Origin of the sequence: Rhodococcus sp. P-2, assembly GCF_016598535.1 — a bacterium.
Lineage (GTDB): Bacteria > Actinomycetota > Actinomycetes > Mycobacteriales > Mycobacteriaceae > Rhodococcus_F > Rhodococcus_F baikonurensis.
The window spans coordinates 3036080-3148247 of sequence record NZ_CP066779.1; the positions used below are offsets into that span (position 1 = coordinate 3036080).

Annotated in this window: 115 protein-coding genes, 5 tRNA genes, 1 other RNA gene and 2 pseudogenes (2 of these 123 cut by a window edge); 74 read left to right on the forward strand and 49 right to left on the reverse strand. The window is 61.9% G+C overall.

Translation table 11 applies throughout. From position 1 onward, the window contains the following. Positions 1 to 214, reverse strand: partial view of a hypothetical protein gene (locus I7X09_RS14400; protein WP_200317445.1) — the beginning only. The gene continues 1997 nt to the left of window position 1, outside the view; only the first 214 of its 2211 coding nucleotides appear in the window; it begins with the start codon at positions 212 to 214; its stop codon lies off the left edge, out of view. A 145-nt stretch (positions 215 to 359) separates the two neighbouring features. Between I7X09_RS14400 and I7X09_RS14405 the strand changes: the two genes are divergently transcribed. Together I7X09_RS14405 and I7X09_RS14410 are read left to right on the forward strand one after the other, a co-directional pair. Beyond that, a complete protein-coding gene (locus tag I7X09_RS14405; RefSeq protein WP_200317447.1) occupies positions 360 to 1172 on the forward strand; it encodes a glycosyltransferase in 813 nt (270 codons plus the stop codon). Between the two features lie 88 nt (positions 1173 to 1260). Further along, entirely contained in the window at positions 1261 to 3126 is a 1866-nt protein-coding gene (locus I7X09_RS14410) for a glycosyltransferase (RefSeq protein WP_200317838.1), read from the forward strand. A 3-nt stretch (positions 3127 to 3129) separates the two neighbouring features. Here the strand turns inward: I7X09_RS14410 and I7X09_RS14415 are convergent, their stop codons facing one another. The 6 genes from I7X09_RS14415 to I7X09_RS14440 form a co-directional block, all read right to left on the reverse strand. Beyond that, complete coding sequence (locus tag I7X09_RS14415) at positions 3130 to 3957, reverse strand: TylF/MycF/NovP-related O-methyltransferase (RefSeq protein WP_200317449.1); 828 nt, start codon at positions 3955 to 3957, stop codon at positions 3130 to 3132. 46 nt (positions 3958 to 4003) lie between these two features. Next, entirely contained in the window at positions 4004 to 5074 is a 1071-nt protein-coding gene (gene rsgA / locus I7X09_RS14420) for a ribosome small subunit-dependent GTPase A (RefSeq protein WP_200317458.1), read from the reverse strand. A 197-nt stretch (positions 5075 to 5271) separates the two neighbouring features. Then, positions 5272 to 6168, reverse strand: a complete 897-nt coding sequence (gene glfT1 / locus I7X09_RS14425; RefSeq protein WP_200317460.1) for a galactofuranosyltransferase GlfT1 — start codon at positions 6166 to 6168, stop codon at positions 5272 to 5274. Then, positions 6165 to 6971, reverse strand: a complete 807-nt coding sequence (gene wzt, locus I7X09_RS14430; protein WP_200317462.1) for a galactan export ABC transporter ATP-binding subunit Wzt/RfbE — start codon at positions 6969 to 6971, stop codon at positions 6165 to 6167. The genes glfT1 and wzt overlap by 4 nt, the downstream gene beginning before the upstream one ends. Before the next feature lie 9 nt (positions 6972 to 6980). Next, positions 6981 to 7853 carry a galactan export ABC transporter permease subunit Wzm/RfbD gene (gene wzm / locus I7X09_RS14435; protein WP_200317464.1) on the reverse strand — a complete coding sequence of 291 codons (873 nt, stop codon included), beginning with the start codon at positions 7851 to 7853 and terminating at the stop codon, positions 6981 to 6983. 64 nt (positions 7854 to 7917) lie between these two features. Next, positions 7918 to 8487 carry a bacterial proteasome activator family protein gene (locus I7X09_RS14440; RefSeq protein WP_095969514.1) on the reverse strand — a complete coding sequence of 190 codons (570 nt, stop codon included), beginning with the start codon at positions 8485 to 8487 and terminating at the stop codon, positions 7918 to 7920. Between the two features lie 132 nt (positions 8488 to 8619). Here I7X09_RS14440 and I7X09_RS14445 point away from each other — a divergent pair, with 132 nt between their 5' ends. Beyond that, on the forward strand, positions 8620 to 9822 hold the full coding sequence (locus I7X09_RS14445; protein ID WP_124566822.1) for a cysteine desulfurase-like protein: 1203 nt from the start codon (positions 8620 to 8622) through the stop codon (positions 9820 to 9822). A gap of 15 nt (positions 9823 to 9837) precedes the next feature. Here the strand turns inward: I7X09_RS14445 and I7X09_RS14450 are convergent, their stop codons facing one another. After that, on the reverse strand, positions 9838 to 10827 hold the full coding sequence (locus I7X09_RS14450; protein WP_200317466.1) for an NAD(P)H-quinone oxidoreductase: 990 nt from the start codon (positions 10825 to 10827) through the stop codon (positions 9838 to 9840). On the opposite strand from I7X09_RS14450, the gene I7X09_RS14455 reads away from it, so the two are divergent. The 3 genes from I7X09_RS14455 (at position 10826) to I7X09_RS14465 (ending at position 12758) form a co-directional block, all read left to right on the forward strand. Further along, complete coding sequence (locus I7X09_RS14455; RefSeq protein ID WP_200317468.1) at positions 10826 to 12064, forward strand: lactate 2-monooxygenase; 1239 nt, start codon at positions 10826 to 10828, stop codon at positions 12062 to 12064. The two genes, I7X09_RS14450 and I7X09_RS14455, sit on opposite strands and share 2 nt — an antisense overlap. A 128-nt stretch (positions 12065 to 12192) precedes the next feature. After that, positions 12193 to 12618, forward strand: coding sequence for a MarR family winged helix-turn-helix transcriptional regulator (locus I7X09_RS14460; RefSeq protein ID WP_020968140.1), 426 nt, complete (start codon positions 12193 to 12195; stop codon positions 12616 to 12618). A 50-nt stretch (positions 12619 to 12668) separates the two neighbouring features. Then, positions 12669 to 12758: transfer RNA gene (locus tag I7X09_RS14465), tRNA-Ser, on the forward strand. 80 nt (positions 12759 to 12838) lie between these two features. On the opposite strand, the gene I7X09_RS14470 is transcribed toward I7X09_RS14465, so the two are convergent. After that, a complete protein-coding gene (locus tag I7X09_RS14470) occupies positions 12839 to 13333 on the reverse strand; it encodes a YfbM family protein (protein ID WP_200317470.1) in 495 nt (164 codons plus the stop codon). Between the two features lie 252 nt (positions 13334 to 13585). On the opposite strand from I7X09_RS14470, the gene I7X09_RS14475 reads away from it, so the two are divergent. The 21 genes from I7X09_RS14475 (at position 13586) to I7X09_RS14575 (ending at position 35122) form a co-directional block, all read left to right on the forward strand. After that, positions 13586 to 14437 carry a glycoside hydrolase family 43 protein gene (locus tag I7X09_RS14475; RefSeq protein WP_223257880.1) on the forward strand — a complete coding sequence of 284 codons (852 nt, stop codon included), beginning with the start codon at positions 13586 to 13588 and terminating at the stop codon, positions 14435 to 14437. Positions 14438 to 15027: 590 nt separating this feature from the next. Further along, a complete protein-coding gene (locus I7X09_RS14480; RefSeq protein WP_200317471.1) occupies positions 15028 to 15711 on the forward strand; it encodes an MspA family porin in 684 nt (227 codons plus the stop codon). 90 nt (positions 15712 to 15801) lie between these two features. Next, the gene (locus tag I7X09_RS14485; RefSeq protein WP_200317473.1) at positions 15802 to 16200 is read left to right on the forward strand and encodes a hypothetical protein; all 399 of its coding nucleotides are present in this window, start codon (positions 15802 to 15804) and stop codon (positions 16198 to 16200) included. Positions 16201 to 16262: 62 nt separating this feature from the next. Continuing rightward, on the forward strand, positions 16263 to 16601 hold the full coding sequence (locus I7X09_RS14490) for a hypothetical protein (protein WP_200317475.1): 339 nt from the start codon (positions 16263 to 16265) through the stop codon (positions 16599 to 16601). Next, on the forward strand, positions 16598 to 19699 hold the full coding sequence (locus tag I7X09_RS14495; protein ID WP_200317477.1) for a hypothetical protein: 3102 nt from the start codon (positions 16598 to 16600) through the stop codon (positions 19697 to 19699). Before I7X09_RS14490 ends, I7X09_RS14495 begins: the two co-directional genes overlap by 4 nt. Then, positions 19696 to 20391, forward strand: coding sequence for an Imm52 family immunity protein (locus I7X09_RS14500; RefSeq protein ID WP_003943963.1), 696 nt, complete (start codon positions 19696 to 19698; stop codon positions 20389 to 20391). Before I7X09_RS14495 ends, I7X09_RS14500 begins: the two co-directional genes overlap by 4 nt. A 42-nt stretch (positions 20392 to 20433) precedes the next feature. Continuing rightward, positions 20434 to 21129, forward strand: a complete 696-nt coding sequence (locus tag I7X09_RS14505; RefSeq protein WP_234036921.1) for a hypothetical protein — start codon at positions 20434 to 20436, stop codon at positions 21127 to 21129. Positions 21130 to 21376: 247 nt separating this feature from the next. Further along, positions 21377 to 22150, forward strand: a complete 774-nt coding sequence (locus I7X09_RS14510; protein ID WP_234036922.1) for a hypothetical protein — start codon at positions 21377 to 21379, stop codon at positions 22148 to 22150. A 532-nt stretch (positions 22151 to 22682) separates the two neighbouring features. Beyond that, positions 22683 to 23378, forward strand: a complete 696-nt coding sequence (locus I7X09_RS14515) for an Imm52 family immunity protein (protein WP_234036923.1) — start codon at positions 22683 to 22685, stop codon at positions 23376 to 23378. 92 nt (positions 23379 to 23470) lie between these two features. Continuing rightward, positions 23471 to 24160 (forward strand): Imm52 family immunity protein, encoded by a 690-nt coding sequence (locus I7X09_RS14520; protein ID WP_234036955.1) that lies wholly within the window; start codon positions 23471 to 23473, stop codon positions 24158 to 24160. Positions 24161 to 24252: 92 nt separating this feature from the next. Continuing rightward, positions 24253 to 25248: a squalene cyclase gene (locus I7X09_RS14525; RefSeq protein WP_200317479.1), complete on the forward strand. Its 996-nt coding sequence runs from the start codon at positions 24253 to 24255 to the stop codon at positions 25246 to 25248. Positions 25249 to 25823: 575 nt separating this feature from the next. Beyond that, positions 25824 to 27503, forward strand: a complete 1680-nt coding sequence (gene amt, locus I7X09_RS14530; RefSeq protein ID WP_234036924.1) for an ammonium transporter — start codon at positions 25824 to 25826, stop codon at positions 27501 to 27503. Positions 27504 to 27554: 51 nt separating this feature from the next. Next, entirely contained in the window at positions 27555 to 27857 is a 303-nt protein-coding gene (locus I7X09_RS14535; protein WP_003943837.1) for an urease subunit gamma, read from the forward strand. A gap of 29 nt (positions 27858 to 27886) precedes the next feature. Continuing rightward, positions 27887 to 28324, forward strand: a complete 438-nt coding sequence (locus tag I7X09_RS14540) for an urease subunit beta (RefSeq protein WP_003943812.1) — start codon at positions 27887 to 27889, stop codon at positions 28322 to 28324. A 35-nt stretch (positions 28325 to 28359) separates the two neighbouring features. Continuing rightward, a complete protein-coding gene (locus I7X09_RS14545) occupies positions 28360 to 30078 on the forward strand; it encodes an urease subunit alpha (RefSeq protein ID WP_003943847.1) in 1719 nt (572 codons plus the stop codon). Positions 30079 to 30087: 9 nt separating this feature from the next. After that, complete coding sequence (gene ureE / locus I7X09_RS14550; RefSeq protein WP_019746461.1) at positions 30088 to 30735, forward strand: urease accessory protein UreE; 648 nt, start codon at positions 30088 to 30090, stop codon at positions 30733 to 30735. Then, a complete protein-coding gene (locus I7X09_RS14555) occupies positions 30719 to 31432 on the forward strand; it encodes an urease accessory protein UreF (protein ID WP_019746462.1) in 714 nt (237 codons plus the stop codon). The genes ureE and I7X09_RS14555 overlap by 17 nt, the downstream gene beginning before the upstream one ends. A gap of 10 nt (positions 31433 to 31442) precedes the next feature. Next, the gene (gene ureG, locus I7X09_RS14560; RefSeq protein ID WP_019746463.1) at positions 31443 to 32084 is read left to right on the forward strand and encodes an urease accessory protein UreG; all 642 of its coding nucleotides are present in this window, start codon (positions 31443 to 31445) and stop codon (positions 32082 to 32084) included. Continuing rightward, positions 32081 to 33028, forward strand: a complete 948-nt coding sequence (locus I7X09_RS14565; protein WP_047888769.1) for an urease accessory protein UreD — start codon at positions 32081 to 32083, stop codon at positions 33026 to 33028. Before ureG ends, I7X09_RS14565 begins: the two co-directional genes overlap by 4 nt. A 34-nt stretch (positions 33029 to 33062) precedes the next feature. Next, a complete protein-coding gene (yut, locus tag I7X09_RS14570) occupies positions 33063 to 34106 on the forward strand; it encodes an urea transporter (protein ID WP_095969524.1) in 1044 nt (347 codons plus the stop codon). A gap of 89 nt (positions 34107 to 34195) precedes the next feature. Further along, positions 34196 to 35122 carry a D-isomer specific 2-hydroxyacid dehydrogenase family protein gene (locus I7X09_RS14575; RefSeq protein ID WP_095969525.1) on the forward strand — a complete coding sequence of 309 codons (927 nt, stop codon included), beginning with the start codon at positions 34196 to 34198 and terminating at the stop codon, positions 35120 to 35122. On the opposite strand, the gene I7X09_RS14580 is transcribed toward I7X09_RS14575, so the two are convergent. Both I7X09_RS14580 and I7X09_RS14585 read right to left on the reverse strand, forming a co-directional pair. Then, positions 35116 to 35523, reverse strand: coding sequence for a DUF4259 domain-containing protein (locus I7X09_RS14580; protein WP_200317483.1), 408 nt, complete (start codon positions 35521 to 35523; stop codon positions 35116 to 35118). The genes I7X09_RS14575 and I7X09_RS14580 overlap by 7 nt on opposite strands. 25 nt (positions 35524 to 35548) lie before the next feature. Beyond that, on the reverse strand, positions 35549 to 36169 hold the full coding sequence (locus tag I7X09_RS14585; protein WP_200317485.1) for a LysE family translocator: 621 nt from the start codon (positions 36167 to 36169) through the stop codon (positions 35549 to 35551). Positions 36170 to 36568: 399 nt separating this feature from the next. Between I7X09_RS14585 and I7X09_RS14590 the strand changes: the two genes are divergently transcribed. After that, positions 36569 to 37579 (forward strand): alpha/beta hydrolase, encoded by a 1011-nt coding sequence (locus I7X09_RS14590; protein ID WP_234036925.1) that lies wholly within the window; start codon positions 36569 to 36571, stop codon positions 37577 to 37579. Between the two features lie 20 nt (positions 37580 to 37599). On the opposite strand, the gene I7X09_RS14595 is transcribed toward I7X09_RS14590, so the two are convergent. The 3 genes from I7X09_RS14595 to hisC form a co-directional block, all read right to left on the reverse strand. Then, positions 37600 to 38469: an MYG1 family protein gene (locus I7X09_RS14595; protein ID WP_124566654.1), complete on the reverse strand. Its 870-nt coding sequence runs from the start codon at positions 38467 to 38469 to the stop codon at positions 37600 to 37602. A 37-nt stretch (positions 38470 to 38506) separates the two neighbouring features. After that, positions 38507 to 40201, reverse strand: a complete 1695-nt coding sequence (locus I7X09_RS14600) for a bifunctional metallophosphatase/5'-nucleotidase (RefSeq protein ID WP_124566655.1) — start codon at positions 40199 to 40201, stop codon at positions 38507 to 38509. A 100-nt stretch (positions 40202 to 40301) separates the two neighbouring features. Continuing rightward, positions 40302 to 41378, reverse strand: a complete 1077-nt coding sequence (gene hisC, locus I7X09_RS14605) for a histidinol-phosphate transaminase (RefSeq protein ID WP_200317487.1) — start codon at positions 41376 to 41378, stop codon at positions 40302 to 40304. A 61-nt stretch (positions 41379 to 41439) separates the two neighbouring features. On the opposite strand from hisC, the gene I7X09_RS14610 reads away from it, so the two are divergent. The 9 genes from I7X09_RS14610 (at position 41440) to I7X09_RS14650 (ending at position 48183) form a co-directional block, all read left to right on the forward strand. After that, positions 41440 to 42159, forward strand: coding sequence for a dienelactone hydrolase family protein (locus I7X09_RS14610; RefSeq protein ID WP_200317489.1), 720 nt, complete (start codon positions 41440 to 41442; stop codon positions 42157 to 42159). 96 nt (positions 42160 to 42255) lie between these two features. After that, positions 42256 to 42347: transfer RNA gene (locus tag I7X09_RS14615), tRNA-Ser, on the forward strand. Positions 42348 to 42429: 82 nt separating this feature from the next. After that, positions 42430 to 42502 (forward strand) — tRNA-Arg (locus I7X09_RS14620). Positions 42503 to 42689: 187 nt separating this feature from the next. Next, positions 42690 to 43466, forward strand: coding sequence for a helix-turn-helix domain-containing protein (locus tag I7X09_RS14625; protein ID WP_124566657.1), 777 nt, complete (start codon positions 42690 to 42692; stop codon positions 43464 to 43466). Positions 43467 to 43621: 155 nt separating this feature from the next. Beyond that, positions 43622 to 44656, forward strand: coding sequence for an iron-siderophore ABC transporter substrate-binding protein (locus I7X09_RS14630; RefSeq protein WP_200317491.1), 1035 nt, complete (start codon positions 43622 to 43624; stop codon positions 44654 to 44656). Then, positions 44653 to 45696: a FecCD family ABC transporter permease gene (locus tag I7X09_RS14635; protein WP_200317493.1), complete on the forward strand. Its 1044-nt coding sequence runs from the start codon at positions 44653 to 44655 to the stop codon at positions 45694 to 45696. Before I7X09_RS14630 ends, I7X09_RS14635 begins: the two co-directional genes overlap by 4 nt. Then, positions 45693 to 46745: a FecCD family ABC transporter permease gene (locus I7X09_RS14640; RefSeq protein ID WP_200317495.1), complete on the forward strand. Its 1053-nt coding sequence runs from the start codon at positions 45693 to 45695 to the stop codon at positions 46743 to 46745. Before I7X09_RS14635 ends, I7X09_RS14640 begins: the two co-directional genes overlap by 4 nt. Next, on the forward strand, positions 46742 to 47557 hold the full coding sequence (locus tag I7X09_RS14645) for an ABC transporter ATP-binding protein (RefSeq protein ID WP_166813114.1): 816 nt from the start codon (positions 46742 to 46744) through the stop codon (positions 47555 to 47557). Before I7X09_RS14640 ends, I7X09_RS14645 begins: the two co-directional genes overlap by 4 nt. After that, entirely contained in the window at positions 47554 to 48183 is a 630-nt protein-coding gene (locus tag I7X09_RS14650) for a pyridoxamine 5'-phosphate oxidase family protein (RefSeq protein WP_200317497.1), read from the forward strand. Before I7X09_RS14645 ends, I7X09_RS14650 begins: the two co-directional genes overlap by 4 nt. 87 nt (positions 48184 to 48270) lie before the next feature. Here I7X09_RS14650 and I7X09_RS14655 read toward each other — a convergent pair whose 3' ends face one another. Beyond that, complete coding sequence (locus I7X09_RS14655) at positions 48271 to 49068, reverse strand: DUF4352 domain-containing protein (protein WP_200317499.1); 798 nt, start codon at positions 49066 to 49068, stop codon at positions 48271 to 48273. A gap of 114 nt (positions 49069 to 49182) precedes the next feature. Here I7X09_RS14655 and I7X09_RS14660 point away from each other — a divergent pair, with 114 nt between their 5' ends. Then, on the forward strand, positions 49183 to 50361 hold the full coding sequence (locus I7X09_RS14660; protein ID WP_200317501.1) for a cation:proton antiporter: 1179 nt from the start codon (positions 49183 to 49185) through the stop codon (positions 50359 to 50361). Positions 50362 to 50427: 66 nt separating this feature from the next. Here the strand turns inward: I7X09_RS14660 and I7X09_RS14665 are convergent, their stop codons facing one another. From I7X09_RS14665 to I7X09_RS14690, 6 genes are all read right to left on the reverse strand, one after another. Further along, complete coding sequence (locus I7X09_RS14665) at positions 50428 to 51630, reverse strand: DUF6461 domain-containing protein (protein WP_200317503.1); 1203 nt, start codon at positions 51628 to 51630, stop codon at positions 50428 to 50430. Between the two features lie 98 nt (positions 51631 to 51728). Continuing rightward, the gene (locus I7X09_RS14670; RefSeq protein ID WP_200317505.1) at positions 51729 to 52973 is read right to left on the reverse strand and encodes an alpha/beta hydrolase family protein; all 1245 of its coding nucleotides are present in this window, start codon (positions 52971 to 52973) and stop codon (positions 51729 to 51731) included. An 80-nt stretch (positions 52974 to 53053) separates the two neighbouring features. Beyond that, the gene (locus I7X09_RS14675; RefSeq protein ID WP_095969538.1) at positions 53054 to 53743 is read right to left on the reverse strand and encodes a DUF998 domain-containing protein; all 690 of its coding nucleotides are present in this window, start codon (positions 53741 to 53743) and stop codon (positions 53054 to 53056) included. A gap of 10 nt (positions 53744 to 53753) precedes the next feature. Further along, entirely contained in the window at positions 53754 to 54158 is a 405-nt protein-coding gene (locus tag I7X09_RS14680; protein ID WP_019746481.1) for a very short patch repair endonuclease, read from the reverse strand. A gap of 10 nt (positions 54159 to 54168) precedes the next feature. Then, on the reverse strand, positions 54169 to 55029 hold the full coding sequence (locus tag I7X09_RS14685) for a hypothetical protein (protein ID WP_200317507.1): 861 nt from the start codon (positions 55027 to 55029) through the stop codon (positions 54169 to 54171). After that, positions 55026 to 56171 (reverse strand): DNA cytosine methyltransferase, encoded by a 1146-nt coding sequence (locus I7X09_RS14690; RefSeq protein WP_153211133.1) that lies wholly within the window; start codon positions 56169 to 56171, stop codon positions 55026 to 55028. The genes I7X09_RS14685 and I7X09_RS14690 overlap by 4 nt, the downstream gene beginning before the upstream one ends. A gap of 238 nt (positions 56172 to 56409) precedes the next feature. Between I7X09_RS14690 and I7X09_RS14695 the strand changes: the two genes are divergently transcribed. Next, complete coding sequence (locus I7X09_RS14695; protein ID WP_095969540.1) at positions 56410 to 56997, forward strand: putative glycolipid-binding domain-containing protein; 588 nt, start codon at positions 56410 to 56412, stop codon at positions 56995 to 56997. Here I7X09_RS14695 and I7X09_RS14700 read toward each other — a convergent pair. Next, positions 56994 to 57968 (reverse strand): prephenate dehydrogenase, encoded by a 975-nt coding sequence (locus I7X09_RS14700; protein ID WP_200317850.1) that lies wholly within the window; start codon positions 57966 to 57968, stop codon positions 56994 to 56996. The genes I7X09_RS14695 and I7X09_RS14700 overlap by 4 nt on opposite strands. Before the next feature lie 48 nt (positions 57969 to 58016). Here I7X09_RS14700 and I7X09_RS14705 point away from each other — a divergent pair, with 48 nt between their 5' ends. The 4 genes from I7X09_RS14705 (at position 58017) to I7X09_RS14720 (ending at position 59495) form a co-directional block, all read left to right on the forward strand. After that, positions 58017 to 58556: a tRNA adenosine deaminase-associated protein gene (locus I7X09_RS14705; protein WP_003943823.1), complete on the forward strand. Its 540-nt coding sequence runs from the start codon at positions 58017 to 58019 to the stop codon at positions 58554 to 58556. Then, positions 58557 to 59018 carry a nucleoside deaminase gene (locus I7X09_RS14710; RefSeq protein ID WP_095969542.1) on the forward strand — a complete coding sequence of 154 codons (462 nt, stop codon included), beginning with the start codon at positions 58557 to 58559 and terminating at the stop codon, positions 59016 to 59018. A gap of 138 nt (positions 59019 to 59156) precedes the next feature. Beyond that, positions 59157 to 59348 (forward strand): CsbD family protein, encoded by a 192-nt coding sequence (locus tag I7X09_RS14715; RefSeq protein ID WP_003943869.1) that lies wholly within the window; start codon positions 59157 to 59159, stop codon positions 59346 to 59348. A 56-nt stretch (positions 59349 to 59404) separates the two neighbouring features. Continuing rightward, positions 59405 to 59495, forward strand: a tRNA-Ser gene (locus I7X09_RS14720). A 301-nt stretch (positions 59496 to 59796) separates the two neighbouring features. Here the strand turns inward: I7X09_RS14720 and I7X09_RS14725 are convergent. The 9 genes and pseudogenes from I7X09_RS14725 to I7X09_RS29750 form a co-directional block, all read right to left on the reverse strand. Next, the gene (locus tag I7X09_RS14725) at positions 59797 to 61362 is read right to left on the reverse strand and encodes an AMP-binding protein (RefSeq protein WP_200317509.1); all 1566 of its coding nucleotides are present in this window, start codon (positions 61360 to 61362) and stop codon (positions 59797 to 59799) included. Positions 61363 to 61464: 102 nt separating this feature from the next. Further along, a complete protein-coding gene (locus I7X09_RS14730) occupies positions 61465 to 62898 on the reverse strand; it encodes an aldehyde dehydrogenase family protein (RefSeq protein ID WP_200317511.1) in 1434 nt (477 codons plus the stop codon). A gap of 19 nt (positions 62899 to 62917) precedes the next feature. Then, positions 62918 to 64021, reverse strand: a complete 1104-nt coding sequence (locus I7X09_RS14735; protein ID WP_200317513.1) for an NAD(P)-dependent alcohol dehydrogenase — start codon at positions 64019 to 64021, stop codon at positions 62918 to 62920. Then, on the reverse strand, positions 64018 to 65256 hold the full coding sequence (locus I7X09_RS14740; protein ID WP_124566669.1) for an NAD(P)/FAD-dependent oxidoreductase: 1239 nt from the start codon (positions 65254 to 65256) through the stop codon (positions 64018 to 64020). The genes I7X09_RS14735 and I7X09_RS14740 overlap by 4 nt, the downstream gene beginning before the upstream one ends. Before the next feature lie 2 nt (positions 65257 to 65258). Continuing rightward, entirely contained in the window at positions 65259 to 65453 is a 195-nt protein-coding gene (locus tag I7X09_RS14745; RefSeq protein ID WP_095969547.1) for a ferredoxin, read from the reverse strand. A 39-nt stretch (positions 65454 to 65492) separates the two neighbouring features. Further along, positions 65493 to 66776, reverse strand: a complete 1284-nt coding sequence (locus tag I7X09_RS14750) for a cytochrome P450 (RefSeq protein WP_200317515.1) — start codon at positions 66774 to 66776, stop codon at positions 65493 to 65495. 96 nt (positions 66777 to 66872) lie between these two features. Beyond that, positions 66873 to 68030 (reverse strand): thiolase C-terminal domain-containing protein, encoded by a 1158-nt coding sequence (locus tag I7X09_RS14755; protein WP_234036926.1) that lies wholly within the window; start codon positions 68028 to 68030, stop codon positions 66873 to 66875. After that, the gene (locus tag I7X09_RS29410; protein WP_234036927.1) at positions 68027 to 68290 is read right to left on the reverse strand and encodes a Zn-ribbon domain-containing OB-fold protein; all 264 of its coding nucleotides are present in this window, start codon (positions 68288 to 68290) and stop codon (positions 68027 to 68029) included. The genes I7X09_RS14755 and I7X09_RS29410 overlap by 4 nt, the downstream gene beginning before the upstream one ends. A 45-nt stretch (positions 68291 to 68335) precedes the next feature. Then, positions 68336 to 68557 (reverse strand): annotated as a pseudogene (locus I7X09_RS29750) (hypothetical protein); the annotation flags it as partial. Positions 68558 to 68857: 300 nt separating this feature from the next. Here I7X09_RS29750 and I7X09_RS14765 point away from each other — a divergent pair. The 3 genes from I7X09_RS14765 to I7X09_RS14775 all read left to right on the forward strand — a co-directional run bounded on the left by I7X09_RS14765 (position 68858) and on the right by I7X09_RS14775 (position 71498). Next, positions 68858 to 69718 (forward strand): MaoC family dehydratase, encoded by an 861-nt coding sequence (locus tag I7X09_RS14765; RefSeq protein WP_200317519.1) that lies wholly within the window; start codon positions 68858 to 68860, stop codon positions 69716 to 69718. Between the two features lie 82 nt (positions 69719 to 69800). Then, entirely contained in the window at positions 69801 to 70712 is a 912-nt protein-coding gene (locus I7X09_RS14770; protein WP_124566671.1) for an SDR family NAD(P)-dependent oxidoreductase, read from the forward strand. Between the two features lie 126 nt (positions 70713 to 70838). Next, positions 70839 to 71498 carry a TetR/AcrR family transcriptional regulator gene (locus I7X09_RS14775; RefSeq protein WP_124566672.1) on the forward strand — a complete coding sequence of 220 codons (660 nt, stop codon included), beginning with the start codon at positions 70839 to 70841 and terminating at the stop codon, positions 71496 to 71498. A gap of 27 nt (positions 71499 to 71525) precedes the next feature. Here I7X09_RS14775 and I7X09_RS14780 read toward each other — a convergent pair whose 3' ends face one another. Next, on the reverse strand, positions 71526 to 71699 hold the full coding sequence (locus I7X09_RS14780; RefSeq protein WP_172436512.1) for a hypothetical protein: 174 nt from the start codon (positions 71697 to 71699) through the stop codon (positions 71526 to 71528). A gap of 245 nt (positions 71700 to 71944) precedes the next feature. On the opposite strand from I7X09_RS14780, the gene I7X09_RS14785 reads away from it, so the two are divergent. The 3 genes from I7X09_RS14785 to I7X09_RS14795 all read left to right on the forward strand — a co-directional run bounded on the left by I7X09_RS14785 (position 71945) and on the right by I7X09_RS14795 (position 73441). Beyond that, positions 71945 to 72628 carry a YceI family protein gene (locus tag I7X09_RS14785; protein WP_124566673.1) on the forward strand — a complete coding sequence of 228 codons (684 nt, stop codon included), beginning with the start codon at positions 71945 to 71947 and terminating at the stop codon, positions 72626 to 72628. Between the two features lie 123 nt (positions 72629 to 72751). After that, positions 72752 to 73102: a YidH family protein gene (locus I7X09_RS14790; RefSeq protein WP_200317521.1), complete on the forward strand. Its 351-nt coding sequence runs from the start codon at positions 72752 to 72754 to the stop codon at positions 73100 to 73102. Beyond that, entirely contained in the window at positions 73103 to 73441 is a 339-nt protein-coding gene (locus I7X09_RS14795; RefSeq protein ID WP_095969555.1) for a DUF202 domain-containing protein, read from the forward strand. On the opposite strand, the gene I7X09_RS14800 is transcribed toward I7X09_RS14795, so the two are convergent. Next, positions 73407 to 74348 carry a sterol desaturase family protein gene (locus I7X09_RS14800; protein WP_095969556.1) on the reverse strand — a complete coding sequence of 314 codons (942 nt, stop codon included), beginning with the start codon at positions 74346 to 74348 and terminating at the stop codon, positions 73407 to 73409. The genes I7X09_RS14795 and I7X09_RS14800 overlap by 35 nt on opposite strands. Before the next feature lie 129 nt (positions 74349 to 74477). On the opposite strand from I7X09_RS14800, the gene I7X09_RS14805 reads away from it, so the two are divergent. Continuing rightward, a complete protein-coding gene (locus tag I7X09_RS14805; RefSeq protein WP_095969557.1) occupies positions 74478 to 74933 on the forward strand; it encodes an RrF2 family transcriptional regulator in 456 nt (151 codons plus the stop codon). A 33-nt stretch (positions 74934 to 74966) separates the two neighbouring features. Here I7X09_RS14805 and I7X09_RS14810 read toward each other — a convergent pair whose 3' ends face one another. Next, a complete protein-coding gene (locus I7X09_RS14810) occupies positions 74967 to 76079 on the reverse strand; it encodes a GGDEF domain-containing protein (protein WP_200317523.1) in 1113 nt (370 codons plus the stop codon). 249 nt (positions 76080 to 76328) lie between these two features. Here I7X09_RS14810 and I7X09_RS14815 point away from each other — a divergent pair, with 249 nt between their 5' ends. From I7X09_RS14815 to tgt, 6 genes are all read left to right on the forward strand, one after another. Next, positions 76329 to 76943 (forward strand): TetR/AcrR family transcriptional regulator, encoded by a 615-nt coding sequence (locus I7X09_RS14815; protein WP_095969559.1) that lies wholly within the window; start codon positions 76329 to 76331, stop codon positions 76941 to 76943. Positions 76944 to 76998: 55 nt separating this feature from the next. After that, positions 76999 to 79353, forward strand: coding sequence for an MMPL family transporter (locus tag I7X09_RS14820; RefSeq protein ID WP_200317525.1), 2355 nt, complete (start codon positions 76999 to 77001; stop codon positions 79351 to 79353). A 115-nt stretch (positions 79354 to 79468) separates the two neighbouring features. Beyond that, a complete protein-coding gene (locus tag I7X09_RS14825) occupies positions 79469 to 81202 on the forward strand; it encodes an ABC transporter ATP-binding protein (RefSeq protein ID WP_095969561.1) in 1734 nt (577 codons plus the stop codon). Further along, positions 81199 to 83130 carry an ABC transporter ATP-binding protein gene (locus I7X09_RS14830; RefSeq protein ID WP_166813143.1) on the forward strand — a complete coding sequence of 644 codons (1932 nt, stop codon included), beginning with the start codon at positions 81199 to 81201 and terminating at the stop codon, positions 83128 to 83130. The genes I7X09_RS14825 and I7X09_RS14830 overlap by 4 nt, the downstream gene beginning before the upstream one ends. Before the next feature lie 22 nt (positions 83131 to 83152). Further along, positions 83153 to 83821, forward strand: coding sequence for a GOLPH3/VPS74 family protein (locus I7X09_RS14835; RefSeq protein ID WP_200317527.1), 669 nt, complete (start codon positions 83153 to 83155; stop codon positions 83819 to 83821). 54 nt (positions 83822 to 83875) lie between these two features. Beyond that, a complete protein-coding gene (gene tgt, locus I7X09_RS14840; protein ID WP_200317528.1) occupies positions 83876 to 85165 on the forward strand; it encodes a tRNA guanosine(34) transglycosylase Tgt in 1290 nt (429 codons plus the stop codon). Here tgt and I7X09_RS14845 read toward each other — a convergent pair. From I7X09_RS14845 to I7X09_RS29755, 3 genes are all read right to left on the reverse strand, one after another. Beyond that, positions 85156 to 85890 (reverse strand): queuosine precursor transporter, encoded by a 735-nt coding sequence (locus I7X09_RS14845; protein WP_166813165.1) that lies wholly within the window; start codon positions 85888 to 85890, stop codon positions 85156 to 85158. The two genes, tgt and I7X09_RS14845, sit on opposite strands and share 10 nt — an antisense overlap. Positions 85891 to 86008: 118 nt before the next feature. Further along, positions 86009 to 86623 (reverse strand): hypothetical protein, encoded by a 615-nt coding sequence (locus I7X09_RS29665; protein ID WP_095969577.1) that lies wholly within the window; start codon positions 86621 to 86623, stop codon positions 86009 to 86011. Positions 86624 to 86964: 341 nt separating this feature from the next. Next, entirely contained in the window at positions 86965 to 87684 is a 720-nt protein-coding gene (locus I7X09_RS29755; protein ID WP_378377144.1) for an RDD family protein, read from the reverse strand. Positions 87685 to 87814: 130 nt separating this feature from the next. On the opposite strand from I7X09_RS29755, the gene I7X09_RS14860 reads away from it, so the two are divergent. Beyond that, positions 87815 to 88453: a DUF4190 domain-containing protein gene (locus tag I7X09_RS14860; protein WP_200317857.1), complete on the forward strand. Its 639-nt coding sequence runs from the start codon at positions 87815 to 87817 to the stop codon at positions 88451 to 88453. A gap of 28 nt (positions 88454 to 88481) precedes the next feature. Here I7X09_RS14860 and I7X09_RS14865 read toward each other — a convergent pair whose 3' ends face one another. The 5 genes from I7X09_RS14865 to I7X09_RS14885 form a co-directional block, all read right to left on the reverse strand. Continuing rightward, a complete protein-coding gene (locus I7X09_RS14865; protein WP_200317530.1) occupies positions 88482 to 89222 on the reverse strand; it encodes an EAL domain-containing protein in 741 nt (246 codons plus the stop codon). Positions 89223 to 89478: 256 nt separating this feature from the next. Next, positions 89479 to 90375 (reverse strand): tRNA glutamyl-Q(34) synthetase GluQRS, encoded by an 897-nt coding sequence (gluQRS, locus tag I7X09_RS14870; RefSeq protein ID WP_200317532.1) that lies wholly within the window; start codon positions 90373 to 90375, stop codon positions 89479 to 89481. Position 90376: 1 nt separating this feature from the next. After that, positions 90377 to 90985, reverse strand: coding sequence for a TetR/AcrR family transcriptional regulator (locus I7X09_RS14875; RefSeq protein ID WP_095969581.1), 609 nt, complete (start codon positions 90983 to 90985; stop codon positions 90377 to 90379). Positions 90986 to 91036: 51 nt separating this feature from the next. Then, entirely contained in the window at positions 91037 to 91597 is a 561-nt protein-coding gene (locus I7X09_RS14880) for a TIGR03086 family metal-binding protein (protein WP_200317534.1), read from the reverse strand. 51 nt (positions 91598 to 91648) lie between these two features. After that, positions 91649 to 92716 (reverse strand): Lrp/AsnC family transcriptional regulator, encoded by a 1068-nt coding sequence (locus I7X09_RS14885; protein ID WP_206029666.1) that lies wholly within the window; start codon positions 92714 to 92716, stop codon positions 91649 to 91651. A gap of 109 nt (positions 92717 to 92825) precedes the next feature. On the opposite strand from I7X09_RS14885, the gene argE reads away from it, so the two are divergent. Both argE and I7X09_RS14895 read left to right on the forward strand, forming a co-directional pair. After that, the gene (gene argE, locus I7X09_RS14890) at positions 92826 to 94013 is read left to right on the forward strand and encodes an acetylornithine deacetylase (protein ID WP_200317536.1); all 1188 of its coding nucleotides are present in this window, start codon (positions 92826 to 92828) and stop codon (positions 94011 to 94013) included. Between the two features lie 25 nt (positions 94014 to 94038). Further along, on the forward strand, positions 94039 to 95328 hold the full coding sequence (locus I7X09_RS14895) for an MFS transporter (RefSeq protein WP_124566689.1): 1290 nt from the start codon (positions 94039 to 94041) through the stop codon (positions 95326 to 95328). Positions 95329 to 95350: 22 nt separating this feature from the next. Here the strand turns inward: I7X09_RS14895 and I7X09_RS14900 are convergent, their stop codons facing one another. The 3 genes from I7X09_RS14900 to I7X09_RS29425 are packed head-to-tail and all read right to left on the reverse strand — an operon-like array spanning position 95351 to position 96831. Beyond that, the gene (locus I7X09_RS14900; protein ID WP_095969584.1) at positions 95351 to 96130 is read right to left on the reverse strand and encodes a helix-turn-helix domain-containing protein; all 780 of its coding nucleotides are present in this window, start codon (positions 96128 to 96130) and stop codon (positions 95351 to 95353) included. Positions 96131 to 96169: 39 nt separating this feature from the next. Next, positions 96170 to 96430, reverse strand: a complete 261-nt coding sequence (locus tag I7X09_RS29420; RefSeq protein ID WP_234036929.1) for a winged helix-turn-helix domain-containing protein — start codon at positions 96428 to 96430, stop codon at positions 96170 to 96172. Continuing rightward, positions 96427 to 96831 (reverse strand): response regulator, encoded by a 405-nt coding sequence (locus I7X09_RS29425; protein ID WP_234036930.1) that lies wholly within the window; start codon positions 96829 to 96831, stop codon positions 96427 to 96429. The genes I7X09_RS29420 and I7X09_RS29425 overlap by 4 nt, the downstream gene beginning before the upstream one ends. 133 nt (positions 96832 to 96964) lie before the next feature. Between I7X09_RS29425 and I7X09_RS14910 the strand changes: the two genes are divergently transcribed. Continuing rightward, positions 96965 to 97273, forward strand: a complete 309-nt coding sequence (locus I7X09_RS14910) for a DUF6191 domain-containing protein (protein WP_007731580.1) — start codon at positions 96965 to 96967, stop codon at positions 97271 to 97273. 28 nt (positions 97274 to 97301) lie between these two features. On the opposite strand, the gene I7X09_RS14915 is transcribed toward I7X09_RS14910, so the two are convergent. After that, positions 97302 to 98120: a pentapeptide repeat-containing protein gene (locus tag I7X09_RS14915; RefSeq protein WP_200317538.1), complete on the reverse strand. Its 819-nt coding sequence runs from the start codon at positions 98118 to 98120 to the stop codon at positions 97302 to 97304. Between the two features lie 140 nt (positions 98121 to 98260). On the opposite strand from I7X09_RS14915, the gene I7X09_RS14920 reads away from it, so the two are divergent. The 3 genes from I7X09_RS14920 to I7X09_RS14930 all read left to right on the forward strand — a co-directional run bounded on the left by I7X09_RS14920 (position 98261) and on the right by I7X09_RS14930 (position 99711). Continuing rightward, entirely contained in the window at positions 98261 to 98569 is a 309-nt protein-coding gene (locus I7X09_RS14920) for a hypothetical protein (protein WP_200317540.1), read from the forward strand. A gap of 162 nt (positions 98570 to 98731) precedes the next feature. Further along, positions 98732 to 99301 (forward strand): hypothetical protein, encoded by a 570-nt coding sequence (locus I7X09_RS14925; RefSeq protein ID WP_200317542.1) that lies wholly within the window; start codon positions 98732 to 98734, stop codon positions 99299 to 99301. Continuing rightward, positions 99298 to 99711 carry a YbaB/EbfC family nucleoid-associated protein gene (locus tag I7X09_RS14930; protein WP_200317550.1) on the forward strand — a complete coding sequence of 138 codons (414 nt, stop codon included), beginning with the start codon at positions 99298 to 99300 and terminating at the stop codon, positions 99709 to 99711. Before I7X09_RS14925 ends, I7X09_RS14930 begins: the two co-directional genes overlap by 4 nt. A 57-nt stretch (positions 99712 to 99768) precedes the next feature. On the opposite strand, the gene I7X09_RS14935 is transcribed toward I7X09_RS14930, so the two are convergent. Next, positions 99769 to 99856, reverse strand: a tRNA-Ser gene (locus I7X09_RS14935). Between the two features lie 136 nt (positions 99857 to 99992). Between I7X09_RS14935 and ffs the strand changes: the two genes are divergently transcribed. The 4 genes from ffs (at position 99993) to I7X09_RS14955 (ending at position 103480) form a co-directional block, all read left to right on the forward strand. Continuing rightward, positions 99993 to 100092: signal recognition particle sRNA small type (gene ffs / locus I7X09_RS14940), an RNA gene on the forward strand. 41 nt (positions 100093 to 100133) lie between these two features. Beyond that, entirely contained in the window at positions 100134 to 101426 is a 1293-nt protein-coding gene (locus I7X09_RS14945; RefSeq protein WP_200317552.1) for an aminotransferase class I/II-fold pyridoxal phosphate-dependent enzyme, read from the forward strand. A 98-nt stretch (positions 101427 to 101524) separates the two neighbouring features. Continuing rightward, positions 101525 to 102880, forward strand: coding sequence for a glycosyltransferase 87 family protein (locus I7X09_RS14950; protein ID WP_200317554.1), 1356 nt, complete (start codon positions 101525 to 101527; stop codon positions 102878 to 102880). 18 nt (positions 102881 to 102898) lie between these two features. Further along, on the forward strand, positions 102899 to 103480 hold the full coding sequence (locus I7X09_RS14955) for an HhH-GPD-type base excision DNA repair protein (protein ID WP_200317556.1): 582 nt from the start codon (positions 102899 to 102901) through the stop codon (positions 103478 to 103480). Positions 103481 to 103487: 7 nt separating this feature from the next. Here the strand turns inward: I7X09_RS14955 and I7X09_RS14960 are convergent, their stop codons facing one another. Continuing rightward, positions 103488 to 104396 (reverse strand): LysR family transcriptional regulator, encoded by a 909-nt coding sequence (locus I7X09_RS14960; RefSeq protein WP_200317558.1) that lies wholly within the window; start codon positions 104394 to 104396, stop codon positions 103488 to 103490. A 101-nt stretch (positions 104397 to 104497) separates the two neighbouring features. Here I7X09_RS14960 and I7X09_RS14965 point away from each other — a divergent pair, with 101 nt between their 5' ends. Beyond that, complete coding sequence (locus I7X09_RS14965) at positions 104498 to 105544, forward strand: YeiH family protein (protein WP_200317560.1); 1047 nt, start codon at positions 104498 to 104500, stop codon at positions 105542 to 105544. Here the strand turns inward: I7X09_RS14965 and I7X09_RS14970 are convergent. After that, a pseudogene (locus I7X09_RS14970) lies at positions 105537 to 106539 on the reverse strand (AraC family transcriptional regulator). The gene I7X09_RS14965 and the pseudogene I7X09_RS14970 sit on opposite strands and share 8 nt — an antisense overlap. Positions 106540 to 106739: 200 nt before the next feature. Here I7X09_RS14970 and I7X09_RS14975 point away from each other — a divergent pair. From I7X09_RS14975 to I7X09_RS15000, 6 genes are all read left to right on the forward strand, one after another. Then, positions 106740 to 107714 carry a quinone oxidoreductase family protein gene (locus I7X09_RS14975; protein WP_200317562.1) on the forward strand — a complete coding sequence of 325 codons (975 nt, stop codon included), beginning with the start codon at positions 106740 to 106742 and terminating at the stop codon, positions 107712 to 107714. A 30-nt stretch (positions 107715 to 107744) separates the two neighbouring features. Further along, a complete protein-coding gene (locus tag I7X09_RS14980) occupies positions 107745 to 108644 on the forward strand; it encodes a TauD/TfdA dioxygenase family protein (RefSeq protein WP_166811946.1) in 900 nt (299 codons plus the stop codon). A 51-nt stretch (positions 108645 to 108695) separates the two neighbouring features. After that, on the forward strand, positions 108696 to 109748 hold the full coding sequence (locus I7X09_RS14985) for a 3-keto-5-aminohexanoate cleavage protein (protein ID WP_003943988.1): 1053 nt from the start codon (positions 108696 to 108698) through the stop codon (positions 109746 to 109748). Between the two features lie 95 nt (positions 109749 to 109843). Beyond that, complete coding sequence (locus tag I7X09_RS14990) at positions 109844 to 111205, forward strand: MFS transporter (protein ID WP_200317564.1); 1362 nt, start codon at positions 109844 to 109846, stop codon at positions 111203 to 111205. Continuing rightward, positions 111205 to 111810, forward strand: coding sequence for an RBBP9/YdeN family alpha/beta hydrolase (locus I7X09_RS14995; protein WP_200317572.1), 606 nt, complete (start codon positions 111205 to 111207; stop codon positions 111808 to 111810). The genes I7X09_RS14990 and I7X09_RS14995 overlap by 1 nt, the downstream gene beginning before the upstream one ends. Then, positions 111803 to 112168: the start of a long-chain-fatty-acid--CoA ligase gene (locus I7X09_RS15000; RefSeq protein WP_200317575.1), read on the forward strand. Its footprint extends 1236 nt past the window's final position; the window shows 366 of its 1602 coding nt (coding positions 1–366); it begins with the start codon at positions 111803 to 111805; the stop codon falls past the right edge of the window. Before I7X09_RS14995 ends, I7X09_RS15000 begins: the two co-directional genes overlap by 8 nt.

Genomic DNA, 112168 nt, shown 5'->3' on the forward strand with positions numbered 1-112168 from the left:
CGCCAGCCCACAATTCGGGGATGAGCGTCGGCCATGAACCGGACAGGATTCGCTCGCCGATCGTGTGCCAACCGGGCGTGAAAGCTGCTGCGCTGTCGTCCCAGTAGTAGAACCACCGATTGGAGATCAGTGGGATGGCGGCGACGATCGACACCAGAGCGGCGAGAAGAATCGGCGGCACCACGCGTTGTGCGAGCGGTAAGTCAGATTTCACGATGTGCTTTCGTCTTCGAGTCGATGGCTGTTGTTCGGAGCCTGGGTCGTGCTCTTTTTCTCGGAGCCTGGGCTGCGCCTTGTTTCTCGGAGCGTAGTATTCCGACGAGTTCGAACTGCAGTCGGGGAAGTAAGGAGATCGGGACGTGGCGACATCGCGGACGGAACCCGTTCGTGGGGAATCAGCTACGCCGGAACTCTCGGTGATCATCCCCGCATACAACTCAGGCGAGGTGCTGGAGTCGACGGTGCGTCAATTCGCCGAGTACTTCACCAGCCGCCCGGTCGAGAGCACCGGTCAGGTCGAGATCATCGTCGTGGAGAACGGTTCGACGGACAACACTGCCGACGTGTGTGCTGCTCTGGCGGCTTCCTGGTCGTGGCCGGGAGTGACTTTCCATCCGATGAGCAGCGACAAAGGAATGGGTGCGGCGCTGCGCGCCGGGACACTTGCTTCTCGTGGACGCCGCGTGTTGCTCACCGCGGACGACCTTCCGTTCGGTTTCGGTGACATCGAAGGGGCCGACCGTGTGATGGCGGATCTAGGGTCCGTCCCGCCGGTGGTCATCGGTTCGAAGGCTCATTCGGACTCAGAGGTGGAACGTGGCCTTCTGCGTTCGGTGATGACGGGTGGATTCGCGACGCTACGACGGGTGGTGCTGGGCACCCGCACGGGCGACCCCCAGGGGACCTTCATCGTCGACGGCGTTCTGCTGCGTCGAATCGCACCCTCGTTGACCGAGCGTGGTTTTCTGTTCACCACCGAATTGGACTACGCGCTCGAATTGGCTGGAGTACGTCCGGTCGAGGTCCCGATCCGCCTCAGCGAGGATCATCTGGCGCATGCGAGCCGTATCTCGCCCAAGGACGTGATCCAGATGGCGAAGGGTTTGTTGTCGCTTCGTCGGCGAAAGACCGAGCTGCGCTCCGCCGCTGCTGTGAGCAATCGCGAGGCGTAGTCGCGGGTAATCGCGGGTAGACCTGGTATGACTCGGTGCCCGGGGCGCCGAGGTGCGGATTCGCGATACCCTGCGGGGCGTGGATACCGTGAACACGACCGATGACCAGTCCGATTCCGGAGTCGAGTTGATCGAACGCAGCGCGACGTCGGATCGACTGCTGGCGCAGCGGACGTTGTTCACCGGAACCTCGCCCGTCGCCAGTGACGAACTGTATGCGGTGACCAAGGTCGGCATGTCGACGCGATCGCGGTTCGAATTGCGACTTCAGCCGGGGGCAATCGCACACACCAACACCTTCTTCGGCCGATTTCCGGCCAGCTACTGGCAGCGCTGGACCAACGTCACCGAGGTCACTGTGACCGCGCATGTCGTGGCCGATACCGCTTGCCGCATCCAGATCCAGGCCTCGGACATCGGTGGCCACCGTCGCATCGTGACGAACGTCGTCGTGACCGGCGACGAGCGAGTGTCCATGACCGCTCCGCTCGATACCTTCGTCGACGGCGGTGCGCTGTGGCTGCAGTTCGAAGCGCAGGGTGGCGGTGCAGTGGTCGACGACGTGGAATGGACCGTCGTCTCCCCGGAGTCGATTCGCCCGGTAGCCGTCGCGATCTGCACGTTCAATCGCGCGGACGACTGTGCGCGCACGGTCGAGGCCCTCGCGTCCGACGAGCGTGTCCTCGCGTTGCTCGACGCTCTGTACGTCGTCGACCAGGGAACGGATCCGGTCGAGAGCCGTGAGCTGTTCCAGGAAGTGTCGAAGAAGTTCGGTTCGCGGTTGCAGTATCTGCGGCAGGCGAACCTGGGTGGTGCGGGTGGATTCACCCGAGGCCTCTACGAGGCTTCGGCGGCCGGTCCGCACGCTGACGTGATCTTGATGGACGACGACATTCTCTGCGAACCCGAATCGGTTCTTCGGCTGAGTGCGTTCGCGAACATGACGACGGAACCGGCTTTGATCGGCGCCCAGATGCTGTTCCTGTTCAACCCCGACTACTTGCTGGCTTCGGGTGAACGCGTGGATCTTGGCACGCTTCAGCGTGGTGTACCGACCGATGAGCACGGTGTTCGCAACCGAAGTGTGCTCGAGAAACTGCCGGAACGTCGCGTGGATGCCGAATACAACGGCTGGTGGTCGTGCCTGATTCCTGCTGAAGCCATCGAGCGGATCGGCTTGCCACTGCCGGTCTTCTTCCAGTGGGACGACGTCGAGTACAGCTTGCGGGCCGGGCGGGCCGGGATTCCCACCATCACGTTGCCGTCGGCTGCTGTGTGGCATGCGGACTTCTATTGGAAGGACGTCGACGGTTTCGCGCACTACTTCAGTACGCGCAACGGTCTGATCACCGCTGCGCTGGACCCAGGGTTTGCACCCAAAACCCTCGCGAAGCAGCTCTCCCGGGAAATTTCGCACTCGATCGTGGGTTTGCAGTACGGCCTTGCACACACGCAACTCCGGGCGATCGAGGGATTCCTCGAGGGGCCGGCAGGTTTGGCGGACGGTGGGCAGAAGGCGCTTGCCGCGATCAACCAGGAACGTAAGCGCTTCCCCGAGACTGTGACCCGCCCGGCGTCGGAGCTGCCGGGCAGGCTGCCGATCCGTCGCGTTGCGCCCAGCCCGAAACCCGGTTTGTGGACAGACCTCGTTCTGGCGAAACGCGCTGTGATGCAGGCTCGCAATCACCTCGAGCGAGGTCCGGTGGCGATTTCGTACGAGGACGCGCAGTGGTGGCACGTCGGACGTTTCGATCACGTCTTCGTCACCGATGCTTCGCAGGGAGGCGTGCGTGAACGCCGCTTCGACAGCGAGAAGGCCGCCGAGATGAGCGGCCGCCTCGCCGGCGTCATGAAGAGGTTCCTCGCCGAAGCACCAAGTGTGGCTGAAGCATTCGCTCGCGAGTTCCCGCAGCTCACGAGCCGGGAGAACTGGGCTCGACTGTACGAGAAGTGAGCCTCAACGCACTATCTTGGCGATGACCTGCTCGTTGTCGACGGTGTACCCGAGGTATTCGAACGAGATGCCGGTGCGTGTGACGAACTCCGTCCACGCCCGGTACTCGTGCTGCTGCCACCCGGGATAGTTGAAGAACTCGTCGAAGACGACGATCGACCCGGGGACCAGTCGGTCGCCGAGCAGATCGAGCACGGTCTTGGTGGACGAGTAAAGGTCGGCGTCGAGGTGCAGGAACGCAACGGGGCCGGATTCGTCGTTCAGGAACGAGGGCAAAGTGTCCTCGAAGAGGCCCGGAACCAATTGCGCTCCAGGCACTTCGGGGATGGATTCCTGAGCGAACTCGCCCACCGGGAACCCGGTGCGCCACGTTTCCGGAAGGCCGGAGAACACGTCGAAACCTGCGACGGTCCCTTCACGTTCGGTGAATGCTTCCGCGACGATCCTGAGTGTGGTTCCGCTGGCAACGCCGAATTCGAGTGCCATTCCGGGGATTTCGATCAAGCCCAGTGCATGGCGCAGCGTGTCGTGCGGGTGGCCGAATGTCTCCGCGACTCGAAGGTGCTCGAGGATGAACTCGGCCGTCGACGCCGTCGCTTCCAGGTCCACGGCGTAGGCCAGATCCCGACGCTGACGAAACTCCAGCTCGTCGATCCTGGACCGGAGGCCCGCGATGTCACCGCGGGCCTCGGCCAGTTCGTCACGTGAGAGAGCCAGCGCGTCGAGGATCTGTTGCGTGCGGTCTGCGTTGTGCCGGTCGGCGGCCTCGACCACCTCGGATACCGCACGCTGAAGCTTGGTCCTGGTGCTGGAACGGAACTGCTCGAACATGGCAACCTCTCGTCGGGATCACCCCCATGCTGCCAGGCTTTCTACGCTACCGGTCCCGACCGCGGTAGTGACTCTTGAGCTGTCGGGAGATCACCTTGATCTCCCGCGTCCTCTCTGCCTGCAGACGAGCATCGCTTCGCGCGGCGTTCCACGCGTTCTCTCGCTGTAGTTTCCGGTAACTCGCGAGTCTCCGCTCGTCGATATCACCGCGCCCGAGTGCGCTCAGGACCGCGCATCCCGGCTCGGAGTTGTGTGCACAGTCGGAGAACCGGCACTCTGCAATCAGCTCCTCGATCTCGGGGAACGTCTTGTCGATTCCCTCCGCCGCGTTCCACATGCCAACCCCTCGCAGGCCAGGTGTGTCGATCAACGTCCGGCCGCCGGAGAAGGGGATCAGTTCTCGCGTGACGGTGGTGTGGCGTCCCTTTCCGTCGCCGGTTCGAACGCGGCCGGTCTCGAGTCGATCGGCACCTGTGGTGTCCGCGAGGAGTGCGTTCGCGAGCGTCGACTTACCGGCGCCGGATGGACCGAGTATCGCCACGGTGCCGTCCAGAACTGCATCGAGTACATCCATTCCTTCGTTGGTCTCGGCACTGACGGCCAGCACTGTTGCGCCGGGCGCGATGGCGCAGACTTGGGTGAGAGTGTCGGAGATATAGTGAGCTGCATCGGATTTGGTGAGTGCGACGACAGGTGTTGCGCCGCTCTCCCAGGTGAGTGCGAGTAGCCGCTCGATGCGGCCGAGGTCTACGTCGCCGTCCGAAGCCGTGGCGATGACGACTGTGTCTACGTTCGCAGCCAGAATCTGGCCTTCCGATTTTCCGGATGACGAGGAGCGGACGATGCTGCTCGTTCGGGGGAGTATCGAAGTGACCGTGTGCATCTCGGGTTCGCGGGAGTCCGGTATCTCAGCGACGGTCACCCAGTCGCCCGTGCAGAGCGGATCGCCGCCGCTGAGCGCGCGAACTGTGCCTCCGGCGACGGCCACGTCGCACCGGCCGCGGTCGACACGAAGAACGCGCCCGGGTGCGGAGTCCGGTGGGGCGAGGGTAGTGAATGTGTTCGAGAGTGTTGCGTTCCAACCGTATTCGGTCAGGCGCGTGTTGTTTTCCGACATGGTGATTGTGTCCTCGAGTACGAAGAAATGTGAATGTTGACGGCGCTGAAACTGCGGAACACGACAGTCATCAATACTCACTCCTCGTACATCTCGGGACGCACCATGCGTCGGATCAGAATCGTCTCAGTCGCGGTCGCGACTGTGCAACTGATTTAAAAGAGATCGGCCAACTGATTCAACTCAGGACGACTGACTCAACTCGGGCGTGCGAACTTCTCTTCCCGGCCGAGTTTGCGCAGTCGCATCCACTCGCGCAGTCCTGCCGGATCGCGACGGGTGATCAGGAAGTACCAGCCGAACCGAACCCATTCCTGCGGAAGCAGTTTCCGCATTCCCGGCTGGGAGAGGATGTATCCACGGTTGCGGTACGTGAAGTAGCGCTTCGTGTCGTTGTCGGGGTACTGCGTGTGCATGCGACCGCCGAGGATCGGCTTGAACTCGTCCGCGCCGTTGGGGTGGACGTAAGCAGTTTGCAGGCAGGTACCGAACTTCAGGCCGGAGCGGACGAGGCGACGGTGTACCTCGACCTCGTCGCCGCGGACGAACAGGCGTAGATCCGGAACTCCGACGGCATCGATCGCGTCGGCTGTGAACAGTGCGCCGTTGAAGAGAGACGCGATGCCTGGCAGGAGATCCTCGTCGCCGAGCTCGGAACGCAACCGGCGCCACGACGTGCCGCGGCGCAGTGGGAACGCGAGGCGGTCGGGGTTGTCGATGTCGCAGACGACGGGGGAGACCTCGGCCAGGCCGTTCCGAATTGCACAGTCGAGCAGTGTTTCCAGGACTTCGGGTCCCTCCGGGCGGCCGTCGTCGTCGGCGAGCCAGACGCGGTCGGCACCGAGCGAAAGTGCGTAGAGAATGCCCAGAGCAAATCCTCCGGCACCGCCGAGGTTGTGCTGAGAACCGATGTAACTGGTCGGAAGTGGAGCGTTGTCGACGAGCTGTTTCACATCGGCTTCGTCGGCATTGTCGATGACAACCAGGTGATCGAGCGGCCGCGACTGAGTGCTGAGGACCTTCAAGGATTCGGCCAGCAGTTCACGACGCTTGTGCGTGACAACCACCCCGATGATTTTCTCGGGTGCGCTCACGGGGTGTTTTCCCGTTCCATTTCCTTGATGACGTGCCGTACGTGTTCGGCGGCATCGTCACCTTCGTAAGCGCGCACGACATCTTCGATGTCGCCTTGCATGCGGATCTGTCCGTGGTCGATCCACATGGCGCTGTTGCACAGCTGGGCGAGGAATTCGTTGGAGTGGCTGGCGAACACCAGGATGCCGGAGCGTTCCACCAGCTTCTGCAGCCGGATGCGAGCCTTCTTCATGAATTCCGCGTCGACGGCACCGATGCCCTCGTCGAGAAGCAAGATCTCGGGATCGATGCTGGTGACGACGCCCATGGCAACGCGCACGCGCATGCCGGTGGAGTAGGTGCGCAACGGCATCGAGAGGTATTCACCGAGCTCGGTGAATTCGGCGATCTCGTCCATCTTCGCGAGCATCTGCTTGCGGGTCTGACCGAGGAACAGGCCGCGGATGATGATGTTCTCGTACCCGGAGATTTCCGGGTCCATGCCGACGCCGAGATCGAAGACTGGTGCGACGCGCCCGCGAATGCTGGCGGATCCCCGGGTGGGTTCGTAGATTCCGGAGAGCAGGCGCAGCAGGGTGGATTTGCCGGCGCCGTTGTGGCCGACGAGCCCGATGCGGTCGCCTTCCTTGAGCGTCATCGTGATGTCGCGGAGCGCTTCGACGACGACGACATCGGAGTCGTTGCGGCCGATGGACCCTCCGGCTTTGCCGAGGAAGGCCTTCTTGAGCGAGCGGGATTTGGCGTCGAAGATCGGGAAGTCGACGCACGCGTCCTGCGTGTGGATGCTGACTGGCTGACTCATGTGTTTCCTCTAGACCCAGTAGGGCACGCGTGCCCGGTACTTGCGGAGTGCCAGAATCGCGACGGCCCAGCCGACGACGGTGAAGGCGATGACGATGTACCAGTGATAGGCCTGCTGGTCGGCTCCGATGAGTGGCGCGCGGATGATCTCGAGGTAGTGGTACAGCGGGTTCAGCTCGGCGAGTCGGACTCGCTCGCTGGCTTGTCCACCCTGGTCCTTGAGTGCCTGCGTGGTCCACATGATCGGCGTCAGCACGAACAGAAGCAGTGTCATGCTGCCCAGAATGGGCGCGATGTCGCGGTACCGGGTGGAGAAGATACCGAAGACGATCGAGACCCACAGCGTGTTCGCGACGATCAACACGAATGCCGGTATTGCAGCAAGCGCTGTCCAGCTCATGTTCTGCCAGATACTGAACGCGAACAGCAGAACTATGTAGATCGCGAAGTTGTGCGCGAAGAACAGCACCTGTCGCCAGACCAGGCGATACACATGCACACTCAACGCCGACGGCAACTGCTTGATCAGGCCCTCGTTGGCGATGAAGACCTCGGAGCCTTCGAGGATGCTTGCACTGATCAGGTTCCACACGATCAGCCCGACCGTGACGTACGGCAGGAACTCCTTGAGCGGAATGTTCAGCAGCGTGGAGTACAGAAGACCCATCGCGGCGGCCTGAACGCCGGTGGCGATCGTGATCCAGAACGGTCCGATCACCGACCGGCGGTAGCGCTGTTTGATGTCCTGCCAGCCGAGGCTGAGCCACAACTCACGCTGATTCAGACCGTCGCGAAGGTCTTTGAACGCACGACGGAACGTCTGGGAGTCGGACACGGGCGCAGGTGCGTCCGGCGTCTCGGATTCGATTGCGGATGCTGACACGGAGGTCGAGCCTACCGGCCTGGCGTCGGCGCCGGATTTCCCGCGGACTTCGTGGTGGTCCGGGTTACAGATACTGGCCGGTTCCCGGGCTCTGTTGGTCCGGATGCGCAGGCGAATGCGGAGCCCCGATGCTCATGCCGGGAGGCAGTGCGCCCTGACGCATTTGTTCGAGCTGAGCGCGCGCTGCCATCTGCTGGGCGAACAGTGCGGTCTGAATTCCGTGGAACAGTCCTTCGAGCCAGCCGACGAGTTGGGCCTGCGCGATTCGCAGTTCGGCGTCGGAGGGAATGGAGTCGTCGGTGAACGGGAGGCTCAGTCGCTCGAGTTCTTCACGGAGTTCGGGTGCCAGGCCCTGTTCGAGTTCTCGGATGGACGACGTGTGGATGTCCTTGAGGCGCTTACGGCTGGCGTCGTCGAGCGGTGCGGCGCGCACTTCCTCCAAGAGTTGTTTGATCATCGTGCCGATTCGCATGACCTTGGCCGGCTGCTCGACCATCTCGGCGACGGACTCGGCTTCTGTTTCCGCGCCTTCGGTGGTGCCGGAGGTGGCGGCTTCTGCCTCGGCAGTCGGCATCGCGACGGGTCGACCGTCGGGTCCGATAACGAGTACCTGCTCTTTGTCGGGGTTCGTCATGCTTCCATCTTGTCGTGTGTGGGCGACAAACGCCGCTTAACCCCCAAAAAGTTAGCTATCGAATAACTGTACTGGCGGGTAATTGGGTGACTGCCTTCGACTAAGCGGGCGTCTGCACCTAGAGTGTCGAGCATGGCTTACGACGTTGCCCGCGTACGGGGGTTGATTCCCTCACTCGGTGACGGCTGGATCCACCTCGATCCGCAGGCCGGAATGCAGATCCCGGACGCCGTCTCGCGGACGGTCTCCACCGCGTTCCGTGCCTCTGCATCTTCTTCCTCCGGTCGCCACGTCTCGAACCGTCGTAGTGCTGCCATTCTCGAGAGTGCGCGCACCGCTGTCGCCGATCTGGTCGGCGGAGATCCTGCGGGAGTCGTTCTCGGATCAGACCGAGCGGTGTTGTTGGCTTGGCTCGCCGAGTCGCTGAGTTCGCGGTTGGGCCTCGGAACCGGTCTGGTGCTCTCGCGCCTCGACGAAGAGGCGAACGTCGCGCCCTGGCTCCGTGTGGCCAGTCGTTACGGCGCTCAGGTGCGATGGGCCGAAGTCGAAATCGAAACGTGCGAGCTCCCGAGTTGGCAGTTCAACGATCTCATCACCTCGACTACTCGCTTGGTGGCCCTGACGGCCGCGTCGCCGATCGTCGGTTCGGCTCCGAACGTCCGTGCCGCAGCTGATCGTCTGCACGAATTCGGTGGGCTGATGGTGGTCGACGCCGTCGGAGCAGCGCCATATGCGCATGTGAACATGGCTGATCTCGGAGCGGACATCGTTGCCGTCAGTGCACCGTCGTGGGGCGGTCCGCAGGTGGGCGCGCTCGTCTTCCGTGATCCCGGACTGCTCGACCGAATTCCGGCCGTGTCGCTCAATCCGTATGCACGTGGCGCCGAGCGACTCGAGGTGGGCGGTCATCAGTTCGCGCTGCTGTCCGGTCTCACGTCGTCGATCGATTTCCTCGCGGGCTTGGACGAATCGGCAACGGGAACCAGGCGTGAGCGCCTCGAAACCTCGATCAGCTCGCTGCAGGACTACCAGGACGGTCTGTTCGATCACCTCATGCGTTCTCTCGCAGCCCTGCCCAACGTGATGGTGATCGGCGGCGCACCCACGCGGGTGCCGACGCTCAGCTTCACGCTCGAGGGGATGGCGGCAGACAAGGTCGCGGCGCACCTGGCCGACAAGCGCATCGCGACGGTCAGCGGCACGCACGGTGGTTCCAGGCTGCTCGACGCACTCGGTGTCAACGACGAAGGCGGTGCCGTCACCGTCGGCCTCGCGCCGTACACGACTCGGTACGAGATCAATCAGCTGGTCGCCGAACTCGGCGCCCTGGGCTGATCGACCCCGCTCGGCTCACGTGACGGTGAGGATGACCTTGCCTACGGTTTCCGGCGAATCCAGCAATTGATGGGCTAATGGTGCCTCGGTGATCGGAAGTTCGGTCGACACGATCGGTTGAACCGATCCGTCGGCGATCAACGGCCACAACTTCGCACGGACGTCGGCGACGATGTCCGCTTTACCTCCGGGGCCGGTGAGCGGACGCCCGCGCAGGCCCGTCGACGTGATGTTTCCGCGCTTTCCCATCAGCTTGGCGATGTCGACTTCGCCCTTGCGGCCACCTTGCATTCCGATGATCACGACGTGGCCGTCCATGGCGAGTGCGTCGATATTGCGCCCGAGGTACGACGCTCCCATGTTGTCCAGAACCACGTCCGCACCGTGGTTGTCGGTGGCTTCGGCGAGTGATGCTACGAAGTCGCTGTCGCGATAGTTGATGAGAATATCCGCGCCCAATTCGCGGCAGCGGTTCAATTTTTCCTCCGAACCCGCGGTAACTGCGACGCGGGCGCCGAGGGCTTTGCCGACCTGGATGGCGTGGGTGCCGATTCCGCCGCCACCGCCATGGACGAGGAGGACCTGTCCGCGTCGTAGGCCGCCCCGCATCACGACGTTGGACCACACCGTGCACGCAACTTCCGGCAGTGACGCTGCGACTCGGAGATCGACGCCCGCGGGAACGGGGAGAAGTTGTGTTGCCGGGACCGCAACCTTCTCGGCGTAACCGCCGCCGGCCAGCAATGCGCAGACTTCGTCGCCGACGGACCAACCGGTGACGTCTTCGCCGAGTTCGACGATCACGCCCGAGCATTCGAGGCCGAGGATGTCACTCGCGCCGGGCGGCGGCGGGTAGAAGCCTTGGCGTTGGAGCAGGTCGGCGCGGTTGACCGCCGTCGCGGCGACCTCGACGAGTACGTGCCCGCGAGGCAGTTCGGGATCGGGTTGCTGCGCCCATTTCATGACCTCGGGACCGCCGGGCTGATCGATCGTTATGGCGTACATGGATACGACGCTAGCGAATCTCCCCGCTGACGGGTGTTTTGCCGCTACCGTCGCGGACGTGACTTACTTCGGGAACATGCAGAACGAGATCTATCTGACGGGACTGAGCGGCGCGAAGCCGGCATTGCCGATGACTGCGGCGGGCTTGGAAGATGCCGCGCGCGAGCAACTCTCACCGGAGGCTTTCGGGTACATCGCCGGTAGCGCGTCGACCGAACGGACCGCGGTGTCGAATCTGCGGGCGTTCGACAAGCATGCGATCGTGCCGCGGATGTTGCGGGGGACTGCGGCGCCCGACGCGCGCGATCTGAGCGTCGAGGTGTTGGGGACGCGGTTGGCTGCACCGATCCTGACGGCTCCGGTGGGCGTGCTCGGCTTGGTCCACGACGACGCCGAGGTTGCGGTCGGTTCGGTCACTGCCGAGTTGGGGATCGGATCGATTCTCTCGACGGCGGCGTCCTCGACCATCGAAGATGTAGCGGCGGCCTCCGGCGATAACTGGTGGTACCAGCTGTACTGGCCGGCCGACGACGAGCTTGCCGAGTCGTTTGTCCGTCGGGCGGAGACGGCGGGCGCGAAGGCTATCATCCTGACTGCCGACACTCCCGGTATGGGTTGGCGTCCAAGGGATCTCGAACTCGGTCACCTCCCCTTCCTGCAGGCGAAGGGTATTGCCAACTATCTGTCGGATCCGGTGTTCCGCGCAAAACTGGCCACACCTCCCGAGGAGAGTGCAGAAGCCCTGCAGATCGCGGTTCTGACGTGGGTGTCGTTGTTCGGCAATCACGCGGTGCGGATCGCGGATATCGCGAAACTTCGCCAGTGGACGACACTTCCGATCGCGGTGAAGGGAATTGTCCATCCCGACGACGCACGTGAGGCCGTCGCGGCCGGCGCCACCGGCATTGTCGTGAGCAACCATGGTGGGCGTCAGGTCGACGGGTCGATTTCGGCGCTCGACGCTCTCGGTCCCGTCGCTGATGCGGTGGGGCATGAGGTGGACATCCTGATGGACTCCGGAATTCGTTGTGGCGCAGACGTAATCAAGGCTCTGGCCTTGGGTGCCGACGCAGTGCTGTATGGGCGACCGTGGGTGTACGGATTGGGATTGGCCGGAGCTGACGGAGTGCGTCATGCGCTCCGAAGTCTCCTGGCCGACCTGGATCTGACGATGGGGCTGGCGGGCCTGGCATCGGTCGCCGAAATCGACCGTTCGATCCTGATGTCCAATTCGTGACTTTAGGGTGAGTCTTACTGTGACGGGCGGACACAGGTCTAAACTTGGAACCTGTGACAGCTGAAGCGACAACCGAGGAGACATCGCAGGCGGCGCACGGTGAGACACCGTGGCTGACGCCGTGCGAGATGCGTGCATGGCGCGGCTACATGGACGGCAATCAGCGCCTCATGGAGGTTCTCAACCGCGAACTGCAGGATTCACACGACCTGTCGTTGGCTGATTACCGCATTCTGGTCATGCTCTCGGAGTCAGCTGACGGGTCGTTGCGGATGAGTGACCTGGCAGACGGCGTGTTGTCTTCGCGTAGCCGCCTGACGCACCAGATCAGGCGGATGGAATCTCAGGGCATCGTCGTGCGCGACACTTGCGTCGAAGATGGTCGCGGCGTGCTCGCGCGGATCACGGAAGAGGGTAGGCGTCGCCTCGCCGAGGCGGCACCTACTCACGTGGCCGGGGTTCGGAACAATCTGGTCGATCTGCTGACTCCCCAGGAACTGGACGTGCTGGCAGACGTCTTCGAGAAGGTCGACAAAGCCATCGGCGAGCGCTGACGTCGGAGCCGTTTTCGCGGTCCGCGGGAACACCCGATAGGATCGCCCACGGAAGCGTGGCAGAGCGGCCGAATGCACTCGCCTTGAAAGCGAGCGTGGCGTTAAACCCACCGGGGGTTCAAATCCCTCCGCTTCCGCCAAAGCAAGGGCTCTGACCTCGGACTTCGGTCCAGGTCAGAGCTTTACTGTTTTCGGAGTCACACTGCTTGGGTAGTGGGCGTCAGAACCGCACGGTGAACACCACGTGGTGATTCTCTCGGGCCGCGCGCTGGAAAAAGTCCGCCACTTCCTGCAACCAGCCCCAGGCGTACCGGCGCTCGTCGGGACCGTACTCGGGGTTGCGGTCGTCGAGCGGCATCGCGTCGTAGCGCACGCCGAACTCGGATTCGGTGATTTCCGCCAGGTACGAGGAGACTTCGGCGACCCGGTCGGGTGCCAGGTAGGTGACGAGTTGGTCGTAAGTGTCGGTGTTGAGGTCGTCGTCCCCCAAGATCACGCCGTAGGCCGGCCAGTTCTCGGACACGCGCTCGTACCCCGTGCTGGAGAGGGCGCACAGGATCGGATCCCACGCCTTGTCCGTGTCGCACGAGAACTCGGATCGGCCCGTCTCCTCGATGTCCTCGACCACTGCGCCGAGTTTGTCGTCGTCGCCGCGTGCGTCCAGAAGTTCCGCTGCCTCGCTGTCTGACAGCGCGAAATGCACCCCAAGTTCCATGGCGTGATGCTAACGGCTGACCTTGCCGGCGTTCCCGTCCTCACTACAAGGCGAATCGACTTAGGTAACGATCCTGCTCTACCTACCGCCGAAGCTACCCATCGTGGGCCAGCTGTCATACATACTGCATCGGTGATTCCGACAAAACGGACCGGCCTTTCTGCTGTATCGCTGGTGATCCTCGTCGTCGCGGGGTTGCTGGTCGCAGCCCCTGCCAGCAGCGCCGCGCCGCCGCCTGACTGGAAATACACAATGGTGGCGTTCAGCAACGCCAGCGACCGTGACATGGATGTCTACGAGTCGGCCGACGGCACCGGCTTTCAGCTCGTCCAGCAGTCGGCGTACAGGCCGCCGTCTGGGCTCGTGCGTGATCCGAGCATCTTCCGGAACACGGACGGGCTGTACTACCTCACCTACACGACGGGTGGTGGGGCGAATATCGGTTTCGCACGCAGCAGCGACCGCATCAATTGGACACCGCTGGGGAACTATCCGGTTCCGTTTTGCTGCGCGTTGATGCCTGGAACGGGAGATGGCACCGGTTCTGCGAGCCCGCCGGGCTTCTCGGGTTCGGCCGGTTTCAGCGACGGACCGTCGCTGTCACCATTCGTCACCAAGGCCTGGGCGCCTGAATGGTTTGTGGACGGCGATCGTGTCAACGTCATCCTGTCGATGTCGACCGGTGGAGGATTTGTGCCGTATCTGATGACGGCGTTGGAACCGTCGCTCCGGTTGTGGAGCCCGCCTGTTCCGCTCGCCGGGATCGGTGCGGACCACATCGACACCACCGTGGTCAAAGTCGGATCGACCTATCATGCGTTCACCAAGAACGAGACGAAGAAGGTCGTCGAGCATGCGGTCGCTCCTTCGGTGACGGGACCTTATTCGTTTGTCCCGCCAGGGAATTGGGGTTCGCTTGTCGAAGGTCCGGCCGTAGTTCAGTTGCCGAGCGGCGACTGGCGGATCTATCTCGACGCCTATACCGAAGGTAAGTATCTCTACTCCGACAGCACGGACGGGCTGAATACCTGGTCTCCGGTGCAAGAGGTTCCTGGGGTGTCCGGGACTGCACGGCATCTCGGCATCATGAGAGAACCGGCATAACTTTCGACTCCGAGTTGGTAGGGCTCTGATCAAGGACTGCGGTCTTGGTCAGAGCCCTTTCTCGTACATGCGTACTACTTCTGCGCGTCGTCTGCACGTATCAGTGATTGACAAGCTAACGGTGCGACGCGAGTGGGTCTTGCGAGTTCGCGCCGACCACGAAGTGAACATCTCCGCGTGAACCGTGCAGAGTTGCGCTCCCAGGCCCCGCTCGGGCGCCGTACTTCACGATTGATTGCCAAGTAGTGCCTCTTGGTTGCATATTCAAGTACGTGCACTGGCTTGATGTCCGCACTTTCGGCCTTCAACTGCCCTGAGGCCCATGAAATGTGGGTTCAGTTTGGTTTGCCACACCGTTTCTGAGGGTTCTTCTTACCTTCAAACCGTGACCTTGCTCATAGTGGGACCTAGGTCCTTTTTGCTGATGATAAGCCTGTCGATATATATCTGTTACCGAAAGTTCACCCTAAATCCAAGATGGCGGAGTCGGCGCGCTGGCGGGCAAACAGGACGATTGGTACCGTCCGGTAACTAATTCAGTTAGTTGTCGGCTACCGCCCTGGTTGCTGTGTCACGTGGAGGAGCAGTTCATGTCGCTCGAATCGCAAAACGGCCTATCCCATCGTCGATCGAGGGTCGCAGTGGGGCTCGCGACGTGTGCGGTTGCCGCGCTGTCGTCTGGTGTGGTCTTCGCAGGGAGTGCATCGGCAACGCCGACGGCGTTGGCGGACAAGTTCGCGAGTACGGTCACCGATGACGGTTGGTCGTTGGATCTTGCCGCCACGAAACTGTCGGCGAACCCGGTGCCGAATCTGGCGACGACGGCGTTCACCCGTGAGGGGTTCGTGTCGGCGAAGGTAACCGGCACGATCGGTGGTCAGGGCGATTCGGCAGTGAAGACCGGATATGTCGAGCAGGGGTTGCAGATCGGCTGCCAGATCGATGTTTCCTCCGGACTTGGCTTGGGGCTTGGCTTTTCGCTCGGCCCGTCTGTCGGTGTGAGTATTTCGGGTGTCCCGTCGGCGAACGTGGGTGTGAATGCGTCGGTGAATCCGAGTATTCAGTCGACGATTGCGCCGGGCACGATCACGACGATTCCGTTGGGGAAGAAGGATCTCGAGTCGTCGAAGGCGTCGATCACGGCAGAGAACGTGCACGTGAAGGTTGATGCGTGCATGGGGCCGGTGACGATCCGCTCGTACGCACAACTGTCGGTGTCGACGGCGACGTCCGACAACACGTTGTTCGTGTACTCCGATCCCACCTGGCTCTGACCCGCGCAGCCGTCGTCAGCGCTGCTGGCGACTATTCCCGATCCGCCCAGTCCAGGGGTGGTTACTCATCACGCCCACAAAGGAGAAATCATGAAGATTCGTACCTTGGCCACTGCCGGAACCCTCACCGCGGGTATCGCCCTGTTCGGTGTTCTCGGCGCCGGCGTGGCATCTGCTGCAACTCCGATCGTCGAACCTGAGCAGGGTCGGATCGGTCTGTCGCTCTCGAATGCGGAAACCGCGGCGTTGGCGGCGAGCCCGATCCCGGACGCCATCTCCGACATCGTTCCAGGCTCGCAGCGGTGGATTGAGCTCGCACCGGGCTCGGCGCTCACCGTCGGCCCCGATGGCAAGCTCAGCGCCCCCGACCGCGTAGTGATAGGCGAAGCCGCTGCCCATCCTGGTGGCTACGTCGATGTCTACCTGGCTGATCCGAACAACCCGGCCAACGCCGGGTACGTCACCCTGACCTACCAGTACTGGAACTGATACCGCGCCCAGCACCGGCGACCCGTTTTCCCCGCTCTCCCTTCCCATTTGGAGTTCCAGTCATGACCGTCAACAACGCCGAACGCCGCAGTGTCCAACCGGAACCCGCTGCCATCGATAGGAAAGACGTTGCAGACGTTGATGACTGGGATCCGGACAGTGAACTCAGTCCACTCTCCAAGGCTGTGATCGCTACGGCAGTTGGACTGGGGTTGCTGATCGCGGCATTCGCGGTGATCGGGAAGCTCGCCGGCTGGGCGAACGACTACGGGACGATCCTGGTTTACCTGGCGTTCTTCTTGTGGATGTCGATCTCCGGACGGTTGTTCTGGTGGGGCGCAGACAAACTCATCGCGCTACTCCGAACGAAGAAGAGTGACAATCGTGGTGCGCACCGGTGAAGTCCGGTAGACGATTTCGCCGGACTCTCGCGGGAGTGCTTGCCGCTGGGGCGCTGTTGACCGGAGCGGCCGGAGCGATCGGTGCGGGACTTGCACTCTCCGCCGCTCCGGCGAACGCGACGCCGGAAGAAGACTGCGCGGCGGTGCGAGCACGTGATCATCAGATCTACCTGAATCTCATTGCGTCGCTGCCACCTGGCGCACCCATCCCGCCAGAGATCATCAACCCGTGCCTGAGTGCGCCGTCCACGACGTCGACAGCTGCGCCGACGACCACCGTCGGGCTCCCCGGTGCGCAGGCTCCAGGCGGTGGCCCGAATGTCGGGGCCAATGCTCCGACGAACTTTCCCACCTACAACGGCACCCCCATCGTCCCTGTGCCGACGATCGAGGTTCCGCCCATTGCTTCCGAGTCCCCGGCCTCGGAAACTGGTGTCGGTGCATTCCCCAATGCATCGGCATCAGCGGTTCCCTCACCCACACCCACCCCGGGTGAGGGAACCACCACCGATCGTGGTCCCGGACCGATCCCCGCGGATTCGGATTCGAATATCGCACCGGCCCAAACGGTTCCGGACCCGGCAGCAGATGTTTCCACCGCCGGGGAGGACTCGGGCCGTGACCGGTATCTCGAACTCGCCCTGATCGGCGCTGCGGCGTTCACCGCTGCGGGTATCGGAGTGCGCGGGCGGCCGGGACCTTTCAGCCCCCGCACGCCCGAATCAGTACTCTCCCAGGCGGTCGGGACTGTCGTGTCGCCGTTGACTGCGTACGCACCTGGCGGGCAGTCCTCGTTGCGGGTGTTCGATCCGATCACCGGCGGAAGCCGGTTCTTCTTCCTGATCCACGACGAAACGTCGTCGCACGAATCCGTGATTCCGGTGACGGTGCCGCCCGGCGGTCACATGAGTGTCAACCCCGATGGCACGGTCACCGTCTTCGACGCCGACGGGAATCCGGTCTCGACAATCGATGCCCCGTGGGCGTACGACGCCAACGGCACTCCTGTTCCAACGCACTACGAGATCCGGGACGGGCAACTCGTCCAGGTCGTCGACACCGCAGGCATCGAGAACCTGCTGTACCCGATCCTCGCCGACCCGGAGCTGACACCGGAAGAACGTGCTGCGCTCGAAGCGCAGGCGAACTTCATCGGCCCGATGACCCCGGAGGGCGAACAAGCCCGCAGGGACGCACAAAACGTCCTCGCCGCCAACCCCCCGGAGCCGGCAGATTCAGGCCTCGAGCAGCTCATGGTCGGTGACCCCAACCACGAGGTCTCCGAACCACCGATCACCGACACAGGAACCGGAAACCCTGTCGGCGACGCAATACTCGCCAATCAAACCCAGGAGCCGATCACTTCGAACATCGGCGGGCACGACTACACCACAGAACCTGCGGACCCGGCAGATTCAGACCTCGGCCATCTCATGTCCGGTGACCCTAACTCCGAGGTCTCCGAACCACCGATCACCGAAACAGGAACCGGAAACCCCGTCGGCGACGCAATACTCGCCGACCAAACCCAGGAGCCGATCACTTCGAACATCGGCGGGCAGGACTACACCACCGAACCCGCTGTCAGCGACGTCTCGTTCACGGACGAAAACGGAACCAACTGGTCCGGCACACCTTCGAAGGTGCCGAACGTGTGGAGCTGGACGTACACCGACGCGCAGGGAGAAGAGCACGACCTGCAGGTCACCTACGACGAGCAGGGACGCCCCTACCAGGTTTTCGACCATTCCAACTCGGAACTGTCCTTGTACGATTGGAGCACCGGCGAACCAGTTCGGATAGGCGACGCGCAGCATCTGGACCCCGGTGTCGCTTTCGATCAGCCCTACACCGACGAGATCATGAGCTTCGTCGTCCCACCGCTGCGCGGGGCCCGTCTGGCCGTCGGCGCGATCCGGGCCGAAGACCTGATCGTCTCGAACCGGACAACACCCACCCGGCCCCCGGTTACTTCACCATCGACCCCTGCTCAAAACATTCCCCGGCCGGGCACACTGCCACCGCGCGGCATACCCGTCATCGACGGCACAGTTCCACCTGCCGAACATGACCACCCCACGATCCCTTCCGTGAATGAACCTGCACGCCCGGATCCCACGATTCCGGAACCCTCGCAACCCACTTCGCCCGGCGATCCCGACCGCGGCCAGTGGGAACCATCCACGCCGGGGGAGATCGGTGATCCAGGGCCGAACCTGACACCAGGAATTTCTACCCCGAATGTTCCCTCGCCAGGTCAGGTCGAGGAACCGAGTGCGCCGACTCTGCCCGATGTCGGGCAGGTGCCGGTGAATCCGGACGCTCCCGGCGCTCCGCAGCAACCCGGACTACCGGAATTCGACCCCTTCGCCACCGATCCGAGCACCATTCCCAGCCCTGGCGTCATCGAGGATCCGACGCAGCGACCCGCGGTCACGATGCCTCCCACACAGCCTGACAGCCCGGAGGGACCAGGGGTTGAACAGGATCCGTTGTGGTGGATGCCGTTCGCACGAGAAAAACCACCGCAACTCGCACCCGGCGAAACACCGCCGGACATCGTGGAGGTCGAAGGAGTCGGCCCGTTGGATCTGCGTACGTTGCAGTCCCGGATCATCGGTGATCGGGATGGCACCGATGTTGGGGTATGGGGTGATGCAGGCGAAGGTCTCCGGTACGACGCCGCTCGGAGGTTGAGGCCTTCTCGGGTATTTCAGGAACTCGTCACGCTGGTGGACGGGCAGTTCGCGTTCATCTTGCCATTCGATGCCGGGAAGAACGGTGAGCTCAAGTTCGACGGTTGGTTCCCGGACATGAACGTCATCGTCGATGCGAAACACATCTACGACTTCATCTTCGACCGGAACGGTGAACCTTACGTAACGGACTTCCGGGGCCGTGTTTGGCAAAAAGATTGGCCCAAGACCGCTCAGGCGCAGCTCGATGCCCTCGCACAAGCCGGGATGGACGCTGAGCTCGTGTGGGTGATGCTCAACGAACAATATGCTGAACTCGCCTTGAGAGGCTTCGACGACGAGAACGTCGTCGGTGTCACGGTGGAAACTATTGCGCAATGGTTGGAAAGGACGGGGCGATGAGCTTTTTCGGGCGGCGGCCGACAGTGGGCGGGTATTGGGGCACGCGGGTGCAGTCGAGTCAGGAGGTGGCGCAGACGATGCGGGCCTTCCTCGACGATCTGGAAGCGATCGACCCGGGGTTGGCGTTGCCGTGGGTCTCGACTGCCGAGTTCGACAAAGTGCCAGCAGATCTCAGCGTGGACGGGTTGGTGCGAATCTTCGAGCATTCCCGCTCGAAGGAGATGGGGTATTCGGACACCCCGGGACCGGGCTACGACGTCGACTTGTCACCCGAAGACGGGACCGCGCGGCGGATCATCGCCAGGGTCGGCGGGCTGGAAACCAGTGCCCCCAACAGTGTCCGGGTGTCGTTGCCGACGGAGAAGGATGTTCCCCCCGAATTGCGACGGTTGCTCGAACCGGATGTCGGGGACGCGATCATGAAAGTGATCGTCAAGCATTGGGAACCGGATCGGGCTCGGTGGAGCATCGGCGACTACCTCGATCTGCAACCGCGAGTTAGAGGTCAGATCCAGGTGGGATGGGAAACGTACTTCCATTCCGGAGTTACGTTCGATCGCAGCGCGCTGCCCCAATCTGCGGCGGTAGAGGAGCTGCCCACTGGCACGTTGATTCGGTTGGGGGACAAGCCAATGGAGGTCGATGCCGCCGACATCGTGGCGGTGCGGGCGGCGTTGGGTTACCCGGTGTAGCGCCAGAGACTGTTCCGATTGGTCGATCGTCTTCGAGCAGGAGTGACGTTGTCTGCTTCATCTTTACGTCGCGATCCGGCGTCCGGGTTGACCGTGAAAGTCATGGCGCGGAAGGGGCCGCCGGAAGCCGAATCGGTCACCGCAGTGCTGGCAGCGCGGTCACTGCAGTTCCTTCGAAAGCTTGACCCAGTCTTTGACGTCGACATGTATCGCGCCGTGAGGAATGACCTTCCCGACGGCGTTACGGTCGAGCAGGCTCTGGCATCGAATGGTGGACGGATCCTCACGCTTCAGGCAGAGGACTCCCTCGAGGCCGCAATGATCGAGAGCAGAAAGTCTCCTGATGCCGCAGGCGGGATTTACCCACTCTCATTCGGGCATCAACTCAGGTTGTTCACCGACAACGGAAACATCGAAATTCTCATCGGATTCGGGGGTACGGCAGGAGCAGGTTCCTTACTTTGCACCTTCATCTGGCCGTACCCAGGGGGCTTCGCCGATGAATCTCTGATCTCACTGTCATTGAAACTCGTCCAGGGCATGGCCGATATCTGGGACGCTCCCACGGCCGTGCTCTACCGGGATGCGGAGCTCACACCGCAGTACAACGTGCCCGGCGACGCAACGGTGGGCAGTTGCACCTACTTCGGCCCTGAGATGCCGATCAACGAAACGCAGATCCCACCCACTGTCGAAGCTTTTCCGTACAAGAGAAGGAACGATCGTCATCCAGCGTGATCCACGCGCCCCGTTGGTTGCCGACGATATCCGAAGCATCCGTGCAGCAGTCGGCCTGCTGACCGAACGACCGGAGGTTCGCCTACCGAAAGGCTCGCGCCGGCTGTGACACCAGAAGTTACGGCCAAGCTCACGTCCGCAGGTGATGGTGTTCTTAAGAACAAGCTGCTCAGATAATGGAGGATGCGTTCGACGAGGTCATCGGGATGGAGAACATCAACATCATCGTATTTGGAGGGGAGTGAAAGTGCCTACGTCATCACTGCGCCGCAATCCTACGGTGGGCTTGACAGTGAAGGTCATTCCACGAAAGGGTTCGCCTGAAAGCGAGGCCGTCACGGCCGCGCTCGTTGCACGTTCGCTACGATTGCTTCGCGACATCGATCGTGTCTTCGACGTCGACTTGTACCAAACAGTAGGCGATGCCCTCCCCGACGGTGCCGGAGTCGAGCAGGCCTTGGCGTCGAATCTCCGTCAGATCCTTGTACCTTCGACGGAAAAATCGATCGAAGCCGCATTGATCGAGCGCAGACGATCCCCCGATGCCACCGGCGGTATGTATCCCATCTCATTGGGACGACATATGACCCTGTATTCACCCGCTGGAGACGTCAAAGTCGTTGTCAGTTTCGGGGGCACCTCAGGGTCCGGCGCATTCGCATGTGCCTTTGCCGACGAATCACTGATTTCGCTGGCATTGAAGCTCGTTCAGGGGCTAGCCGATATCTGGGACTCTCGTGTCACCGTGCTCTACCGCCGAACCGAATCATCGCCTCAGTTCAACGTACCGGGTGACGCGATCGTGGGCAGTTGCACCTACTTCGGTCCTGAGTTGCCGATCGAGGAAACACAGCTCCCGCCCAGCGTGGAGGCATTTCCCTACCAGGACGGCACAATCGTCATCCAGAAGAATCTGTCCACGCCGTTAACAGTCGAGGACATCCGAAGCATCCGCGCAGCAGCAGGACTGCCGACCGAACGACCGGAGATTCCTCTACCCAAAGGTTTCAGACGGCTGTGAGCCCTACGTTGGGCGCACTCGGGGCTGCCTGCAGGTAGGGATGGCGCGGACCGACCAGCCTGCCCGCAATTACCGCGCCGCGATCCCGATCCGGCTACGCACCAGCTGATCGACGCTCCGGGTGGAGTGCCACCGCGCGGCATACCCGCCATCGACGGCACAGTTCCACCTGCCGAGCATGATCAACCCTCTGTTCCGTCCGTGAATGAACCTGCACGCCCGGATCCCGCGATTCCGGAACCCTCGCAACCCACTTTCCCGGCGATCCCGATCGTGGCGAGTGGGAATCACTCTCGCCCGGTGGGATTGGCGATCCGGGGTCGAACCCGAGACCCGAGAACTCCACCCTGGAGGCTCCCTCGCCAGGTCGCACCGAGGAACCAAGTGTGCCGACTCTGCCTGATGTCGGTCAGGTGCCGGTGAATCCGGATGCCCCCGGCGCTCCGCAGCAACCCGGACCACAACTGTTCAATGACAATGATTTGCCGAGAACGACTATGACGATCGCAGAGTGGCTGGAAAGGAAAGGTCGATGAATTCGGATCGTGGCGCGACAGTGATCGGGTATTGGGGCCCTCGGACGCAACCGGTAGAAGGCATTGCAGCGGAGGTGTTCTCGTTTCTTCATAGTCTGAGGAACATTGATCCAGCACTTGGAGAAGCTTGGGTGTTTTCGCCCGAGACTGCCTTCGAGTCGACCGATCTAAGCGTGGAAGGCCTAGCGAAGATCTTCCGGGCAGCGAAGGATGTCGAAGGGCAATCCGTTGCTGCCTTCGACCTCGGCTACATCGTGAGTTTGTTGCACCCGGACAGATATCAGTTCTTGAGAATCCAATTCTCTCTCGGCCGGAATGTTCCGAGGGTTCCGAATCTCGTCAACGTCACCCTCCCTCCGGAGAAACAAGCAATTGGGGAGGCATCGCGGTTGCTAACCGCAGGCGTCGGTGACGCCATCATGAAAGCGATCATCGAACAGTGGTCTCCAGACAAAGCCCGTTGGGGAACGCCGGTATACCAGAAAGCCCAAGGGAAAAAGGCTGGAGAGGTGGAAGTCGGGTGGGAGACATACATTCGGTCCGGGATCGATCTCGATCACAGCAAACTGCCCGTCGTCGCCGCACTGGAGGAACTCCCCAACGGAACGCTGATTCGGTTGGGCGAGAAACCGTTAGACGTCGATATTGCCGACATCCTGGCGGTGCGGGAAGCACTGGGTTACCCGGTCTAAGACGCCGCGTGACCGCCGACCCTTGCTCATGTCGCGACACGTAGTCGGACGGAGACTATTACGCAGTGGTTGGAAAGGACGGGGCGGTGAGCATGTTCGGGCGGCGGCCGACGGTAGCCGGATATTGGGGCACGCGGGTGCAGTCGAGTCAGGAGGTGGCGCAGACGATCCGGGCTTTCCTCGACGATCTGGCGGCGATCGACCCGGAGTTGGCATTGCCGTGGGCGAATACGAAGCAACGAAGTCGAGGCACTGCGGATCTCAGTGTGGACGGGTTGGTGCGAATCTTCGAGCACTCCCGCTCGGGGGAGATGGGGTACTCGGACACGCCGGGGCCGGGCTACAGCATCAGTTTGTCACCGGAAGACGGAACCGCGCGCGCAATCATCGGCTGGGTCGGAGGCTTGGAAACCAGTGCACCCAACAGCGTTCAAGTAGCGTTGCCGACAGAGGAGGATGTTCCCTCCGAACTACGACGGTTACTCGACCCAGGCATCGGAGACGCGATCGTGAGAGTGATCGTCAAGCATTGGAAACCGGAGCGAGCCCGGTGGAGCATCGGCGACTACAGAAAACTTCAGAAGCGGTCGAAAGGCGAGGTCGAGGTGGGATGGGAGACGTACTTCTATTCCCAGATCGCAGTCGACCGCAGCAAACTCCCCCGGTCTGCGGTGGTAGAGGAACTGCCCACTGGCACGTTGATTCGGTTGGGGGACAAGCCAATGGAGGTCGCTGCCGCCGACATCCTGGCGGTGCGGGCGGCGTTGGATTACCCGGTGTAGGCCACGCAACGGGTCCGGAATTCACCATTGCATCAGATGTCGAGAAATGCGTTAACCGGATGGCCTGCTTCGCCTTTCGATAGTATTGCCAGATGGCACCCCGAACCGACTTGCTCGCGTGGCTCCTCGATTCGGATCCAGCGATTCGGTGGCAGGTGGAGCGCGATCTGTTGAACGAAGCGCCCACTGTGTGGGCGGCGACGCGCGCGTCGATCACTACCAAAGGATTTGGTGCACGCCTGCTTTCATTACAGGATCGAGACGGCCAATGGGCGGGTGGCGCGTTCTTCCCGGCAGAATTCGACTTCGCGGGACCCGAAGCAGCAGAACAAAGTTCGCAACCCTGGACGGCAACAACCTGGACGCTCAACTCCTTGCGTGAGTGGGGCCTCGACGCCGGTGTTCTGCGGGAGCGTCGAACCGCAGAACTGCTCGCGGAAAACTGTCGCTGGGAGTACGAGGGCCGGCCGTACTGGGACGGTGAGGTCGATTGCTGCATCAACGCCTGGACGGTGGCAAACGGTGTGTGGCTCGATGTTTGCGTTGATGAGCTCGCTGATTGGTTTGTGCGGCATCAACTTCCAGATGGTGGGTGGAACTGCGAGTGGATCGAAGGTTCGACGCGATCGTCGTTTCATTCGACGCTCAATTCACTCAAAGGGCTTCTCGCGTACGAGATCGCGACCGGGGGAACGGATGAGACGCGCGCGGCTCGGCGATCCGGTGAGGAGTACTTGTTGCAGCGCGGTCTGTTCCGGCGACTCTCGACCGGCGAACCGGTGGGGCCCTGGGTCGGCCGGTTCGCGTACCTGTTCCGGTGGCGTTACAACGTGCTCAACGCAGCCGACTACTTCCGTGAAGCGTCGTTGTCGTATGGAAATGAGTCTGATCCGCGAATGGCGGACGCGATCGAGATGATCCGGGCCGCCCGAGCCTCGGATGGGACGTGGCTCCAGGCCGGTCGCCAACCGGGGCGGGTGTGGTTCGAGGTCGACACAGAGGCGGGGGAGCCGTCGAAGTGGCTGACTTTGTCCGGCATCCGAGTGCTCGCCTGGTGGGATCAACCCTCCCTTCTAGGTTCTGCATAACAAAAGAGTTACAGCGAGAGTTTTTTCACCTTTAAAGGTTATCGAAAGGTGATCTTCGACTTTCCGGTCGAAATATCCAGTACGGATGAAGAACATATTAACGACAGGATTGCCCTCAGTGCGGTGAAGGTTAGTCATCTGAACAGGTGAGAAGATGTTCGGTGAAATTACCTACCCGATTGGATAGGCGGGTCACCGACGTTGGTAATCAAACAGGGCACTCGCAGCTGTCTTGGTTAGGGAGCTAAGTCCCGAGCTGGAAACGGCATTTCTGCTCCGAAACCGTCGCTCACCTGCGGCTACGTTCCCCATTTTGCAAGACTTAAACCACTTTCGGCGAGAATTAGTCCCGCAATTGTAGGTTGTGAAGCGTCCGCAATGTTTAGGCAAAGTCCCATCTTTTCCCAGAACAATGCTCTACTAAACGTGAAAACCGGATGTTCCCCCGATTTTGCTGAGAAGGTGCAACTATGGGGCGTAGCGTAACTGTCGCAGCGAACCGGAACATCGCGAATTGCTGCTTTAACCAATGACTTTGTTCAAGTCCGAATAATGCTCGGAGGTCGTCGATGTCGATGGAAATGGTGTTAGCCGAAGCAGTGATAGACAGTGGGGACACGGCGTGGGTGCTGATCTCCGCTGGCCTGGTTCTCTTCATGGTTCCCGGACTCGCCTTCTTCTACGCCGGTCTGGTGCGTGGTAGCAGTGCGCTCGTCATGTTGCAGCAGAACCTCGTCCCACTCGGTCTCGTCTCGATTACCTGGGTCGTGTTCGGATACAGCTTCGCGTTCAGTGGAGACTGGGGTTCCGGCTTCCTCGGTGACCTCAGATTGTTCGGCTTGCAGGACATACACACTGCCGCCGCCCCGGGCTTCCACCTGATCGAAGGTGCAGTCGCGGTACCGACTCTGGCGTTCGTGGTCTATCAGATGATGTTCGCGATCATCACGCCCGCGCTGATCACCGGTGCGACCGCAAACCGGCTCAAGCCCTTGGGCTGGGCCGTTCTGCTCGTGCTGTGGTCGATCATCGTCTACCCCCCGATTGCGCACTGGCTCTTCAATCCCGAAGGCTGGTTGGCGCTCCGCGGAGCCCAGGACTGGGCCGGCGGAATTGTCGTCCACGCATCCGCCGGCGCCGCCGCCCTGGCAATCTTGCTGGTGGTCGGCAAACGTCCGGGATGGCCCAACGCCGAGGCAGTCCCGCACTCGGTGCCTCTGGCGTTGATCGGCGCAGGCATCCTGTGGTTCGGCTGGTTCGGATTCAACGCAGGCGACGGATTGGCCGCCGATGGTGTTGCGGCACAAGCCTTGATGAACACTCACATCGCCGCAGCGGGCGGCATGGTCGTCTGGCTCGTCATCGAAAGGTATACCGAGGGCAAGGCCACGGCGATCGGTGGAATCACCGGCGCGGTAGCCGGTCTCGCGACCGTTACTCCATGCGCCGGCTTCGTCAGCACCTTCTCCGCGTTGGCGATCGGCGCGCTTGCCGGACTGGTCTGCCACTTCGCGCTCGCGCTCAAGTCGATCTTCAAGTTCGACGACGCGCTCGACGTCATCGCGGTCCACTTCATCGGCGGCATCCTCGGTTCCCTCCTTCTCGGTTTGTTCGGCGAAAAGGCGATCAATTCGATCGGCCGCGATGGACTCTTCTTCGGCGGCGGCGCAGGACTACTCGGCGAGCAGGCGCTGGCGTTGATCGTCGTCATCGCTTTCTCGTTCGTGGTGACCTGGCTGATCGCCACGGGCATCGAGAAGACCATCGGTCTCAAGCTGGCTCCGAAAGACCAGGTGGACATCGACCGTCGTCAGCAAGGCATGGACGCGTACCGCTACAACGCCGCATTCGTCGACGCCGGTGGTGCGCCGCAGACCAGCGGGTTCGACTCGGGGGTCCTGGTCGAGGGGGCAAAACTTGTTCCGAACCTCGGCGCCCCGAAGCACGAACTCATCACCGCGGTATTGCAGACCATCGAGTCCGAGAAGCTTCGGGAGGCGCTGCTGGCTGCCGGAGCGGAGTCGATAGTCGTATCGGAAGCGCATGTCTCCGCGAGCGACTCGGCCTCGCTCAAGTTTCGCGGGCAACGCAACGACGTCGTGTTCACGGAGCGGTTGCGTGTCGAGGTGCTGGTCGCCTCGGAACATGCCCAGGCGGTTCTGGACGCGATCAACGAGTACTCGGGCGGCAGGAGGAGCGGTTTCGTCCAGCAGGCGGCCGAACCTCTCACCGAAGCGACGGAACAGGGGAGCTGACATGTATTCGACGACAGGGAGTTACCGCATGATCGACAAGGAGCGTTCGGAATGCATCTGACACCGCGAGAACTCGACAAGCTGACAATTCTCATGTTGGCGGATGTCGCACTGAGGCGAAAGGCAAAGGGGCTCAAACTCAATCATCCGGAGTCCGTCGCAGTCATCACTGCAGCCGCTCTGGAGGGAGCTCGGGAGGGCAAGACACTCGAGGAGGTCATGGCCGACGCATCGCACGCCTTGACGGTCGACGACGTGATGGAAGGTGTCGCGGAGATGATTCCGCGTGTGCAGGTCGAGGCGGTGTTCCTCGACGGTAGCCGGCTCGTCACCGTGCACTCTCCGATCCAGTAGCCCGACCGAGATGTCAGGAGCACTCCAAGATGGCAAGCAAATCGACGAAGAAGGATTCCGGCGGCGAGAAGAAAGTGCCGGTCGGCGGATATGTGTTGCGGGACGAGCCGATCGAGCTGAACGAGGGTCGTCCGCGTTTGAAGCTGCGAGTCCGAAATACCGGTGACCGTCCCATCCAGGTGGGTTCGCACTATCACTTCATGGAAGTCAATCGCGCGTTGTCGTTCGATCGTGAACAGTCCTTCGGCTGGCGCCTCGATATTCCCGCGGGCACGGCGGTCAGGTTCGAGCCGGGCGACGAGAAGGAAGTGACGTTGGTGCCGTTCGGAGGCAAGCAACGGGTTCAAGGCTTCAACGGACTTGTCGACGGTTGGGCGCCGACCCACGCCGCCTACCGGCCGAGGCTCCCCGGAGCCGTCCAGCGTGCCGAAGAACTCGGCTTCCTGTCCGAACCTCAAACCGACTGATTCTCGTTCACGGCGGACGAAGGAGAGCAACACCCATGACAAGCATTTCGAGACAAGAGTATTCGGGTCTGTTCGGGGTTACCACGGGTGACCAGATCAGGCTCGGCAACACCGACCTGTACATCGAGGTCGAGGAAGATCTTCGAACCATCGGCGACGAGTCGATCTACGGCGGCGGCAAGACGCTGCGCGACGGCATGGGCCAGGATCCGGAGTCGTGCAGCATCGACGGTGCCCTCGACCTCGTGATCACCAACGTGGTTATCGTCGATGCAACCATCGGCGTCGTCAAGGCAGACGTGGGAATCAAGGACGGGAAGATCGTCGGCTGGGGCAAGGCGGGAAACTCCAGCACGATGGAAGGCGTCACTCCGGGGCTGACGACCGGTCCGGCGACCGACGCGATCTCCGGTGAGCAGATGATTCTCACTGCCGCCGGCATCGATCCACACGTGCACCTCGTGTCACCGCAGCAGGCGTATCACGCGCTCAGTGGGGGAGTGACCACGCTGATCGGTGGCGGCATCGGCCCGACCGACGGAACCAACGGCACCACCATCACTTCCGGCATCTGGAACATGGAGATGATGCTCAAGGCCAACGAGGGTTTGCCGGTCAACGTCTGCATGCTGGGCAAGGGTAACTCGTCCGGGCATCAGTCCCTGGTCGAACAGATCAAGGCCGGTGCGGCCGGTCTGAAGGTCCACGAGGACTGGGGCGCAACCCCGGCCACGATTCGTGAGTCTCTGCGGGTGGCAGACGAAATGGATGTTCAGGTCGCCATTCACACGGATACGCTCAACGAGGCCGGCTACGTCGAGGACACCATCGCGGCCTTCGAAGGACGCACGATTCACACCTATCACAGCGAGGGCGCGGGTGGCGGCCACGCACCCGACATTCTGCGGGTGACGGGAGAGGACAACGTACTTCCGGCGTCGACCAACCCGACGTTGCCGTACGGCATCAACACTCAGGCCGAACTCTTCGACATGATCATGGTCTGTCACAACCTCAATCCCAAAGTGCCCTCGGATGTTTCTTTTGCCGAGTCCCGCGTTCGCGCCGAGACGATCGGTGCCGAGAACGTACTGCAGGACATGGGCGTCATCTCGATGTTCTCGAGTGACTCACAGGCGATGGGCCGCGTCGGAGAAAACTGGCTACGCGCGATCCAAACAGCGGACTGCATGAAGCGGTCCCGCGGGAAGCTGCCCGAGGATTCGCCGACGCACGACAACTTCCGCGTGTTGCGTTACGTCGCGAAGGTCACGATCAATCCCGCGTTGACGTTCGGTCTTTCGCATGTGGTCGGGTCGATCGGTGTCGGGAAGATGGCGGATCTTGTTCTCTGGGAGCCCGCATTCTTCGGTGCGAAGCCGAAGACGATCATCAAGAACGGTCTGATCAGCTGGCACGCCATGGGAGATCCGAATGCGTCGCTCCCGACACCACAACCGGTGATCTACCGGCCGATGTTCGGTGGATTCGGCAAGGCGTTGCCGCAGAGTTCGGTCTCGTTCGTCTCGCGAGCGGCACTCGACGACGGCATCAAGGACAGGCTCGGTCTAGAACGTCAGGTTGTTGCTGTCGAGGGAACCAGAACAGTCACCAAGCGTGATCTGGTTCGCAACTCGGCCACTCCGGAAATCAAGGTGGACCCGGAGACCTTCGCGGTGACTGCGGACGGCGTCCACGCATACGTCGAACCTGCCGAATCCATTCGCTTGAACCAACTTTACTTCTTCAGTTAGGGGTCTCCTGTGTCGGGAACAATCACACACACGCACGGCGCCGATGCGACGCCACACACGCACGGCGAGATGACCGCGCCGAGCGGAAAGCCGACGCGAATCGACGCGCTGCTCGGGAAGGAGACCGACGAGGAGTGGGTCGGTCGACTCGACAATGCGGTAGTCGACGTCTTGTCGCTCGATCAGTGGGAAGCGCAGAAGAGTCGGCTACGACGCACCACGATCGGTGGCCGTGAATTGGCCGTCTCGCTCGATCGGGGTATTCAGTTGCAGGATGGCGACATTCTGCTGTGGGACGAGCCGGCGAACACCGTCGTCGTGGCCAGGATCAACCTCAAGGACGTGTTGGAGATCGACCTGAGCGCACTGGTCGACGTCACGCCCGAGAAGATGATTCAGACGTGCCTGGAGTTGGGACATGCCGTGGGTAACCAGCACTGGCCTGCCGTGGTGAAGGGAATGAAGGTCTACGTTCCGTTGACGGTCGACAAGGCGGTCATGGGCTCGGTGATGCGGACACATGCTTTCGAGGGCATCGAGTACACCTTCATCCCGGGTGCCGAGGTCATTCCCTACATCGCTCCACACGAGGCACGCCGTTTGTTCGGTGCGGCCGCTCGTGAGGGCGAGGGGCATACCCATGACCCTCTCGTCTGAGGGATCCGGGCTCAGCATCAACCGCGCGATGCGGATGATGCAGTTTTCCGATTCCATGTTCCCGGTCGGTTCCTTCTCGTTCTCCAACGGTTTGGAATCGGCCGTGGCGCAGGGAATTGTCACCGACGGTCCGTCGCTGCGGGAGTTCGTACTCTCGGCGGCGCATCAGGGGGCGACGTGCGACGGTATCGCCGTACTCGCGGCGCACCGGGGCGCGACAGCCGGTGACTTCTCGGCGATCCTCGCCGCCGATCATGCAGTGATCGAACGCAAGCTCAACGAAGAAGCACGCACGATGAGTACCCGGATGGGTAAGAAGTTGGCCGAACTCGGCGGGCGCTTGGCCGGTGAGACCCTGTTCAACAAGTGGTTGGCCGCGATCGCATCGGGGGAGACGCCGGGTACCTACCCCGTCGGCCTCGGAATTGCGTTCGCGGAGATGGGTTCTCCGGAGGAGGACGCTTTCACGGTCAATCAGTACGGTGTCGCGATGACGTTGCTCGGCGCTGCCCTTCGCATCGTCCGAGTAGATCACCTTGCGACGCAGGAGATTCTGTTCGAGGTCAATCAGAGCGCCGGCCGTGAGTACGCCGCAGTGCGTGACTACGGACTCGACGACATGTCCAATTTCGCCCCGATGATCGACATTCTGGCTGCGGTTCACGTCAAGGCGCACGTCCGAATGTTCATGAACTAGAAGGAGAACGATGAAGAAGACAACGCGCATCGGAATCGGCGGACCCGTGGGTTCGGGTAAGACCGCACTCATCGAGGCGATCACGCCGGAGTTCATCAAGCGGGGCACCAGCGTTCTGATCATCACCAACGACGTGGTCACCACCGAAGATGCCAAGCATGTGCGCAAGGCTCTCAAAGGTGTTCTCGTGGAGGAACGTATCGTCGGCGTGGAGACGGGAGCCTGCCCACACACCGCCGTCCGCGAAGACCCGAGTATGAATCTCGCGGCCGTCGAGGACATGGAGAAGACGTTCCCGGACACCGACGTGGTCTTCATCGAAAGTGGTGGCGACAACCTCACACTGACGTTCAGCCCTGCTTTGGTCGACTTCTTCATCTACGTCATCGACGTAGCCGCAGGCGACAAGATTCCGCGCAAGAACGGTCCGGGAATCTCGCAGTCCGACATCCTGGTCATCAACAAGACCGATCTCGCACCGTACGTCAACGCAGATCTCGGAGTCATGGATCGCGACTCCAAGGGAATGCGGGGAGACAAGCCGTTCGTCTTCACCAATTGCATGACAGGGGAAGGCATCAAGGACGTGGTGGACCTGATCGTGCACGGAGTCCTCTTCGACGAAGAGGAAGTGGGAGCGAGCGCACCGTGAGCGCACCGCCCGTCCCGGGAGCATCGCGAGCGCTCCCGGGGCCGATCCCGACCATCCCGGAACTCGACCAGTACCAGGATCAACCGAAGCAGGCCCCAGCCGGCAAGGTCGGGAAGACCGGCGTTCTCGAGATGCGATTTGTCGACCGTGGCGACAAGACGATTCTGCGGGACATGTACCGCAAGACACCGCTGCTGGTTCAGCAGGCGCTGTACTGGGACGAAGCGTTGCCGACCATGCCGTGCGTCTACATGATTTCCACGTCCGGCAGTGTGTTGCAAGGCGATCGACTGTTCCTCACCATCGAGATGGAGCCGGGTTCCCTCGCGCACGTGACCACTCAGTCGGCCACGAAGGTCCACCGGATGGATGCCAATCACGCGTCGCAACTCCAGAAAGTGGTGCTCGCGGAGAATTCGTATCTCGAACTGATGCCGGGGGTGACGATTCCGCACCGCAACGCGAGGTACTACGCGCGCACCGACATCACGGTGGATCCGACTGCAACGCTTTTGTTCTCGGAGATCGTCATGCCAGGTCGTAAGTACCACGACGGCGGAGAGATGTTCGTCTACGACCTGTACTCCACAATGATCAAGGCGGAGCGTCCGGACGGGGAGAACCTCTTCACCGAGAAGCTGGTGATCGAACCGGCACGTTTTCCCGTGCGATACGGCGGAATCATGGGCGATCACGACGTGTTCGGCAATGTCATCTTGTTGACACCGAAGGAACATGCCGACGCGATTCTCGAAGAGGTAGTTCCGGGCCGTGACGGCAAGGTCGTTTCCGGAGCGAGTCGGCTACCGAACGACGCTGGTCTCATCTTCAAAGTCCTCGGTCCGGAGAGCGAACCCGTCAAGGCAAAGGTTCGTGATTTCTGGGCTCTGGTGCGAAAGGCAGTTCTGGACACCACCATTCCGCCCGTCCCGCTCTGGGGATGACGCGGATCGCCGGAGAAGGATCGAGGGACGTGCGATGACCACCATCACCAAGCCGTGGGACGACGTCGCGGACAAGAACGTCGTGCTCAGATTCATCGACACGAATCTCAAAGGCTCCGGGCAAGTGATGTTTCAGGGCAATGCGCTGACCGGCCTGCTGTTTCTGGTCGGCATCTTCTGGGGCGCGACAGCCGCGGACACGATCACCGTCGCGATCGGTGCCGTGGTGGGTCTGGTGGTATCCACCGTCACCGGCATGATGCTGCATTCTGACGACGATTCGATGCGTATCGGCCTGTACGGGTACAACGGAATTCTTGTGGGAGCTGCCTTTCCGACATTCCTTGCCGGTGGCGTGATGCTGTGGATCTACCTCGTGGTGGGAGCTGCTGCGTCGACCATCGCGTTCCTGGCGGTTGCCAATGTCTTCAAGACGTGGGGCGTACCGGCACTGACATTTCCGTTCAACCTCGTCAACTGGTTCTTTCTCCTCGCGGCATTCCAGTTCTTGCGGATCGAAACGTCGGACCTCAGCGCGGGCCAGTTTCCGCAACACATCGGGGACGCGTCGGTTCATGCCGACATCACGTTCAGCTTCCTGTGGGACACGCTGTTCCGCAACGTCTCCCAGATCTTTCTGATCAACAACACCGTCACCGGCATCATCTTCGTGATCGCGCTGCTGGTCGCGTCACGCTGGGCGGCGTTGTTCGCGCTCATCGGTTCCGCGATAGCGATGGGTGCGGTGCTGGCGCTGGGTGCCAACACCGTAGACGTCGGCAACGGTCTTTACGGGCTCAGTTCGGTGCTGACGGCAATCGCTCTGGGGTCGGTGTTCTACAACCCGTCGTGGCGTGTGTTCGTCTACACCGTCTTCGGCGTGCTGGTGACTGTTGTCATCCACGGCACGCTGGTATCGGCCTTCGCCCCGATTGGCCTGCCCGCCGGGACGGGCCCGTTCGTCTTCGCTACATGGCTGTTCCTGCTGCCGAAGAAGAAATTCGTTCCCATCCAGCACGACACCATCGAGGGCGGAGCGGCCGAGGGCAAGGATTCGATCGCGAAGGCCAACGGATAGAAAGGTGATCGGCGAGGCGCCCGTACGCTAGGGCATGCGATGAGTACATCTATTCGCCCTGCCGCCACCGTCGAACAGAAAGCACCCACATGACAGACGCCAGCGCCCCTCGCATCCACCTCGGTCCCGTCGAGGATCCTCACGTCGCCGACGGAATACGCCGAGCCGGTGGAGCTCTCGTTCCACTGGCAGAAGCCGAGGGCGTCGTGTGGGTACAGGGGCCGGAGACGTTCCCGTCGTCGCTACCCGATTCGGTTCGCTGGGTGCAGTTGCCGTTCGCCGGGATCGAGCCCTGGTTCGACGCCGGTGTGATCGACGACAAGCGGGTCTGGACGTCTGCTGCCGGGGCGTACGCGGGCAATGTCGCCGAACATACGATGATGCTTCTCCTCGCCGGTGTGCGCTCTCTCCCCGAACAATTGGCGGCGCAGTCGTGGCGCAAGGAAGAGTTCGACCCGCGGGTGGGTACCTTGCAGGGCTCGACGGTGGCGATCATCGGTTGCGGCGGCATCGGCCGTGCGTTGATCCCGTACCTCGCCGCGTCCAAGGTCAAGGTCATCGCGATCACCCGCTCCGGGACCCCTGTCGATGGTGCTTCCGAAACGCTCTCGGCCGACCGCACCGGCGAAATCTGGTCCAAGGCTGATCACTTCGTGATCGCGGCGCCCTCGACATCCGCGACGCGGCATCTGGTCGGCAAGGCTGAACTGGACCAGATGTCGGAGTCGAGCTGGATCGTGAACATCGCACGAGGCAACCTGGTCGACACCGAGGCGCTGGTCGATGCTCTCGAAGCTGGTTCGATCGGGGGTGCAGCACTGGACGTCACCGACCCCGAGCCGCTCCCGGACGGGCACCGGTTGTGGAAGCTCCCCAACGCGATCATCACTCCGCACGTCGCCAACCCGGCTACGACGCTCACGCGTGTGCTGGCAGATCACGTGGCCGCCAACGTCGCACGATTCGCTGCGGGTGAGGACCTCGCTGCGGTAATCGATCCGTCGGCGGGCTACTGAACCGACAGAACGCGCAAATCCTCTAGACCGTCCACGACGGGAACTCGCCACGACGCAAGCTCTTCCGGTCCCTGCTCGTCCCACAGTTCGAACAGTTCCGAATCGGTCGATGCGATGGTGCGCTCGACCATCTCGATCAGCCAGGTGAGCCGCTCGCTGGTCAGGGTCGAGGTGAAGGAATCGAGATCGAGGTCTTGGGTGGCAGGGTCGCGCTTGCGATCGGCGCGCACGATCAGCACCAATTCGAGCAAGGCGACGGCGATTTGGCCGCCGTCCACTTCTAGGTAGTCGTCCTCGAATGCCCACTCCACCGTTTCGAAGGTGAAGTCACCGTGTCCGATGGACGCGATCAAATCCCCTGCACCGTCGTTCTCGAACGGTCCCGATCCCCACGCGCCCACTGTCTACTCTTTTCCGATTGCCGTGTCAGCGCGCTTCGAGCGCGATCTTCGCTCCGAATCCTAGGAGAACTGTTCCGGTTATGCGCTCGAGTGCCTGTCGCACTCGGGGCTTCTCGAAGGTGCTACGCGCCCGCGAGAGAAGGACCACGTAGCCACTGAGCCACACGATGGTGATGGCTGCATGGATGAGCACCAGCAGCGCAAGCGATGGTCCCGTCGGCCATCCGGCCGGAACCAACTGAGGCAGCAGTCCGGTGTAGAAGACGGCGATCTTGGGGTTGAGCAGGTTGGTGGTAAAGCCCGTCTTCCATGTCCCGGCCTTCGGCGCGCGCGGGGCGTCGGCATTGTGTTGCGTCCGTGAGGTCCGGCTCTCCCACAGTGCTCGCACACCGAGATAGATCAAGTAGGCAGCACCGGCGAGCTTGACCACGGTGTACGCCTCGGCCGACGCGGCCAGGATCGCTGAAAGCCCGAGGACAGTCAGCAGACCCCACACCAGAAGGCCCGAGACGATGCCGGCCGCTACCCGGAAACCGGCGGATCTGCCCGCGCCGAGAGCTGCCTGCGTCACGACGGCCATGTCCGGCCCCGGGACCAGAGTCAGTAGGGCGAGCACGGCTGTGGCGGCGAGCAGAGCGGTCAGCATGCAACAAGTATGAAGTCGGGGTGGGGAGCGAAGTCGGGCGGTGGTGTCGTGCCTGTGAACAAAGAGTGGCGCCGCGGTGTGAACTGCATGGACACGCCCGGAAACCGGCGTCTCGTCAGCACAGTTCGACAAAGTTATGCACACTGTGGGGAACCGGAACGATGCAGGTAGAAGGAATACCTCTGTTGTAATTCATCCTTTTGTCCACAGGTTATGCACAACTGGGAAGTGGATGTGAATGAAGTTATCCACACCTGTGTGTGCATCGGTGGAGAACTGTCCAACTCCATTGGATACCCGCGAGTAATAAATCCCAACCAGTGGGTTGACCCCGGGACGTTCGTCCTGTCCAATCGAGGGTTAGCGGTAGTCGTGCGATGCTCAGGGGGCGCTTGACGGATGCGGAGATTTGGGTTTGTCGGGATTGTGTTGGTCGTGCTCGCGCTTGTCGTGGGCGCAGTTGCGTATGCCGATCCGGCGCCTGAAAACCCACCCGGAGATATGGCCGGTCAGACCGGTGCTCACATCAATCGCATAGAGCAATTGTCGCCCACTCGCAGTGCCGTGTTCGTCGAGTCGCCGGCCATGCGACGCGAGGTGCAAGTGCAAGTTCTGCATCCAGTGACCAGTGCCGGTTCGCGTCCGTCCTTCTACCTGCTCGACGGAGTAAGTGCCGGTTCGGAATCCGGGTACTCCGAGAGCACCTGGACCCAGAAGACCGACATCGAAACGTTTTTCGCCGACAAGAACGTCAACGTCGTTCTCCCCGTGGGCGGTACCGGCAGTTTCTACACCAACTGGAAGAACGACGATCCGAACCTCGGTGTGAACAAGTGGGAATCGTTTCTCGCTGAAGAGCTTCCGGCGTTGATCGATTCTGCGTTCTCCGGAAACGGGACGAATGTGGTCGGTGGGGTGTCCATGGGTGCGCTCGGCGCGGCCAACCTCGTCACGCATCACCCGAAGCTCTACACCGGATTAGCCTCGTACAGCGGCTGTCTCGACAACTCCGAGTCGTCTTCGCAGGATTCCGTGCGGCTGACCGTGGCCAGTAAGGCAGGCGACGCCACCAACATGTGGGGCCCGGCATCGGACCCCGACTGGCAAAAGCACGACCCGTCCACCAACGCGGAAACGCTGCGTGGGAAGACGATCTACGTTTCTTCCGGCACGGGCGCGCCCGGAGAGTACGACAACGTCTTCACGCCGAGTGGACTGCAGACTGCCATCGAAGGCGGACCGCTCGAGGCGCTTGCCAACACGTGTACACAACTGTTCGAAGCGAGGTTGGGGGAGTTGTCAATTCCCGCAGTGTTCGCGTATCGAAACGACGGCACCCATTCATGGCCGTACTGGCAAGACGCGCTTCACGATTCCTGGCCGACAGTGAAGACCGCCCTGGGAATGTGAACTGGACTGCGAGCTGAGAACTACTCGGCCAGTGCCAGTTCGAGCAACTGGAGGGCGCCGTCACGGGTCTGCGCAGCCGCGATGAACCCCGCCTTGTGGCAGAACACCGAACCGTCGACGCCCGTCTCGGCAGCAAGGTCCGAGCCGTTCAGGCCGCGCCACGGCTCCGGCAACAGCTTTCGTGAACCGAACTTGGAGTCCGCAGGCTTGACCGTCTGGATCGACCAGCCGCCGTTGGTGTTCGGGAAGATGGTGAACAGAAGTTCCGGCTGGGCCGACGCGGCGCGGCCGTGGGGAACGAAGCGTTCCAGCACGACGAAGCGCGGATCCGACGCTTTCTCGTAGGTCTCGGTGAACTCACGCTCGGCTGCAGCGTCGCCGGCGTACTTGGCGCGCAGGCGAATCAAGACCTGAGTTGCGAGAACCACGGCCAGCTCGAACTGGGTGTCGAACTCCTCGTCGGTGGACGAGATCGGGTTGAACAGGTCCAGTACCGAGGACAGATCAAAAGGCTTGGTGCCGTAGTCGTTGAGGGTGTAGATCTCCTGGCCGTTGTCGACGGCGTCGATGCCCTCGACCAGACGACTGTCGATTCGGCGAAAAACGGAGGCGTCGCCTTCACAGAACTGCAGGCCGTATTCCTGCCAGAGCAGACCGAAGGCGGAGTACAGGATGCCGTTGCTGCGCTCGCCGGCATCGCGCTGATGATGGTCGAAGCGACCCTCGGCCGGGTTGTAGCGACCGCCGACGTCGAGCACGATGTCCGCGCTGTCGAGGACGGACTCGTCACGGCTGCGAACGACGGTGGCGTCGGGGTACAGCTGCTTGAGCAGCGATACGCCGAAGACGTCGTCTGCATGGAACTTGCCGTTATGGGTCGCGATGATCACCCGTCGAGACTAGGCAATCGAGCGCGGGGATGCCTATTCAGCCGACGGTGCGGATGCGATCGGTGGCAGGTGGCGAGACCGGGGACCCGGCTGCGAACAGGGCAGTCAAGGCGTCGAGGTCGTTACCCGCACCGGTCATCTGAGTGGAGTTCTTCAGTGCGGTGAAGCCGTCCCCGCCCTCGGCGAGGAACTTGTTCACCACGACGCTGTAGACGCCGTCGGGGGCGATGTCCTGCCCGTTCAAGCGCATTTCCGAGATTCGAGAGCCCGGCGCTGCTCGCCGGTCCATGGCGTAGGTGAAGCCCGCGGACGGGGAGAGGATGCGCTCGGTAGCGGTGCCGTCGAGGTCGATCTGGAATTGCTGTTCGAGAGCGTCCTTCAACACCGCTCCTGTGACGGAGAGCACCTCGAGGCTGTTGCCGAAGGGTTGAACACCGTAGGCCTGGCGGTAGGTGACCTGGCCGGAAGTGCCGAAGTCCAAGTCCTCGCGCATGCCGCCCGGGTTCGTCAACGCGAGTTGAGCGCCTCGTGTCGATCCGGCTGCGAGTTGAGCGTCGGCGACCAGGTTGCCGAGTGTCGATTCACCGCTGGGGACGCGGTCCCGTGTCAGATCGGCGGTGATGGTCCCCACCGGTCGCTGAGCGCTTTCCGACGCCTCCGACCAGGCTCTGTCCGCGAGAGCCTGAATATCGGGATCCGGCGAAATATCGTGTGTCACTATCTGATTGAAAGCGGACGTCTGATCGCGAACGACCTCGCGGGTGTTGCGATCGATGGTGACGTCTGCGACGGACACGATCCGGCCGTGCGAAGCGCCCTGCATGACGACTCTGGGATTGCCTGCGGGATCAGGGAATTCGCAGTTGTACTGCTGGTGGCTGTCGGCGGTGAAGATGACGTCGACTTTCGGTGAGGCACGCAACGCAATGTCGCGGGCCGGCCCGGACTCGACGTTGCAATCGTTGGGTCCACCTTCGACGGCCGGTTCGTCCCCACGGTGCAGGAGGACGGTGATGGCTTTGACGCCGAAGAAGTCGAGGACGTCGGCGGTGCGGTTGATCGCTTCGACCTCGTCGCCGAACTGCAGATCGGCGATCCCGCCGGGCGTGACGATCTGCGACGTGTTGGCGGGGGAAATCGCGATGACTCCGAGCGGAATGCCGTCGACCATGTTCACGGTGAAGGGCAGCGTGGCCGGAGTGCCGTTGGTGTACGTCATGTTCGCGGCCATCAGGGGGAAGTTGGCGCCGTCGAAGGACGGGCTGAACGTGCATGCATCGACGGCGGAGCAGCCGCCGGACTGCATGCGACGGAACTCGGCGAGTCCCTTGTCCAGCTCATGATTACCGATCGCGGAAGCGTCGATCTTCATCCGGTTCAGCAGTTCGACCGTCGGCTCGTCGTTGAACATCGCCGATTCCAATGCCGACGATCCCCAGTTGTCACCGACCGAGTACAGCAGCGAGTTGGTGGCCTGACTGCGAAGCTGTGTCACGTAGGCCGCGAGGTACGCCGCGCCACCGGCCGGGGTCAGTGAGCCGTCGGCCTGCCTGATCTCGCTGCGAACACCTTCCGGCGGGCGGAGACTGCCGTGCAGATCGTTGAACGCCAACAGACGTACCGACACCGTGTCCTGGGACTGGGCGGTGGCGACACCGCTCAGGGAGGTCGCGGTGGTGGCGAGAAGGGTTGTCGCGAGCACGGCACACGTTCGTGTCATGCGTCGCGTCATGCGTCGTGCTCCCTCACTCGGACCGGCTTCGAACCTCCCTGAGTGTGCCCGTCTGCCGAAACGAATTCCAGTCCTCGGCGTAACAGTTATGTATCGAGTGTCACGCGGTCACGCCGATGCCGGCTGCCCGCTTCGCGACGTCGGTGTTCGCGAAAGCGAGGAACGCATCGTTCTCGTGCGGATCGCCGATCGTCATCCGGACGCCCTCGGTGCCGTACTGGCGGATCAGAATGCCCGCTTCGGTACTCGCCTCGGCGAAACCGGGGGAGAGCTCTCCGAGAGGGAGGTAGACGAAGTTCGCCGACGACTCGGGGACGGTGTAGCCGGCTTCGATCAGCGCGGTTCGAACTCGCGTCCGCTCGGCGATGACGCCCTCGGTGCGGGCAAGCAGTTCGTCTGCTGCAGCCAGAGAAGCGATTGCGGCGGCCTGCGCGACAGCGCTCACGGTGAAGGGGGTGTGCACCTTGCCGAGGGCCACGATGATTTCCGGATCCGCGACCGCGTAACCCACGCGGATTCCTGCGAGGCCGTAAGCCTTCGAGAAGGTGCGCAGAACAACCACGTTGGGGCGGCTGCGGAACAGTTCGATGCCGTCGGCGTCCGAGCGTGAGTATTCGAAGTACGCCTCGTCGAGCGCTACGACGACGTGTGCCGGGACAGCGTCGAGGAAGCTTTCGAGCTCCGCCTTCGACAGCGCATTGCCGGTCGGGTTGTTGGGGTTGCAGACGAAGATCAACCGCGTGCGATCGGTGATCGCGGCCAGCATCGCATCGAGGTCGTGGCCGAAGTCCTCGGTCAGCGGAACCTTCACCGAGACGGCGTGGCCGACCTGGGTGACCACGGGGTACGCCTCGAACGATCGCCACGCGTAGATGACCTCGTCCCCCTGATCGCACGTGATCTGCACGAGTTCCTGGCACAGCGTCACGGAGCCACAACCAGCGGCGACGTTGGCCGGCTTAACCTTCAGGAACGCGGCCAGCGCCTCGATGAGTGCGACAGCGGCATTGTCCGGGTAACGGTTGGCATTGGCGACTGCGTCGGCGACGGCGTCACGCACACCGGGCAACGGCCCCACGGTCGTTTCGTTGCTCGCCAGTTTGATCGCACCCGGGAAATTGCGTCCGGGAACGTAGGCGGGGATAGAGGCGAGGTCGGGGCGAATGTGTGCGGTCACGAGTCGATTATGCGCGCACCGATGTGGTGCGTTGCGGCCGTCTGCGTGTCAGAGTTAGAAGATGTCGGAAATCTTCCGGGCCACGGCGTATCTGCGCGGAGCCGAAGGGGAGGTCGCCACGGCTGTTCCACTGACGGTGGTGGAGCCGGACGGCCCGACGCGAGGCGGAATCGTCGTCTTGCACGAAGCCCGGCAGTTCAGCCCGGCTCTGCTCAATCTGATGTGCTCACTGGCCGGCGAAGGGTGGGTGAGCGTCGCACCTCACCTGTTCCATCGCGAACCCGAACACATGCAGGGCGAGGTGTTCGGTGACAACCTCTTCGCCGACTTCGACGCGACCCTCGATTGGCTCGTCGGGCGTGAAGTTCTCGCGGACACCATCGGGGTGCTCGGATTCGACGACGCCGGAACCGCTGCGATGCTCGTGGCCACCAGCCGTCCCGTCGGCGCCGCGGTGAGTGTCGCCGCCGGGGGAATCGTCGAAGCGCTGTCGGTGGATGCTCAGGCGCTCGTCGACGCGGCCACTTCCTTGCAGGCACCGTGGTTGGCGCTGTACGGCGAGGACGATCCCAGCACGCCTCGCGAACACGTGACTCTGCTCCGGGAAGCGACCGCGAAGGCCGACGTCGCGACGCTGGTAGTCAGTTACGCCGGACTGGCTCACCGGGCCGACGAGCCGCCACAGCTGTCCGAGGACGCCGACCTCGACGACCCGGATTCGGCCTCGATCATCGAAGCTCAGACCCGGATCTTCGACTGGTTCGACAGTCACCTGCGGTAAGTCGGCAAAACAAGGCGCTGACCACACGTTTTGCCTTTGGTGGCGAAGGGTGTGTAATCTTTCGATCCGGCGGTCCGAAAGGATCGGAACCCCCAGGGAGGCGTGCCAGAGCGGCCGAATGGGACTCACTGCTAATGAGTTGTCCCTTTTACGAGGGACCGGAGGTTCAAATCCTCTCGCCTCCGCCAAGCCGGTGATTTTGACCGGCGGGTTAGAAATGATAGAAATTACGACGGCAGGATACGCAAGACCTGCTGGACAACAGAACATGCGCCCGTAGCTCAACGGATAGAGCACTTGACTACGGATCAAGAGGTTAGGGGTTCGAATCCCTTCGGGCGCACAAGAAAGAAGGTCACAGACTCCCGGTCTGTGGCCTTCTTTTGTTGTGGCACATTCGTAGTTTCTGAATGTGTGTGACGTCACCTCGGCGAATTTCGGGCGGTGATCCTCGCGATCGTAGGAACCGACAACCGATCCCCGCGACCTATGCTTTCTCCGGAGCAGCCGCGCGAACCGAGGAGAACCCGTTGGAGACCGTCGACAGTCGGACGCTCCCGGTCTACTCGGCCGGGGCGGTCGAGGTGCCCTTTGTCATCGCGGGCATGGACGAGCTCGTTTCCCGCGAGACCCGGTGGGAGGCGCACTCGCACCCGACCCACGAGTTGTTGTGGAACGAGCGGGGAGCGTCGAGCGCCACGGTGGGGTCACGAACCTGGACGATCACACCGACGGTCGGTCTGTGGATGCCTGCCGGTGTCCTGCACTCGGCGATCGCACCCGCCGGCACCTGGTATCGGGCCGCTCAGCTCGACATCGCGTCAGTTCCTTCTCTGTCCGACGTGCCGGTGGCGATCGAGGTCACTCCGCTGCTGCGGAATCTCCTCGAGCGACTGGCAGACGATTCACTCGGAACCTCCTCCCGCTCGCTCACGGAGCAGATGGTGATCGACGTGCTGGCACCGTCGCCGAACGAGTTGCTGGTTCTGGTGCCGGACTCGGCGCTTCTGAAACCCATCGTCGACGCGATCGGTGACGATCCGAGTGACATGCGCACGCTGTCCGACTGGGCAAGGCTGCTCGGCGTCAGCCCGCGAACCATCACCCGGGTATTTCGGTCGGAGACCGGGATGAGTTTCGGACAGTGGGTCTCGGCGGTGCGGGCCCAACGGGCCGTGACCCTTCTTGCGCACGGCTTGGATCTGCAAGAGGTTGCCGAGCGGGTGGGATACCACTCGACCAGTGCGTTCGGGGCTGCTTTTCGACGCACCACAGGGGCTACGCCAGGGATGTTCCGGGCCAGCTGATGGCCATCTCAGCCTGACTCGATCGCTACACAGGGTGTCCCAAACACGCGATTGCGCCACAATGCTCTCCCGTATACGGTTTAGGCAAACCTCACCTAAGTGCCTTTTCGAGCCGGGTTGAGGGCCGTACCCCTACTCGAGAGAGTTCAGTTTTCATGCGTTCAAAACGCTTCTTGGCGGTGGCCGCAGCAGCGGTCGCAGTTGCACTCGGTATGACAGCCTGCAGTTCCGACTCCTCGGACACCGCCGGCGGCGGCAGCACCGGAAGCGGATCCAGTTCCTTCCCGGTCACGATCGAGCACGCTTTCGGAACGACGACGATCGACGCCAAGCCGGAGCGAGTCGCCACCGTCGCCTGGGCCAATCATGAAGTGCCCCTTGCTCTCGGCGTGGTTCCCGTTGGAATGGCGGCGGCGACGTTCGGCGACGACAACGGCAACGGCATGCTGCCGTGGGTCGAGGAAAAGCTCGACGAACTCGGCGCGAAGCCGCCGGTGCTCTTCGACGAGACCGACGGCATCGACTTCGAAGCCGTCTCCGATACGAACCCTGACGTCATTCTTGCCGCGTATTCCGGTCTGACGCAGGAGGATTACGACACTCTCAGTGAGATCGCCCCAGTCGTGGCATATCCGGAGGGCCCGTGGGCAACCTCGTGGCGTGACGTCATCAAGTTCAACAGCATGGGCCTCGGCATGGAAACCGAAGGGCAGGAACTGATCTCGACCATCGAGAAGGAGATCGCCGACGAGGTTGCCTCGCATCCGCAGCTTGCCGGCAAGGCAACCATGTTCCTGACTCACGTCGACACCGCTGATCTGAGTCAGGTCAGCTTCTACACCGCGAACGACACACGCGCCGCGTTCTTCGAAGACCTCGGACTCTCGACGCCGAAGAGCGTTGCCGACGCCTCGACGGGTGGTGAGTTCTCGAAGAAGGTCAGTGCCGAGCGTGTGGACGTCTTCGACGACGTCGAACTGATCGTCACCTACGGTGACCAGGCGCTTGTCGACGCACTCAAGGCTGACCCGCTGCTCTCGCAGATGCCTGCCGTCGCCAACAACTCGATCGTGTTCCTTAATGGAACCGGGCCGATGGGAACGGCGGCCAACCCGACTCCACTCGCAATTTCGTGGGTACTCGGCGACTACGTCGATCTGCTCGCCGGGGCTGCTGGAAAGTCGGAGTGACTGTAACCTCGCAGGATTCGACGTCGGGCGCTCGCGATACGCGACGCCCGACGTTCGGCAATTCGTTGTGGCTGATCGCCCTTCTCGTTGTCCTCGCGGTGCTCATGTGTACATCTATCGTCGTCGGCTCGCGTGAAGTCGACTGGTCCGACATCGTCGCCGCGCTGGGCGGTTCCACCGACAACATCGGCCAGGGTGCGATCGCGAAGCGCATTCCTCGGACGGTGCTCGCGATAATCGTGGGAGCTGCGCTCGGGCTAGCCGGCGCAGTGATGCAGGGGATAACCCGAAACCCGTTGGCAGATCCCGGAATCCTGGGCGTCAACATGGGCGCTTCACTCGCGGTGGTGATCGGAATGGCGTGGTTCGGGCTGTGGACTCAGACCAGCATGATCTGGGTGGCGATACTCGGCGCAGCCGCCGCGGCATTGTTCGTCTACGTAGTCGGCTCACTCGGGCGAGGTGGAGCCACGCCACTCAAGTTGGCTCTCGCCGGGGCCGCAACATCGGCTGCGTTTGCTTCGTTCATCACTGCGATCATGCTGCCGCGAAACGATATTGCCGGCAACATTCGTTCGTGGCAGATCGGCGGCGTCGGTGGTGCGAGTTTCGAGGTGATCCGGCAGGGTCTGCCTTTCCTCATTGTCGGCTTCGTGATCTGTCTGCTGTCAGCGCGCAGTCTCAACTCTCTTGCGCTCGGCGACGAGGTTGCATCAGGGCTCGGTGAACGTGTTGCGGTGGTCCGGGCAGTGTCAGCGCTCGGTGCAGTGCTGCTCTGCGGTGCAGCCACTGCGATTGCCGGACCGATCGGCTTCGTCGGTTTGGTTGTCCCGCACCTGTGCCGATTGTTGATCGGCATCGACAACCGTTGGCTACTACCGTTTTCTGCGCTGACAGGTGCCAGCCTTCTCGTCGCCGCCGACATTCTCGGACGAATTGTCGCGCGGCCGAGCGAAATCGACGTCGGCATCATCACCGCGCTCATCGGAGCGCCCTTTTTCATCTACATCGTCCGCCGTCAGAAAATACGTGAGCTGTGACCACCACATTCGTTACTCCCGAAGTCGAGGTCGACGCAGTCGGAGCAAGCCGTATCCGGCGAGGTAGACGACGCCGCATCGTGATTGCAGTGCTGGCGGTCCTCGTTATCGTCTCGTTCGCGGTCACTCTGATGGTGGGAAAAACCTTCTACCCGCCGTCTGCAGCGCTTCGTGTCGTTCTGGGGGAGAGCGTGCCCGGCGCCTCGTTCACCGTCGGCCGCCTCCGTCTGCCTCGGGCTGTCCTCGCTGTGGTCGCCGGAATCTGTTTCGGCTTGGGTGGCATCACGTTCCAGACGATGTTGCGTAACCCGCTCGCGAGCCCCGACATCATCGGAATCAGCTCCGGGGCAAGCGCTGCAGCAGCTTTCGCGATCATCTCGCTTTCACTCGGCGGCTCGCAGGTCTCGATCTTCGCCATCGCGGTCGGTCTGGGCGTCGCAGTGTTGATCTACGTTCTCTCCTTCCGGGACGGTGTACCAGGCACTCGGCTGATTCTGATCGGTATCGGCATCGCCGCAATGCTCGACAGCGTCACCGCCTACCTGCTCAGTACTGCCGCCGCGTGGGATCTGCAGGAGACGATGCGTTGGCTCACCGGCAGTCTCAACGGTGCCAACTGGGGTTCGACGGTTCCCGTGCTCCTGGCGTTGGTCGTCCTCGGACCGGTGCTGCTGAGTCAATCGCGCAATCTTTCGACCATCCAGCTCGGTGACGACGCAGCACAAGCACTCGGCGTCAGAGTGGAACGCACGCGCATTCTGGCGATCATTGCGGCCGTCGGACTCATCGCCTTTGCCACTGCCGCTGCCGGGCCCATCGCCTTCGTCGCATTTCTCTCCGGCCCCATCGCCGCCCGCGTCGTTGGTCCAGGAGCATCGCTGTTGATCCCGTCGGCGCTGGTCGGAGCGCTGCTGGTGCTCGTTGCCGATTTCTGCGGGCAGTACGCCTTCGGCACCCGCTACCCCGTTGGTGTGGTGACCGGCGCGCTGGGAGCGCCGTATCTCGTCTACCTCATCATTCGCTCCAACCGAACGGGAGGTTCGCTGTGACCGAATCCCATACTCTGACTGTCGAAAACCTCGAACTCGGTTACGGAGGGCGGACCGTAGTCGAATCGCTCGACCTCGCCGTGCCGCCGGGAAAGATCACGACCATCGTGGGCGCCAACGCGTGCGGCAAATCGACGCTGCTGCGGTCGATGTCGCGGCTACTCAGTCCCCGAAGCGGTCATGTTCTGTTGGACGGCAAGGATGTTCATCGCCTGCCCGCGAAGAAGCTCGCTCGCACGCTCGGTCTGCTGCCGCAGTCACCGATCGCACCGGAAGGCATTGTCGTCGCCGATCTCGTCGGGCGAGGTCGTCATCCACATCAGCGGGTGCTGTCGAGGTGGAGTCGCGAGGATGACGCAGCTGTCGCCGAAGCGCTTGCGGCAACGGACACAACCGGATTGGCCGAACGATCGGTGGACGAGCTTTCCGGTGGTCAGCGCCAACGTGTGTGGATTGCGATGGCGCTCGCCCAGCAAACCGATCTGCTTTTACTCGACGAACCGACCACCTTCTTGGACGTGAGCCACCAGGTAGAGGTCTTGGACCTGCTCACCGACCTGAACCGGACCCGGGGTACAACGATTGTCATGGTTCTGCACGATCTCAACCTCGCTGCCCGCTACGCCGATTACCTCGTCGCCATGGCCGATCGCCGGGTCTATGCTGCGGGCGATCCTGCCGAGGTGCTCACCAGCGACAACGTCCGCACCGTGTTCGGTCTCGACAGTCGAATCATCCCCGACCCCATCTCTGGTAAGCCGTTGGTGTTGCCGCTGGGGCGCCACCACGTCCTCGACGACGTGTTGACGTGACGGCGTCGAATGTCCCGAGCGGGCGGATCGAATCCGTGGAACAACTCAATGCGCTTCTCGGACAGCCCCATCCGACGATCATGGAGAAGCACACCGCCTACACGACTCCGTTGATCCGTGAATTCATCGACCAGGCACGGTTTTTTGTGCTCGCGACGTCCGATGCAGCCGGAAATTGCGATTGCTCGCCGCGTGGAGACTTGGTCAGTCAGGTTCTGTTTCCCGACGAGAAGACGCTGGTGCTTCCGGATCGTCCGGGCAACCGGCGCGCTGACTCGTACCGGAACATGATCGAGAATCCCCACGTGGGGATCCTCTTTCTCGCGCCCGGCCACGACGAGATCGTGCGCGTCAACGGCACGGCGACCCTCTCGACAGATGCTGATCTGTTGGAGTCGATGGCGATGAACGGCAAGCCGGCGCAGCTTGCGGTGATCGTGAAGATCGACGAGGCGTATCTCCATTGCGCGCGAGCGATTCTGCGGGCAAAGCTCTGGGATCCGTCGACGTGGCCTACTCCCGAGGACGTACCGAGTCTGCGCGACATGATGGCCGAGCAGCACACCCTCCAGGTCGAGGATCTGGAGCCAGCTCGGCAGGAGGCGTACCGCAAGTACCTGTACTGACCTCAGCCCGTTGGCCTTTCGCAGAAGAACGGTCCCCACCAGCTGATCGTCAACTGGTGGAGACCGTCGTTCTTACTGTTCGGGCTCTTACTGAAGCGAAATCGTGGCTCCGCCGGAGAACATCGAGTCGTGGACCTCGATCTCCTTGGGAGTGGCACTGGTCGGGATGTCGAAGACAATGGTGGTCTTCCGCGTGATGCCGGGGTTTATGTCGCCGCCGATCGCGGTTTCGGCGTCGATATTGATCGCTGCCATCGTGTTGTTGGTGAACTCGCGACCTTCGGTGTCGATCAAGGTCTGATTAGATCCGAAGTAGGCCTGAGGCTTGTCGGAAGTGTTCGTGATCTCGACGTGAACGAGTACGAACTGTCCCTCAGCTTGTTCTTGCAAGTAGGGATTGTCGCCGATCGTCGTGAGGCCGGTCTCGATACCCGTCACGACGAAACCGAACTTTCCGTCCCGCACTTCCTCGCCGATTCCGGGATTCGAAGACTTCGTTTCCTTGGGAGCTTCGGCCGGAGCAACTGCGGCTACGGAGGCACCGTCGGCCGCGGCTTGCGTGGTTGTGGGGGCCGTGGCGGTTTCGTTTTTATCCTTGTCACCGCCGCTGGTCGCAATTGCGACCACCACGAAGAATGCCACGATGCCTCCGACGACCCATGGCCACTTCTTCTTTTTCGCCGGTGCAGGCGGCGGTGACTGAAATCCACCGGCCGGCTGGGCGTACTGGCCCGGGAACGGCGCGCCGGACTGATCTGGATAAGGCTGTCCATAAGGTTGCTGAGCGGACGGTTGCTGTCCGTATGGCTGCTGGGGTTGCTGCCCGTACGGCTGCTGAGGCTGCTGGCCATATGGCTGGTTAGGGTCCTGCGGGGGTTGTGTCATGGCCGTTCCTTCACGTGGGATTGCTCACGCATTACTCGGTGAGCATTCGATACTTCTACCAGACTGACCGGTCGCAATGTGTGCGGAGTGGTCGGTTTTGTCCGACAATGATCCGTGCCTTCAATTGCCTCATCGCTGTTCTGGATTGCGCTGATCGCGGCCCTCGCGCCGATAGTCGCGGGCTTGATCCCACGTCGGCTCGTTCCCGAAGTGGTGTTGCTGCTTGTCGCGGGCGCAGTGGTCGGGCCGTTCGCCCTCAACATCGCAGCTGACAGCGAAGCGATCGGAATCTTGCGCGAACTCGGCCTCGGCATGCTGTTCCTCCTCGCCGGTTACGAGATCGACCGACAGGAACTCAGCGGCCGGGGTGGCCGTCGTGCGCTCTACACGTGGCTGTTCTGCCTCGCGCTGGCGTTCACGGTGGTCGCGCTGCTGGGCATGAGGAACGTGATTTCCGCCGAAGCCGCTGTTGCCATCGCGATGACGTCGACCGCTCTGGGCACGCTGCTGCCGATCCTCAAGGACAACAAACTCCTCGACACACGCTTGGGCAAGACCGTCCTCAACCACGGGGCCGTCGGTGAACTCGGGCCGGTCGTCGCGATGGCGGTGCTGCTGAGCGCCCGTGGTGCCGTCCTGTCGCTGATCGTCCTTGCCGTCTTCGCCTTGATCGCTGTCATCGTGGCGGTGCTGCCCGGCAAGCTGATTCACGAAGGCTCGTGGACACATCGGCTGGTGCGGGCAGGGGCGGACACCACGGCGCAGACGACGGTCCGCCTCACGGTGCTGTTGTTGGTCAGCCTCGGTGTGTTGTCGGCCGTGTTCTCACTCGACGTCATTCTCGGTGCGTTTGCCGCCGGCTTCATCCTGCGGCGACTGATGCCAGAGGGCGACGAGCGCCTCGAGATCAAGCTCGACGGGATCGCCTTCGGGTTCCTCATCCCGATCTTCTTCATCACGTCGGGGATGGCGATCGACGTCTCGGCGGTCGCAGCCAGCCCCGGCATACTGATCGCGTTTCTGATCCTGATCGTTGTCGTCCGCGGCGTGCCGGTGTTCTTCGTGATCAAGTTCGAGAAGGTCGAGCCGCCCTTCACCACGCGCGAAAGTGCGCAGGTCGCGTTGTACGGAGCGACCGGCCTACCGATGATCGTGGCGGTCACGGGCGCTGCCGTCGACGCGCATCAGATGTCTTCGGACAACGCGTCGATTCTTGTCGCGGCGGGCGCGATCACGGTTCTGCTGCTGCCGATGATTGCCACGCTGTTGACGAAAAAAGAGAAAGTGGCCTGATTCAGAGATCCAACTGCTCGTCGAGCCAGTCGAACATCCGCTGATCCGCCTTGCTTGCTTCGATTGTCACGGGCCAGAGAAAAAGAGATCGTCCACGTCGATACCGGTCTCCAACGCCGATATCTCGTGGGTTCCCGTCCTGTTTTCCCACCGCAAGGGAACCCCGGTTTCCGCATCGAAGGCAACCGTGGAGTCACGGCCGGCCCAATCCGGTGGCATCTCGAATTCCCAGGCAGGGCGCCCGTCGACCTCTACTCCCTGCCCTGTCGTGTCGGGTGGGAGTAGGTCGGCAAAAGGTGTGTACGGCCAGGTCCGGTGTATCTGGAAGAGTTGTTCGATGTAGATGTCGAGACTGTAGCCACCGCTCCGTCGTTCGAGTACACCGTCAGTGCGGAACCACGTCTGCTTCTGCCGGTTCTGCAGAAACAACACCCCCTGCTCGTCTGCGAGACGGATGCAGGTGCGGGGCTTGAACCAGAATTCGAGTCTCGCCGAGGGAACACCGCCGGGAGGTCGCCCGCGGAACATCATCCCGTGTAGCGGTATCCGTTCCGCTGCTTTGTAACGGCGAGCCACCTCGCTCCACTCGGCGGGCGATTTCTGTGGAGAAGGCTCGGGTGGCACATCTGCCGGGGGCGACTGCCTTCTCGTGGGGACAACGACCACCGTAAAGTGACCTGTCTCGAACAGCGAGGCGGGGACTGCGACGCCGGTGATCTGATCGGCGAGAGCAAAGGCACCCTCCAGTGCATGCTCGCCTGGATAGCCTTGGGCGTCATCGTCGATTCCGATTCCGCCGACATCAAGAATCAGATCCACCATCCGATCGTCCCCGACCACCGGGCTTGATCCGAAGAGTTCGAATTCAGCCACACGTGTCCCGTTCGACCACCAGATGAACTGACTGTCGGCATTGACGCCGAGATAGTGCGAAGCCACCTCGCGATCGGATAGAAGTGGCCGCATCGATTCTTCGGTGACGGCGAAGGAACCGCCGTCGATCTGCATCAACAGTGTGCTGTCGTCACTCACCGCTGCGAGGGCAACTACCGGCCCAGCCCAGGCTGTCTCGGGCTGTTCAGTGAGATCCGACATCACCTCTCCGAGTTCGGCAATCCCGATCGCCTCGGATTGTGTGTTCTCGTCGGCGCCGAGGGCGCTCAACACCTGTGTGGGGGTGGAGTCAGGGATGAGTGCGGCGCAGTATCCGAGAGACAGGCTCGTGTTGAAATACTGCTGAATCCATCCATAGTCGTGATAGGTAGGCACACTCACAAGCTTCCACAGATCGATACCTGACCACTGCCGAATGCCAACGAACGCATGGCAAAACACGCTTCAGTCGATCATTGGTTCGCGGACCTGAATCAGAGATCCAACTGCTCGTCGAGCCAGTCGAACATTCGCTGATCCGTCAGACGCCTCGCCATGGGCTGACAGTGGAAGTTCGCGCCCTCGGCCGCGGTGAAGGGAACCACCGTCGTCGGTCCGCCGGATAGGGCGGCAAGCCGCTTGGATTGACCGGGCCAGAACTGCTCGCCTTCCGGATCGGTGATGAGCAGGGGAGTGGAGATCGAGCCGGCGACGTGTTCGAGGTGGTACTTCCGAACCTCGGCGAGAGTGTTGTAGTAGCCGTCGGCGAGGTACGGACGCGCTCGGAAGCGCCAGATCCGGGCGCTGTCCTTCGAGAATTTCATCCCCAGCCCTATCGCCATGTCGCGGTCGAAGGCCTCCGACTTCCCCTCGTCGAGCAGCTTCTGCATGTTCTTGGGGATATGGGCGAGCCACGACGCGGCCACGTCCACGACCCCCGGATCGGCGATCGCCGCCGCGATCCGATGCTCGAACGCCAACGACTGCGGCACCCAGTAACCGCCCTGACTGATCCCGTACATCGCCAGCTTCGACGCATCGACGTCCGGCCGGTCCACGAGATAGTCGACGACAGGCGTGATGACGGCTTCCCAGTCGTGACGGAACGGGATGTTGCGCTCGAAGAGCATCGACTGCTGGCCGGGACCGTCGAACATCAACACGTTGTAGCCCCGCTCGAGTGCCCCGGCACCGCCGCTGCCCCACAGCCCGCTGATCGGGCCGTCGCTACCGTTCACCATGATCAACGTCGGCCGTCGCACGTCGCCGGGTGGCCGGAAGAAGTACCCGGGCAGGTAGGTGTCCTCGTAGGGAATTCGGACGCGTTCGACGGGTTGGGCGGTGGTGTCGACGAAGCGGTCCCACGCCTGTCGGTGACGTTTGAAGGTGGGGACCAGCACGGAGTCGTCACTGAGACCGTCGACGGCGTTGATCGCCACACCGAAGTACGACGCCGCCCTCAGGTACGCGTTGGACGCGCTTCGCGAATGTCCGGCCTCGGCTGCCTCGTCGGCCTGCCCGAATACCCGTGTGCCGAGGTCGAACCAGGCCTCGTACCAGCCCTCGAGGTCCTTCTCGCCGACATGTGCGATGGCCGAGAGCACTTCGCCGGTGTCTGCCGCGCCGTAGGTGGCTTGTCCGAGGACGACTCGAAGCTCGAAGTCGAAGGATTCGTTTCGATAGAAACCAGCGGTGAACGCCTGGTGTGGGTGGGCGAAGAACGACGACGCGAGAGACATGGGCACACCTTCGCTAGTTCGGGGCAGCCATTTTCAGTTGTACTTCCAGGATCGCCCGAATCGCTTGCCGGAAAACCTTGTCAGCGTGGTGACGCTGTACCCCACGTGGACACCGGCTTCGACATCGCAAATGCCAGGGTGCACAACCACAACGACATTCCCAACACCTGCGCACGTTGCGCGATACCCAGTCCGAGATTACCGCCGCCGGAGACTTCGATGCTGTTGGTCGTCAACATCCACACCGTCGCAAGGGAAGTCAGGATCAGAATGGTCAGACCCGTCGTCCGCAAAGAAGGGTGCTCGCGATACCTGAACGCTCCCACGGTGAATGCGATCATCGCGGTGAAGATCGCGAAGACCGCCACGCTGCTCGTCAACGCGTGAACATGGTGGAGTTGCGGAAGCAGACCGTCGGGTGCGCTCGACGGGCAGCCCTCACCCGAGCATTCGAGGGGGAACGACGCGTCGGCGATGGTCGCGATGCCGAACACCGCCAGCGCAATCCAGCCGGTGACGTAGAGCCTCCGCCGGGGCGTGATCAGCAGGCCCAGCGCTCCGGAGATCAACATCAAGATCGCGGACAGTACGTCGGCATTGCCGAAGACATCGCGGTATTTCTGGTTCTCGGCATCGAGTTCGCTGAGGAACGATGTCACCGGATCGAGGCCGGTGTCCAGGAAGAATTCGAGAATCCACGACGAGTAGACGATTCCGCCCAGAGCCAGCGCAGCCACCAAACCCCACCGCGCAACGTTGCGTTCCTTCACGAAATCGAGCTTACGGACCGAGCAGGGCTTTCTGGACGCGTTCGGCTGCTACCAGCGGATCTTCGTGCTCCCAGATGCGGATGACGGTCCAACCCTGCTCTGCCAGACGTGCATCGGTGTCGCGGTCTCGAACCACGTTGGCGGCCAACTTGTCCGTCCACCACTGCGCGTTGTTCTTGGGAAACGTCGCATGCTGCGGGCAACTGTGCCAGAAGCATCCGTCCACGAACACCGCGACTTTGCGGCGCGGAAACACCAGATCAGCACGTCGGCGAACACCTTTGACAGGCGCTCGGTCCACGAAGTACCGGAGTCCGCGCCGATGAAGCTCGCGTCGAAGTGCGATCTCGGGTTTGGTGTCGCGCCGACGCTGAGCGCTCATCCGAGCGCTGGTGGCAGGATCCGTCGCAGGCACCGTGGTTCCCTCAGCCGTCGGAATCGTCGCTGTCTTCGGGATCGGACCAGGTGGGCGCAAACCTGTTGCGACGCTCTACTTCACCGTGCACGACGGTCACGAAGTCGGTGAACGAGAGCGTCTGACTCTCGGTGGGGCGTCCGTTGCGCGGCGGCGGTTCGTCGACGTCGAAGAACCGGACTGCGCCATCGGGTTCGTAGAGTCCGATGTAGACCTTTTCGAAGAGGTCGTAGCGGGTGTCCTCGGCGCCGAGATCCACCCAGGCTTTTCCTGGAACGCCGACCACCGCGCGCTCGCCCCGGCCCGAACGCTTCGAGAGCGTCGTGACGTGGTGTGCAAAAGAGGATTTGCCGGTGTCGCTGGTCTTGGTCGGGTCGCCGTCGTCGCATGTGGCATACGGCTCGAACATGACGGCGACCAACACGCTGTACGGCTGACGCTGATGCAGAACCATTGCCTCGCCACGCAATTCGTGGTCGTTGCGGACGATGTTCTTGGTCCAGCGTCCCAGCTTGCCGCTGCGGGGACTGTAGTCCTGGAAGTTGTACGTCTTGATGGAAACGCAGAGGATCAGGCCGAGAGTGGGGTCGAGTGCCTTGACGTCCAGGCGCTTTCGGCCCTTGGCGACATCAACGGTTGCCTCCTGGCCTTCGTCGGACGCTGTCGGGGTGATGTTGGGATAGAGCGGACGCAGAGCGTCGGCCACCGTCTGTGCCAGTTGATTGGACAGTCGCTGGGCGTAGTTCTTCTTCTCGCCGCGATCGGCGTCGGCCGGGGGCTTGTCGCCCGCGAGTTGCAGTGCGCTCCACAGAGGTTCGTGTTCCGGCTCGGAAAACAGTGTTTCAGGTTCGGGGAACAGCGATTCCGTCATGCTGCGGCCTCGGGGTAGCCACCCATCCGCTCGAGGTGGCTTTCGACGTCCTCGATGAAACCGGGGATGAACCGAAGATTGCCCATGCGTGCGCGCTTGAGGAAACCGGCCGTGGCCCGCGCAGACAGCAACCGCGTGTCTTCGAGGAAACCGCTCAGGTCCTCGTAGTCGTACTGGACCGGCCAGGTCGAAGTATGGACGCGGAAGGCCTGGCGGTTACGACCCCAAGCCGCGCTCGGCCATGCGTCGCCTGGTTCGAGCGGAGTCTCGCCGGCGGCGTCGTATGCGATGGGATCGTTCAACCGGCCACCGACCCACGACGCCATCCGCACGCTCACGGCATTGCCGACGAGCTTCCATCGGTGGCTGTGGCGAAGGCCGGGAACCTCGACGGACGGCAGCGTCCAGTCCGGATCGAAACCCTGCAGGCGCTCGGCGTCGACGAGACCGGGAGTGACGATCTCTCCGGACGGCAACCGGACCGCCGGTTGGCTGGGGATGCCGACGGACGATCCGCCCTTGAGCGTCGGCACGGCGTTGACGGCCCATCCGAGTCCACGAGTGCCTTCGGTCCAGTAGAAGCCGCAGGGGTAGTCCGCGGGATCGCCGCCCAAGCGCTCGCCGGCGTCCTGGCCGAACAGGATTTCGCGAGGATCGTCCGTGCGCGAGGCGAGCATGATGACGCGCTGGCGACGCTGGGGGAGTCCGAAGGCACGGGCGTCGACCACCCGGTATGCCCAGGTGTATCCGAGGTCTTCGAGGGCGTCGGTGATGTGCCGCATGGCAGCGCCCTTGCCGAGTTGCAGCATGAACGGAACGTTCTCGATCAAGAGCCAGCGCGGGCCCTTCTTGCGCTTGACCAGACGGAACACCTCGTCCACGAGGCCTGAGCGCGCGCCGGTGATGCCTGCCGTCTTGCCGGCTTGAGAGAGGTCCTGGCAGGGGAAACCGGCGGCCACCAATTCGATGTCACTGGGCAGCGCGCGCAGTTTGGTGACGTCACCGTGCAGCGGCACGTCGGCGAATCGCGAACGGAGAACTGCCTGGGCGCCCGGATCGATTTCACACAGCAGTTCGGTGTTCCACCCGTGTTCCGATAGCCCCAACTCGAGCCCACCGATACCGGCAAACAAACCCACCATGCTCCGCGACGACGTCACAGCACCCTTCCTCACGAACCGACTTAGAAGCACGGTACTCGAGAACTCCGACACCGTTTGCCAACTATTCGGTCCGCGGCGTGCTCCTTGCGGGAGAACCGTTGTGAAACGGCTAACACCGGACTCCACGGAAGCCGATCGAGTCCCGAAAAGGTCCCTGATCCGAGCAATAACCCGAACCAGCGGTGCTCCACGCCCGTCCGTCCATTACCGTGGTCGGGTGAGCATCCAACCTTCCGGTGACGCGTCCTGGCCCGCGGTATTGACCTGGCAGGCCCACAACGCTCCTCGAATGGAGTCTGTTCGTGTGCAGCTGAACGGAAATCGCATCAAGGCTTCGGGCCGGATCATCGGTGGAGCCTGCAGCGAGCACCCGGCATTCAGCGCGTCATACGACCTGGTCACCGACGAGGCCGGCATCACCCGCCGGTTGTCCGTGCGGACTGCCCTGGCTGCCGGTGAGCGTCAGATGTCGATCAGCCGGGACGAAGAAGGCACCTGGATGGTCGAGAACGGCGCGAGTCATCAGCGCTCGGCGTTCGATGGCGCACTCGACGTCGACGTGATCCTCAGCCCGTTCTTCAACACGCTGCCCATCCGCCGCGTCGGGTTGCAGAACGACATCGAAGACGTCGAAGTTCCGGTCGTCTACGTCAACCTTCTCGACCTGCGCGTCGAGGGCGCAACCATCACGTACAGCAGCGGTACCGACGGAATCAGTGTGTTGTCCCCGGTCTCCAGTTCGACGCTGTCCGTCGACACCGAGGGCTTTGTCCTCGACTACCCCGGACTGGCCACCCGCATCTAGGTTTCGAATCGGCGGATGACGCCGCCGCGTCGACCGGCGTCCCGCATCCGCTGGGGCCAGTCGGGTTCTCCGACCTGGATGTCTTCGATGTCCCAACGCTCGTGCGACTCGTACGCGCTACGCGCGGCGAACCCCGCGTCCACCAATCGGGCCGTCGAGCCGTTGTCCAGCAGATCGGTACGTGCACCCTGCAAAAGGTCGAGCGCTTCGTCCAGCGCGATCAGCAGGGCGTCGCGGTTGCCCTCGCACATCGCCCGCACCAGGCCGGGTGCGCTTCCGGCTACGCGAGTGCCGTCGCGAAATGATCCGGCAGCCAGCCCGAGTGCCAGTTCGCCGCCGGCAGCTCCCGTGATCGCGAGTGTTTCCGCCAGCAGGTGAGGCAGGTGCGAGATACGTGCGACTGCTCGATCGTGCTCGAGAGATTCGGCCGGCACGACCACCGAGCCGCAATCGAGCGCGAGGTCGGCGACCTGCGACCACACCTGCGCGTCGACGCCGTCGTCGGTGGCCACTACCCACACAGCGTCGACGAACAGATCGGCATCCCCGACCGCCCAACCCGAAGCAGACGTCCCGGTCATCGGATGACCGCCCACGAACTTGGCGCTCAGACCAGCCCGTTCGACGGCGGCCTTCACCTCGCCCTTGACGCTGACGACATCGGTGATCGGGTTGTTCGGCGCGTGCGCGGCGATGGCCTCCAACGTGGCGTCGACGGCCGGCATGGGCACGGCGATCACGATGACGGCACCGCTCTCGTTCGCCCTGCGCAGTGTGGCAACCAGGTCGGTGTCGGCGTCGAAACCGTCGGCTCGGGCCGCGTCGGCGGACTCGCTGGAACGGTTGTACCCCCACGCCTGACGGCCGGATCGGACGGCCGCTCGAAGGAGCGAACCGCCGATCAATCCGAGGCCGAGAACGCAGACTGGTGGGGCGGAATCGATCGCAGACACGAGTTCAGGTTGGCACATCGATGCTCGGACTTCACTCACTGGCACCAGGCGGGCTACCGTTGCGCCATGGGTGCACAGCGCGCGGGTAACAAGAGCGCCTCTTCGAACCAGTCGGAGGAGCTTGAAGGCTTCGGTGTCGCGGTGGTCCGTGAAGAGGGGCGTTGGACGGTCAAGGCACTGACGCCCGACGCGTTGACCTCGCTCTCGGCCGCCGAAACGCAGCTGCGTGAGCTGCGAAGTTCGGGTGCCGTGTTCGGCCTTCTCGACGTCGACGACGAGTTCTTCATCGTGCTTCGTCCGGCGCCGTCGGGCACGCAGTTGCTGATTTCCGACGCCACCGCCGCCATCGACTACGACATCGCCGCAGACGTCCTCGACGCCTTGCACATCGAGATCCCCGACATCGACCCGGACGACCTCGACGATGTCGAACCCTGGGAAGAGGGCGATCTGTCCGTGCTGGCCGATCTGGGCCTGCCGGAACCCGTGCTCGCTGTCATCGCGGCCGAGACCGATCTCTATCCGGACGAGCAGTTGGGGATGATCGCGCAGCGACTCGGGTTCGCCTCCGAGTTCGGCGCAGCGCTCGACAAGCTCCCGCGCTAGATGACTCTCGCTGACGATCAGCGCATGATCCGTGCGGCCATCGTGGCCGCACGCTCCGCCTCCGACGCGGACGTTCCGGTCGGTGCCGTGCTGTTCGACGCGGACGGCGTCGAAGTGGCTCGTGCCGCGAACGCCCGGGAAGCGTCGTCCGATCCGACCGCGCACGCCGAAATCCTCGCGTTGCGTGCTGCCGCGAAAATCTACGGCGACGGCTGGCGTCTGGAAGGCGCGACGCTGGCCGTGACCCTCGAGCCATGCACGATGTGTGCGGGCGCTCTGGTCCTCGCCCGGGTTTCGCGGGTCGTTTTCGGGGCGTGGGAGCCGAAAACCGGAGCCGTCGGATCATTATGGGACGTAGTTCGAGATAAAAGATTGACCTATCGGCCGCAGGTGCGCGGCGGGGTCCTGGAGGACGAATGCGCTGGGCTTTTGGAAGATTTCTTCCGCGAGCAGCGAGCCTGAAATCGGTATTCCCCAGCGAGAGTGATCGCACACTCGGGTAGCCGGATCCGGCAATCGAGGGCATGGTGGAGGCAGATGCCGTCAGGGCATCGGCGGATCGTCGGAAGGCGATTCGTTCGCGTTCACAGAGGAGTACTCATGGGAATCGCAGACAAGGCTCAGAACAAGGCCGAAGACCTCGGGGGCAAGGCCAAGGAAGCTGCTGGCAGCGCTACCGGTGACCGGGACCTCGAAAACGAAGGCAAAGGCGACCAGGTGAAATCGGCCGTCAAGGATGCAGGCGAGAAGGTCAAGGACGCCGCGTCCAGCATCAAGGACAAGCTCACGTAATACCGCTCCACCTGGCGATTTCAGCCACGGGCACTCCATCCGGTAAAGTCACCAACGGTGGCGTGTCCGAGCGGCCTAAGGAGCACGCCTCGAAAGCGTGTGACGGGTAACCCCCGTCCGAGGGTTCAAATCCCTCCGCCACCGCCAAAGCTCCCCACCTGTTCACGCAGGTGGGGAGCTTTTTTGTGCCTGGACCTGGACTGGATCAAGAAACAATTGAGCAGAAATCTGCCATTCGGACGAAAGTGGCCCCCGGCCTCGGCGGAGGTCGGGGGCCACAACTGAGTCTTACAGGGGAGTGGTCGCCCCAGTCGCGGTGTAAAACCCGTTCATCGACCAACCCACTCGCTCCACGATTGGATCGTTGTCGTTCTCCTGGGACCTGTTTCTGATGGGCGACCGACTTGTCCCTGCGTGATGTTTGCGATCACCAGTAAGAATTCACGTACTACTGATCGTCAGCGAGTTCTCTCAGGCTCTTGCGAGACACTTTGCCGGCGGCCGATCGCGGAAACTCATCGACGAAGATGTATTCGCGCGGTCGTTTGAACCCGGCGATCTGCTCACGTACGTGCTGGTCCAGCGCAACGCGAAGGCCGTCGTCGTCGCTGAATCCTGGCGCCAACTGGACGACTGCCACCACTTTCTGGCCCCACTCCGGATCGGACACCCCGATGACACCGACATCTGCGACGCCGGGATGTCCGAGCAGTGCACCCTCGACCTCCGCCGGGTAGACGTTCACACCGCCGGTGAGAATAAGATCCGCGCGGCGATCCAGGACGTACAGGTAGCCGTCGTCGTCGATGCGTCCGACGTCTCCCGACGTGGCGAAGTCACCCCAATGCGCGGCAGCGGATTTCTCCGGGTCACCCAAGTACTCGAACGGGCCGGACTTGAAATAGATGGTGCCCTCTTCGCCTGGAGCCGCCTGTTCTCCGTCCAGCGCTCGAAGCACGACTGCGTCGGGATTCGGCCGTCCGACAGTTCCAGGATGTTCGAGCCACTCTGCCGAGGAGCACGTGCACACTTGCCCCTCCGTGGAGCCGAGATATTCCCACAGAATCGGTCCGACCCAATCGATCATGGCGTACTTGGTCGCTGGGGGACACGGAGCACCGGCATGGAGGATGGCCTGCAAACTCGAGACGTCGGCGCTGTCCCGAAGGTCGGCCGGCAGATCGAGAAGCCGTTGGAAATGGGTTGGAACCATGTGCGAGGACGTGATGGCGCTTTCGCCGATTGTTCGAAGCACAGCCTCGGCATTGAAACCCGGCAAGATGTACAGCGTATGCCCGGCATGCAACAGGAAAAGTGAATTACCGCCTGGCGCAGCGTGATACACGGGAGAGCACACCAGATGAAGCCCAGGCTTCCCCGGCGGGATTCCCACCTTCGACAGATGCTGAACGCCCGATTCGAGCGAACTTTCGGGCGTTGCATCCGACAGCGGGCGACGTACACCCTTCGGTCGTCCCGTAGTGCCGGAGGTGTACATCATGAGCGAACCGAGCGACCGTGCGGCAGGAGTGTCGTCCGAGACGTCGGTGAAGGACTCGTAACTGGACCAGTTGGCCGGGGCGCTGCCGATAACCGCGCGGTGCTGCACGGCGTCCTCCACGCGGCCGACGACCTTGTCTGCGAGTTCTGCGTGCACGACGAGAACGGCCGCCTGGGAATCGCGAACGATGTACTCGACTTCAGGCCCGGCCAGATGCGTGTTGATCGGAACGAAATACAGACCACTCTGCGTGCAGGCCAGGGCAATTTCGTAGTACTCCGCGCCGTTCAACAGCAAGCCCGCGACAACGTCGCCCTTGCGTAAACCCAGACTGGCGAACTTGTTGCTGAGCTGGTTGACCTTGCTGATGAGCTCGCCGAAAGTTTTTGTCTTGCCGTCTATTACGATCGCGGGCCGGGTCGGATCGTGCTGGCCCAGAAGCCAGGCACCGAGCGTCGAGGGATTAGGTGGTTGTTGGTGATCCCCGCGTTCGCTGTTGACCACGGTAGACATGAGTGTCCTCTTTCTGAAGAGATTTCGGGGACTGGGTCGGCTGGCCGCCTCGCTGTATCCCGCTGTCGAGGGATCGTCGCTGACGATCGGAAGGGGAGACCGCTACTGACGCGAAGGTCCGGCGATCACCTGTAGCTCGGTGAAACCGTGTAGGCCCCACGGGCCGTTTTCCACTCCGATGCCGCTGTGCTTGTGTCCGCCGAACGGGAGGTGGGGCAGGACACCTCCGCCGTGCATGTTGATCGAGACCTGTCCGGCTTCGAATTGTGGTGCGAGCTGCGCGGCGTGGTCGGCATCCCCCGACCACACCGATGCGGTGAGGCCGTACTCACTTCGGTTGGCGCGGACGATGGCGTCAGCTTCGTCTCGGAACGAGATGATGGGAAGCACGGGGCCGAATTGCTCTTCGTCGACGATTCGCATTCCGTCGTTGACCTGGTCGAGAATGGTCGGCTGATGAAAGTAACCGTCCCTGTCGATGGGTTTACCGCCGGCGGTGGCTCGCGCCCCGTTGCTCACAGCGTCCGCAATCAATTCCTTGACTCGTTCGAACTGTGGCTTGTTGTTGATGGGCCCGAGATCTGTTCCTTCGACGGTGCCTTCGTCGACCTTGACGGATCTGGCGATTTCACTGAGAGCCTCGACCAGTTGGGGCTGGATACTTTCGTGTGCGTACACGCGCTTGACGGCGAGGCAGATCTGTCCGTTGTTGGTGAACGCGCTTCGGAAGAGGCTGGGTGCGATCTTCTCCACGTCCACGTCGCCGAGAATGACGGCGGGATCGTTTCCGCCGAGTTCCAGGGTGACGCGCTTGAGGTCGTCGGCAGCCCCGAGTGCGACCTTTCGCCCGACCGCGGTTGACCCGGTAAAGCTGACTTTCCGCGGAATGGGGTGTGAAACCATTGTTGCGCCAAGAGGATCAGGCCCGGTAACCACGTTCAGTACACCGTCGGGGAAGGTGCCACGGAGAATTCGGGCGAGCGCAAGTGTTGCCAGCGGTGTGTACGGCGAGGGTTTGACGACGATCGTGTTGCCCGCCCGCAGTGCCGGCGCAATCTTCCACATAGCGAGCGTGATCGGGAAATTCCACGGGGTGATGGCACTGACAACGCCCAACGGTCGACGGGTGACTTCCTCGAAGGCCTCGGCGTCGTTTCGGATGATTTCCCTCGGGATCTCCAGGTCGGCGTAGTAGCGCAGCCACGTCGCCGCAATATGGAATTCCAGCGTAGAGTCGGCGAGCGACTTGCCCTGCTCGAAGGTCAGGATCGGGGCGAGCTCGCTGATCCGACTTTCGATGACGTCTGCTGCCAGGCGCAATGCGTCACGACGGAACTGCTCGTCGATCCGCCATGACAGGTATGCATTCTGAGCCGCGGCGAACACCCCGTCGAGTTGATCCGGTGTGACGGACGGAGCCTGTGCGAATACCTCGCCTGTTGCGGGGTTGATCACGCCGAAGGTGCCGGCGGTGAGAAGATCGCGTCCATTCGACGTTGCTGCCGTCGATAAAGTTAGCGAATCCGTTGAGGTCATTCTCGATCCCATTTCGTGGTCAGTGTTGTGCCGGCGTCAGCACCGGCTTGATGGTCTTGCCCGAGAGCGAATCCTCCACGGCCTGGTTGATCTGTTCGAGCGGGTAGGTCTGGACGAGCTTGTCGAAGGGGAACCAACCGCGCTGCCACAGATCCAGGAGCTGGGGAAGGAAAATCTGTGGGGTCGAACTTCCTTCCAGCGCAAACGTCACGGTCCGGCCCGTCAGCAACGTCGGGTCTATTTCGAATTTCGCCTGGCTTCCGCCCACCAACACGGCTTTGCCCGGGATGTCGAGGATGCTGACGGCCGTCGTGATGACCGAGGCCACAGCGGTTGTCTCGAAGGAGAAGTCGAAACCGCGTCCGCCGTTCTTGATCGCTTCGACGAGGTCAGGTGTGTCGCCGCGAACGGTACGAGTGGCGCCGACTTCCAACGCTGTTTCGAGCCTGGCATCGACCAGGTCGACGACGACGATGTCGCGGGCACCTGCAGCCTTGGCAGCCATTACGGCCGCGAGGCCGACACCCCCCGCCCCGAACACCGCAATGCTTTGTCCAGCAGCCAGTTTCATCTCGTTCATAACCGAACCGGCGCCGGTCTGCAGGCCGCAGCCGAGTGGGCCGAGAAGCTCGAGTGGGAGCGATTTGTCCACCACGACCAGATTGCGCTCGGTTGCGATGGCGTGCGTGGCGAAGGAGGACTGCCCGAACCATCGGTTCGCCAGCGGGAGGCCGTTCCGATCGATCGCGCTCGTGCTGAGGTCCGCGCGGCGGCCTGTCGTATTGCGAGCAAAGAACTCGTCGCAGTAGGACGGTATTCCGGCTCGGCAGTTACGGCAGCGGCCACAGGAATCGAAGCTGATCAGTACATGGTCACCAACCTCGATACCTCTGACCGAGCTACCGACTTCCTCGACGATGCCAGAACCTTCGTGGCCGAGAATCAGCGGCCCCATCTGCGCAATGTATTCGGGATTGCGCATCAGAAGGTCGGTGTGGCACATCCCCGCACCGATTACCTTCACGAGAAGTTCGTCCGATGCCAGCGGTCCGAGCGTCACCTCCTCGAGTTCGAACTTGCCGTCGCCGTCGCGCAGAATAGCGGCAATTGCGTTGGTGGTCATGATTTCTTCTCCGTGGGGTCGAGGAGCTCGAGCGCATCTGCATACGTGCCCTTGTTGGCGATGATGCGGCGCAGCTTCATGATCTTGCGTTGTTCATTCAAGGTGGCGGCGCCGACCAGACGGTCACCCGAGCGGTACAGTGCCACGAATTTGTCAGCCTCTGGATCGCCAGAGGCGAAGACAACTTCGTCGGCGACTGCGGTGCCTACGAACTGGATACGGCTCTCGTACCAGTCGCTCCAGAAGTAGGGGACGGTCTCGTAAGGCTTGGCGTCCTCTGGCGCGACAGCATTGACAGCTGCCTGGTTCGCTTGATCAGCAGCATTCGTCCAGTTCTCCAGACGGACCGAGAGTCCACCGAATGCGGGGTTGGGCCAGTGGACCACATCGCCTGCTGCATAGACGTCTTCGAGCGAGGTTCGAAGAAACTCGTTTGCTATCACCCCGCCGTCTACTGGATGGAGCTCGATGCCGGAATTCGCCAGCCACCCGGTTGCGGGTGTCGCTCCCACACCGACGACGACCAGTTCAGCGGGCAGTGAGGTGCCGGTACTGAGCCGGACGGACTCGACGTGTGTGGTGCCGATCAGCTCTTCGACCTGAACGTCACACAAGAGCGGAATTCCGTTGCGTTCGTGCAGCTTTGCGAGTGCCTGACCGACGGTCGCACCGACTGCGCGGACGAGTGGAATTGGAGCAGCTTCGACGATCGTCACGTCTGCGCCTCGGTCTCGGGCGGACGACGCGAGCTCGGACCCGATGAATCCAGCGCCAACTATCACGAGCTTCGTTCCAGGGCGGAGTCTTTCGCGGAGCGCGAGCGCATCATCGATCGTGCGAAGCGCGATAACGCCGTCCAAATCCGGAGTGTTGGGCAACGAGCGTGGTGACGCGCCTGTCGCAATGATCAGCTTCTCGTAGGGAATCCAATCGCTGTCTCCGACTCGCACACGGTGTGATGTCGGATCGAGTTGTGTCGCCGGCGCCCCGAGTAGAAGTTTCACATCGAGGGCGGCGAGTTCCTCGGTGGTCGTGTGAAAGTCGACCTCAGCGCCGTCCTTCAGGAATTGCTTACTCAGGGGCGGTCGGTCGTAGGGAAGATGGAATTCGTCGCCGACCAGAGTGATCGGTCCTTCGTACCCCGCCTGCCGGGCAGACTCCGCGGCCCGCAGACCGGCCAGAGACGCTCCGACGACAACGAGTCCCGCACCGTGATCGATATCTGTTGCGCTCACGATCAGGTCTCGTCGAGGGTGAGCGCTTTGGCGGGGCACGATCGAACAGCCTCCCGGACAAGGTTTTTGTCGTCGTCATCGACCAACTCCTTGTGCAGAATCAGCGATCCGTCGTCGGCTACCTCGAAATAGTCCTCGGATACGGATTCGCAGATTCCGATTCCTGTGCACCGACCGCGATCGACAATGATCTTCATAGCGTCGTTCCTGTTCTCTACTGTCTTTACTGGGGTTAGTTACACGCGGACCGGGAGGCGCTTGATCCCGTTGATGAACTCGCTGTAGAGGTACACCGGCTCCCCGACCTCCATGCGCGGTAGTTTGGTCAGAATCTGTGAGTACAGCGCTCGCAGTTGAGCTTTGGCGACCATATGGCCGAGGCAGTAGTGGATTCCGCCACCGCCGAAGGCAACATGGTTGTTGTTGGGGCTGCGCTGTAGGTCGAACCGGTGCGGATCGTCGAAGGTGTCCTCGTCACGGTTTCCCGAGCAGTAGAACAAGACGACCTTGTCGCCTCTGTTGACCAGGGTTCCGCTCAACTCGATGTCCGAGGTGGCCGTGCGTGCAAATTCCTGGACGGGAGAGGTGTGGCGAATGAACTCCTCGATCGACTGGGCGATACGTCCGTCGAAGTCCTCCGTCAGCCATCGCTTCTGGTCCGGGTTCCGATCCAGTGACATGGCAGTGTGGCTGGTGGTCTGTTTCGTTGTGTCGTTACCGGCAACACTGAGTAGGAGCATCATCGAACCGATTTCGAGCTCGGAGAGCGGTTTGCCGTCGAATTCAGTGTTGGCCAGTGCAGTGGCGATGTCGTCGGCCGGATTTTTGCGACGGAAATTGACCAGATCGTTGCCGATCTCCGACAACGCCGCGACCTGTTGCATCGTGAACTCGATCGGGGTCAACCCCTCGGGGAGCATATCGGGGTCGGCGGCACCGACCAGGTTGTCGCCGGCCGTTGCGAAGTCCTGAACCAGGCTCTCCGGGACGCCGACAAGATCGGCGATCGTGAGCATCGGCAACTTCGAGGCGACTTCGGAGACGAAGTCGAATTCGCCTGCGCCGACTACCCGGCCGACGATTTGCTCGGCGCGTTCTTCGATCTTGTCACGCAGACGCTTGACGGCCTTGGGTGTGAAACCAGAGCTGATGATTTGGCGATACCTGGTGTGATCGGGCGGATCCATCATCACGAAGTTCGGGGCGCCGGAGAGTTCTGGATCGTTCGGCGCGAACCCCACTCCCCGCCACTTGAGCTGATCCGAGCTGAATAGTTCGTGGTTCTGGCTGACGAACGCGATGTCCGCGCTTTTCACGATGGCCCAGAATCCGGTCTCACCGTGGTCGGGTTTGAAATGGGGGCGGTCCATCGGCTTGTGCCAACTCACCGTCGCATTCTCGCGCAGCCACGCGAATGTCCTGTCCCGCTCGACAAATGGTTTGCTCCAGAACTCGACGCTGGTGAGGTCGATGTGCGGTGCTGTCAGTGGGTGCTCGGTGGATGGAAGTGAGGTGGTCATGCAGGTACCTTTCTGTCGCTCCCCCCTGGGATGGGCTGTTCGGTCGAGGATCTACTCCTCGTTGGGTGTTGCGTTCGGCGAGAAGAAGATTCCCGCTCACGGACGCCGGTTCGAGAGCACCAAACTGCCTGCGGCACCGAAGTAGAACCCGACTCCCTGGACAAAACTGATTTCGACTCCGGGAACTTGCTCGCACGCCTCACCGCGTAGTTGGCGCACCGCCTCCTGTATGGCGAACATCCCGTACATGCCGGTATGGGTGTACGACATGCCGCCGCCGTTGGTGTTCATCGGAAGCCGGCCGCCTTTGGATGTATTTCCCTCGGCGACAAAGTCTCCCGATTCGCCGTGGCCGACAAAACCGAGATCCTCGAGCATGAAGAGCGGGACGTGCGCGAAGGCGTCGTATGCCATCAGATGGTCGACGTCGTCGTGGGTGATCCCAGCGGTGGCGAACGCTTCGGCGCCGGCGAGTCGGAATGCTTTGAAGGATGCAGGATCCTGCATCTGAGAAACCATCGGGGCTTCTGCGGATTCACCGGACCCGAGTAGGTACACGTGTCGGTCGGATCCCGGCATGTCTGCTGCTCGTTCGACACTGGTCAGGATCACGGCGCCGCCGCCGTCGGTCAGGACACAACACATGTCCCGGGTAAACGGGTACGCCACGCGAGGACCGGCCAGAACTTCGTCGACTGTCGTCGGTTTGCGACGGAAAGCTCGCGGATTGTCCAGAGCCCAGTTGCGCTGAGCAACCACGAGTCCAGCCATGTGTTCGATGGTCATTCCGCGCTCGTGCAGAAAGCGCAGTGCCGGAACAGTGAAGGTCGAGTACGGCATGTTCGCGCCGTACACGGTCTCGAATTGACCGCTCATGGAATTCAAAGTCAGCGGATACGGCGGGGCGCCGATTCTCGACCGGCCGGATTCTCCGTGGGTCACGAGAACAACGTCGGCGGCACCCGAAGCGATGGCAGCCGCGGCGTGACGCACGTGCAGCATGAAACTGCATCCACCGACGCCGGTTCCGTCCAGCCAGCGAGGGGTTATGCCCAGGTGATGAGAGACCTCGAGGGAAAGTAGTCCGGTGGTAGCGACGCCGTCGATGTCCGCGGGTGTGAGGCCGGCGTCGGCCATTGCATTGCGGGCAGCGTTGGCATGTAGATCCAGGACGGACGTGTTGGGCAGTACGCCGATTTCCGTGGTCTCTGCCGCGCCGACGATCGCGATGTCTCCGTTGTGCATCGATGTCATCGAGCAGACTCCTGTACCGGCGTGAACACGGGGAGCTTCATGTCCCCTCGTGCGATGAACGTGACTTCGAGTGGTTGGTCGAGCTCGAGGTACTCGGGGTCGGCCTCCACTCCGACCACATTGCTCATCAGGTGCGGGCCCTCCTCGAGTTCGACCAGTGCGACGACGATGGGAGTCGCGGGGTCGAAGGGTGGAGTCGGTCGATAGTTGATCACGTAGGACAACAGTCGGCCTCGGCCACTGACGGGTGTCCACTCCACGTTGTCGGAGTTGCAGTTCGGGCAGAAAGGTCGCGGATAAAAGTAGTGCTGTGTGCACTCCAGGCAATGTTGAATGGTGAGTTCCTCCCGCTGCGCGCCCTCCCAATAGGGGGCGGTAGCAGGGGTCGGCACCGGTACAGGCCCTGTCAAGGGACAGTCCTCTCGTCGTGTGAATCTGTGATGGATCATCAAGTCTCTCAACGGAATACGCCCGTCGAGTCGGGTGAATGAAACACGTTCCGCGAGTGCGCTTCTGCGGAATACCATCCGTTCCGCTTCTTCGAAGCGGATTCAGTTCAGGACCCTTTGCTTAAACGGAACGCGTTTCGTAACGATCAGAGTGATCCAGTTCATCGTGTATGTCAAGGTCTGTCGAGAAATTCCGTTAGTTCGGCTGACTGCTTCGAATCGAAGGGCTTGCCAATCACATACGTAACGTGTTCTCTTTAGGTGGAGTGGGTTGTCGGACAACGTTTTCGGATACCGTTTCGCGATACGCGACACTTACCGTCCGGTAACCCCGCTCCACTCCTGCGCACGCCTATTCGGATGAAATCGAGGTTCTACATGCCGATCGACAGCTCACTCGTCGGACTCACCGGCAAGCCTGTCTGGAAGAGTTGGACGTCGAAAGACGCGTTGCTGTACGCCCTGGGTGTCGGCGCGGGTCAGCCTGACCCGCTCGACGAGCTGGAGTTCACCACCGAGAACAGTGAGGACATCCAGCAGAAGGTTCTTCCGACGTTTGCGAACGTGGCGTTCTACGGCGACGGCGACGGCGAAGACGACGGCTTCGCGCTGCCCGACGATGTGGACTACAGCAAGTTGCTGCATGCATATCAAGCGTTCAGTTTGTCCGGCCCGCTCCCGACAGACGGCCGCGTTGAAACCACCCGCAGAATCACCGGCGTGTACGACAAGGGTTCAGGGGCCTTGCTCACGACGGAAACCGTCGCCCGCGACGCTGTCGGTCAGATCGTGGGAACCATCGAGTCCGGGTCGTTCTTCCGCGGTTATGGAGGTTTCGGCGGCGAGCGCGGGCCTTCAACTTCATGGGAACTGCCGGCCTACAAGCCGGATCACGTTGTCACGTACGCAACTCGAGCGGACCAGGCGCTGCTGTACCGACTGAGCGGTGACCGGAATCCGCTCCACTCGGACCCGACATTCAGCGCACGCGGCGGGTTTTCCACTCCCATCCTGCACGGTATGTGCACCTACGGTTACGTCGGTCGGGCTCTCCTGCACGCTGTGGCCGATTCGGATCCGACGCGCTTCACCGGGATGTCGGGACGGTTCACCAAGCCACTGTTGCCCGGACAGACAATCACTACCTCGATCTGGGTTGCCGGTGGAGCTGTTCGATTCCGCACGGTCGACGACATCGGCGATGTGGTCATCGACCACGGCACCGCCGAAATTCACTGACGGCACCGCCGAAATCCACTGACACTCAACCCGTTACATACTCGCCACGATGGTATTCGTGGCATGAACAAAGGAAAGATTCATGGGTTCACTCGAAGGTCGCGTAGCGATCGTGACCGGAGGCGGCCGAGGCATCGGTGCGTCGATCAGCAGAATGTTCGCTGCCGAAGGTGCAAAGCTGGTCATCAACGATCTCGGTTCGTCGCCGGACGGTCAGGGCGGGGATCAGGGCCCGGCGCGTGACGTCGCGGCCGAGATCGTGGCCAATGGCGGTCAGGCCGTTGCCGACGGCGGCGACATCGCAGACGTCGCGACCGGTCAACGCCTTGTCGATCTTGCGCTGGAGCACTACGGCAAGCTGGATGTTCTCGTCAACGTGGCAGGCATTCTCCGAGACAAGATGATTTTCAATCTTCCGGAAGAAGACTGGGACGCAGTCATTCGAGTGCATCTGCGTGGCCACTTCAGCACCATCAAGCCGGCCGCGGCGTACTGGCGTGCGCAGAAAAACCCCGAAGGCCACTACCGCATCATCAACTTCACCTCCGATTCCGCGTTGCAGGGTTCGCCCGGGCAGCCGAACTACGCCGCTGCCAAGATGGGAATCGTCGGCTTGACTGCATCCACGGCCAATGCGCTCGGGCGATACGGCGTGACGGCAAATGCGATCGCTCCGGGTGCCGTCACCCGTCTGACTCAAACTGTGCCTGACGAGAAGCGGATGGGAGACGGCATCGACGAATCCGTCTCGCCGGACAACATCGCGCCCATCGTCACCTACCTTGCCGGTACGAGTTCCGATTGGTTGTCGGGCCGCACGATCGGCGCGATGGGCTACGAGGTGAAACTGTGGAATAACCCGGAAGTAGTTTCCACGGTCGCCTCGGATGGACCGTGGAATCTCGACGACCTGACCGCCAAGGTCGAGAAGGAATTCCGTCCGTTGGCTGACGGTCTTCACCCGTCCATCTTCATGGCTCAGCTTCCGTCCTGATTCGTAAATACCTGATGAAGGGTGGGACTGATCCGAGTGCCTGAGTTGGTGCTGGTGCAGGGGCGTTATCGTGGAGGCAGATGACGCGTCGGCGTCAGTCTCGGAACATGATGGGGGACAGACTGGATGTCCGCAGTGAAGGTGAACGGCCGCACCGCTGAGGCAAAGGCGTTCCGTGTCGAGCGAGTCGTGAAAGCCACCCGCGAGTTGGCGTCCGCGGGCGGTTACGAAGCTGTGCAGATGCGGGAGGTCGCTCGAGTTGCCCAGACTGCCCTGTCGACCCTTTACAAGTACTACGCGTCCAAGGACGATCTCATCACGGTAGCCGTTCGGTCGGAACTGGACTCCCTGGCTGAGGACTTTCTCCGCCGTCCGTCGAGACAGCGGACGGCGGAGGGGCGCGCAGGAGAAGTCTTCGTCCGGGCGTTCCAGGGGATGGTCCGAGATCCTGGGTTCGCACACGCTGCGATGTGCGCGCACCAAACGCTACGCGAGTACACCCCCGACCGGGATGAGCTCGATGTAAGGAACAACGAGATGACGCGTTGGGCCACCCCCTTCGGCTATATTGCCGTCACTCAAGCGTGGGGGGCGGATCACCGATGCACTCCGATGCAGTCCCGCACACTCGGCATGTTGGAGACCTTGTGGAGTGCCAGCGTTGTCGGGTGGCTGAACGGGGACACGTCGGTCGACGAGGTGAAACGGCGCCTTCGACTGGCGGCGAAGCTCTTGCTCGGCGCGAATTCTGTCGGCTCGAAAGTCAATGCGGAAGAAGAAGACTGAGGCGATCGTGCTCGAACCCGACGGTCTTCACGAGCGTCGCGTTATCCACTCCGCAGCCGCAGCGTCGATGTCCTGCTGCAACTTCTCGAAGAAGGACGGCGTCGGGGTAGGTACCAAGTCTGCGGCCGTTGTCAGTGATCGGCCGAGGGCGATTCGCCGCTCGAGCAATTCCTCGTCCGTCAGGAGCGTCAGATCCGGCATCGCGGTCCCCCTTGTCCGGTGCGATTTCTGTCGGGGCAGACCGTGCGCATCGGGATCGATGCATGATTCGATGCGCACGGCCGAGGCATTCCAGGCTGGGGGCCGGAATGCAAAATCTACTTTACCAAATGATTACCAATTGCTGTGGATAGCATGTCGCGCTCGGTTACCGCGGAGTGCTTTCACAGCGTTCTCCCAGGTGTTAAGTCCTGACAATCGTTGAAGCTGCAACTATCGTCGAAAGCATGAAAAAGATCTGGTGGATAGGCGGAGCAGTAGTTGTGGTCGTACTAGCCCTGCTTGTGGGGCCGTGGGCGTACGGGAAATTCATCGCCGAAGACGATGCGCCGGCGGCCGTGGTGTCCACACAGGGGGCCGAGGCGGCGTCCGGATCGATCGACGGGCAGTGGACCGTCGTCCCCGGGCAAGGGGACAACCAGACCGCAGCCGGGTACACCGTCCACGAGATTCTCAACGGATCGAGTGTGACCGTCGTCGGAACCACCGGCGAGGTGAGCGGAAGCGCGGTCGTCGAGGGTGAGAAGCTCACGGCCGGTGAAGTGACTGTGCAGGTGGCGAGTATCAAGACCGACTCGGACCGGCGCGACGGCCAGTTCACGGGCAACGTGATGGACACCAGTACCTACCCGACGGCGACGTTCACGATCGACTCCCCGGTGGATCTGTCGGCCGTGCCGACCGATGGAACAACGGCAACGGTCACGGTGTCAGGAACCTTGACTCTCAAAGGGCAGTCCAAGCCGGTATCGGTCGACATGACCGTGCTGCATTCGGGCGATTCGTTGATCGCCTCGGGCTCGATCCCGGTCACCTGGACCGATTTCGGCGTCGAACCCCCGTCTCTCGGCTTTGTCACCGTCGACGGCAGCGGGTCGGTGGACTTCCTGGTCTCGCTCGCCTCGAGCTGAATTACGTCCACCCGATTCGCACGGCTTCGGGACGGGCAGGGAAGATTAAGGACATGACCTTCCCTTCTTGTTGTCCGTCCCGAAGGCAGCGCGTGAATCGTGCCCGGACGGAATGAACGAGTGATGCCCAGGTGGAGGCCCTTCCGGGCTGGTGAAGACCCCGACCCACGTTTCACTCTCGCCAACGAACGGACATATCTGGCCTGGATTCGCACCGCGACGGCCTTTGTCGCGTCAGGCGTCGGACTCGAGGCCTTCGGCGGCGACATCCTCAACCCGACGGTTCGCGTCGGCTTGGCCGCATTGCTGCTCGTCGGCGGCGCTCTGATCGCCATCACTTCTTTCATCCACTGGATCAGTGCCGAGCGCGCGCTGCGTGCCGAGCGCTCGTTGCCGGTGCCGCTGATGGCGCCGGTGGTCGGCATCGTGCTGGTGATCTGCGCGACCGTCCTGGTGGTCGAGGTCGTGAACTGATTGACCGCGCTGGAACCTTCGGAAGGACTCACGCCGCCGGACCGGGGCCTGCAGTCCGAGCGCACATCCCTCTCGTGGGTGCGGACGAGTCTGTCGATACTCGGCTTGTCGGCGGCCTGCTTGAGATGGCTGCCGCCGTTCGGGTCGGTGGCCTTGATCGGCCCGTCCGTCGCGGCGGTGCTCGTTGTTGTAGTGACGGTCTACGAACGTCGGGCGCGACCCAGGCGGTTGGCCCAGTTTTCAGTCGAAAAGGCAACGCCTGCTCTGGGTATGGGCGCAGCTCTCGCGCTGGGCCTTCTGTTGCTCAGTGCGACGGGGCTGTGGATTCTGTTGAAGTGACCTCGGCTTTGGGTGCCCAGCCGGGCGGGCCGAACACGTAGCCGGCTCGCTGCCGCCACGAGGTCGACGCCTTCCAGTCGCGAGCGATGGCAGCGTACTCCCGCGTTTGGAGCTTCCAGATGTTGTACGTTCCGACCGGCGTCGTGAGTCCGTAGGTGGGCCTGTGGGTTTCGGCCGCGAACGTGCCGAACATCCGGTCCCAGACGATGAGGATCCCGGCGTAGTTGCGGTCGAGGTACTCGGCGTCGGAACCGTGATGGACTCGGTGATGCGAAGGCGTGTTGAAGACGAATTCGACAGGACGCCAGAGTTTTCCGACTCGCTCGGTATGGACGAAGAATTGGTAGACGAGGCTGACGGAGAAGCCGACGAACACCATCCACGGCGGGATGCCGAGGAACGGCAACGGCAGCCACATGATGATCTCGCCGCTGTTGTTCCACTTCTGCCGTAGCGCGGTACTGAAATTGAAGTACTCACTCGAATGATGAGCTTGATGTGTCGCCCAGATGACTCGAACCCGGTGTGCGATGCGGTGATACGCGTAGTAGAGGACGTCGATTCCGAGAAGCAGGATCACCCAGGTGTACCAGGCTGTCGGCGACAGATGCCACGGTGCGAGATACACCCAGATTGCCGAATAGCCGATCAGCGCCAGTACTTTCCAAAATGTGCTCGTGGCGATGGACACCAAGCCGAGGAGGACGCTGGTCCGGGCGTCGGCGCTACGGTATCCGCCCTGCGCCGGCCGCGCACGTCCGTCGGCGTCGTTCGGATGATCTTCGAGTGCTCGGGCGGCGAACCACTCGATGCCGAGGAAGATGACAAACGCAGGGATTGCGAGAGTGACCGGGTCATGGAGTGGTTCGAGAAGTGACCGCCATGACTCGAGAAGCGTTTCCCACATGCGATTTGTCCTGTTCTTTTGCTTCGTTCGTTACATTATGCACCAATATGTAACGTCAAGGAACCCTTTTGGGACAAGAATCTGGCGGGTTTGTTGCGACTTTTCATAGAACAATGGTAGGAATTGCCGGTGCATATCACCGCGAAGGTGGACTACGCCGTGCGGACTCTGGTCGAGCTTGCGGCAGTCGGTCCAGACCCGGCCAAAGCCGAGTTTCTCGCCAAATCCCAGGTCATACCTCACAAGTTCTTGGAAGCGGTGCTCTCGGACTTACGGCGCGGCGGCCTGGTCAACAGTCGTCGAGGCCCGGACGGTGGATACTGGCTCGCCCGATCCGCAGACGAGATCACGATTGCTGACGTCATCCGCGCCGTCGAAGGACCGCTTGCGTCGATACGGGGTCAGCGCCCCGAGGACGTCGACTACGGGGGGCCGGCAACGCCACTCAAAGAGGTGTGGATCGCAGTGCGCGTCAACCTTCGCGCCGTGCTCGAAAACGTCACGCTCACCGACGTCGCGGGTGGCGAGTTACCCGAGTTCGTTCACGAACTGACTGCAGACCCCGGGGCGTGGAATCGTCGCTGAAACGGCGCGGTTTCACGCTGTTCGTCGTGGCGTTCACACTGTCCGTCGGGGGCGTGAAACAGTTGTCGGCGCAGTGTTCGCGGCGTTGCCGCCCGCAGATTTCGCGTCGTACATCAGATGATCGGCCGCGATTATTGCCCGGGAGAACTCGTTGTAGTCGAACTCCTCTTGATGTGGGACGAACGGTAGCGTCGCTGCTCCGACGCTGACCGTGGCCAGTGGGCGGTCGGAGGCGTTCACCACTGCTTTGGGCAGGGTTGCGATTCGCTTGCGCAATCCGTACGGGGTGCCGATCATCACGACGGTGAACTCCTCGCCGCCCGTGCGTGCGGCGTAACCGAAACCGTTCACATGCTCCTGCAGGCGCATTCCGGTCCGGCTGATGACGGCGTCTCCGACTTCGTGGCCGAACGTGTCGTTCACCGCCTTGAACTTGTCGATGTCCACGACGGCAACAGCGATGTCGGCACGATTTGCCGACGCGACCGACCAGATGTGTTCCGACATGTCCCACAGACCCCGTCGGTTCAGCAGGCCGGTGAGCGCGTCCACTTTGGATCCCGTTGCACGCGAGAGTAACTGGCGCCAGGTGAACTGAATTGTCGCCGGAATGAAGATCACGGCGCACAGTACGACGTCGGTACGCGCAAGCACGCTGGTCGCCGAGTACTCGCCGTTCGTCAGGCCGAGCACGGTCAGGGCGATGACAAACGTCGTGGCAAAGGCGAGGTGGAAGGCCAGCCAGCGATAGTCGAGGAAATAGGTGAAGTAGGCGCCGGTGGCGACGAAGAGCACCGCGCCGAACAGTGCGGCGTTATGGCTGGTGAACGTGATGAGTATCGAGGCGGTTCCGAGATCTGCCCACAGTCCGTAGAACTCGAGTGTGCGTGCCCCTCTGATTCGGCCCACGAACCAGAGAAAGGTGGGAATCAAGTTGATCGTCGCGATGCCGATGACCCACGCTCGTGCAAACGGTCCGTCGGGGCCCTCGGTGCTGAAGAGAAACAGGTAGGCCACGAGCGAGAAATTGAGTGAGCAGAATCCGATGGTGAGATGAACGAGACGTAGGACCGTGCCTCTTCCGGTCTTCGATCCCCACAGCATGACCGAGGACGAAACCGGCCAGGTGTGCAGGAGCGGATCCATCAGATTCCTTCGCCGAACTCGTTTGGTTAATGAAGAGCAAAGTATGTCAGCCTCTGTTGCTTTACGCGTCAACTCGGGTTGGAGTTTCATGCGGGGCGTCACCGGCAACAACTACTGACGTGTTCGTTGGGTCGTAGGGCGAGCAAAGGTGTGAGCCAGGCCTCGAGAATTCGAGCGGTGTGTTCGAACGCACAATTTTGCAGAGCTCTGCAAAGTTGCAGAGGTCTGCAAGTTCGGTACGGTGGTGGAGTGATAACCGAGCCAAGCCTTCGCGACCGCAAGAAGGCAGCAACCCGTACCGCACTCAGTGACGCGGCGGCACGACTGGCTCGCGCTCTCGGGATCGAATGCGTCACCGCTGATGCGATCGCCTCCGAGGCGGGGGTGTCGACGAGGACATTCCACAACTACTTCTCCAGCAAGGAGGAGGCGGTTCTGGCGAGTTTCGAGGAAACAGTGGCTCTGTGGATCGAGGCGCTTGCAGCCCGGCCCGCGGATGAGCCCATCCTCGACGTGCTCGAGGATCTCGTGGTCGAAATCGTGAGCGATTCCGGCTCGAGCGTGAAGGAAAAAGTAAACATCTGGATGTTGTCGGATTCGAGTCCTGCTCTCTATCGGGATGCGGCCGACATGCATCAGCGGATCAACCGTGCAGTCACTCGGGCATTGGCCGAACGCACCGGCACGGACGCCGAACGGGACCTGTATCCGACCCTCCTCCTGGGGGTGGTGGCCGGGGCTTGTAAGTCGGTGATCGACATCTGGTCTGGTGGAAAGTCGGAGGCTTCCAGTCCGGAAGAGTTGGTCCACGACGCTTTTCGGCAAATCCGTGCGGGATTGCCTGCGCCGCCACCTCGCCCCTGAGACCCACTCGTAATACCTGTCCACGTACACGCACCGAAACAGCAAGGAGCCCGTCGTGGCCACCTATCTCTATCGGATCGGCAAGTTCGCCTATCGGCGAAAAGGCGCGGTCCTCAGCGTTTGGCTGATAATCCTGGTCCTGATGGGCGTCGGGGCAGCCACCCTGTCCGGCCCCACCAAGGATTCGTTCTCCATTCCGGGTACGCCGGCGCAGCAGGCGCAGGACCTGATGGCTGAGCGTTTTCCCGATGCTCCAAATCCGATGGATTCGCTGAGCGCCCGATACGTCGTACAGGCACCGGCAGGTACGACGCTGGCGGATCCGGCGAACGTCAAGGCCATGGACGACATGCTCGCGAGTATTCGCGGCATCGACAAGGTCGCCGACTCCGCCAAGGTGGACCCGGCAACTGCCACTCCGGAGCAGGCCGCGAAGGCGTTGGTCAATCCGGTTGCCGGCAACGACTCCATGGTTGCGATGTTCAAGGAGAAGGCCGCTGCAGCGGGAACTTCCGAGGCGCAGGCTGTTGACGACGCGCGGGCGTTGTCGCCGCTCAGTGCCGACGGCACAGTCGGGTATGTCGAGGTTCCGTTCAGCGGTGACTTCGCCGATCTCGATCAGGCGTTGCGTGATTCGATCAACTCCGCAGCCGATGTCGGACGGTCCGAAGGGCTCAACGTCCAGGTCAGTGGTTCGGCCGCCCAGGAAGCAGAAATGCCCGGTGGTGTCACCGAACTGATCGGTATCGCCGTCGCCGCTGTCGTTCTGGCCATCACGTTCGGTTCGCTTGTGGCCGCAGGGCTCCCGCTTCTCACAGCGATCATCGGTATCGCGATCGGCAGCCTCGGAATCACGGTCGCCACCGGATTCATGGATCTGAGTTCCATGACTCCGACGCTGGCGATCATGATCGGTCTGGCAGTGGCGATCGACTACTCGCTGTTCATCATGTCCAGATTCAGGCATGAGCTCACGCTCACCGACAATCGTGCCGAAGCGGCGGGCCGCGCTGTCGGAACTGCCGGTTCCGCAGTGGTATTCGCTGGATTGACGGTCATCATCGCGCTGGTCGCGTTGCGCGTCGTCGGCATCCCGTTCCTTTCGGATATGGGTGCGGCCGCAGCCTTCACGGTTCTGATCGCGGTTCTGATCGCCCTGACCTTGCTGCCCGCGATTCTGGGTATGTTCGGGCGCAAGGCTTTTGCCGGCAAGATTCCCTTCCTCAGCAAGCGTGCAGAGGAGTCCGAGGACGAGGATTCGGGCAAGCCGAAGTTGGCTCTGCGCTTCATCAGCGCTGTCGTCCGTCGTCCGCTCGTACCGCTGATCGGTGGTGTAGTCCTTCTGGGCGCATTGGCCCTGCCCGCAACGGGATTGAGCCTGGCATTGCCGTCGGAGGCCACCGGTGACCCGGCGACGAGTGCGCGTCAGGCATACGACCTGATCGACGAGGGCTTCGGTGACGGTCGAAACGGGCCGCTCATTGCGGTCGTCGACGCCAAGGGTGCCAGCGTCCCGGCAGGGGAGGCCTTCGCGGAGGTCGTCTCGACCATCTCGAGTTTCAGTGACGTCCAGAACGCACAGGTCGTCGGGGTCAACGCGGCCGGCGACACCGCGCAGGTGCTGATCACTCCGAAGAGTGGTCCGACCGATCCGGCGACCATGGATCTGGTGTCCAGCCTTCGTGGAGCCGAAGGTGGACTCAACGATTCGATCGGCGTCACCTACGGCATCACCGGCCAGACTGCACTCGAAGGTGACGTCTCGGACACGCTGAAGGATGCATTGGTGCCCTACCTCGCGGTAGTGGTGGGCCTCGCATTCATCTTGTTGCTCTTGGTGTTCCGCTCGATCCTGGTCCCGCTGACGGCGACGCTCGGCTTCCTGCTCAGCGTGCTCGCGACATTCGGTGCCACGGTGGCGATCTTCCAGCACGGTTGGCTGGGCATCATCTCGAACCCGCAACCGCTCGTGAGTTTCATGCCGATCTTCCTGATCGGTGTGGTGTTCGGACTGGCGATGGACTACCAGGTGTTCCTCGTGACGCGTATGCGTGAGGAGTACGTCCACGGCGCGACGGCGAAGGAGGCCGTGACCATCGGCTTCAACCACGGTGCCCGGGTGGTCAGTGCGGCCGCGGTCATCATGATCTCCGTGTTCGGTGCCTTCATCGCAGAACCGAACTCGTTCATCAAGTCGATCGGATTCGCGCTCGCGGCGGCGGTGTTCTTCGACGCCTTCATCGTGCGCATGGTCATCATCCCGTCCGTCATGGCGCTGCTCGGCGACAAGGCGTGGTGGTTGCCGAAGTGGCTGGACAAGATTCTGCCGAACGTCGACATCGAGGGTGAGAAGCTCAGCAAGGCCCTCCGTGACGAGAAGGAAGCGGAACTGCAGTCCGCATCTGCTTGATCTCTGCTGTGCGCCTTTATTAACCCCCCGCGGTTAATAAAGGCGCACAGCAGTTTTTCGGTCACCGAAATATACAGCGGCACATGTCGGCCAGGATTGGTAACCTTCGCTCACTATGCTGATCAGGCTGCTGCGCACTTATCTGACGCCGTACCGGGGTGAACTCACGGGCGTTGTCGTCCTGCAGTTTATTTCGACTATGGCGGCCCTTTACCTTCCGAGTCTCAATGCCGACATCATCGACAATGGTGTGACCAAAGGCGACACCGGCTACATCCTCTCCACCGGCGGGATGATGCTCATGGTCACGCTGACGCAGATCCTCTGCTCGGTGGGTGCCGTCTTCTTCGGTGCGCGAGTCGCCATGGGCGTCGGACGCGACCTGCGAGCGTCGGTGCTGCATCAGGTCGGGACGTTCTCGGCCAGGGAAGTCGGCCACTTCGGCGCGCCTTCGCTGATCACCCGAAACACCAACGACGTCCAGCAAGTTCAGATGATGGTCGTGATGAGTTGCACCATCCTCGTCATGGCGCCGATCATGTGCGTCGGCGGCATCATCATGGCTCTGCGGCAGGACCTGAATCTGTCCTGGATCCTCGGCGTCAGCGTCCCTCTCCTCGTGATCTCGATGGGTTTCCTGATCGCCCGGATGGTGCCCGGTTTCCGGGTCATGCAAGGCCGTCTCGACGCCGTCAACCGTGTTCTTCGCGAACAGATCACGGGCATCCGGGTTGTCCGAGCATTCGTGCGGGAACCGTACGAGGTCGAGCGTTTCGGCGACGCCAATCGCGAACTGACGGAGACGGCACTCGGCGTCGGCCGCCTCATGGCACTGATGTTCCCGCTCGTGATGCTGATCAGCAACGTCACCAGCGTCGCGGTCATCTGGTTCGGTGGCCATCAGATCAACGAGGGCTCGATGCAGATCGGCTCGCTCACCGCCATGCTCAGCTACATCATGCAGATCCTGATGGCCGTCATGATGGCCACCTTCATGGCGGTGATGCTGCCGCGTGCGTCGGTGTGCGCCGAACGTATCTCCGAGGTGCTCGACACGGATTCGTCGGTGATCCCGCCCGAGAATCCGATCCGAGAGCTGAAGGACCCGGGCGTCGTCGAACTTCGTGGCGCTCAGTTCCAGTTCCCCGGAGCCGAGGAACCCGTGTTGCGCGACATCACCTTTCGTGCCGAGCCCGGAAAGACGACCGCGATCATCGGCGGCACCGGATCGGGAAAGACCACTCTGCTCAACCTGATTCCGCGATTGATCGATTCCACCTCCGGATCGGTATCGGTGGGAGGAGTCGACGTCCGCGACATCGACACGGAGTTGCTCTGCTCGGTGATCGGGCTGGTTCCGCAGAAGCCCTACCTGTTCTCCGGCACCGTCGCCACCAATCTTCGCTACGGAAACCCCGAAGCTACCGACGAATGGCTGTGGGAGTGTCTCGAAATCGCCCAAGCTGCCGACTTCGTCCGTGCCATGCCCGAAGGCCTGGACACACCGGTGGCACAAGGCGGTACGACGGTATCGGGTGGTCAGCGTCAGAGACTCGCCATCGCCCGAGCGTTGGTGCGTAAGCCGCAGATCTATCTGTTCGACGATTCCTTCTCGGCACTCGACCTCACTACTGATGCGAGGCTGCGTGCGGCGCTCCGGCCGGTCACGCAAGACGCCTGCATCGTCGTTGTCGCGCAGCGTATCTCCACCATCGTCGAGGCCGATCAGATCATCGTGCTCGACGACGGCGCCATCGTGGGGATCGGCACGCACGACGAACTCGTGGTCAGTTGTCCCACCTACGGCGAAATCGTCGCCTCTCAGCTAGCCGTACAGGACGCATCATGAGCAATCGACCGACTTCCTCGCCTCCCATCGGCCCGCCCGGCGGCGGCGATCCCACCAAGAAGGCCATGAACTTCGGCCCTTCGCTCAAGCGTCTCCTCGGTCGCTTGAGTCCGGACAAGCCGATCGTCGTCCTGATCTTCGCTTTGGTGACGGCAAGCGTCGTACTTTCCTCGATCGCTCCGAAGATCTTGGGAAACGCCACCAACCTGATCTTCGACGGCATCGTCAGCAAACAACTCCAGCCGGGGACGACCAAGGAACAGGCTGTCGAAGGATTGCGCGCTTCGGGGCAGGGTCAGCTCGCCGACATGGTGTCCGGCATGGCCGTTGTGCCCGGAACCGGAATCGATTTCGACGCCGTCGGCAAGGTCTTGATGATCGTGCTGCTGTTGTTCGTCTGTGCGTCGCTGTTCAGTTGGCTGCAGGCGTATCTGCTCAACATCGTGGTGCAACGTACCGTTCGCCGTCTGCGCGAGGACGTCGAGCAGAAGATTCATCGACTTCCTTTGCGGTACTTCGATACCCACGCCCGCGGCGACGTTCTCTCGCGCGTGACCAATGACATCGACAACGTCGCGCAGAGCCTGCAGCAGACGCTCAGCCAGCTGGTCATGTCGGTGATGACCGTCCTCGGCATTCTGGTGATGATGCTGTGGATCTCGCCGTTGCTCGCCCTGATCGCGGTGGCAACCGTTCCGCTGTCGATCATGGTCACGGCGTTCATCGCGAAGCGTTCACAGAAGCACTTCGTGGCGCAGTGGAAGAGCACTGGCGGCATTAACGCACAGGTCGAAGAAGCGTTCAGCGGCCACGAGTTGGTCAAGGTGTTCGGCCGCCAGCAGGAGGTCGAGGAGCGCTTCCGCAAGCAGAACGAGGATCTGTACGAGTCGAGCTTCAAGGCACAGTTCATCTCCGGTCTGGTCATGCCGGCCGTGATGTTCCTCGGCAACCTCAACTACGTTGCCATCGCAGTGGTGGGCGGCATGCGCGTCGCATCCGGAACGATGACGCTCGGCGACGTGCAGGCGTTCATTCAGTACTCGCGGCAGTTCACCCAGCCGCTCACGCAGATCGCGTCGATGACCAATCTGCTGCAGTCCGGCGTCGCTTCGGCCGAGCGGGTCTTTGCGCTGCTCGATCAAGACGAGCAGTCGGAGGATCCGAGGGGTGCGAAGTCGCCCACGGTCGACCAGGGCCGGGTCAAGTTCGAGAACGTCACCTTCAGTTACAAACCGGAACAGCCGCTGATCGAGGACCTGTCCCTGACCGCCGAGCCGGGTCAGATGGTTGCGATCGTCGGACCCACCGGAGCAGGCAAGACCACCCTCGTCAATCTCATCCTGCGGTTCTACGAACTCAATTCCGGCCGAATCACTCTGGACGGCATCGATATAGCCGACATGACGCGAGACGATCTGCGCTCACGCATCGGCATGGTTCTGCAGGACGCATGGCTGTTCGGTGGAACCATCCGCGAGAACATTGCGTACGGCAAGCCCGGTGCCACCGACGAGGAGATCCGTCGCGCGGCAGAGATGAGCTACGTCGACAAGTTCGTGCACTCCTTGCCCGAGGGCTACGACACGGTCATCGACGAGGAAGGCAGCAACGTCAGTGCCGGTGAGAAGCAGCTCATCACCATCGCCCGTGCCTTCATCTCGCAGCCGTCCATCCTGATCCTCGACGAGGCGACCAGTTCGGTGGATACACGTACCGAACTACTGGTTCAGAGCGCCACTGCGGTTCTGCGCAGTGACCGCACCAGTTTTGTCATCGCGCACCGTCTTTCGACAATTCGTGATGCGAACCTGATCGTGGTGATGGAGGAAGGCCGGATCGTGGAGCAGGGGAGCCATGAGGCGCTGCTCGAATCCCGCGGCGCGTACTTCCGTCTGTACAACAGCCAATTCGTGGGCGCGGAGATCTAATCGCGCTACTACGGTGGTGAGCATGCTGATTGCCGAGGATCTGCTGTTGCTCGCCACCGACGACGTCAGCGGGAAACTGCTGCGTTCGTCGTCCTACGTCGATGTTGCGCTCGGAGGTGCCTTGTTGGTCGAGCTTGTGCTTGCCGACCGCGTCCGTCTCGACGGCTCCGGATGGAGGGCGCGGGCAGCCGTCATCGACAATCGGCCACTCGCGGATCCCACTCTCAACGCTGCATTGGCGAGGCTGGTGGAGAAGCCACCGGCCCGGCCGACTGCGGTGGTGAACCGACTCGCGAAGGGCGCAAGGAAGGCGCTCTATGCAGGCATGGCGGCCCGCGGAATTGTGACGGCCGTGGAGCATCAAGTGCTCGGTATCTTTCCGAGTGTCAGATGGCCGGCGACAAACCCGCGGTACGAGGATCAACTGCGCTCCGTGCTGCGTGACATTCTGCTGGGCGTCCGCGAACCCACTCCCGCCGAAGGTGCATTGGTGTCGATCCTGGCAGGCGCCAACATGCTCAAGGTGATCGTTCCGGCGGATCAGTTCAAGGCGGCGAAAGCGCGAGCGAAGGTGCTGTCGCAGGGAAACTGGGCGAGCGAGGCAGTGCGGCAGTCGATCGCCGCGACGCAGGCAGCCACTACAGCGGCGCTCACCGCAACAATTGCGGCGTCGACATCCTCGGGATCGTAACGGGGCGATACTGCACGAGGTGGCCCTTTCTGTAGCTGTGACAGGATTGAACCCGTGACTTCTGCAGTACCGACACCGCCCGAGCCCGTCGTCGACAAGCGTCCCGAGTCGATCTTCACGATAGGGACCAGGCTCGAGGACCGACTCGGACGAACCGGCACCATCCACACACCGCACGGCGATATCGCGACGCCGTCGTTCGTGGCCGTCGGAACCAAGGCCACGGTCAAGGCTGTGTTGCCCGAGTCCATGAAGGAACTCGGTGCGCAGTCGTTGCTCGCCAACGCGTACCACCTGTACCTGCAGCCGGGACCCGACATCGTCGACGAGGCCGGCGGGCTGGGCAAGTTCATGAACTGGGACGGGCCCACCTTCACCGACAGTGGCGGCTTCCAGGTCATGTCGCTGGGCGTCGGGTTCAAGAAGGTGCTCGCGATGGAGGCCGTCGGCGTGCAGTCCGACGACGTCATCGCGAAGGGCAAAGAGCGCCTCGCGACGGTCGACGACGAGGGTGTGACGTTCAAATCGCACCTCGACGGCAGCAAGCATCGCTTCACCCCCGAGGTGTCGATGCAGATTCAGCATCAGCTCGGCGCCGACATCATGTTCGCGTTCGACGAGCTCACCACGTTGCTCAACACCCGCGGCTATCAGGAGCGATCGGTCGAGCGCACGCAGGCGTGGGCGATTCGCTGCATCAACGAGCACGAGAAGCTCACCGCTGAACGCGCCGACAAGCCCTACCAGGCGCTTTTCGGTGTCATCCAAGGTGCGCAGTACGAGGATCTGCGTCGTCAGGCCTGCCGTGGCCTCGAATCGATCGAAGGCGAGAACGGATACGGCTTCGACGGTTACGGCATCGGTGGTGCCTTGGAGAAGCAGAACCTCGGAACGATCGTGCGCTGGTGCAACGAGGAACTACCCGAGAACAAGCCACGTCACATGCTCGGTATCAGTGAACCGGACGACTTCTTCGTCGCAATCGAGAACGGTGCGGACACTTTCGACTGCGTCAATCCGTCGCGTGTTGCTCGCAATGCAGCGATCTACGTCCGCTCCGGCCGGTTCAACATCAACACCAGCCGTTTCCGTCGTGACTTCACACCTATCGACGACGAGTGCGACTGCTACACCTGCGCCAACTACACCCGCGCGTACATCCACCATCTGTTCAAGGCGAAGGAAATGCTCGCGTCGACACTCTGCACCATCCACAACGAGCGATTCACCGTGAAGCTGGTCGACGACATCCGAGCCAGCATCGAAGGCGGCTACTTCCACGACTTCAAGTCGGACATGCTCGGAAAGTTCTACGCGGCGAAGACGCCTGCACCTCAGGCGTAGGTCGGTTCGCGCTTCTTCACGTAAGCGATGACGCGGTAGGTGATCGGCATGACCAGCACCTCGACAAGCGTCTTCCACAGGAAGCCGACCAGCACGTAATTGATGAAGTCTTCCCAGGTGCTGATGCCGATGACACCGGCCGCGATGGAACAGAAGATGAGGGTGTCGGCGAATTCGCCGACGACGGTCGAGCCGATCAGGCGCGCCCACAGGTGCTTCTCCTGCATACGCTTCTTCATCATCACCAGGACCAGTGAGTTCAACAGCTGGCCGACGAGGTAGGCGGCCAAGCCTGCGACCAGTAGCCGAGGAATAACGCCGACCACGGTCTCGAGGGCAGCCTGGTTCTCGTAGAACTCCGCTGACGGGAGTTGCACTGCAATCCAGAAGCACGCAGCGGCAAGAATCAGTGCGCCGAAGCCCAGGTAGATCGCGCGTCGGGTCGCCTTGAAGCCGTAGACCTCGCTGAGCACGTCACCGAGGACGTAGGCGAGCGGGAACAAGAAGAATCCACCGTCGGTGATGATGGGCAGAATCTGTAAGGGACCGAGCGAGAAGTCGGAATCCGCAAAGAAGGCGACCCCCTTGGTCGCCGCCACATTCGAGATCAGCAGCGTTGCGGTGAAGAGCGCGACGATTGTCGGGTAATAACCCCGGCTGACGTGCGCAAATTTGGTTTCTTGGGTCGATTCGTCTTGCTGATCCTGAGCTGTCACGTCCGTCATCCAAGCACCACAAGGCGCTCGGATGCGAGTTGGCGACCGTCCAGTTGCGCAGAACACACCGAAGGCCCTGCGGTTTCACGTGGAACCGCAGGGCCTTCGAGGTATGTAAACGAACTGATCAGGCAGCTACCGGACCGCCGGTCAGTACGCGATATGCGTAGGTACTGGCGATCAGCGCGACGGGCGCCGTCACCAGTAGTCCGATTCCACACAGCAGTGCACCGACGATGTTGATACCGATCAGAGCGAGCGCCAGCAGGATCAAGGTTCCGACGTTCGACGAGGTCAACGCATAGCTCGACTTGATGCCGGAAATCGCATCCTGGTTCTTGTCCACGATGAAGGTCAGCGTGTAGTAGAGCAGGAACGCCGCGATGATGCCGGGAATTATGCAGAGCGCCAAACCGACGTAGGTAGCTACGGCTACAAGGAAACCGCCGAGGACAACCGCACCGATGTTGGTGAATTGGAAGAAGGTGCCGAAGGCCGGCTTGATTCCGTCCAATTCGCTCAATGCTCCACGAAGGAATGCGGCTTGGATGATGTAGCCGACGACTGCAGTGACCAATCCGCCCACGATCGACAGCGCGTTGAACTCGGTGTTGGTGTAGTCGAAGCCGTTGAACGCGCCCTGGATCAGTCCGGCGATCACAAACGCGATGAGCGAGATCCCGATCCAGACGAGCGCATTGTCTTTGAATTTGTTCCAGCCGTACGTAATTGCTGCACCCACGGAAAGCTGGGGGCCGCCGAAACCTGCGCCGTAGTCATTCGGAGGCGGAGGCGGGAAGTTGCCACCCCCGGGAGGAGGCGGGTACCCGCCGGGCGGCGGATAGTTTCCGCCGGGAGGGGGATAGTTTCCGCCCTGGGGTGGCGGTGGGTATCCACCGGGCGGCGGGTAATTGCCACCTTGAGGCGGAGGCGGGTAGCTACCGCCCTGTGGAGGCCCGGCCGGAGGGGGATAGCTTCCGGGAGGGGGTGCTCCCTGCTGGCCGTACGGATCCTGGGGTGGGAATTGCTTCCCATCCTCTGGGTTCTGGTTGGGGTCGTGCCCACCGGTTGTCATATTCCTACCTAGCCCTTGACTACCTGAGTTCCACCAGCGAGCTCGTCATGCTTGCCCTGCTTGGTGGGGCTGTTGTTGATGGTGACTGCGATGACGATGTACGCAACCAGCGCGAGGATTCCGCCGATGATCGGAATGATCGAGAGCAAAGTGAAAGCGTTGCGAATCGCAGACTGCTGGACTGAGGGGCGAGGTGCGCCGCCCGGACCGTGTACTGAAAGGCCCAGAATCATCTTTCCCAAAGTCCGACCCTGCGTCACTTCCATTGCGATGAAGTACGCGAAGGTCAGAATTCCCGAGAACAGCCCCGAGACCAGAATCAAGCTGTCGGAGTCACTGACCAACAGAGCCAGAATCGCGGCGATGATGCCGACGATGATGCCGTCGATGATGCGGGCACCGAGTCGAATCCACAGATCGCCCGGCTGAGCGCCCGAAGGCAGCCGGTTTCCTCCGCCGTACGCACCTTGGTCGTTGAACTGCGGAGGAGGCGGGAAGTTTCCGCCCTGGGGCGGCGGCGGGTATCCACCGGGAGGCGGGTAGTTGCCACCCTGAGGAGGCGGGAAGTTTCCGCCCTGCGGAGGTGGGTAGCTTCCGCCCTGCGGGGGGCCGGCGGGAGGTGGGTAACTTCCGGGAGGAGGTGTTCCCTGCTGGCCATATGGATCCTGGGGTGGGAATTGCTTCCCGCCTTCTGGATTCTGGTTGGGGTCGTACCCGCCGGTTGTCATGTGTTCCCCTCAGTCGTAAATATCGCGCTCGAGTGTGACAGTGGATATGACCCTACTGGGATCAAAGAGCGATGTGGATGACATCTGCTCACTTGGATTCGGAGGTCACCTGTGGTTTAGGCTGCGTTGTATGACGAGTTCCGGGGGCAACAACGACGATTCTTCGAGCGATTACCAGGCAAAACCTGGATACGGAGAATTTCCGAGCCTGCCTTCTGAGGGGTACGGCGTGTCCCCGTCCGAAACGCAGTCTTCACCTGAAATTCCCGGATATACCACTCCCAACGAGCAGTACCCGGGTTACCCACCGCCGTCGTACAACCCCACCGGCAATACGCCTGAGCCGGGTGGAATTGGTGAACCAAACCCATATCTGCCGCCGCAGACCTTCAATCCACCTAATCAATACCCGGCCAATCAATATCAGCAACCCGGACAATATGGACAGGCTCAGTACGGTCAGCCGCCGAACCCGTACGGTCAACCGAATCAATTCGCGGGCGGGTACGCACCGCCGATGCGGCCGGTCGGTACCAATGGTCTGGCAATTGCATCGCTGGTTGTGTCGCTTGCGGGCGGTTGCTTTTACAGTCTCGGCGGAATCGTCGGGATCATTCTGGGAATTGTCGCGCTCAACCAGATCAAGCAGACAGGTCAAGAGGGACGCGGTCTCGCGATTGCCGGAATTGCGGTCGGAGCGACTTTCTTGGCGATCTTTGCCGTGATTCTTGTGGTCGCACTCATAGCAAGTGCATCGTCGCCGTACTGAAGTGGCGCCGTACTGAAGTGCGCAGCGCTCACACGGGCGTGACGATGGATGACGCGGGGAGCGGCTTCCCGAAGTAATAGCCCTGGCCCATATCGCAGCCGGCTCTCGAGACGTTGGCTGCGTGTTCGGCGGTTTCGACGCCCTCTGCGATCGAATCAAGCCCGAGCTTGCGGGCGATGTCGGCGATGGACTCCATGACCATGAAAGCGCGATCTCCAGCACGACCCGCTGCGCTGACGGCCCATGTCAACGATTGGTCGATCTTGAGAATGTCGAGCGGCAATTCCGACAACGCGGAGAACGACGCGAAGCCCGCCCCGAAATCATCGAGGGCAATTCGAATTCCTTCGTTGTGCAGGATGTGAAGAGTGTCCGCGGCATGCCTACCTACGACGCCGAGTTCGGTGACTTCGACGATAATTCTGCTCAGTGGCGTTTCTGAACTGTCGAGTGCTCCGAGGATCTCGTGAGCGGCGTGCGGCGTCGCGAGTTGGCGAGGCGAAAAGTTGACCGCAACCATCATGTGCTCAGGCCACGACGCTGTTTGGGCGCAAATCATATCCAGAGCTTGTAATCCGATGGGAATGATGAGTCCGGAAGATTCGGCGGAGCGCATGAAATCTTGAGGTTCGATCAACCCTCGGAGTGGATGGCGCCACCGCAAAAGTGCTTCGTAGCTGACAATTGCTGACGAGTTCAGATTGACCTGGGGTTGATACAACACCTCGAATTGATGGTCGTCGAGTGCCTCGCGAAGCTCGCGGACCATGCGTATTCCTTTTCGTCCTGAGTCGCCCGTGCCGCACGTGCGTGTCAGCGTGGATGCTGCAAGTGGGTACTGCGGTCGGATTCCAGGTTCAGATCCGGGGTGTGGTTTTGCAGGGACCACTCGCCCTGAATTGCCTTCGCCAGTCTCGACCGTACTTCACTATTTGGAAATTGCCAACGAATAGCTATTGCGGACCGCTTTGTCATATCGGACAATCGAGCTTTTGTCCCCGACAAGGCGCTGATTGATACTTCACTTACTTTGCCGGGAAAATCCACGGGTTCCGGGGGATCTTGCGAGAGTCGAATCGATCCGCCAATAGCGGAGGCGTGACAACTTCGCCGGGTTCGGCGAGACCGATGCTCGACGCGATCATCGTCAGAACCTGTTCGGCACTGCGTCCGGCTTCGAGTTGATCTGCCAGGGTCACTGCGCCATCGCGCTTCGCGAGTCGTTTGCCTTCACTGTTCAACGCGAGAGGAACGTGAGCGTACGACGGTGGTTCGATGTCGAGCAGTTGGGCAAGGTACGCCTGACGCGGCGCCGAGGTGAGGAGGTCGTCGCCGCGGACGACTTGATCGATGTTCTGGGCGCCGTCGTCGACGACTACTGCGAGGTTGTAGGCGGGTACTCCGTCTCCGCGGAGCAGGACGACGTCGTCGACTTGCCTCGTCACCTCGCCGAACAGTGCGTCGTGCACGGTGAATGAATCGATATCTGCCCGAAGTCTCAGCGCCGGGGATCGTCCGCTTGCCGATCTGTCGGCGCGTTCGGCGTCCGACAGGTTTCGGCACGTGCCAGGGTAGGCGCCATCGGGAGCATGGGGAGCGGACGGCGCCTGCAGGATCTCTTTGCGTGTGCAGAAGCAAGGGTAGGTCAGGTTGCGCTCGCGCAACCGGTCGATAGCCTTGTGGTACAAGGGAAGACGGTGTGACTGTAGGACGACCGGGCCGTCCCACGTAAGGCCGAGCCTGCGCAGATCGTCGAGTTGTCGTTCCATCGCGCCGGGGCGAACACGGTCGAGATCCTCGACGCGAATGAGGAAATCGCGCCCGCTGGTGCGGGCGAACAGCCAGGCTAGAAGGGCGGTACGGAGGTTTCCCAGATGGAGATCGCCGGACGGACTCGGCGCGAAGCGCCCTGCTCCTGCCACGTCAGCTGGCGAGCACGACGGAGGTGGGCAGATTCTCGGCGTCGTGCAGGGTGAGGCGGATCTGGGTTTCCAAAGCGTGATCGAGGTACTGCGGTGGATACATGGCGGGGCTTCCGAGTGCGTCGAGTGCCAAACCGTTGACGGTTGAAAGTAGAAGTGCCGCTCTGGTTTCAGCTTCCGGAGTGCCGATTCCGATCAAGACGGTCGAGATGCCGGTGCGGATCGTGAACAGAGTTGTCCGGCGGATCTCGGAGAGTGACTCACTGGTTGCGGCGCGCACGGCAAAGGCGGCGAGCACATGTGCCTCGCGCGTACGTTGCTCGTCGAGGGGCAACAGTTGCGAGAGCGCTTGGAACAGGGAGGCATGTGGGTCCGCGTCGGCGGACGACTCGGCCAGTCGCGTCAACAATCGATCGACGAGGGTTCGCAGTGCGAACGCGAACATCTCGTCCTTGGTCGAGAAGTGATGTTGCACTGCGCCGATCGAGACGCCCGCCCGTTTTGCGACCTCGCGAACGCTGGCATTTTCCAGTCCGGATTCCGCGGCGACGTCGAACAATGCCGCCGCAAGCAGGTCTGGACTCGTGGAGGATTTTCGGCGTTCCGGCATACCGCGACATTACCTGTGTATGGAAGTAATGCCCACGTCAGGGGTGCTTTTTCAGGCCTTCCGGCCCAGGAAGGCAAGGAGTTTCGTTGCTTTGTCAGCGTTGTCCGGAACCGGAATTTCAGGGCCACACACACCGCTCATGCGGATCGACTCGCCGAGGCCCGCTGCGATCTCCGAGACCCACTCCACGTCCGTGTCGCGCATCGTCGTATCGGTGCCCGTTGCGGCTGCGAGGTCCCAACCGTGGATGACCAGATCGAAGCACAGGAAGCCCTCGACCGTGGCCCCGAGGTTGGTCCGGCCGAAGTGCCCGTCGTACTCGAGGGTGGACTTCGACGGATCGTCGAGAATGGCCTGCATCGAATCGCGGACGGCCGCCCAGGCTGCTGACGGGTCGTCGTCGACCGACGGACCGGATGCCAGTTCCAGGCCGACAACCTTGACCATGTCTCGTTCGCTGTCGAGTACGTGTCTCACGACGTCGCGAGCGGTCCAGCCTTCGCAGGGGGAATTGTCGTCCCATCGATCGGCGGGTACGGCGTCGATCCGCGCCGTGAATCCGGCGGCAAGATCCCGATAACGCTGGGCGGGGGAGATCTCTGTTGAAGTCATGACGTCAATCCTTCTCCACAGCGGCGCGTCGTGATTGATTATTTCGGACATTCACTCGATCTCCGGGGCCTCCGCCCAGATGTCCATCGGTACGACACCGGCGCTCTTACCTTCGTCATCGAGAAGGCGGCCCACTCTTTTCATCGATCGCAGCACCACCGATCTGTTCAGCACCACCAGACCCGGCGCCTCTTGGGCGAGTTGTACCTCGGTAATGGGGGTTTCACGCAGGGAATGAGCGGCGATCGCGAGCAGTGTGTTGGCGCGGCCGCCGGATATACGCATACACACCCGTGTCCCCGGCACTCGTTCCACCAGCGCACGAATCGTCGACCGGTCCGTGGGATCGACATATCCCCACACCCAGGTGACGAGGGGCCAACCGGACAGCGGTAGCGAGACGTCGCAGCGGAACACGATTTGGTTGCGTGAGGTGAGTTCGGCAAGTCGCCGCCTGACCGTACTTTCGCTGAGTCCGGTGCCGACGGTGAGCTCGGCAATCGAGGATCGACCGTCCTCGCCCAGTTTCAATATCAATTGGCGATCGACGGCGTCGAACGTCTTCCCGTGATGGCGCTGATCCGTCGGCGCATATTTGTAACGCACAGGCCGGTCTGTCATGACCGTTCGCTGAGTGGCATCGAGTACCTGCAATTTCCAGTCGTCTCCGATCGCGAAGACCTCGGTGACGAGGTGTGCACGCGAACTGACGATTCCGGGTACCGACGCGAGCGACCGAAGCAGGAAGCGCGACAGGAAAGCCATGTCTCTGACCTCGACGAGAAGAGTCAAGTCGCCTGGGCCGCTTGTGTGTTCGACGCTCAGAACGTGCGGCCAGCGGGCAAGTCGTTCCGCGATCGTCAAGGCGTACGAAGTCGTGCAGTCGACTTCGACGAAAGCCAGACACGATTCCGGACGGCCGTGGCCGGTTGCCCGCGCGGAGACCCAGGCGGTGCCGGAGTCCTGTAGCCGCTGCCAGCGGCGTGCGACGGTGACCGGATCGACTTTGAGTGCGTCACCTACCGTGCGCCACGACGCTCGCGGGTCGAGCTGCAGGCAATTGATCAGGGCGAGGTCTATGTCGTCGAGTACGGCGGAATCCTGCGTTTCTTCGATCATCGTGCAAGTATCGTGCATCTTCACTGTGTCTGGGATCACTTCATTCATGCTCGAAGGCAGAACGCGGTGGCGAGAGTCACCGCGTTCCTGCTGGGAGAGGAGAACCCTGATGCCGTCCACCACGTTGTCCACCGTTCCGACCGAGAGAACCCTCGATTGGGTGCAGCGCCTCATCGAGATAGATACGACAAGTTCCGTGAGCAATCGACCGTTGATCGATCTTCTCGCTGCAGAACTGCGTCGCCACGGGGTCGAGCCGATACTTGTTCCCGACGACGAGGGGACGAAGCTCAATCTGTTGGCCACGTTCACCCCTCCTGACGGAAGTACTGCCGGTGGTGTGATGTTTTCCGGTCACACAGACGTTGTGCCGGTCGACGGTCAGGATTGGAGCAGCGACCCTTTCACTCCTGACATTCGCGACGGAAGTCTGTACGGGCGCGGCACGTGCGACATGAAGTCGTTCATCGGGATCGTCGTCGCGGCGATCCCCGACATCGTTGCTCGGCCGCTGTCGACGCCGATTCACTTTGCCTTCTCCTACGACGAAGAAGTCGGCTGCATCGGTGCAGCCGGGTTGGTCGAAGAGGTTGTTGCCCGGAACCTGCGCCCCGATGTGTGTGTCGTCGGAGAGCCGTCGGAGATGCGCGTCATTCGCGCACACAAGTCGATGAATGTCATACGTGTTGATCTGCATGGTGTTTCGGCGCACTCGTCGCTCACTCCGCAAGGAGTCAATGCAATCGAATACGGTGCCGAGTTGATTCGATTCGTCAGAAACAGTGCCGACGAACTCCGGGCGTCCGGCCCGTACGACGACGCATTCGACGTGGCCTGGACGACCTGCTCGGTCAATCTCGTGTCCGGCGGAATAGCGGTGAACACAGTGCCCGAGGATTGCTCGATCACTTTCGAGTTCAGGAGCATCAGTACAGCCGGCGCCGCGGATCTGCTCGAACGCTTTGCCGCCGAGACGAATCGGATCGAGAACCTGATGCAGGAAGAAAACCCGTCGGCCTCCGTGACGATGCACGTCTCGGCCTCGGTTCCTCCTTTGGAGACGGATGCGAATGCTTCGGCGGCCGCACTGGTCGAACAATGGGGTGGCCTGCCCTCGGACGAAAAGGTCGCGTACGCCACCGAGGCCGGGATGTTCGCGAGCATCGGTATCCCCACTGTCGTGTGCGGGCCGGGAAGCATCGCCCAAGCGCATGCACCCGACGAGTACGTGACACTTGACCAGTTGGCACAGTGCGAGCAGTTCGTTCGGAGCGTCATCGCTCACGCCCGCGCCTGATACACCCTCACCCCTAAGGAAAACCATGTCCACGGCAACTACGCCAACCTCCGGAACTGTCACCCCGGAACGCCTGGCCGCTGCTCGCAAGGCGGTGATCAGCAGCTCACTCGGCGCTGCGCTCGAATGGTTCGACGTCATCGTCTACGCGTCATTCGCAGTGGTCATCGCCCATAACTTCTTTCCCGGCGGCGACAACACACTCGGCCTGATACTGACGTTCGCGACGTTCGCGATCTCGTACGTCATCCGCCCGCTCGGCGGGATGGTTCTCGGCAGCTACGCAGATCGTCGCGGGCGCAAGAATGCCCTGACGTTGACGATGATGCTCATGATGATCGGCACCCTCATCATGGCCGTGGCGCCGACGACCTCGATGATCGGGCCGTGGGCCGGCGTCGTCATCCTGGTTTCGCGACTCATTCAAGGGTTCTCTGCCGGCGGTGAATTCGGCACTGCCACAACCTTCCTCGTGGAAACAGCGCCCCACAAGAAGGCGTTCTATTCTTCCTGGCAGGTCGCCAGTCAGGGCGCCTCTGTTTTCCTGGCATCGTTGTTCGGATACATGCTCAACACCCATCTTTCGCATGAAGCGCTCTACTCGTGGGGCTGGCGCGTTCCGTTCTTCTTCGGCATCATCGTCGGGCCGGTCGGTCTCTACATCCGTGCCAAGCTCGATGAAACGGACGATTTCAAGACGAGCGTTCCGGAGAAGGCTCCGCTGAAGACGACGCTGACCAGGCATCTCGGCCGGGTGCTGACTGGTGCCGCAGTAGTGGGCGTCGCGACTATCTCGATCTACCTCATCTTGTACATGCCGACGTTTGCCGTGAAGAACCTCGGAGTTTCCGCCTCTGCCGGCTATCTCGGCGGCATCGTCGCCGGACTGGTCACCTTGATCACCGTGCCGTTGATCGGGCATCTTGCAGACCGGGTCGGACCTGCGAGAGTTATGACCTGGGCCTCCGTTGCGGCAATCGTCTTGGCCTGGCCGCTCTTCAAATTGATGGTCGATCACCCGTCGACTCTGACGCTCGTCCTGGTTGTTTCGGTCCTGGGTGTCATCATGGCGTTTGCCTTCGGTCCCTTGCCCGCCCTGATGAGTTCGCTGTTCCCGGCGGAGATCCGGGCTACCGGAATGTCTTTGTCGTACAACCTCGGCGTGACCTTGCTCGGCGGAATCGCGCCGTTGGTCTTGACCTGGTTGATCAGTACAACAGGCTCGCTCGACGCTCCGAGCTACTACTACATGACCGTCGCAGTGCTCTCCCTCGGCGGTCTGTGGTCTGCCAGGACGCTTTTCAGCCAGAAGTGACGGCGGGGGAGCGCGGAAGCGATTACGCGACCGCGTCTCCCTCTGCTAGCGCAACGACGGTATCCGACCCATGCCAGTCGGGGGCTTGAGTTCGGAGTAGAGCTGCCGGGGTCAGTGAAGAGATTCGGCGGCATTCACGAGTCAAGTGGGCCTGATCGCTGAATCCGCAGTGCGCTGCGGATTCAGCGAGTCCCAGCGCGGGTCGACTGCGAGCGAGCGCCATGAAGCGCTGGAGGCGCAGGATCGAGCGCAGCGTTGCCGGGCCGTATCCGAAGGCGTCGTTGCATCGACGTTGGAGTTGGCGCGAAGTCAGTGCCGCCGCGTCGGCGAGAGAGCTGACATTCCACGAATGTTCGGACAGTGCGGTGCGAACGTGGTTGATCACCGGATCGTGCCGGAAACTCGAACTTGCCCAACTCCGGACAGCGCTCTCGAGAATGGCGACCTGTTCGTGGTCTTCGGAATTCTCCAAGCGGTTCAACAGTATTCGTTCGGTGCGTGCGTCGGTTACATCGCTGAGATCGGCGCGAGAATCCCGAAGCTCGGACGCAGAGGTTCGCAACATGGGCGATGCCGATCCCGGGCGGAATCGAACACCCACGGAGCGTGTTCCGGGCGGAAGAGTAAATGACCACGCAGCGGTTTCGGGGCCACAGACGCGTATGCCGACGCCACGTATCCACAGCACGTCCATGCAGGCATCGGGCACGAGGAGGTGTTCACCTTCTGCACACGCCGTCCAGCCGCACACCAAAATGTCGGAGAGATCCGAAGCGACCGATTGTGGTGTGTACCAACCCATGAGAACAGCCTATCGAGGGGCTCCGACACGAAGGCGATTTCAGTCGACCGGGCCGAAGCGGTATCCGAACCCCCGGATGGTTTTGATGTATTTCGGTTTCGCGGGATTGGATTCGAGTTTGGATCGCAGGCTGAGAATGGTCGCGTCGACCACACGCGTCTTTTCGTGGTCGGAACCCCAGACGTTTCGGATCAGGTGATCACGCGAGTACACGCGCCCAGGCTCGGTCGACAGTTCCAGGAGTACCCGCCATTCGGTCCGGCTGAGAACCAGCAGCTTTCCACCCATCGTCGCCGTCATCGCACGTCGATCGAGGAGCAGGTCACCGTGACGTTGGTGCTTGCCGGGGGCGGGATGTGCGGTTTCACGAAGGATCGCCGTGACCCGAAGATCGAGCGCGTGAGAATCAATACAAAGTCCGAAACAGCGCCATGTGGTGCTTCGTCGATGTCCTCGTGGGTGTCCACCAACATCATGATCGGCATCGAACTGCGCAAGCGGATCTGTCGTGCAATCTCGTAGCCGTCGATGTCCGGTAACAGGAGATCGATCACGGCGATATCGAAACTGTCGGTGTCGAGGTCGTCCAATAGGCGGCGCCCGGTGCGGACGAGCTGTGTTTGATGACCGAAATGAACTAATTCGGTCCCGAGTGTCCGGGCAAGCTCCGAACGGTCGGTAGCTGCAAGTATCAAGCTCACGTGAAATCCTCCCCCCGAAGGTGTTACTAGTCGTAACAGCGTGCATTGTGGCAGATCATCTATCGCATGGCCACAAGAAGGTGGCTGATCGAAAGTTACGGGGATCGGGGGCGTTCGTCGCTAGACTTCTTTCATGGGCACTCTGTTCGCGTTGACGCTGCCAGGCTTGCTCGTGCTGCTGGTCCTGTTTGCATTCGCGGAGACTCTCTGGAACCGGCTCACCGGTGGTCGGGCACTGCCGTGGACTCGGGGACGCACGACTCGTCCGGTCTCGGCAGCAGGCTTCGAAGAGGTTGCTGCCCTGTTTCAGGGCTCCAAGCATCATGAATTCGAGCAACGGCAGAGTGCATTGATGCATCGTGAGGACGGAACCGACGGTGATCCGCCGTGGGTGTCCGTCGATCCGGAAGCCAACAAGGTCGTTCTCCGTCGACGGAGTTGACAGTCGGCGGAGTTGACCGTCGCCAGGCTCAGGCCCAGTGGCCGGGGCGGGTAAGCGAATCGGGAAGCGTGGTAGCCGAATCGCCGATCGCCGCGTTGATCTGGAATTGAGTGAGAAAGATACTGCCGCGGAGTTTTGCGCCGCGAATGTCGGTGCCGCGTAAGTCTGCACCGATCAGATCGGCTCGATCGAGATCGCAGCCGCGCAGGTCTGCCCCGATCAGATAACTGCCGCGAAAGTTGGCCCCACGCAGGTCGGAACCACGGAATCTGGCGCCGATGAGGTCTGCGCCACGGTGGTCGAGTTTGCGCCCCTTCTTGCCCGAGACCTGTGAGCGCACAAGGTCACTCGTCTGCAAGAGCAGTGTGTTCACTGCCGCCCGGTGTGCCGAGACGTCGACGCCTCGAACCTGCGAAGGCGTGCCGTTGGTCAGGCTTTCCGTCTCTGCGAGTGCCGCGTCGAGTTCCTTCCGAATCGAGTGGGTCTGCTTCAGTGAGCGGGCTTCGGTGAGATACCAGAGGAGTTCGTGCAACTGGCGTAGAACAGGGAAGGTTTCGAACATGTCTGACGCGGTCTCCGGGGCATCTCGCCAACTGATGCCGTCGTAGGTATGCTGCGAAACCTTCTGTCCCGCACCGAAACAGTCGTAGACGGTGCAACCGGTGAAGCCCTTCTTTCGCAATCCGGTGTGAATGCCGCAGCGGAAATCCTGCTGCAGGTTTTTACAGGGGTCGCCTGCATTCTTGTTGGTCGCGAAGTCGGAGGACTTGGAAAAGGGGAGTGCGACGCAGCACAGGCCGAAGCAATTGCTGCAATCCGCGAGCAGATTGGTCTGGCCGGCAATCACGCGCACTCCTGATTGTTGGGGTGGACGGAAAGTGTGTCTTCGGGTTCGTGAGTCTGTCAAACGAAATTGCGTGGTTCTGAAGCAGTCGATGCGCTGCTAGGCTGCTTTTTCGCATGTCGATTCGAAGCCGGGGGGCTTGGGTGGGGAACGAAATACTGCAAGCAGATGCCGAGTTGTTACGGGCCTTGTCCGAGGCCGTGCGAGACCAAAGCGCCGTGATTGCCGGCATCGAGGTGTCCGGAATCCTTGCTGACGCGGCAGCTGCGAGGCCCGGTTCGGCTAGCGGCTCGGCCGCCGTGCGGGCCGGTGACCCGATTACCGCCAGATACCGCGCTACCTCGGCGATGCTGACGTCGATGACTGACGCCGCGCAATCCAGCGCAGACAGCTATGACGCTGTCGAAGTCGCTTTCCGGAACCGATTGGTGACCTACCAGGCGCCTGTGTAGATGGCGACAATCTCTCAGGTCCGCGCGTGGAATCCAACTGCTTTCGCTACCGCCGCTACGGCTTTGGAGCGGAGGAACCGCGACTTCTCTCACGCGGTGGAAGCGGCACACCGCTCCGGCTCTTGCCGGGATGGGCCACGTGATCGCCGGACTAGGAGCGCCATGACCAACGCAACTCGACGCGGTAGAGCACTCGGCTCGGGCAGTATCGCGGTGGCAGTGCTGCTGTCGGCGTGTGCGACGACGGAGAACGGAAAAGTGATGGAAGCCGACATGAATCTGACCCGCGCACAGGCACAGGCCAAGGTGATCGAGTATCTGACCGAGACGATCGCGGTACTGCCGCCGGGTGCCTACCTGACGCGGTATTCCGAGCTGAGCAAGAAAGTCACACTCAGCCCGGGTGGCGTCGTCCCGTGCAACGACAGCAATCTGTCGAAGGACACATCCGTGGACTACGGCGTGATGTATTTCCTCGAGTCTTCTGACGCTGCGAGCATTCCAAGTTTCGGCGACACGATCCGCAGCCTGTGGACTGAGCGCGGCTGGAAGTTTCGAACGTACGACTCCGCCGGGGACACGACGAGCACCGAAACCATTTTGCCGGATGGATATCGGATGGTCTTCGACGAGCATCCACGCGGGGCAGGCCTGAGCGGATCGTCGCCGTGTTTCTCCCGACCCGAAGCGTCGGATCATCCGAATGCGCCCGTGCAGATCGATCAGCCATGACCGGACCCGCGTCCTCGCTTCCGGAGTTGACTGTCCTTGCCCGCCAAGCCGACATCGAGGTCGGGAAGGTTCGCGCCCGCGCAGATGCTGGAGGTGGGGCCGTCAGCGTCGAAGTCGACGCGTACGGTGCGATCACCGACCTGCAATTGACCGAGAGTTGCCTTCGGGCCGGCGCCGCTGCACTCTCCGACGCGATCACACAGTCCCACCGAACCGCTTGCGCGGCAGCAGCGGCGGCCGCGCAGGAACTTCGCGCACCTCTCCTCCGCGACTCTCGTGTCGTCAGGGCTATGGAGGCGTTCAATCAGGTGCCGGCCGCACCCGAGACCTATCTGCAGCGACGAGCTAGCCGTGCACCGGTCGACGACGACCCACCTTTCGGTGGCGGTTCGTTCATGGGGCGTGCCTGAACCCTGGCAAAAAAGAACCCCTGTGAACCGCTTCTCAGCAGTCCACAGGGGTTCCTTTGGCGGAGGATAGGGGATTTGAACCCCTGAGGGCGTTAACCCAACCCGCGTTCCAGGCGAGCGCCATAGGCCACTAGGCGAATCCTCCGTGGAGCAGCATACCCAATTGCGGGCGCGAAGCGTTAAACGGGTGCCTGAGCTGCGAAGAACCAGTGGATCGCGGGGTTCGCATCTCCGCCCCGGTAGGTGGTGTGCAGCGGCCGACGAAAGCCGTCTACACTGTTCATTGGATCCCGCGCGGCGCGCATCCTGTGAACTCCCCCAGGGCCGGAAGGCAGCAAGGGTCAACGGGCTCTGCCGGGTGCGCGGGGTCCTCTATTTTTTCACATACCCGACCCCGCCTCGTCGGTGAAAGGCCGCTCCGGATGCCTATCCAAACCCAGATCGGGTTGATGAGCCATGAAGAACTCACCTCCGAGCATGAGAGCCAGAGCGCGAAGTACACGCAGCTCCAGGCGCAGAAGCTCGCACTCGATCTGACCCGCGGTAAGCCTTCCCCGGAACAACTCGACCTTTCCGCAGAGCTTCTGACGCTGCCCGGCGACGGTGATTTCCGAGATGCAAGCGGCACCGACTGCCGTAACTACGGCGGACTCACCGGTCTGCCGGAACTGCGCGCCATCTTCGGTGAGCTGTTGGGTATCCCCGTTGCGAACCTTCTCGCCGGGAACAACGCGAGCCTCGAGATCATGCACGACAACGTCGTGTTCTCACTGCTTCACGGCACACCTGATTCGGCCCGGCCGTGGGCACAGGAAGAGAAGATCAAATTCCTCTGCCCCGCACCCGGCTACGACCGCCACTTCGCGATCACCGAGTCCCTCGGTATCGAGATGATCGCGGTGCCGATGAATCACGACGGCCCCGACGTCGTGAAGATCGCTGAACTCGTCGCGTCAGATCCGCAGATCAAGGGCATGTGGGCGGTTCCGGTCTACGCGAACCCCACCGGTGCCGTGTACTCCGAAGAAATTGTCCGGACGCTCGCGTCGATGCCGACGGCTGCGCCCGATTTCCGCCTGTACTGGGATAACGCCTATGCCGTGCATCCGCTTGTCGGCGAGACTGCGCCGTCCTACGACATTCTCTCGATGGCTGCAGAGGCCGGACACCCCAACCGTCCGCTCGTGTTCGCGTCGACGTCCAAGATCACTTTTGCCGGCGCGGGTGTGAGCTTCTTCGGTGGCTCGGCGGAGAACCTTGCCTGGTACCAGAAGTTCCTGGGTAAGAAGAGCATCGGACCGGACAAGGTCAATCAGCTTCGCCACCTGCGTTTCTTCGGCAATGCCGACGGCGTTCGTGCGCACATGGAGAAGCATCGCGCGTTCCTGGCGCCCAAGTTCGAGCTCGTACTGCGAATCCTCGAGGATCGTCTCGGTGCGTCGAAGGTCGCGTCCTGGACCGAGCCGAAGGGCGGATACTTCATCAGCCTCGACGTGGTCGACGGCACGGCCAGGCGGGTCATCGAACTGGCGAAGAACGCGGGTATCGCGCTCACTGCGGCCGGTTCTGCTTTCCCGTACAGCACGGATCCGGACGACCGGAACATCCGGTTGGCCCCGAGTTTCCCGTCCACGGCTGAACTCGAAGTTGCCATGGACGGCGTGGCTACGTGTGTCCTGCTGGCTGCCACCGAATCGCGTCTCTCCGAGATCTGAGTTCTCGAAGCGGCGTGCCCGGTCGGTACTTTTCGGTCTTGTCTTGTACCGTTCGGAGCATCAATTCCCGACATAGGGTGTAAATCCCGGAGGTTGTAGTGACGGGCGCGATCAACGCTTCGGATGGGCCTTCTTTCGAGGCACACACCGCGAATTCAGAGTCGGTCATCGAAGCTGACATTCCGCGTCGCAGTCTTCGTGTCGGTGTTCTCGGATTCTCTGTGCTCGGTGTTCTGGCAGTCGCGTCCGTGCTTATGGTTCTGTTCGCCGTGCCGATGAATACGCGGTACTGGGGGATCTTCGAAAACTTCCTCGATCTCGACGTCTACCGCCACGGCGGGAGTGTCGTGGTTCAGGGCCTTCCGCTGTACGACGGTCCGGTTCTGCAGGGAATGATGTTCACGTACACGCCGTTTGCGGCTTTGCTGTTCACGGTGTGGGCGGTGCTCTCGTTCAAACAGGCGATTGTCGTGTGGACAGGTTTGAACATCGCGGCGTTGTTCGCGGTGATCGTGTTGTGCTGGAAGTACCTCGGCTACCGGCTCGACGTGAAGGCCTACGCCGTCAGTGCGTTGGCCACCACGATCTTCCTGTTCATGGAACCGATACGTACGACGCTCTGGCTCGGGCAGATCAACATCTTCCTGCTGCTCCTGATCGTGTGGGACCTCGGTCGGGACGAGAAGAGTCGGCTCCGAGGAATCGGGGCAGGCATCGCCGCCGGCGTGAAGCTCACTCCGGCCTTCTTCTGGGCGTACCTCTTCATCACTCGTCAATGGCGTGCGTTGGTGACGGCCGTCGTGACGTTCGCGGCGACCGTCGCGATCGGCTTCGTCGTGATCTACAACGATGCGTACAAGTACTGGACCGGCACCCTCGTCGACAGCGAACGCGTCGGACCGACGGATGCTCCGAGCAACCAGTCCGTGTCCGGACTGATCGCCCAACTCACGCACACTCCGGAGCCGTCGAAGGCCCTGGTTCTCGTCTTCAGTGCGCTGGCGGTGTGCCTCGGACTCGGAGCGGCGTGGGTTGCGCATCGGCACGGTCAGAAATTGCTCGGCCTCACCATGACTGGGTTGACTGCGACCACCGTCTCGCCGTTCTCATGGGGTCATCACTGGGTATGGTTCGTCCCGCTGGTCGTCCTCGCCGCGCACTACGCGATGGTGTCGAAGAAGCGTTTGGCGTGGGTAGCGCCGTTCGTGTTCCTGCTCCCGGTCTTGAACTGGTCTCACACCTGGTGGGACCCGTCGGTCATTCCCGGTACGGATCGCTTTGTCGGCATGGGCTTGTTCATGTTCGTGCCGCCCGAGTATCTGCGTATTCCGACCGTCGGCGTCTACCTGTGGGTCTTCACGCTTGCCGCGGTCTCGACCTTGGTTCTGTTCGGCTGGAAGAAGTGGAAGATTCCGGCGCCGGATGCGTCGGCGCCGGTCACAACTGCCCCTTGACGTGGCAGTATCGGACTCATGGCACTTCAACTGAACCTTGTCGGTGACCCCGAAGCCGATGCTCTCCTGGCCGAAGACCCGTTGGCGTTGTTGATCGGAATGCTTCTCGATCAACAGGTTCCGATGGAAACGGCCTTCCTCGGTCCGAAGAAGCTGGCGGATCGGCTCAGCGGCATCGACGTCAGGCGAATCGCCGACATGGACACCGACGAGTTCATCTCGATCTGTGCCGAGCCTCCGGCTGTGCACCGATTCCCGAAGTCGATGGGCGAGCGTATCCAGCTCATGTGCCAGTTCATCGTCGAGAACTACGACGGCGACACCGCCGCGATCTGGACTTCGGGAAATCCCGACGGCAAGGAAGTGCTGAAGCGGCTCAAGGCACTGCCCGGCTACGGCGACCAGAAAGCCCGGATCTTCTTGGCGTTGCTCGGCAAACAGATCGGCGTCGAGCCGAAAGGTTGGCGTCAAGCGGCCGGCGACTACGGGCTCGAAGGTTCGAGGCGCTCGATTGCAGACGTGGTCGACGAGCAGTCCTTGCTCGAGGTCCGTGAGTTCAAGAAGGCCGCAAAGGCAGCAGCGAAGGCCGACAAGAAGTAGGCCGCTTTCAGGATTTCCGGGGCCCGCTCGCACGCACTACTTTCATCAGGTCGCCTGCGGGGCCCTCGAGCTGACGCGGCGGACGCCACACTGCACGCAGGGATCGGTCGAGCTCCAAGCCTTCGACGGCTACGACCCGGAGCTCTCCCTTCTGCACCTGATCCGCGACGGCCAGCGTGCTCAGTACCGCCGGACCGACGCCACCGAGCACGCTGGTTCGAATCGCGGCCGAACTACCCAGTTCCAACAACGGTGCACCGCGCTCGTATTCGTGTAACGCCAGGTCGAGAGTTGTTCTCGTTCCCGATCCGGGCTCACGCACCAGCAGCGGTGTCGCTGCCAGTTCGGCGACGGTCAGGGGCTTTCGTCGACGCGTCCATGGATGGTCCGGATGAACGACCACGACCAGCGAGTCACGCGCGACGGTGACGCTGGACAGGGTCTTCGGAGCGGTCGGGGACTCGACGAATCCGAGGTCACACATTCCTACTTCGACGGCTTCGAGTACGCGTGTCGAGTTGTAGACCTGGAGGTGGACGGTGACACCGGGATGCAGCGATCGAAAGACGCCGAGCCAGGCCGGGATCAGATGTTCGGCGACGGTCATGCTGGCGCAGACGGTCAATTCCGCCGATCGTTCGGTCCGCATCCCTTCGGCGACGTCGAGAAGCTGCCTCGAGTTGGCGAGGACGCGGCGCGCCCAGTGGACGATGACGGTCCCCTGCGGAGTCAAGGTTGCCCCCGTCGACTTTCGGTGTATGAGTGGCATCCCGAGCTGCCGCTCGAGGGCTTTGACGGCGCGGCTGGCATTCGGCTGTGCGATGTGAGCCAGACGGCTTGCAGCACTGAGGCTTCCATGATCGTCGATACCGACAAGTAGCTCGAGAGTGGTGAGGTCGGGCCACCTTCTGGTCATGCAGACAGGCTATACCCAGCACCCTTTCCATATCGATCTGATATGCCGTCGTGGTGGAACTCGCCCTACCGGGACGATGATGGCTGAAGGACTCTGGATGGGTGAACCGTGATGTGAAGTCCGTGGCCGAGAAACCCGCAGTCGCCCCTTCGTCAGAAGTGCGACGGTGGTCGAACCTCGCCGCATTGACGCCCGGAGTTGCGTTGTGCGCCTTGGGGGCTGCGGTCGCACTGGTAGCCGGTCGGTTCACCTCCGCCGTGAGTCCGCTGCTGATTGCGATTGTCGCGGGTGCGGCGTTGGCGAATACCGTTGCCTTGCCGGCAAAACTCCAACCTGGTCTGGCATTCTCGGCGAAACGACTACTTCGGGTCGGGATCGCTCTGCTCGGGCTGCAATTGATGTTCTCCGACATCATCGGTTTGGGTTGGGGAGTGATCGCGGTTGTGGTGGCGATAGTGTTCCTCGGTATCGCCGGGACCATGTATGCCGGAAAGCTTCTGGGATTGAGTTGGTCGCAGAGGATTCTGATTGCCTGCGGCTTCTCGATCTGTGGCGCTGCCGCTGTGGCTGCGGCAGACGGTGTTGTGAATGCGCGGGAGGAAGAGTTGCTGACCGCCGTAGCGTTGGTGGTGATCTTCGGAACTCTGATGATTCCGACAATCCCATTGTTGGCCAATGCTTTCGGTATGAGCGAGATTGGCGCAGGCATGTGGGCCGGTGGGTCGATCCACGAAGTCGCGCAAGTAGTGGCTTCAGGCAGCGCTCTCGGCGCCACCGCGTTGGGTGTCGCGACCGTCGTGAAACTTGCGCGCGTGTTGATGCTGGCGCCGGTCATGGCGTTTCTGAGTATCCGGCAACGCACGATGGTCGACAACACTGCCACCAAGCGTCCCCCGCTGATTCCGTTGTTCGTTGTGGCATTCATCGGTTGCATGGGTTTGCGCTCCACCGGAATATTGCCGAATGAGTTTCTCGGATTGGCGAAGACTGTGCAGACGGCGCTGTTGGCTGCTGCGATGTTCGCTCTCGGGTTGGGAGTGCGGTTGAGCGTCATTCGTGGCGTGGGTGCCCGACCATTCGTGCTGGCCGCGATTTCCACCGTGTGGGTGGCGACGATCGCCTACGTCGGAGTCGTGCTGGTCAGCTGATCGAGCGGTGAGCCCGCCATGCGCTCGGGCTCATCGAGAACTGAGTGCGAAACCAGCGCGAGAAGCTACCCTGCGTCGAAAACCCCAGGTGTACCGCCACTTCGGTCAAAGAATAGCGAGGATTGGCGACAAATCGTTCCGCGAGGGTGCTTCGGACCGAATTGAGAACGGCAGTGAACGTATCTCCGGATTCGGCGAGATGGCGGTGCAGTGTCCGCCGGTCGAATCCGAGGCTTCGTGCTACCTGCTCGACCGAGCAGCGGCCGGTCGGAAGCAGAACTTCGATCAATTCCTTGGTGCGGCTGAGTGTGTCGGAGGTTTCCGATGCGGGAAGTGAGTCGAGGAACTGGCGAGCGTACGGCCGGAGCAACTCGTCGGACAGTTGGTTTGCCGCATCCAGGTCGGCGGCGAAGAAAACGATTCCGGTGAATTCGTGATCGAATTCCACGGGGTCGCCGAGGATTCGTCGATGCGTGCTCGTATCTTTCGGGGCATTGTGCGTGAATCCCACGCTGACCGGATGCCATCGAGAACCCAGAAAACTTCGCAGGATCTGCAGCGTCGCGCCGACTGCGAGTTCGACGCTCTGTCTGGTGTCGACCGGCTCGCCGACCTCGAGCGAGATTCGCAGGGTGGCGAGTCCGTTGACCTCGTTCAATCGGATGCGCAATGACTCGTTGTACGTGTGCTCGTATCGCATCAATACGTCGAGTGCGCTCCTGACGTCTGGTTCTTCCCTGATGACCAAGCTGAGGGGACCGAGATTGGACAGTCGACGCAGGCCGGCGAGTAGAAGCCCGAAGTCTTCGTGTCCGGACTCCGCTGCCGATCGCTCCAGGAGCGATGCGATGGAGGCGGCCGGTACCCATTGGTCCGGGTTCGCCAGACTTGCCGGGCTCAGGCCGACACTTCATCAGGGCCACAGCGTTGACGTCCACTGTTCGGCACAGGTCGACGTAGCGGTTCAGTGATGCGTAACGGGCGAGTGGCTTCATGGGGCCTCCTTTACTCGATGTCCCGAAATGTTGTGTTGCGTGTCTCGTCAAGTTAAGCATGTGAGCCGGATCTCACATAGTTTTGGTCACATCAGTTCGGCACGACCGCGAAGTCGAGCACCGACTTCTGGAAGTTGTTGCGTACGAATGCAGCTCGACCGCAATCGAGTCGAGTCCGCCCACAGAATTGGAGAGCATCGATGGCAAACGCCATTCGGTTCCACGAGATCGGCACACCGTCCGTCATGCGTTGGGAAGAGATCGAGATAGGGCGACCGGGCGTCGGAGAGGTTCGAGTTCGCCATGAAGCGGTGGGGTTGAACTTCGCCGACACCTACTTTCGAAGCGGCCTCTACCCTGCGCAATTGCCTGCCGGGATGGGCGTTGAGGGTGCCGGCGTGGTCGAAGAGATCGCCGAGGGAGTCGTCGATTTTGCAGTGGGGGACCGCGTGACCTACACCGGCAGTCCGCTGGGTGCGTACGCCACCGAGCGGATCATGGCGTCGTCCGACCTGATCGCGCTTCCCGACGGCATTGCCTTCGGCACCGCGGCCGCCATGACCATGCGAGGGTTGACTGCCGCATACCTTCTGCGTCGCATCTACCCGTTGAAAGCGGGGGACACCGTGTTGCTGCATGCTGCGGCCGGTGGTGTCGGACTGATCTTCACCCAGTGGGCAAAACTGTTGGGAATCAAAGTGATCGGCACGGTTTCGAGCGACGAGAAGGCGAGCGTCGCCCGAGCGCACGGGTGCGATGAAGTCGTCATCTACACCCGCGAGGACGTCGTCGCACGTGTCAAGGAGATCACCGGGGGCGTCGGCGTGCCGGTTGTCTACGACAGTATCGGGCAATCCACCTTCGACATCTCACTCGATTGCCTTGCCAGGCGCGGGCTGCTGGTGTGCTTCGGAACGGCCTCCGGACCGACTCCGCCGATTCAGGCAATGCAGTTGGCAGTCAAGGGATCTCTTTTCCTCACACGTCCGGCTCTTGCCGATTACATCGCGGATCCCGAAGAACGTGCCGAACTGGCGGGAGAACTGTTCTCCCACGTCGAGTCCGGGCGAATCAAGATCGAGATCAACCAGCGATACCCCCTCGAAGATGCGGTGCGTGCGCACCACGACATGGAGTCCGGTCGCAGTATCGGTTCCTCCGTCTTCTCCGTCTGAACCGAAACAGCACTTCCAAGAGGAATTGTCATGACCAACACCGCAACGCTGACAGAAAACCTTCCCTCGTCGACGAGTACGATCCGCGTCGAGAAATTGACCTGTTCGATCGGGGCAGAGTTGTCCGGGGTGGATCTCGGCGAGGTCGCGCGAGATGATGCACTCTTTGCCCAAATCAAGGGATTGTTGCTCGAACACAAGGTTCTGTTCTTTCGTGACCAGAACTTCTCCAGAGCCGAGCACGTTGAACTTGCCCAGCGATTCGGTGAACTCGAGGATCATCCGGCCCTGGGCAGCGACCCCGACCACCCAGGTCTGGTCCGCATCTACAAAGACCTGGACAGCCCGCCGGAGCACTTCGAGAATGCGTATCACTGCGACGCCACCTGGCGCGTCAACCCGCCCATGGGATGTGTATTGCGTTGTGTGGAAACACCTCCTGTCGGCGGCGACACGATTTGGGTGAACATGGCACTCGCCTACGAGAATCTGTCGGCGCGGGTCAAGGACCAGATCAAGGATCTGCGTGCCAGGCACAGTATCGAGTCGACCTTCGGCGCTCGGATGCCGATCGATCAGCGGCACCAGCTGAAGGAACGCTTTCCCGACGCCGAACACCCCGTGGTACGAACACATCCGGAGACCGGCGAGAAGATTCTCTTCGTCAATTCCTTCGCCACACACCTCGTGAACTATCACACGCCCGAGAACGTCCGCTACGGAATCGATTACGCCCCCGGCGCCGGGAATCTGCTCACCTACCTGGCTAGCCAGGCTCAGATTCCCGAGTACCAGGTTCGGTGGCGCTGGACCGAGAACAGCGTCGCGATCTGGGACAACCGTTCGACACAGCACTACGCGGTGCAGGACTACTGGCCTGCTGTTCGAAAGATGGAGCGCGCCGGAATCGTCGGCGACGCACCGTTCTGATCTCTCTTCCCAGCCCCGAAGAAAATTCATTCACTCGATCGGAGTCACGCTATGCATTTCCACGACGATTCACTGTTCCCCGAAACCCAGGACAAGCTTGTCATCACCGTTGCTCCCTACGGACCGGAGTGGGAGCCGGACGATTTTGCGGAAGACCTACCGCTGTCGATGGACGAGCACGTCCAGCAAGCCGTCGACTGCTTCAACGCCGGTGCCACCGTTCTCCACATCCACGTGCGTGAACTCGACGGCAAGGGCTCGAAGCGTCTGTCGAAGTTCAACGAGCTTCTCGGCCGCCTGCGTGAGGCCGTTCCCGAGATGATTCTGCAGGTCGGCGGCTCGATTTCGTTTGCCCCGGAGGGGGAAGGCGCCGATGCGAAGTGGTTGTCCGACGACGTGCGCCACATGCTTGCGGAATTGGAGCCGGCTCCCGATCAGGTGACGATCGCGATCAACACCAGCCAGATGAACATCATGGAACTGATGACCGACGACGACATCGCGGGTACGTCGATGCAACGTCCGGAATTGGCGGACACGTATCGGGAAATGACCGTGCCCGCCGGTCCGGAGTGGGTGGCAGAGCACCTGCGACGGCTGCAGGCCGCCGGAATCCAGCCGCACTTCCAGTTGTCGAGCATTCCGCAGCTCGAAACGGTGGAGCGGTTGATCCGACGCGGCATCTACACCGGCCCGGTCAACCTCACGTGGGTGGCAATCGGCGGCGGCTTCGACGGCCCCAACCCGTACAACATGATGAACTTCGTCCAGCGGGTTCCCGACGGTGCCTGCCTGACGCTGGAAACGCTGATGCGTAGCGTCCTGCCGGTGAACACGATGGCGATCGCGATGGGCCTGCACGCTCGTTGTGGCAACGAGGACACCATCTGGGGCCGCAAGGGCGAGAAGATGACATCGGTGCAGCAGATCGAGCAGTTGGTGCGCATTGCAGGCGAATTGGGCCGTGAGGTGGCGACCGCGAAGGAAGCTCGGGACATCTACCGGATCGGTGAGACGTATGCCGACACCGACGAGACGTTGGCGAAGCTGGGTTATGCACCCAACCGCCGTATCGGCCAGCTGGGATTCACGCAGCACGCCTGAGTTCGCCCCCTCTCGTACAACAGTTCCGGGGGTACGAACCGCATCGGTTTCGTACCCCCGGAGCCCCGTCTACCTCGAGTACTCCTAGGAGAGTCATGGGATTGCAAGCTCCCGCCACGTCACGTGTGGACACCGCGCTCGGAATCGGTGGACGACGAAAGTTCTACCCGTGGATCGTTTTCGCCCTGGCCTTCGGTCTTCTGCTCTCGGACTACATGTCGCGGCAGGTGCTCAGTGCGGTCTTCCCGATACTGAAAGCGGACTGGGATCTTTCCGACTCGCACCTTGCCTCCCTGAGCAGCGTGGTGGCATTGATGGTCGGGCTGTTGACGTTCCCGTTGTCGCTGCTCGCGGACCGCTGGGGCCGCGTCAAGAGCTTGATCTTGATGGCGGTGTTGTGGAGTGTCGCGACGTTGCTGTGCGCAATTGCTCAGACCTACGAGCAGATGTTGGGCGCCCGGTTCCTGGTCGGTGTCGGTGAAGCGGCGTACGGCAGTGTGGGTATCGCCGTGGTGCTCAGCGTATTTGCGCCCCGCGTGCACGCAGCTCTTGCCGGTGCCTTCATGGCGGGTGGATCGTTCGGTTCGGTCATCGGTGTGGCAATCGGCGGGTTCATCGCAGTTCAGTTCAGTTGGCGGTGGTCTTTTGCTGCCATGGCGATCTTCGGACTGATCCTGGTTGCACTCTTCCGTGCACTCGTCACCGAGAAGAAACTCACTGCCTATGCCGTCGAGGCCGCTCCGGATGCTGCCGGGGAAGTGGCGAGACACGAGGGTTTCCGGGCGCCGGTGTCATCGCTGTTCACCAATCCGGCCGTGTTGTTCGCCTACATCGGTGGCGGTCTCCAGATGTTCACCGCCGCTGTACTTCTGGCGTGGTTGCTGAGCTTCTTCAATCGCTACTACGATTTGGCCCCGGACAAGGCCGGCGTCACGGCTTCCGTGTTCGTCCTCCTGGTCGGGAGCGGGATGGTGGTCTGTGGTTTCATCACAGACAGATTCAGCCGCGACGATTCGGCGCGGAAATGGACCACCGCCATCGTCTATTGCGCCATCTCATTGGTTACGCTGAGTATCGGGCTCCGGTTGGGCACGGGGACAGCGCAACTCGTGTTGCTCGGTATCGGTGCGTTCTTCTCCGCCGGTTCGTCGGGGCCGACAGCGGCGATGGTCGCGAACCTCACCCATCATTCGATTCGAGCGTCGGCTATGGGCACGCTCACCGTTGCCAACAACCTTCTGGGACTGGCTCTCGGTCCCTTCGTGGTCGGCATTCTCGCCGACCACCTGGGCCTCCTCGGCGCGCTCCAGCTTTCACCCTTCGTCTATGTCGTCGCGGCCCTCGCGCTGATTGCGGGCAAGCGAGCCTACCCGGCGGGAATGAGGCGGCTGGCGACATTGCAGAAGGGGCCCGAAAGCCTCGGCGCCACTGAAGTAACAGACGTTCGGAGTTCATGATGAATGAATCAACCACGGTAGTAATGGTTCCCGGTCTGCGGGATCATGTCGAGGATCATTGGCAGACTCACCTCGCGCGCAGGCTCGACAATGTTCTGACGGTTCCTCCCCTCGAGACCGACAAGCTCAGCCGCGATGCAAGGGTTGCGGCGTTGGACGAGGTGCTGACAAGTGTTGGCGGGCCGGTGGTCCTGGTCGCGCACAGCGCCGGAGTCATGACCGTTGCTCACTGGGCGAGGGCGCATTATTCAGAGATTGCCGGCGCACTACTGGTCACGCCGGCGGATCTCGAACTTCCGCTGCCCGAGTCCTATCCGTCGCTCGAGGAGCTCGACCGGAACGGGTGGCTACCGATACCGCGTCAGCGTCTGCCTTTTCCGAGCACGGTCGCGGCGAGCCGGAACGATCCGCTCGCCGGATATCGCCGAGTTGTGGGTTTGGCTGAAGGATGGGGGAGTCGGTTGCTGGATCTGGGTGAGGTCGGATATCTCAATCCGGCATCCGGATACGGGTATTGGCCGCGGGCGGAATCGTTGGTGTGGGAACTGCTCGAGTCGGCGTCGCTAGTGGATCCCGTGGAGCAGGAGGACCACAGTCATGCTTGACCTTGCGACTCTGCTGGAAGACTCGGCCCGGCGATACCCGGAACGGGACGCGCTGGTGCTCGGGAAAGCGAGGCTGACGTATGCGCAGTTCGACGCCTACTCGAATCGCATTGCCCATCTGCTCGTCTCGCGGGGTGTCGAGCCAGGTGACAAGGTAGCGTTGTCCTGCCCGAACGTCCTCGAGTTCCCGATCGTCTACTACGGCATTCTCAAGGCCAGCGGCGTCGTCGTTCCTCTGAACATTCTTCTCAAGGGACGCGAAATCGCCTATCACCTGGCTGATTCGGAAGCGAAGCTGTACTTCTGTTTCGAGGGAAGTACCGAATTGCCGATCGCCGAGTACGCCATCGCCGGGTTC

What these genes read in the sequence shown, in the direction of transcription:
- I7X09_RS29420 (WP_234036929.1), bottom strand. Translation starts at nt 96,430, where the DNA reads ATGACGGCGACGATGGGTGGAAAGCTGCTGGTTCTCAGCCGGACCGAA.
- I7X09_RS14790 (WP_200317521.1), top strand. Translation starts at nt 72,752, where the DNA reads ATGCCCAGGTGGAGGCCCTTCCGGGCTGGTGAAGACCCCGACCCACGT.
- I7X09_RS14455 (WP_200317468.1), top strand. Translation starts at nt 10,826, where the DNA reads ATGGATACGACGCTAGCGAATCTCCCCGCTGACGGGTGTTTTGCCGCT.
- I7X09_RS14750 (WP_200317515.1), bottom strand. Translation starts at nt 66,776, where the DNA reads ATGACCACCTCACTTCCATCCACCGAGCACCCACTGACAGCACCGCAC.
- I7X09_RS14700 (WP_200317850.1), bottom strand. Translation starts at nt 57,968, where the DNA reads ATGTGCCAACCTGAACTCGTGTCTGCGATCGATTCCGCCCCACCAGTC.
- I7X09_RS14470 (WP_200317470.1), bottom strand. Translation starts at nt 13,333, where the DNA reads ATGGAACTTGGGGTGCATTTCGCGCTGTCAGACAGCGAGGCAGCGGAA.
- I7X09_RS14735 (WP_200317513.1), bottom strand. Translation starts at nt 64,021, where the DNA reads ATGACCACCAACGCAATTGCCGCTATTCTGCGCGACGGCGACGGCAAG.
- I7X09_RS14715 (WP_003943869.1), top strand. Translation starts at nt 59,157, where the DNA reads ATGGGAATCGCAGACAAGGCTCAGAACAAGGCCGAAGACCTCGGGGGC.
- I7X09_RS14995 (WP_200317572.1), top strand. Translation starts at nt 111,205, where the DNA reads ATGAATGAATCAACCACGGTAGTAATGGTTCCCGGTCTGCGGGATCAT.
- I7X09_RS14775 (WP_124566672.1), top strand. Translation starts at nt 70,839, where the DNA reads ATGTCCGCAGTGAAGGTGAACGGCCGCACCGCTGAGGCAAAGGCGTTC.
- I7X09_RS14875 (WP_095969581.1), bottom strand. Translation starts at nt 90,985, where the DNA reads ATGCCGGAACGCCGAAAATCCTCCACGAGTCCAGACCTGCTTGCGGCG.
- I7X09_RS14755 (WP_234036926.1), bottom strand. Translation starts at nt 68,030, where the DNA reads ATGACATCGATGCACAACGGAGACATCGCGATCGTCGGCGCGGCAGAG.
- I7X09_RS14895 (WP_124566689.1), top strand. Translation starts at nt 94,039, where the DNA reads ATGTCCACGGCAACTACGCCAACCTCCGGAACTGTCACCCCGGAACGC.
- I7X09_RS14710 (WP_095969542.1), top strand. Translation starts at nt 58,557, where the DNA reads ATGACTCTCGCTGACGATCAGCGCATGATCCGTGCGGCCATCGTGGCC.
- I7X09_RS14765 (WP_200317519.1), top strand. Translation starts at nt 68,858, where the DNA reads ATGCCGATCGACAGCTCACTCGTCGGACTCACCGGCAAGCCTGTCTGG.
- I7X09_RS14475 (WP_223257880.1), top strand. Translation starts at nt 13,586, where the DNA reads ATGGTGGCGTTCAGCAACGCCAGCGACCGTGACATGGATGTCTACGAG.
- I7X09_RS14865 (WP_200317530.1), bottom strand. Translation starts at nt 89,222, where the DNA reads ATGGTCCGCGAGCTTCGCGAGGCACTCGACGACCATCAATTCGAGGTG.
- I7X09_RS14440 (WP_095969514.1), bottom strand. Translation starts at nt 8,487, where the DNA reads ATGACGAACCCCGACAAAGAGCAGGTACTCGTTATCGGACCCGACGGT.
- I7X09_RS14485 (WP_200317473.1), top strand. Translation starts at nt 15,802, where the DNA reads ATGAAGATTCGTACCTTGGCCACTGCCGGAACCCTCACCGCGGGTATC.
- I7X09_RS14590 (WP_234036925.1), top strand. Translation starts at nt 36,569, where the DNA reads ATGCGGAGATTTGGGTTTGTCGGGATTGTGTTGGTCGTGCTCGCGCTT.
- I7X09_RS14960 (WP_200317558.1), bottom strand. Translation starts at nt 104,396, where the DNA reads ATGACCAGAAGGTGGCCCGACCTCACCACTCTCGAGCTACTTGTCGGT.
- I7X09_RS14585 (WP_200317485.1), bottom strand. Translation starts at nt 36,169, where the DNA reads ATGCTGACCGCTCTGCTCGCCGCCACAGCCGTGCTCGCCCTACTGACT.
- I7X09_RS14885 (WP_206029666.1), bottom strand. Translation starts at nt 92,716, where the DNA reads ATGATCGAAGAAACGCAGGATTCCGCCGTACTCGACGACATAGACCTC.
- I7X09_RS14490 (WP_200317475.1), top strand. Translation starts at nt 16,263, where the DNA reads ATGACCGTCAACAACGCCGAACGCCGCAGTGTCCAACCGGAACCCGCT.
- I7X09_RS14525 (WP_200317479.1), top strand. Translation starts at nt 24,253, where the DNA reads ATGGCACCCCGAACCGACTTGCTCGCGTGGCTCCTCGATTCGGATCCA.
- I7X09_RS14415 (WP_200317449.1), bottom strand. Translation starts at nt 3,957, where the DNA reads ATGTTCGAGCAGTTCCGTTCCAGCACCAGGACCAAGCTTCAGCGTGCG.
- wzt (WP_200317462.1), bottom strand. Translation starts at nt 6,971, where the DNA reads ATGAGTCAGCCAGTCAGCATCCACACGCAGGACGCGTGCGTCGACTTC.
- I7X09_RS14910 (WP_007731580.1), top strand. Translation starts at nt 96,965, where the DNA reads ATGGGCACTCTGTTCGCGTTGACGCTGCCAGGCTTGCTCGTGCTGCTG.
- I7X09_RS14975 (WP_200317562.1), top strand. Translation starts at nt 106,740, where the DNA reads ATGGCAAACGCCATTCGGTTCCACGAGATCGGCACACCGTCCGTCATG.
- I7X09_RS14880 (WP_200317534.1), bottom strand. Translation starts at nt 91,597, where the DNA reads ATGACTTCAACAGAGATCTCCCCCGCCCAGCGTTATCGGGATCTTGCC.
- I7X09_RS14945 (WP_200317552.1), top strand. Translation starts at nt 100,134, where the DNA reads ATGCCTATCCAAACCCAGATCGGGTTGATGAGCCATGAAGAACTCACC.
- I7X09_RS14745 (WP_095969547.1), bottom strand. Translation starts at nt 65,453, where the DNA reads ATGAAGATCATTGTCGATCGCGGTCGGTGCACAGGAATCGGAATCTGC.
- I7X09_RS14445 (WP_124566822.1), top strand. Translation starts at nt 8,620, where the DNA reads ATGGCTTACGACGTTGCCCGCGTACGGGGGTTGATTCCCTCACTCGGT.
- I7X09_RS14980 (WP_166811946.1), top strand. Translation starts at nt 107,745, where the DNA reads ATGACCAACACCGCAACGCTGACAGAAAACCTTCCCTCGTCGACGAGT.
- I7X09_RS14810 (WP_200317523.1), bottom strand. Translation starts at nt 76,079, where the DNA reads ATGGATCCGCTCCTGCACACCTGGCCGGTTTCGTCCTCGGTCATGCTG.
- I7X09_RS14540 (WP_003943812.1), top strand. Translation starts at nt 27,887, where the DNA reads ATGGCAAGCAAATCGACGAAGAAGGATTCCGGCGGCGAGAAGAAAGTG.
- I7X09_RS14785 (WP_124566673.1), top strand. Translation starts at nt 71,945, where the DNA reads ATGAAAAAGATCTGGTGGATAGGCGGAGCAGTAGTTGTGGTCGTACTA.
- I7X09_RS14670 (WP_200317505.1), bottom strand. Translation starts at nt 52,973, where the DNA reads ATGTCTCTCGCGTCGTCGTTCTTCGCCCACCCACACCAGGCGTTCACC.
- I7X09_RS14730 (WP_200317511.1), bottom strand. Translation starts at nt 62,898, where the DNA reads ATGACCTCAACGGATTCGCTAACTTTATCGACGGCAGCAACGTCGAAT.
- I7X09_RS14500 (WP_003943963.1), top strand. Translation starts at nt 19,696, where the DNA reads ATGAGCTTTTTCGGGCGGCGGCCGACAGTGGGCGGGTATTGGGGCACG.
- I7X09_RS14860 (WP_200317857.1), top strand. Translation starts at nt 87,815, where the DNA reads ATGACGAGTTCCGGGGGCAACAACGACGATTCTTCGAGCGATTACCAG.
- I7X09_RS14655 (WP_200317499.1), bottom strand. Translation starts at nt 49,068, where the DNA reads ATGACACAACCCCCGCAGGACCCTAACCAGCCATATGGCCAGCAGCCT.
- I7X09_RS14480 (WP_200317471.1), top strand. Translation starts at nt 15,028, where the DNA reads ATGTCGCTCGAATCGCAAAACGGCCTATCCCATCGTCGATCGAGGGTC.
- I7X09_RS14690 (WP_153211133.1), bottom strand. Translation starts at nt 56,171, where the DNA reads ATGGTGGGTTTGTTTGCCGGTATCGGTGGGCTCGAGTTGGGGCTATCG.
- argE (WP_200317536.1), top strand. Translation starts at nt 92,826, where the DNA reads ATGCCGTCCACCACGTTGTCCACCGTTCCGACCGAGAGAACCCTCGAT.
- I7X09_RS14780 (WP_172436512.1), bottom strand. Translation starts at nt 71,699, where the DNA reads ATGCCGGATCTGACGCTCCTGACGGACGAGGAATTGCTCGAGCGGCGA.
- I7X09_RS14800 (WP_095969556.1), bottom strand. Translation starts at nt 74,348, where the DNA reads ATGTGGGAAACGCTTCTCGAGTCATGGCGGTCACTTCTCGAACCACTC.
- I7X09_RS14575 (WP_095969525.1), top strand. Translation starts at nt 34,196, where the DNA reads ATGACAGACGCCAGCGCCCCTCGCATCCACCTCGGTCCCGTCGAGGAT.
- I7X09_RS14450 (WP_200317466.1), bottom strand. Translation starts at nt 10,827, where the DNA reads ATGTACGCCATAACGATCGATCAGCCCGGCGGTCCCGAGGTCATGAAA.
- I7X09_RS14545 (WP_003943847.1), top strand. Translation starts at nt 28,360, where the DNA reads ATGACAAGCATTTCGAGACAAGAGTATTCGGGTCTGTTCGGGGTTACC.
- I7X09_RS14600 (WP_124566655.1), bottom strand. Translation starts at nt 40,201, where the DNA reads ATGACGCGACGCATGACACGAACGTGTGCCGTGCTCGCGACAACCCTT.
- I7X09_RS29755 (WP_378377144.1), bottom strand. Translation starts at nt 87,684, where the DNA reads ATGACAACCGGCGGGTACGACCCCAACCAGAATCCAGAAGGCGGGAAG.
- I7X09_RS14535 (WP_003943837.1), top strand. Translation starts at nt 27,555, where the DNA reads ATGCATCTGACACCGCGAGAACTCGACAAGCTGACAATTCTCATGTTG.
- I7X09_RS14685 (WP_200317507.1), bottom strand. Translation starts at nt 55,029, where the DNA reads ATGACGGAATCGCTGTTCCCCGAACCTGAAACACTGTTTTCCGAGCCG.
- I7X09_RS14610 (WP_200317489.1), top strand. Translation starts at nt 41,440, where the DNA reads ATGTCGGAAATCTTCCGGGCCACGGCGTATCTGCGCGGAGCCGAAGGG.
- I7X09_RS14990 (WP_200317564.1), top strand. Translation starts at nt 109,844, where the DNA reads ATGGGATTGCAAGCTCCCGCCACGTCACGTGTGGACACCGCGCTCGGA.
- I7X09_RS14845 (WP_166813165.1), bottom strand. Translation starts at nt 85,890, where the DNA reads ATGACGGACGTGACAGCTCAGGATCAGCAAGACGAATCGACCCAAGAA.
- I7X09_RS14770 (WP_124566671.1), top strand. Translation starts at nt 69,801, where the DNA reads ATGGGTTCACTCGAAGGTCGCGTAGCGATCGTGACCGGAGGCGGCCGA.
- I7X09_RS14825 (WP_095969561.1), top strand. Translation starts at nt 79,469, where the DNA reads ATGCTGATCAGGCTGCTGCGCACTTATCTGACGCCGTACCGGGGTGAA.
- I7X09_RS14835 (WP_200317527.1), top strand. Translation starts at nt 83,153, where the DNA reads ATGCTGATTGCCGAGGATCTGCTGTTGCTCGCCACCGACGACGTCAGC.
- I7X09_RS14520 (WP_234036955.1), top strand. Translation starts at nt 23,471, where the DNA reads ATGTTCGGGCGGCGGCCGACGGTAGCCGGATATTGGGGCACGCGGGTG.
- I7X09_RS14630 (WP_200317491.1), top strand. Translation starts at nt 43,622, where the DNA reads ATGCGTTCAAAACGCTTCTTGGCGGTGGCCGCAGCAGCGGTCGCAGTT.
- I7X09_RS14460 (WP_020968140.1), top strand. Translation starts at nt 12,193, where the DNA reads ATGCGTGCATGGCGCGGCTACATGGACGGCAATCAGCGCCTCATGGAG.
- I7X09_RS14955 (WP_200317556.1), top strand. Translation starts at nt 102,899, where the DNA reads ATGGCACTTCAACTGAACCTTGTCGGTGACCCCGAAGCCGATGCTCTC.
- I7X09_RS14925 (WP_200317542.1), top strand. Translation starts at nt 98,732, where the DNA reads ATGACCAACGCAACTCGACGCGGTAGAGCACTCGGCTCGGGCAGTATC.
- amt (WP_234036924.1), top strand. Translation starts at nt 25,824, where the DNA reads ATGGAAATGGTGTTAGCCGAAGCAGTGATAGACAGTGGGGACACGGCG.
- yut (WP_095969524.1), top strand. Translation starts at nt 33,063, where the DNA reads ATGACCACCATCACCAAGCCGTGGGACGACGTCGCGGACAAGAACGTC.
- I7X09_RS14705 (WP_003943823.1), top strand. Translation starts at nt 58,017, where the DNA reads ATGGGTGCACAGCGCGCGGGTAACAAGAGCGCCTCTTCGAACCAGTCG.
- I7X09_RS14985 (WP_003943988.1), top strand. Translation starts at nt 108,696, where the DNA reads ATGCATTTCCACGACGATTCACTGTTCCCCGAAACCCAGGACAAGCTT.
- I7X09_RS14900 (WP_095969584.1), bottom strand. Translation starts at nt 96,130, where the DNA reads ATGGGTTGGTACACACCACAATCGGTCGCTTCGGATCTCTCCGACATT.
- I7X09_RS14515 (WP_234036923.1), top strand. Translation starts at nt 22,683, where the DNA reads ATGAATTCGGATCGTGGCGCGACAGTGATCGGGTATTGGGGCCCTCGG.
- I7X09_RS14830 (WP_166813143.1), top strand. Translation starts at nt 81,199, where the DNA reads ATGAGCAATCGACCGACTTCCTCGCCTCCCATCGGCCCGCCCGGCGGC.
- I7X09_RS14725 (WP_200317509.1), bottom strand. Translation starts at nt 61,362, where the DNA reads ATGTCTACCGTGGTCAACAGCGAACGCGGGGATCACCAACAACCACCT.
- I7X09_RS14930 (WP_200317550.1), top strand. Translation starts at nt 99,298, where the DNA reads ATGACCGGACCCGCGTCCTCGCTTCCGGAGTTGACTGTCCTTGCCCGC.
- rsgA (WP_200317458.1), bottom strand. Translation starts at nt 5,074, where the DNA reads ATGTCGGAAAACAACACGCGCCTGACCGAATACGGTTGGAACGCAACA.
- I7X09_RS14555 (WP_019746462.1), top strand. Translation starts at nt 30,719, where the DNA reads ATGACCCTCTCGTCTGAGGGATCCGGGCTCAGCATCAACCGCGCGATG.
- ureG (WP_019746463.1), top strand. Translation starts at nt 31,443, where the DNA reads ATGAAGAAGACAACGCGCATCGGAATCGGCGGACCCGTGGGTTCGGGT.